This window comes from Aeromicrobium sp. NPDC092404, assembly GCF_040684095.1.
Lineage (GTDB): Bacteria > Actinomycetota > Actinomycetes > Propionibacteriales > Nocardioidaceae > Aeromicrobium.
This window is the reverse complement of record NZ_JBFBFI010000001.1, coordinates 1-110189: the sequence shown is the minus strand read 5'-3', so window position 1 is coordinate 110189 and position 110189 is coordinate 1. Positions and strand designations below refer to the sequence as shown.

Annotated in this window: 118 protein-coding genes and 2 tRNA genes (1 of these 120 running past the window's edge); 41 read left to right on the top strand and 79 right to left on the bottom strand. The window is 70.0% G+C overall.

Translation table 11 applies throughout. From position 1 onward, the window contains the following. On the top strand, window positions 1–762 hold the 3' portion of the coding sequence (locus tag AB0N22_RS00600; RefSeq protein ID WP_364634610.1) for a class I SAM-dependent methyltransferase. Its footprint begins 72 nt before the window's first position; only the last 762 of its 834 coding nucleotides appear in the window; its start codon lies off the left edge, out of view; it ends in the stop codon at window positions 760–762. Between the two features lie 11 nt (window positions 763–773). Here AB0N22_RS00600 and AB0N22_RS00595 read toward each other — a convergent pair whose 3' ends face one another. Beyond that, window positions 774–2657 carry a Na+/H+ antiporter gene (locus AB0N22_RS00595; RefSeq protein WP_364634608.1) on the bottom strand — a complete coding sequence of 628 codons (1884 nt, stop codon included), beginning with the start codon at window positions 2655–2657 and terminating at the stop codon, window positions 774–776. A gap of 102 nt (window positions 2658–2759) precedes the next feature. Here AB0N22_RS00595 and ggt point away from each other — a divergent pair, with 102 nt between their 5' ends. Beyond that, entirely contained in the window at window positions 2760–4598 is a 1839-nt protein-coding gene (gene ggt / locus AB0N22_RS00590; RefSeq protein ID WP_364634605.1) for a gamma-glutamyltransferase, read from the top strand. Between the two features lie 73 nt (window positions 4599–4671). Here the strand turns inward: ggt and AB0N22_RS00585 are convergent, their stop codons facing one another. Then, window positions 4672–5661 (bottom strand): 4-hydroxy-3-methylbut-2-enyl diphosphate reductase, encoded by a 990-nt coding sequence (locus AB0N22_RS00585; protein ID WP_364634602.1) that lies wholly within the window; start codon window positions 5659–5661, stop codon window positions 4672–4674. A 45-nt stretch (window positions 5662–5706) separates the two neighbouring features. On the opposite strand from AB0N22_RS00585, the gene xseA reads away from it, so the two are divergent. The 3 genes from xseA to AB0N22_RS00570 are packed head-to-tail and all read left to right on the top strand — an operon-like array spanning window position 5707 to window position 8842. Then, window positions 5707–6945 (top strand): exodeoxyribonuclease VII large subunit, encoded by a 1239-nt coding sequence (xseA, locus tag AB0N22_RS00580; protein WP_364634600.1) that lies wholly within the window; start codon window positions 5707–5709, stop codon window positions 6943–6945. Further along, window positions 6938–7165, top strand: coding sequence for an exodeoxyribonuclease VII small subunit (locus AB0N22_RS00575; RefSeq protein ID WP_364634597.1), 228 nt, complete (start codon window positions 6938–6940; stop codon window positions 7163–7165). The genes xseA and AB0N22_RS00575 overlap by 8 nt, the downstream gene beginning before the upstream one ends. Before the next feature lie 57 nt (window positions 7166–7222). Beyond that, window positions 7223–8842, top strand: a complete 1620-nt coding sequence (locus tag AB0N22_RS00570; RefSeq protein ID WP_364634594.1) for a PD-(D/E)XK nuclease family protein — start codon at window positions 7223–7225, stop codon at window positions 8840–8842. Between the two features lies 1 nt (window position 8843). On the opposite strand, the gene AB0N22_RS00565 is transcribed toward AB0N22_RS00570, so the two are convergent. After that, window positions 8844–9368 (bottom strand): DUF4245 domain-containing protein, encoded by a 525-nt coding sequence (locus AB0N22_RS00565; RefSeq protein WP_364634592.1) that lies wholly within the window; start codon window positions 9366–9368, stop codon window positions 8844–8846. 76 nt (window positions 9369–9444) lie between these two features. On the opposite strand from AB0N22_RS00565, the gene glpX reads away from it, so the two are divergent. The 9 genes from glpX to AB0N22_RS00520 all read left to right on the top strand — a co-directional run bounded on the left by glpX (window position 9445) and on the right by AB0N22_RS00520 (window position 17241). Further along, window positions 9445–10452 carry a class II fructose-bisphosphatase gene (gene glpX / locus AB0N22_RS00560; RefSeq protein WP_364634589.1) on the top strand — a complete coding sequence of 336 codons (1008 nt, stop codon included), beginning with the start codon at window positions 9445–9447 and terminating at the stop codon, window positions 10450–10452. Beyond that, window positions 10452–11387 (top strand): alpha/beta fold hydrolase, encoded by a 936-nt coding sequence (locus tag AB0N22_RS00555; RefSeq protein WP_364634586.1) that lies wholly within the window; start codon window positions 10452–10454, stop codon window positions 11385–11387. Before glpX ends, AB0N22_RS00555 begins: the two co-directional genes overlap by 1 nt. A 60-nt stretch (window positions 11388–11447) precedes the next feature. Next, window positions 11448–11849: a TOBE domain-containing protein gene (locus AB0N22_RS00550; RefSeq protein ID WP_364634583.1), complete on the top strand. Its 402-nt coding sequence runs from the start codon at window positions 11448–11450 to the stop codon at window positions 11847–11849. Beyond that, window positions 11846–12592 carry a molybdate ABC transporter substrate-binding protein gene (gene modA / locus AB0N22_RS00545; protein ID WP_364634580.1) on the top strand — a complete coding sequence of 249 codons (747 nt, stop codon included), beginning with the start codon at window positions 11846–11848 and terminating at the stop codon, window positions 12590–12592. Before AB0N22_RS00550 ends, modA begins: the two co-directional genes overlap by 4 nt. Continuing rightward, window positions 12589–13368, top strand: a complete 780-nt coding sequence (locus tag AB0N22_RS00540) for an ABC transporter permease (protein ID WP_364634577.1) — start codon at window positions 12589–12591, stop codon at window positions 13366–13368. The genes modA and AB0N22_RS00540 overlap by 4 nt, the downstream gene beginning before the upstream one ends. Further along, entirely contained in the window at window positions 13365–14408 is a 1044-nt protein-coding gene (locus tag AB0N22_RS00535; RefSeq protein ID WP_364634574.1) for an ATP-binding cassette domain-containing protein, read from the top strand. Before AB0N22_RS00540 ends, AB0N22_RS00535 begins: the two co-directional genes overlap by 4 nt. Window positions 14409–14517: 109 nt before the next feature. Next, on the top strand, window positions 14518–15153 hold the full coding sequence (locus AB0N22_RS00530; protein ID WP_364634571.1) for a hypothetical protein: 636 nt from the start codon (window positions 14518–14520) through the stop codon (window positions 15151–15153). A 10-nt stretch (window positions 15154–15163) separates the two neighbouring features. After that, on the top strand, window positions 15164–15805 hold the full coding sequence (locus AB0N22_RS00525; RefSeq protein WP_364634568.1) for a maleylpyruvate isomerase N-terminal domain-containing protein: 642 nt from the start codon (window positions 15164–15166) through the stop codon (window positions 15803–15805). Between the two features lie 50 nt (window positions 15806–15855). Further along, entirely contained in the window at window positions 15856–17241 is a 1386-nt protein-coding gene (locus AB0N22_RS00520; protein WP_364634565.1) for a class II fumarate hydratase, read from the top strand. A gap of 4 nt (window positions 17242–17245) precedes the next feature. Here AB0N22_RS00520 and AB0N22_RS00515 read toward each other — a convergent pair whose 3' ends face one another. The 7 genes from AB0N22_RS00515 to AB0N22_RS00485 form a co-directional block, all read right to left on the bottom strand. Continuing rightward, on the bottom strand, window positions 17246–18577 hold the full coding sequence (locus tag AB0N22_RS00515; RefSeq protein ID WP_364634562.1) for a DUF2079 domain-containing protein: 1332 nt from the start codon (window positions 18575–18577) through the stop codon (window positions 17246–17248). Beyond that, complete coding sequence (locus AB0N22_RS00510) at window positions 18574–19740, bottom strand: ABC transporter ATP-binding protein (protein WP_364634559.1); 1167 nt, start codon at window positions 19738–19740, stop codon at window positions 18574–18576. Before AB0N22_RS00510 ends, AB0N22_RS00515 begins: the two co-directional genes overlap by 4 nt. After that, window positions 19737–20717, bottom strand: a complete 981-nt coding sequence (locus AB0N22_RS00505) for an ABC transporter permease subunit (protein WP_364634557.1) — start codon at window positions 20715–20717, stop codon at window positions 19737–19739. Before AB0N22_RS00505 ends, AB0N22_RS00510 begins: the two co-directional genes overlap by 4 nt. Further along, on the bottom strand, window positions 20714–21535 hold the full coding sequence (locus AB0N22_RS00500; RefSeq protein ID WP_364634554.1) for a sugar ABC transporter permease: 822 nt from the start codon (window positions 21533–21535) through the stop codon (window positions 20714–20716). The genes AB0N22_RS00505 and AB0N22_RS00500 overlap by 4 nt, the downstream gene beginning before the upstream one ends. Beyond that, window positions 21532–22731: an extracellular solute-binding protein gene (locus AB0N22_RS00495; protein WP_364634551.1), complete on the bottom strand. Its 1200-nt coding sequence runs from the start codon at window positions 22729–22731 to the stop codon at window positions 21532–21534. Before AB0N22_RS00495 ends, AB0N22_RS00500 begins: the two co-directional genes overlap by 4 nt. Window positions 22732–22855: 124 nt before the next feature. Then, window positions 22856–24184: a PhoH family protein gene (locus AB0N22_RS00490; RefSeq protein WP_364634548.1), complete on the bottom strand. Its 1329-nt coding sequence runs from the start codon at window positions 24182–24184 to the stop codon at window positions 22856–22858. A 175-nt stretch (window positions 24185–24359) separates the two neighbouring features. Next, on the bottom strand, window positions 24360–25121 hold the full coding sequence (locus AB0N22_RS00485) for an isoprenyl transferase (protein ID WP_364634545.1): 762 nt from the start codon (window positions 25119–25121) through the stop codon (window positions 24360–24362). An 86-nt stretch (window positions 25122–25207) separates the two neighbouring features. On the opposite strand from AB0N22_RS00485, the gene AB0N22_RS00480 reads away from it, so the two are divergent. Next, the gene (locus AB0N22_RS00480) at window positions 25208–25909 is read left to right on the top strand and encodes a hemolysin III family protein (protein ID WP_364634542.1); all 702 of its coding nucleotides are present in this window, start codon (window positions 25208–25210) and stop codon (window positions 25907–25909) included. Here the strand turns inward: AB0N22_RS00480 and AB0N22_RS00475 are convergent. From AB0N22_RS00475 to mca, 3 genes are all read right to left on the bottom strand, one after another. Then, window positions 25906–27882, bottom strand: coding sequence for a thioredoxin domain-containing protein (locus AB0N22_RS00475; protein ID WP_364634539.1), 1977 nt, complete (start codon window positions 27880–27882; stop codon window positions 25906–25908). The genes AB0N22_RS00480 and AB0N22_RS00475 overlap by 4 nt on opposite strands. 66 nt (window positions 27883–27948) lie before the next feature. Beyond that, window positions 27949–28134, bottom strand: a complete 186-nt coding sequence (locus AB0N22_RS00470) for a hypothetical protein (RefSeq protein ID WP_364634536.1) — start codon at window positions 28132–28134, stop codon at window positions 27949–27951. Between the two features lie 86 nt (window positions 28135–28220). Further along, complete coding sequence (gene mca, locus AB0N22_RS00465; RefSeq protein ID WP_364634533.1) at window positions 28221–29093, bottom strand: mycothiol conjugate amidase Mca; 873 nt, start codon at window positions 29091–29093, stop codon at window positions 28221–28223. Between the two features lie 87 nt (window positions 29094–29180). Here mca and AB0N22_RS00460 point away from each other — a divergent pair, with 87 nt between their 5' ends. The 3 genes from AB0N22_RS00460 to greA all read left to right on the top strand — a co-directional run bounded on the left by AB0N22_RS00460 (window position 29181) and on the right by greA (window position 30984). After that, window positions 29181–30026: an SDR family NAD(P)-dependent oxidoreductase gene (locus AB0N22_RS00460; RefSeq protein ID WP_364634530.1), complete on the top strand. Its 846-nt coding sequence runs from the start codon at window positions 29181–29183 to the stop codon at window positions 30024–30026. Window positions 30027–30039: 13 nt separating this feature from the next. Further along, window positions 30040–30417, top strand: coding sequence for a DUF4307 domain-containing protein (locus tag AB0N22_RS00455; protein WP_364634527.1), 378 nt, complete (start codon window positions 30040–30042; stop codon window positions 30415–30417). Window positions 30418–30480: 63 nt separating this feature from the next. Beyond that, window positions 30481–30984, top strand: coding sequence for a transcription elongation factor GreA (gene greA / locus AB0N22_RS00450; RefSeq protein ID WP_364634524.1), 504 nt, complete (start codon window positions 30481–30483; stop codon window positions 30982–30984). A gap of 152 nt (window positions 30985–31136) precedes the next feature. On the opposite strand, the gene ilvA is transcribed toward greA, so the two are convergent. Next, window positions 31137–32327 (bottom strand): threonine ammonia-lyase, encoded by a 1191-nt coding sequence (gene ilvA / locus AB0N22_RS00445; RefSeq protein WP_364634521.1) that lies wholly within the window; start codon window positions 32325–32327, stop codon window positions 31137–31139. Between the two features lie 45 nt (window positions 32328–32372). Between ilvA and AB0N22_RS00440 the strand changes: the two genes are divergently transcribed. Genes AB0N22_RS00440 through AB0N22_RS00430 form a run of 3 tightly spaced genes read left to right on the top strand, consistent with a single transcriptional unit; the run spans window position 32373 to window position 34862 of the window. Beyond that, window positions 32373–32855, top strand: coding sequence for a nucleoside deaminase (locus tag AB0N22_RS00440; RefSeq protein ID WP_364634518.1), 483 nt, complete (start codon window positions 32373–32375; stop codon window positions 32853–32855). A gap of 40 nt (window positions 32856–32895) precedes the next feature. Further along, window positions 32896–33336, top strand: coding sequence for a MarR family transcriptional regulator (locus AB0N22_RS00435; protein WP_364634515.1), 441 nt, complete (start codon window positions 32896–32898; stop codon window positions 33334–33336). Beyond that, window positions 33333–34862, top strand: a complete 1530-nt coding sequence (locus tag AB0N22_RS00430; protein ID WP_364634512.1) for an MDR family MFS transporter — start codon at window positions 33333–33335, stop codon at window positions 34860–34862. Before AB0N22_RS00435 ends, AB0N22_RS00430 begins: the two co-directional genes overlap by 4 nt. A gap of 5 nt (window positions 34863–34867) precedes the next feature. Here AB0N22_RS00430 and AB0N22_RS00425 read toward each other — a convergent pair whose 3' ends face one another. Beyond that, window positions 34868–35200: an MmcQ/YjbR family DNA-binding protein gene (locus tag AB0N22_RS00425; RefSeq protein ID WP_364634509.1), complete on the bottom strand. Its 333-nt coding sequence runs from the start codon at window positions 35198–35200 to the stop codon at window positions 34868–34870. Then, a complete protein-coding gene (locus AB0N22_RS00420; RefSeq protein ID WP_364634506.1) occupies window positions 35197–36303 on the bottom strand; it encodes an AI-2E family transporter in 1107 nt (368 codons plus the stop codon). The genes AB0N22_RS00425 and AB0N22_RS00420 overlap by 4 nt, the downstream gene beginning before the upstream one ends. 74 nt (window positions 36304–36377) lie before the next feature. Here AB0N22_RS00420 and AB0N22_RS00415 point away from each other — a divergent pair, with 74 nt between their 5' ends. Together AB0N22_RS00415 and msrA are read left to right on the top strand one after the other, a co-directional pair. Continuing rightward, the gene (locus AB0N22_RS00415; RefSeq protein ID WP_364634503.1) at window positions 36378–37130 is read left to right on the top strand and encodes an ankyrin repeat domain-containing protein; all 753 of its coding nucleotides are present in this window, start codon (window positions 36378–36380) and stop codon (window positions 37128–37130) included. Window positions 37131–37163: 33 nt separating this feature from the next. Next, window positions 37164–37802: a peptide-methionine (S)-S-oxide reductase MsrA gene (msrA, locus tag AB0N22_RS00410; RefSeq protein WP_364634500.1), complete on the top strand. Its 639-nt coding sequence runs from the start codon at window positions 37164–37166 to the stop codon at window positions 37800–37802. A gap of 25 nt (window positions 37803–37827) precedes the next feature. Here msrA and AB0N22_RS00405 read toward each other — a convergent pair whose 3' ends face one another. Then, window positions 37828–39156 (bottom strand): adenylate/guanylate cyclase domain-containing protein, encoded by a 1329-nt coding sequence (locus AB0N22_RS00405; protein WP_364634497.1) that lies wholly within the window; start codon window positions 39154–39156, stop codon window positions 37828–37830. Between the two features lie 194 nt (window positions 39157–39350). Here AB0N22_RS00405 and AB0N22_RS00400 point away from each other — a divergent pair, with 194 nt between their 5' ends. Together AB0N22_RS00400 and AB0N22_RS00395 are read left to right on the top strand one after the other, a co-directional pair. Next, window positions 39351–39524, top strand: coding sequence for a hypothetical protein (locus tag AB0N22_RS00400; protein ID WP_364634494.1), 174 nt, complete (start codon window positions 39351–39353; stop codon window positions 39522–39524). Between the two features lie 9 nt (window positions 39525–39533). After that, window positions 39534–40106 (top strand): mismatch-specific DNA-glycosylase, encoded by a 573-nt coding sequence (locus tag AB0N22_RS00395; protein ID WP_364639139.1) that lies wholly within the window; start codon window positions 39534–39536, stop codon window positions 40104–40106. A 37-nt stretch (window positions 40107–40143) separates the two neighbouring features. On the opposite strand, the gene AB0N22_RS00390 is transcribed toward AB0N22_RS00395, so the two are convergent. Beyond that, window positions 40144–40503 carry a helix-turn-helix domain-containing protein gene (locus AB0N22_RS00390; RefSeq protein ID WP_364634491.1) on the bottom strand — a complete coding sequence of 120 codons (360 nt, stop codon included), beginning with the start codon at window positions 40501–40503 and terminating at the stop codon, window positions 40144–40146. A gap of 121 nt (window positions 40504–40624) precedes the next feature. On the opposite strand from AB0N22_RS00390, the gene AB0N22_RS00385 reads away from it, so the two are divergent. Both AB0N22_RS00385 and AB0N22_RS00380 read left to right on the top strand, forming a co-directional pair. Then, window positions 40625–41476 carry an SDR family oxidoreductase gene (locus AB0N22_RS00385; protein ID WP_364634488.1) on the top strand — a complete coding sequence of 284 codons (852 nt, stop codon included), beginning with the start codon at window positions 40625–40627 and terminating at the stop codon, window positions 41474–41476. A gap of 52 nt (window positions 41477–41528) precedes the next feature. After that, window positions 41529–41957 (top strand): VOC family protein, encoded by a 429-nt coding sequence (locus AB0N22_RS00380; protein ID WP_364634486.1) that lies wholly within the window; start codon window positions 41529–41531, stop codon window positions 41955–41957. On the opposite strand, the gene AB0N22_RS00375 is transcribed toward AB0N22_RS00380, so the two are convergent. Continuing rightward, window positions 41861–43378, bottom strand: a complete 1518-nt coding sequence (locus AB0N22_RS00375) for a cytochrome P450 (RefSeq protein WP_364634483.1) — start codon at window positions 43376–43378, stop codon at window positions 41861–41863. The two genes, AB0N22_RS00380 and AB0N22_RS00375, sit on opposite strands and share 97 nt — an antisense overlap. Window positions 43379–43453: 75 nt before the next feature. Here AB0N22_RS00375 and AB0N22_RS00370 point away from each other — a divergent pair, with 75 nt between their 5' ends. Next, window positions 43454–44071 carry a TetR/AcrR family transcriptional regulator gene (locus AB0N22_RS00370; protein WP_364634480.1) on the top strand — a complete coding sequence of 206 codons (618 nt, stop codon included), beginning with the start codon at window positions 43454–43456 and terminating at the stop codon, window positions 44069–44071. Here AB0N22_RS00370 and AB0N22_RS00365 read toward each other — a convergent pair. The 4 genes from AB0N22_RS00365 to AB0N22_RS00350 all read right to left on the bottom strand — a co-directional run bounded on the left by AB0N22_RS00365 (window position 44068) and on the right by AB0N22_RS00350 (window position 48524). Then, window positions 44068–44886, bottom strand: coding sequence for an SDR family NAD(P)-dependent oxidoreductase (locus tag AB0N22_RS00365; RefSeq protein WP_364634477.1), 819 nt, complete (start codon window positions 44884–44886; stop codon window positions 44068–44070). The genes AB0N22_RS00370 and AB0N22_RS00365 overlap by 4 nt on opposite strands. 59 nt (window positions 44887–44945) lie before the next feature. Next, window positions 44946–46844, bottom strand: a complete 1899-nt coding sequence (locus AB0N22_RS00360; protein ID WP_364634474.1) for an ABC transporter ATP-binding protein — start codon at window positions 46842–46844, stop codon at window positions 44946–44948. Between the two features lie 94 nt (window positions 46845–46938). Next, complete coding sequence (locus AB0N22_RS00355) at window positions 46939–47841, bottom strand: pirin family protein (protein WP_364634471.1); 903 nt, start codon at window positions 47839–47841, stop codon at window positions 46939–46941. Next, on the bottom strand, window positions 47838–48524 hold the full coding sequence (locus tag AB0N22_RS00350; RefSeq protein ID WP_364634468.1) for a tyrosine-protein phosphatase: 687 nt from the start codon (window positions 48522–48524) through the stop codon (window positions 47838–47840). The genes AB0N22_RS00355 and AB0N22_RS00350 overlap by 4 nt, the downstream gene beginning before the upstream one ends. 86 nt (window positions 48525–48610) lie before the next feature. Here AB0N22_RS00350 and AB0N22_RS00345 point away from each other — a divergent pair, with 86 nt between their 5' ends. Beyond that, the gene (locus AB0N22_RS00345) at window positions 48611–49537 is read left to right on the top strand and encodes an SGNH/GDSL hydrolase family protein (protein ID WP_364634465.1); all 927 of its coding nucleotides are present in this window, start codon (window positions 48611–48613) and stop codon (window positions 49535–49537) included. 207 nt (window positions 49538–49744) lie between these two features. Here the strand turns inward: AB0N22_RS00345 and AB0N22_RS00340 are convergent, their stop codons facing one another. The 5 genes from AB0N22_RS00340 to AB0N22_RS00320 form a co-directional block, all read right to left on the bottom strand. Continuing rightward, on the bottom strand, window positions 49745–50590 hold the full coding sequence (locus AB0N22_RS00340) for a Bax inhibitor-1/YccA family protein (RefSeq protein ID WP_364634462.1): 846 nt from the start codon (window positions 50588–50590) through the stop codon (window positions 49745–49747). Between the two features lie 130 nt (window positions 50591–50720). Then, a complete protein-coding gene (gene fdhD / locus AB0N22_RS00335) occupies window positions 50721–51560 on the bottom strand; it encodes a formate dehydrogenase accessory sulfurtransferase FdhD (RefSeq protein ID WP_364634459.1) in 840 nt (279 codons plus the stop codon). Continuing rightward, window positions 51560–51817 (bottom strand): DUF6457 domain-containing protein, encoded by a 258-nt coding sequence (locus AB0N22_RS00330; RefSeq protein ID WP_364634456.1) that lies wholly within the window; start codon window positions 51815–51817, stop codon window positions 51560–51562. Before AB0N22_RS00330 ends, fdhD begins: the two co-directional genes overlap by 1 nt. After that, complete coding sequence (locus AB0N22_RS00325) at window positions 51810–52385, bottom strand: NTP transferase domain-containing protein (RefSeq protein ID WP_364634453.1); 576 nt, start codon at window positions 52383–52385, stop codon at window positions 51810–51812. Before AB0N22_RS00325 ends, AB0N22_RS00330 begins: the two co-directional genes overlap by 8 nt. Before the next feature lies 1 nt (window position 52386). Continuing rightward, window positions 52387–52905: a DinB family protein gene (locus AB0N22_RS00320; protein WP_364634450.1), complete on the bottom strand. Its 519-nt coding sequence runs from the start codon at window positions 52903–52905 to the stop codon at window positions 52387–52389. 18 nt (window positions 52906–52923) lie between these two features. On the opposite strand from AB0N22_RS00320, the gene trmB reads away from it, so the two are divergent. Both trmB and AB0N22_RS00310 read left to right on the top strand, forming a co-directional pair. Continuing rightward, entirely contained in the window at window positions 52924–53640 is a 717-nt protein-coding gene (gene trmB / locus AB0N22_RS00315) for a tRNA (guanosine(46)-N7)-methyltransferase TrmB (protein WP_364634447.1), read from the top strand. A gap of 4 nt (window positions 53641–53644) precedes the next feature. After that, entirely contained in the window at window positions 53645–54031 is a 387-nt protein-coding gene (locus AB0N22_RS00310; RefSeq protein ID WP_364634444.1) for a hypothetical protein, read from the top strand. Window positions 54032–54033: 2 nt separating this feature from the next. Here AB0N22_RS00310 and AB0N22_RS00305 read toward each other — a convergent pair whose 3' ends face one another. The 5 genes from AB0N22_RS00305 to AB0N22_RS00285 form a co-directional block, all read right to left on the bottom strand. Continuing rightward, the gene (locus AB0N22_RS00305; RefSeq protein ID WP_364634441.1) at window positions 54034–54492 is read right to left on the bottom strand and encodes a GNAT family N-acetyltransferase; all 459 of its coding nucleotides are present in this window, start codon (window positions 54490–54492) and stop codon (window positions 54034–54036) included. After that, on the bottom strand, window positions 54489–54818 hold the full coding sequence (locus tag AB0N22_RS00300) for a hypothetical protein (RefSeq protein ID WP_364634439.1): 330 nt from the start codon (window positions 54816–54818) through the stop codon (window positions 54489–54491). Before AB0N22_RS00300 ends, AB0N22_RS00305 begins: the two co-directional genes overlap by 4 nt. A 16-nt stretch (window positions 54819–54834) precedes the next feature. Continuing rightward, window positions 54835–55611, bottom strand: a complete 777-nt coding sequence (locus AB0N22_RS00295; protein WP_364634436.1) for an SGNH/GDSL hydrolase family protein — start codon at window positions 55609–55611, stop codon at window positions 54835–54837. 23 nt (window positions 55612–55634) lie between these two features. After that, complete coding sequence (locus AB0N22_RS00290) at window positions 55635–56615, bottom strand: aldo/keto reductase (RefSeq protein WP_364634433.1); 981 nt, start codon at window positions 56613–56615, stop codon at window positions 55635–55637. A gap of 88 nt (window positions 56616–56703) precedes the next feature. Beyond that, entirely contained in the window at window positions 56704–57498 is a 795-nt protein-coding gene (locus AB0N22_RS00285) for a deoxyribonuclease IV (RefSeq protein WP_364634430.1), read from the bottom strand. A gap of 159 nt (window positions 57499–57657) precedes the next feature. Between AB0N22_RS00285 and AB0N22_RS00280 the strand changes: the two genes are divergently transcribed. Further along, a complete protein-coding gene (locus AB0N22_RS00280) occupies window positions 57658–58125 on the top strand; it encodes a DUF4383 domain-containing protein (RefSeq protein ID WP_364634428.1) in 468 nt (155 codons plus the stop codon). On the opposite strand, the gene AB0N22_RS00275 is transcribed toward AB0N22_RS00280, so the two are convergent. Continuing rightward, window positions 58079–58861 (bottom strand): DeoR/GlpR family DNA-binding transcription regulator, encoded by a 783-nt coding sequence (locus AB0N22_RS00275; RefSeq protein ID WP_364634425.1) that lies wholly within the window; start codon window positions 58859–58861, stop codon window positions 58079–58081. The two genes, AB0N22_RS00280 and AB0N22_RS00275, sit on opposite strands and share 47 nt — an antisense overlap. Before the next feature lie 29 nt (window positions 58862–58890). On the opposite strand from AB0N22_RS00275, the gene AB0N22_RS00270 reads away from it, so the two are divergent. Continuing rightward, entirely contained in the window at window positions 58891–60069 is a 1179-nt protein-coding gene (locus AB0N22_RS00270; RefSeq protein WP_364634423.1) for an MFS transporter, read from the top strand. A 6-nt stretch (window positions 60070–60075) separates the two neighbouring features. Here AB0N22_RS00270 and AB0N22_RS00265 read toward each other — a convergent pair whose 3' ends face one another. The 19 genes from AB0N22_RS00265 to AB0N22_RS00175 form a co-directional block, all read right to left on the bottom strand. Continuing rightward, window positions 60076–60210, bottom strand: a complete 135-nt coding sequence (locus AB0N22_RS00265; RefSeq protein WP_364634420.1) for a hypothetical protein — start codon at window positions 60208–60210, stop codon at window positions 60076–60078. Window positions 60211–60292: 82 nt separating this feature from the next. Next, a tRNA-Leu gene (locus tag AB0N22_RS00260) sits at window positions 60293–60366 on the bottom strand. 39 nt (window positions 60367–60405) lie between these two features. Then, complete coding sequence (locus tag AB0N22_RS00255) at window positions 60406–61329, bottom strand: NAD(P)-dependent oxidoreductase (RefSeq protein ID WP_364634417.1); 924 nt, start codon at window positions 61327–61329, stop codon at window positions 60406–60408. A 55-nt stretch (window positions 61330–61384) separates the two neighbouring features. Then, complete coding sequence (locus tag AB0N22_RS00250; RefSeq protein WP_364634414.1) at window positions 61385–62311, bottom strand: Ppx/GppA phosphatase family protein; 927 nt, start codon at window positions 62309–62311, stop codon at window positions 61385–61387. Between the two features lie 44 nt (window positions 62312–62355). Then, window positions 62356–62856: a DUF501 domain-containing protein gene (locus AB0N22_RS00245; protein WP_364634411.1), complete on the bottom strand. Its 501-nt coding sequence runs from the start codon at window positions 62854–62856 to the stop codon at window positions 62356–62358. Continuing rightward, entirely contained in the window at window positions 62853–63428 is a 576-nt protein-coding gene (locus AB0N22_RS00240) for a septum formation initiator family protein (RefSeq protein ID WP_364634409.1), read from the bottom strand. Before AB0N22_RS00240 ends, AB0N22_RS00245 begins: the two co-directional genes overlap by 4 nt. 6 nt (window positions 63429–63434) lie before the next feature. After that, entirely contained in the window at window positions 63435–64712 is a 1278-nt protein-coding gene (eno, locus tag AB0N22_RS00235; protein ID WP_364634407.1) for a phosphopyruvate hydratase, read from the bottom strand. A gap of 123 nt (window positions 64713–64835) precedes the next feature. Then, a complete protein-coding gene (locus AB0N22_RS00230; protein ID WP_364634405.1) occupies window positions 64836–65696 on the bottom strand; it encodes a MazG family protein in 861 nt (286 codons plus the stop codon). Next, window positions 65696–66349 (bottom strand): hypothetical protein, encoded by a 654-nt coding sequence (locus AB0N22_RS00225; RefSeq protein WP_364634402.1) that lies wholly within the window; start codon window positions 66347–66349, stop codon window positions 65696–65698. Before AB0N22_RS00225 ends, AB0N22_RS00230 begins: the two co-directional genes overlap by 1 nt. A gap of 2 nt (window positions 66350–66351) precedes the next feature. Further along, complete coding sequence (gene mfd / locus AB0N22_RS00220) at window positions 66352–69918, bottom strand: transcription-repair coupling factor (protein ID WP_364634399.1); 3567 nt, start codon at window positions 69916–69918, stop codon at window positions 66352–66354. Continuing rightward, window positions 69918–70484, bottom strand: coding sequence for an aminoacyl-tRNA hydrolase (pth, locus tag AB0N22_RS00215; RefSeq protein ID WP_364634396.1), 567 nt, complete (start codon window positions 70482–70484; stop codon window positions 69918–69920). Before pth ends, mfd begins: the two co-directional genes overlap by 1 nt. Further along, entirely contained in the window at window positions 70481–71155 is a 675-nt protein-coding gene (locus tag AB0N22_RS00210; RefSeq protein ID WP_364634394.1) for a 50S ribosomal protein L25/general stress protein Ctc, read from the bottom strand. The genes pth and AB0N22_RS00210 overlap by 4 nt, the downstream gene beginning before the upstream one ends. Window positions 71156–71406: 251 nt before the next feature. Then, window positions 71407–72048: a hypothetical protein gene (locus AB0N22_RS00205; RefSeq protein ID WP_364634391.1), complete on the bottom strand. Its 642-nt coding sequence runs from the start codon at window positions 72046–72048 to the stop codon at window positions 71407–71409. 162 nt (window positions 72049–72210) lie between these two features. After that, entirely contained in the window at window positions 72211–73188 is a 978-nt protein-coding gene (locus AB0N22_RS00200) for a ribose-phosphate diphosphokinase (RefSeq protein WP_364634388.1), read from the bottom strand. Continuing rightward, window positions 73181–74644: a bifunctional UDP-N-acetylglucosamine diphosphorylase/glucosamine-1-phosphate N-acetyltransferase GlmU gene (glmU, locus tag AB0N22_RS00195; RefSeq protein ID WP_364634385.1), complete on the bottom strand. Its 1464-nt coding sequence runs from the start codon at window positions 74642–74644 to the stop codon at window positions 73181–73183. The genes AB0N22_RS00200 and glmU overlap by 8 nt, the downstream gene beginning before the upstream one ends. Window positions 74645–74679: 35 nt before the next feature. Continuing rightward, window positions 74680–74761, bottom strand: a tRNA-Gln gene (locus AB0N22_RS00190). A gap of 44 nt (window positions 74762–74805) precedes the next feature. Beyond that, window positions 74806–75585 (bottom strand): methyltransferase domain-containing protein, encoded by a 780-nt coding sequence (locus tag AB0N22_RS00185; protein WP_364634382.1) that lies wholly within the window; start codon window positions 75583–75585, stop codon window positions 74806–74808. Continuing rightward, on the bottom strand, window positions 75582–76922 hold the full coding sequence (locus AB0N22_RS00180; protein WP_364634380.1) for an amidase family protein: 1341 nt from the start codon (window positions 76920–76922) through the stop codon (window positions 75582–75584). Before AB0N22_RS00180 ends, AB0N22_RS00185 begins: the two co-directional genes overlap by 4 nt. Before the next feature lie 24 nt (window positions 76923–76946). After that, window positions 76947–77435, bottom strand: a complete 489-nt coding sequence (locus AB0N22_RS00175) for a hypothetical protein (protein WP_364634377.1) — start codon at window positions 77433–77435, stop codon at window positions 76947–76949. A gap of 134 nt (window positions 77436–77569) precedes the next feature. Between AB0N22_RS00175 and AB0N22_RS00170 the strand changes: the two genes are divergently transcribed. After that, entirely contained in the window at window positions 77570–78004 is a 435-nt protein-coding gene (locus AB0N22_RS00170) for a MarR family transcriptional regulator (protein ID WP_364639136.1), read from the top strand. Here AB0N22_RS00170 and AB0N22_RS00165 read toward each other — a convergent pair. After that, window positions 77987–80965 (bottom strand): AAA family ATPase, encoded by a 2979-nt coding sequence (locus AB0N22_RS00165; RefSeq protein WP_364634374.1) that lies wholly within the window; start codon window positions 80963–80965, stop codon window positions 77987–77989. The two genes, AB0N22_RS00170 and AB0N22_RS00165, sit on opposite strands and share 18 nt — an antisense overlap. Before the next feature lie 49 nt (window positions 80966–81014). Then, on the bottom strand, window positions 81015–81287 hold the full coding sequence (locus AB0N22_RS00160) for a DUF4242 domain-containing protein (RefSeq protein ID WP_364634371.1): 273 nt from the start codon (window positions 81285–81287) through the stop codon (window positions 81015–81017). Window positions 81288–81440: 153 nt separating this feature from the next. Here AB0N22_RS00160 and AB0N22_RS00155 point away from each other — a divergent pair, with 153 nt between their 5' ends. After that, on the top strand, window positions 81441–83225 hold the full coding sequence (locus AB0N22_RS00155; protein WP_364634369.1) for an ABC-F family ATP-binding cassette domain-containing protein: 1785 nt from the start codon (window positions 81441–81443) through the stop codon (window positions 83223–83225). Between the two features lie 70 nt (window positions 83226–83295). On the opposite strand, the gene AB0N22_RS00150 is transcribed toward AB0N22_RS00155, so the two are convergent. The 9 genes from AB0N22_RS00150 to AB0N22_RS00110 all read right to left on the bottom strand — a co-directional run bounded on the left by AB0N22_RS00150 (window position 83296) and on the right by AB0N22_RS00110 (window position 92042). Further along, on the bottom strand, window positions 83296–84216 hold the full coding sequence (locus tag AB0N22_RS00150; RefSeq protein ID WP_364634366.1) for a 4-(cytidine 5'-diphospho)-2-C-methyl-D-erythritol kinase: 921 nt from the start codon (window positions 84214–84216) through the stop codon (window positions 83296–83298). 82 nt (window positions 84217–84298) lie between these two features. Continuing rightward, a complete protein-coding gene (locus AB0N22_RS00145; RefSeq protein WP_364634363.1) occupies window positions 84299–84595 on the bottom strand; it encodes a hypothetical protein in 297 nt (98 codons plus the stop codon). Between the two features lie 90 nt (window positions 84596–84685). Further along, window positions 84686–85507: a MurR/RpiR family transcriptional regulator gene (locus AB0N22_RS00140; RefSeq protein ID WP_364634360.1), complete on the bottom strand. Its 822-nt coding sequence runs from the start codon at window positions 85505–85507 to the stop codon at window positions 84686–84688. A 110-nt stretch (window positions 85508–85617) separates the two neighbouring features. Continuing rightward, entirely contained in the window at window positions 85618–86463 is an 846-nt protein-coding gene (rsmA, locus tag AB0N22_RS00135) for a 16S rRNA (adenine(1518)-N(6)/adenine(1519)-N(6))-dimethyltransferase RsmA (protein ID WP_364634357.1), read from the bottom strand. Window positions 86464–86486: 23 nt separating this feature from the next. Beyond that, a complete protein-coding gene (locus tag AB0N22_RS00130) occupies window positions 86487–87611 on the bottom strand; it encodes a ubiquitin-like domain-containing protein (protein ID WP_364634355.1) in 1125 nt (374 codons plus the stop codon). A gap of 61 nt (window positions 87612–87672) precedes the next feature. Then, window positions 87673–88542, bottom strand: a complete 870-nt coding sequence (locus tag AB0N22_RS00125) for a TatD family hydrolase (RefSeq protein WP_364634352.1) — start codon at window positions 88540–88542, stop codon at window positions 87673–87675. Next, window positions 88539–90119, bottom strand: coding sequence for a methionine--tRNA ligase (gene metG / locus AB0N22_RS00120; protein WP_364634350.1), 1581 nt, complete (start codon window positions 90117–90119; stop codon window positions 88539–88541). Before metG ends, AB0N22_RS00125 begins: the two co-directional genes overlap by 4 nt. 31 nt (window positions 90120–90150) lie before the next feature. Next, entirely contained in the window at window positions 90151–90987 is an 837-nt protein-coding gene (gene rsmI, locus AB0N22_RS00115) for a 16S rRNA (cytidine(1402)-2'-O)-methyltransferase (RefSeq protein WP_364634348.1), read from the bottom strand. A 107-nt stretch (window positions 90988–91094) separates the two neighbouring features. After that, window positions 91095–92042, bottom strand: coding sequence for a hypothetical protein (locus tag AB0N22_RS00110; protein WP_364634346.1), 948 nt, complete (start codon window positions 92040–92042; stop codon window positions 91095–91097). Window positions 92043–92263: 221 nt separating this feature from the next. Here AB0N22_RS00110 and AB0N22_RS00105 point away from each other — a divergent pair, with 221 nt between their 5' ends. The 4 genes from AB0N22_RS00105 to AB0N22_RS00090 all read left to right on the top strand — a co-directional run bounded on the left by AB0N22_RS00105 (window position 92264) and on the right by AB0N22_RS00090 (window position 96348). Beyond that, a complete protein-coding gene (locus AB0N22_RS00105; protein ID WP_364634343.1) occupies window positions 92264–93820 on the top strand; it encodes a phospholipid carrier-dependent glycosyltransferase in 1557 nt (518 codons plus the stop codon). 115 nt (window positions 93821–93935) lie between these two features. Continuing rightward, window positions 93936–95162 (top strand): PKD domain-containing protein, encoded by a 1227-nt coding sequence (locus AB0N22_RS00100; RefSeq protein ID WP_364634341.1) that lies wholly within the window; start codon window positions 93936–93938, stop codon window positions 95160–95162. Next, window positions 95159–95911: a MotA/TolQ/ExbB proton channel family protein gene (locus AB0N22_RS00095; RefSeq protein WP_364634338.1), complete on the top strand. Its 753-nt coding sequence runs from the start codon at window positions 95159–95161 to the stop codon at window positions 95909–95911. Before AB0N22_RS00100 ends, AB0N22_RS00095 begins: the two co-directional genes overlap by 4 nt. Next, on the top strand, window positions 95908–96348 hold the full coding sequence (locus AB0N22_RS00090; RefSeq protein WP_364634336.1) for a DUF2149 domain-containing protein: 441 nt from the start codon (window positions 95908–95910) through the stop codon (window positions 96346–96348). Before AB0N22_RS00095 ends, AB0N22_RS00090 begins: the two co-directional genes overlap by 4 nt. Here the strand turns inward: AB0N22_RS00090 and AB0N22_RS00085 are convergent, their stop codons facing one another. From AB0N22_RS00085 to AB0N22_RS00015, 15 genes are all read right to left on the bottom strand, one after another. Next, window positions 96349–96942 carry a TetR family transcriptional regulator gene (locus AB0N22_RS00085; RefSeq protein ID WP_364634333.1) on the bottom strand — a complete coding sequence of 198 codons (594 nt, stop codon included), beginning with the start codon at window positions 96940–96942 and terminating at the stop codon, window positions 96349–96351. Further along, the gene (locus tag AB0N22_RS00080) at window positions 96939–98117 is read right to left on the bottom strand and encodes an FAD-dependent oxidoreductase (RefSeq protein ID WP_364634331.1); all 1179 of its coding nucleotides are present in this window, start codon (window positions 98115–98117) and stop codon (window positions 96939–96941) included. Before AB0N22_RS00080 ends, AB0N22_RS00085 begins: the two co-directional genes overlap by 4 nt. Then, a complete protein-coding gene (locus tag AB0N22_RS00075; protein ID WP_364634329.1) occupies window positions 98117–98284 on the bottom strand; it encodes a rubredoxin in 168 nt (55 codons plus the stop codon). The genes AB0N22_RS00080 and AB0N22_RS00075 overlap by 1 nt, the downstream gene beginning before the upstream one ends. After that, window positions 98281–98571 carry a rubredoxin gene (locus tag AB0N22_RS00070; protein ID WP_364634326.1) on the bottom strand — a complete coding sequence of 97 codons (291 nt, stop codon included), beginning with the start codon at window positions 98569–98571 and terminating at the stop codon, window positions 98281–98283. The genes AB0N22_RS00075 and AB0N22_RS00070 overlap by 4 nt, the downstream gene beginning before the upstream one ends. Further along, complete coding sequence (locus AB0N22_RS00065) at window positions 98568–99788, bottom strand: alkane 1-monooxygenase (protein WP_364634324.1); 1221 nt, start codon at window positions 99786–99788, stop codon at window positions 98568–98570. The genes AB0N22_RS00070 and AB0N22_RS00065 overlap by 4 nt, the downstream gene beginning before the upstream one ends. Before the next feature lie 183 nt (window positions 99789–99971). Beyond that, window positions 99972–100841 carry a type II secretion system F family protein gene (locus AB0N22_RS00060; protein WP_364634322.1) on the bottom strand — a complete coding sequence of 290 codons (870 nt, stop codon included), beginning with the start codon at window positions 100839–100841 and terminating at the stop codon, window positions 99972–99974. 8 nt (window positions 100842–100849) lie between these two features. Beyond that, a complete protein-coding gene (locus AB0N22_RS00055; protein ID WP_364634319.1) occupies window positions 100850–101788 on the bottom strand; it encodes a type II secretion system F family protein in 939 nt (312 codons plus the stop codon). Beyond that, a complete protein-coding gene (locus AB0N22_RS00050; RefSeq protein WP_364634317.1) occupies window positions 101788–103200 on the bottom strand; it encodes a CpaF family protein in 1413 nt (470 codons plus the stop codon). Before AB0N22_RS00050 ends, AB0N22_RS00055 begins: the two co-directional genes overlap by 1 nt. 22 nt (window positions 103201–103222) lie before the next feature. Beyond that, the gene (locus tag AB0N22_RS00045) at window positions 103223–104422 is read right to left on the bottom strand and encodes an AAA family ATPase (RefSeq protein WP_364634315.1); all 1200 of its coding nucleotides are present in this window, start codon (window positions 104420–104422) and stop codon (window positions 103223–103225) included. Next, a complete protein-coding gene (gene cpaB / locus AB0N22_RS00040) occupies window positions 104419–105117 on the bottom strand; it encodes a Flp pilus assembly protein CpaB (RefSeq protein WP_364634313.1) in 699 nt (232 codons plus the stop codon). The genes AB0N22_RS00045 and cpaB overlap by 4 nt, the downstream gene beginning before the upstream one ends. Window positions 105118–105157: 40 nt before the next feature. Continuing rightward, window positions 105158–106483: a TadE/TadG family type IV pilus assembly protein gene (locus AB0N22_RS00035; protein WP_364634310.1), complete on the bottom strand. Its 1326-nt coding sequence runs from the start codon at window positions 106481–106483 to the stop codon at window positions 105158–105160. Further along, window positions 106483–106854 (bottom strand): TadE/TadG family type IV pilus assembly protein, encoded by a 372-nt coding sequence (locus AB0N22_RS00030; RefSeq protein WP_364634307.1) that lies wholly within the window; start codon window positions 106852–106854, stop codon window positions 106483–106485. The genes AB0N22_RS00035 and AB0N22_RS00030 overlap by 1 nt, the downstream gene beginning before the upstream one ends. A gap of 150 nt (window positions 106855–107004) precedes the next feature. Further along, window positions 107005–107187, bottom strand: a complete 183-nt coding sequence (locus tag AB0N22_RS00025) for a Flp family type IVb pilin (protein WP_364634304.1) — start codon at window positions 107185–107187, stop codon at window positions 107005–107007. Window positions 107188–107342: 155 nt separating this feature from the next. Next, window positions 107343–107519, bottom strand: a complete 177-nt coding sequence (locus AB0N22_RS00020) for a Flp family type IVb pilin (protein ID WP_364634301.1) — start codon at window positions 107517–107519, stop codon at window positions 107343–107345. 78 nt (window positions 107520–107597) lie between these two features. Beyond that, window positions 107598–108131, bottom strand: coding sequence for a hypothetical protein (locus AB0N22_RS00015; protein WP_364634298.1), 534 nt, complete (start codon window positions 108129–108131; stop codon window positions 107598–107600). Between the two features lie 148 nt (window positions 108132–108279). On the opposite strand from AB0N22_RS00015, the gene AB0N22_RS00010 reads away from it, so the two are divergent. Together AB0N22_RS00010 and AB0N22_RS00005 are read left to right on the top strand one after the other, a co-directional pair. Next, window positions 108280–108852: an RNA polymerase sigma factor gene (locus AB0N22_RS00010; protein ID WP_364634295.1), complete on the top strand. Its 573-nt coding sequence runs from the start codon at window positions 108280–108282 to the stop codon at window positions 108850–108852. Continuing rightward, window positions 108849–109841 carry a DUF4349 domain-containing protein gene (locus tag AB0N22_RS00005; RefSeq protein WP_364634292.1) on the top strand — a complete coding sequence of 331 codons (993 nt, stop codon included), beginning with the start codon at window positions 108849–108851 and terminating at the stop codon, window positions 109839–109841. The genes AB0N22_RS00010 and AB0N22_RS00005 overlap by 4 nt, the downstream gene beginning before the upstream one ends. Window positions 109842–110189 lie beyond the last annotated feature (348 nt).

Here is a 110189-nt window from a genome sequence, read left to right as displayed (position 1 = left end):
GAATACGACGTCGATCGTCTGCGAACCGACCCGAAGGCGCTCAGCGACGTCGTGCGGTTCGACCTCCCGCTGCTCGGTGACGTGACCGGGCTGCGCACCGTCCACCTGCAGTGCCACATCGGCACCGACACCCTGAGCCTCCACCGGCTCGGCGCCCACGTCACCGGCCTGGACCTCTCCCCCGCCTCGCTCGAGCAGGCACGCGGGCTGGCCGCCGACGCCTCGGCGTCGATCGACTACGTCGCCGCGGACGTCTATGACGCGGCAGACGTGCTGCCGGAGGCCGGCCGCTACGACCTGGTCTACACCGGCATCGGAGCCATCATCTGGCTGCCGAGCATCGACCGCTGGGCCGGCACCGTGGCGGCGCTGCTGCGCCCCGGCGGACGCCTGTTCATCCGCGAGGGGCACCCCATGCTCGGGACCCTCGACATCGGCGAGGTCGGCCCGGTGCTGTCGTACCCCTACTTCGAGCAGGCCGACGCTCTCGTGTTCGACGGCGACGAGACGTACGTCGACACCGACCAGACGCTGCAGTCCCTCCCGAGCCACGAGTGGACGCACGGACTGGGCGAGATCATCACTGCCCTCCAGCGGCACGGCATGGTCTTCGAGTCGCTCACCGAGCACGACAGCGTGCCGTGGCGAGCCCTCGGTCCGTTGATGGAGCCACACCCCGACCATCCCGGCGAGTACCGCCTGGCCGAGCACCCCGAGCGGCTCGCGGCCAGCTTCACCCTGACGGCCACCCGCGCGACCTGACGCTGAGCGGGTCAGCCGTTGGCCTGGTCGATGAAGCACCAGCGCCACGCCTCGCCCGGCTCGAAGCTGCGGATCACGGCGTGCCCGGAGTCCTCGAAGTGCTGGGTGGCGTGCTTGCCGGCCGACGAGTCGCAGCAGCCCACGTGGCCGCAGTCCATGCAGAGTCGCAGGTGGACCCAGTCATGGCCCTCCGCCAGGCACTCCTCACATCCCGTCGGCGTCGTCGGGTTGGGCACCGAGCAGGCGTTCGCGAGGTGCTCGCAGGCGGCAGCCGTGTCGGTGGGCCGCAGGTCCTCCTCGCGATCGGCGGTCGTCTCGTCGGCGTACGCGACGTCGAGGATCGACTCCTCGACGTCGAGCGCGTTCATCACCTGGGCCAGCACGACCTGGTCGACCGTCCCGAGCCTGCGGATGCGCAGCAGCTCCTCGCGCTCGTGCTGGATCATCTCGCTGCGGATCCGTGAGTACTGCGCGCTCGGCGTCTCTGCTCCGCCGAGACGCTCCCAGACGGCGTTCGTCCGGTCGATCGCCCGCTCGCGCAGCCGGTGCATGACGGTGTCCGAGACCTCGTCGTGCATCTCGTTGTCGAGATAGGCCATGCCGGCATCGGTCACCGACTGCAGCACCGTCGCCTCCTGCAGGTGGTCCTCCTGGACGTCGGGCCCCGGCACCTTGAGCCACCGCACGAACGCGGGGATCGTCAAGCCCTGGATCAGCAGCGTGCCGACGGTCACGACGAACGCCATCAGCACCAGGACCTCCCGCTCCGGGGTGTCCTCCGGCAGCAGGAACACCGCAGCCAGCGTCACGACCCCACGCATGCCGGTCCAGGCGACCAGGAACGCGGCCTGCGGCGTCGGCCGCGCCTCGGCTGCGGCGATGCTCGGGATCATCCTGGGGATGTACGTCGCCGGGAAGACCCACACGAAGCGCAGCACGATGACGGTCACGAGCACCGCGATGCACGACCAGGTGATGCGGGACGCAGACAGGTCGCTGCGGCCGAGGTCGTCCACGATCGCCTTGATCTGCAGCCCGATCAGGAGGAAGACGGCATTCTCCAGGACGTACGAGATCGTGGTCCAGTTGGTGCGCTCGAACAGCCGGGACGAGGCGGACTGGATGCGGGGCGACTTGTGCCCGAGGATGACGCCGGCGACCACGACGGCGAGCACGCCCGACGGCTGCGAGTCCAGACCTGGCAGGTGGATCTCCTCGGCAGGCAGGTAGGCGAGCCACGGCGTCAGCAGCGACACGGCGACGTCGGTGACGTCGTCCTGGATCAGCTTGCGGATGTGGCCGATGACGAAGGCGACCGCCAGACCGATCAGCACGCCGCCGACGGCCGAGACGACGAAGCCGCCGCCGACCTGCCAGACGCTGACGCTGCCCGAGATCGCCGCGATCGACGTGCGCAGCGTGACGATGGCGGTCGCGTCGTTGACCAGGCTCTCGCCCTCGAGGATCGTGATGACACGTCGCGGCAGACCGACCCGGCGCGCGATCGCGGTGGCGGCGACGGCATCGGGCGGGGCCACGACCGCGCCGAGCGCGAAGCCGACTGCCAGCGAGACGTCCAGCATGGCCCAGACGACGAGCCCGACGCCGACGGTCGTGAACAGCACGAGGCCGACGCTGAGCAGCGCGATCGGGCGCCGGTACGTCTGGAAGTCGATCAGCGACGTGCGGATCGCCGCGGCGTACAGCAGTGGCGGCAGCAGGCCCAGCAGCACGATCTCGGGGGTCAGCTCGAACTCGGGCACGAAGTCGAGATAGGAGCCGATGATGCCCACCACCATCAGCACCAGGGGGGCCGACAGCTTCATCCGGCCGGCGGCGGCGCTGACGGCGACGACGATGGTCAGCAGGGTCACAAGCGTCAGGGCGGTGTGCACCCCACCATTCTCTCAGTCGGGTCCAGCACCCTCGTCCTGCGTTGCCGCACCGGCCACGCAGGCATACCGTGAGGGAACGCCAACGTCTTCCGGGGGGAAGCCATGCCTGAGGTCGCCACCGTCCATCCGCACCGCCGAGTCGCCGCAGGGCTCGCTGTCGCACTGACCGCCGGCACCCTGCTCGCCGTGTCAGCCGGTCCGGCCAGCACCGCCAAGAGCGGCAGCCAGACGCGATCGACCTCGTACGGCTACGGCGGCGCGGTGTCGTCCGTCGACGCCAGCGCCAGCAAGATCGGCCTCGAGGTGCTCCGCAAGGGTGGCAACGCCGCCGACGCCGCGGTCGCGACAGCCTCGGCGCTCGGGGTGTCCGAGCCCTACAGCGCCGGCATCGGCGGTGGCGGCTACTTCGTCTACTACGACGCCCGCTCGCGCAAGGTCAGCACGATCGACGGCCGCGAGACCGCGCCGCGCCGCATCACGCACGACGCGTTCATCGACCCGGCGACCGGCAAGCCCTACCGGTTCACGCCCGAGCTGGTCTCCTCCGGTGTCGCGGTCGGCGTGCCCGGCACGGTCGCGACGTGGGACGAGGCGCTCGACCGGTTCGGCACCCGCTCCCTGGCCCGTACGCTCGCCCCGTCGATCGAGCTGGCCCGCAAGGGATTCGTCGTCGACGCCACGTTCCGCAGCCAGACCCTCGACAACAAGGCGCGCTTCGCCGCGTTCCCCGACACCGCCGAGCTGTTCCTGCCCGGTGGAGACGCGCCGCAGATCGGCTCCCGCTTCCGCAACCCCGACCTCGCCGACACCCTGAGCCGCATCGCGCGGTCCGGCCCCAGCGCGTTCTACCGCGGTCCGCTGGCCCGGGAGATCGCGGACGTCGTGCAGGACCCGGTCAAGGACCCGGCCTCGTCGCTCCCCGCTCCTGCCGGGTCGATGACGGCCGAGGACCTGGCGGCGTACCGGGTCCGGAAGCAGGCGCCGACCAAGGTGTCCTACCGCGGGCTCGACGTCTACGGCATGGCACCGTCGTCGTCCGGCGGCACGTCCGTCGGCGAGGCGCTCAACATCCTCGAGAACTACGACCTCGGTGACGGTTCGAAGCTCGGTCAGAGCCTGCACCTCTACCTCGAGGCCTCGGCGCGGGCGTTCGCCGACCGTGGCGCGTACGTCGGTGATCCCGCGTACGTCGACGTGCCGACCAAGACCCTGCTGAGCCAGGAGTTCGCCGACTCGCGAGCCTGCACGATCGACCCGGCGAAGGCGTCGACCCGACCCGTTGCCGCCGGTGCGCTCGGCGGCTCCGGCTGCACGACCGTGCAGCACGAGGAGAAGGCCGACACGGAGAACGTCTCGACGACTCACCTGTCGGTCGTCGACAAGTGGGGCAACGCGGCGGCGTACACGCTGACGATCGAGCAGACGGGTGGCTCGGGCATGACGGTCCCGGATCGCGGGTTCCTGCTCAACAACGAGCTGACCGACTTCACCGCGGTCTACGACCCCAAGGATCCCAACCGCATCGAGCCCGGCAAGCGGCCCCGCTCCTCGATGTCGCCGACGATCGTGCTCAGGGACGGCACGGTGAAGTACGTCCTCGGCTCCCCCGGCGGCGCGACGATCATCACGACCGTGCTGCAGATCCTGCTCAACCGGATCGACCTCGGCATGACGTTGCCCGAGGCGGTCGCGGCACCGCGGGCCTCGCAGCGCAACGCCGCGGCGACGCCGGCCGAGCCGGAGTTCATCGCGGCGTACAAGGAGCTGCTGGCGCCCTACGGCCAGGTGCTCACGCCCTCAGGTGACCAGCTCACGTCCGCGGCCGAGATCGGCGCCGCGGCGACGATCGAGGTCGGCCCGCGGGGCCAGCTCATCGCGGTGTCGGAGCCGAAGCGCCGAGGCGGCGGCACGGCACTGGTCGTCCGCCCCTCCCGACACTGACCTGCCGAGATTTGGATCCGCATGCACCATGCAGGCGCCCCGCGTGGTGCATGCGGATCCAAATCTTGGGGGTTCAGGCTTGGGCGGCGGCCTTCATGTCGCGGCGGAGCTCGGGCGGCAGGGCGAAGATCAGGCTCTCGTCGGCCGTGCGGACGGCCTGGGCGCCCGGGTGGCCGCGCTCGGCGAGGTAGCCCAGGACCTCCTGCACCAGGTCGTCGGGCACCGAGGCTCCTGACGTGACGCCGACGTTCTGGACGCCGTCGAGCCAGCGCTCGTCGATCTCGGAGATGTCGTCGATGCGGTAGGACGCCTTGGCGCCGGCCTCGAGCGCGACCTCGACGAGACGCACGGAGTTGGAGGAGTTGGCCGAGCCGACGACGATCACGAGGTCGGCGTCCTTGGCGATCTCCTTGACCGCGACCTGGCGGTTCTGGGTGGCGTAGCAGATGTCGTCGCTGGGCGGATCCTCGAGCTGCGGGAACTTCTCGCGCAACCGGCGTACGGTCTCCATCGTCTCGTCGACGCTCAGCGTGGTCTGCGAGAGCCACGACAGGCGGGTGCCCTCGGGGAACTCGAGCGCGTCGACATCGTCGGGGGTCTGGACGAGGGTGATGTGGTCCGGCGCCTCGCCGGCGGTGCCCTCGACCTCCTCGTGCCCCTCGTGCCCGATCAGCAGGATGCGGTAGCCCTCGCTGGCGAAGCGGCGCGCCTCGTGGTGCACCTTGGTGACCAGCGGGCAGGTCGCGTCGATCGTCTTGAGGCTGCGCTCTGCGGCCTCGGCGTGCACCATCGGCGAGACGCCATGGGCGGAGAACACGACGGTGGCGCCCTCGGGCACCTCGTCGAGCTCCTCGACGAAGATCGCTCCGCGGTCGCGCAGGTCGTTGACGACGTGCTTGTTGTGCACGATCTCCTTGCGGACGTAGACCGGGGCGCCGTAGAGGTCGAGCGCCTTCTCCACCGTGATCACGGCGCGGTCGACACCGGCGCAGTAGCCGCGCGGGTCGGCGAGCAGCACGCTGCCTCCGACGGGGGGCATGCCGAGCTCGATCGTGGAAGACATGTGGACGAGTCTAACGGTGTCCGCCCAGCACCCTAGGGTGTGCGTATGGCACTGGAGACGACCGCGGACACGCCTGCTCCGCTGCGGCAGATCTCCCAGCTCATCGACGGCTACATCGGGCGGCTCGGCGCGGTCTGGGTCGAGGCCGAGATCGCCCAGCTGACCCGCCGGCAGGGCGTCTGCTTCCTGACGCTGCGCGACCTGGTCGCCAAGATCTCGATCGATGCGACGTGCCACGCCAGCATCCTCGACGCCTCCCCCACGCCCATCACCGAGGGCTCGCGGGTCATCGTCAACGCCAAGCCGTCGTTCTACCTCCCTCGCGGCCAGCTCGCGCTCGAGCTGCGCGAGATCCGCCCGCAGGGCGAGGGCCAGCTGTTGGCCCAGCTCGAGCGCCGCAAGCAGCTGCTGGCGGCCGAGGGCCTGTTCGACCCGCGCTTCAAGAAGACGCTGCCCCTGCTCCCCCGCGGCATCGGGCTGATCACGGGCAAGAACTCCGCCGCCGAGCGCGACGTCCTGCAGAACGCGCAGCTGCGCTGGCCGGACGTACGCTTCGTGGTCCGCCACGCGCTGATGCAGGGCAACGGGTCGGCGCTCGACGTCATCCGGTGCCTCAAGGACCTGTCGGGCGACTCGTCCGTCGACGTCATCGTCATCGCCCGCGGCGGCGGGTCCGTCGAGGACCTGCTGCCGTTCTCCGACGAAGCACTGATCCGGGCGGTCCACGCGTGCCCCACGCCGGTCGTCAGCGCGATCGGGCACGAGCCCGACAGCCCGATCCTCGACCTGGTCGCCGACCTGCGGGTCTCGACGCCGACCGACGCCGCCAAGCGCATCGTCCCGGACGTCCGCGAGGAGCTCGCCGGCCTCGCCACGATGCGCCGGCGATCGTCCCATGCGATCCGCGCCATCCTGGACCGCGAGGTCCAGGGACTCGCTGCGATCCGCTCGCGCCCGGTGCTGGCCCGGCCGACGACGCTCGTCGACGCCGAGCAGGGACTCGTCCACGAGCTCCGCGACCGGGCGCGCCGATCGCTGGGCCACCGGCTCGACCGAGCCCACGACGAGGTCGGGCACCACCTGGCCCGCGTGCGCGCCCTGTCACCGCTGGCGACCCTCGAACGTGGCTATGCCGTGGCCCAGCTCGCCGACGGCAGCGTCGTGACCGCGATCGACCAGGTGGCGGTCGACGACGAGCTCACGGTGCGGGTGGCCGACGGCACCCTCGGCGTACGCGCCCTGACCAAGCACGCTGCACCCGGCAAGGAAGGCCAGCATGGCTGAGACACCGTCCACCCCAGAGGTCCCCTACGAGCAGGCTCGCGACGAGCTCATCTCGGTCGTGCAGAAGCTCGAGGTCGGCGGCGCGAGCCTCGACGAGTCGATCGCCCTCTGGGAGCGCGGCGAGGTCCTCGCCGGCATATGTCAGCAGTGGCTCGACGGAGCCCGCACCCGCCTGGCCGCGGCCGCAGGACTCGACGCCGAGGACGCCACCTCCGACTAGCCTCCCGGCCCGGCCGCGCGGCCTATCATCGTGACTCCACGCGGAGAGGGGTCAGCCATGGCGATCGACGACCTCGACCTGTTCGGGGACACCTCGATCCTCAAGGTGTCGGCCACCGACATCGCGTCGGCGAGCTCGTGCCCCCGCCACCTCGCGGTCAAGATCCGCCCTGACGTGAAGTCCCGCAGGTGGCGGCGGTCGTTCGGGTCGGAGAAGACCTTCGTGCTCGGCATCGTGACCGACCTCGTCCGTGCCGCGCACTCGTCGGAGTGGGCGCACGACCCCCAGCACCTCGCCGGCTGGATCGCCCAAGAGCTCGATCGCCGGCGTGTGCACCGGCTGCTGCGGCCCTACGCCACGGCCGCGGTGACCAACATCCTCGAGGCGCACTGGGACATCGAGGACGGGGTCGGGCCGCTGCAGCTCTTCCAGAGCGACCCGTCGATCGGCACGGTCGAACGTACGTTGACGGTGTGGGGGCCGCTCTACCGCACCGAGGACGGCGTGCGCGAGATGCGTCGCCTCCGGCTCGGCACCGCCCACGTCGACCCCACCCCGGACGACCTGCTCTGGGTGCACGCGGCGGCCCAGGTGGCGGCCGGCCACCCGTCGCGGGACACGCCCGGACGCATCCGCGTCGTCGAGATCGGCGCGGCCGACGGCAGCATCGCGGTGCTCTTCGACGGATCGCCTGCAGACGCCGATGCCGCGTTCTCCGCCGAGGCCAGGCACGTCGCGGCCGGCCTCGGTGATCTCGGCACGGCGGTCCCGGGCTACGAGTGCGCGAGCTGCAAGGTCGCCGGCGCCTGCGACGCGCTGATCCCGGTGCCGGAGGTTCTGGGCCAGCCGCTCAAGGGTTACGCCTCGCGCTCGGTCTCCGCCTCCGACCTCGACCGTTACCAGCGGTGCCCGGCCCAGTGGCTGCTGGCCTCGGACCTCAACCTCCCGAAGGACCGGGACTACTCCGACGCCCAGACCCGCGGCCTGCTGGTGCACACCTGGCTCGAGGCGGCCCATGCGCGAGGCGTCGGGTGCTCGGCCGACGACCTGCCGGAGCCCGGCGGCGCCATCGGGCTCGCTGCGACCGTCATGGACGCCGCTGACTACGCGATCGCCCACCCCTACCTGCGGCACCACGTCGCGAGCTGCCCCCTGGCGACCGACGGAGTCGACTACATCGCCAGCGAGACCGCGATCCACGGCTTCGACCACGACGCCGAGGTCATCGCGGTCGCCAAGCCCGACATGATGTTCCGCATCGGCGACCGGCTCGTGGCGCGCGAGGTCAAGACGACCGGGACGCTGCCCCCTGGCGGCGCCGACGACGTCTACGCCGACAACCTGCAGGTGCCGTTCCTGCTGTCGATGCTCGCCGCAGGCGTCGCTGAGGCGCACGGCTGCACGACCGCCACCGTCGAGGTGGAGATGCTCACCGCCGGCACCGGAGAGGTCTACGCGTGGGATCTCGACGAGCCGGGTCTGGCCGAGGCGGTCCGCGACGACGTCGCCGCGGCAGCCCGCGACTGGCACGTCGACGCGGAGTGGCGTACCCGTCCCGGCGCACACTGCGCGTGGTGCCCGGTGCGCCAGTGGTGCCCCGACCGCCAGGTGCACGAGAACACCGAGCTCGCCTCGGCCGCCGGTCCCACGGTCGACGACGAGCCCGCGCCGTTCTGAGTCAGGACGTCGAGAGCGACGAGATGTAGCGCTCGATGACCGAGCGCGAGGCCGACCCGATGACGACCGTCGTCGCGTCGCCGTCCCTGCGGACGTACGTCGTCCGGTCCCGCGGCCCGGTGCGGACCGTCCACTCCTGGCCGTCGATCTCGACGGCCCCGTCGGCCTTGCTGCCGTCGGCGAACCGTTCGACCGCCCGCTCGACGCGGAGCTTGGCCTGGTCGAGCCCGATGTACTCGTCGTCGTCGGTCACGATGCCGAGGTGCCAGCCCTCGATGTCGAGGTTGGCCTTGTTGGCCCGCCAACCCTCGGGCAGCTTGTCCGGCGCGAGCACCTCGAAGTCGGCGACGGGCCGGACCTGGTCGACGATCGTGGCGTAGTCGACGGACCGCGTGGGGGTCTCCGGCTCCTGCGTGGAGAAGCGGCCGAAGCCGTAGATCGCGAGGACGATCAGCCCGAGCACGGCGACGGACCGGAGGATGTCGCCCATCGCTGGGTTGCCGCGGGTCGATCGCTGCTCGCTCATCGGCCCCAGTTTACGGGGCGGCACCGGCACCGGATCGCCCGGTCGCAACGCGGCTACCGGCGGGTACGATGACCGCGTGAACAGCCTCCAGCCGGCAGCTCAGGCGCCCGACCGCAACCTCGCCCTCGACCTGGTCCGGGTGACCGAGGCGGGAGCCATGGCCGCCGGCCGCTGGGTCGGCCGCGGCGACAAGAACGGCGCCGACGGGGTCGCGGTCAACGCGATGCGCACCCTGATCAACACCGTGCAGATGAACGGTGTCGTCGTCATCGGCGAGGGCGAGAAGGACGAAGCGCCCATGCTGTTCAACGGCGAGCTGGTCGGCGACGGCACGGGCCCCGAGTGCGACGTCGCGGTCGACCCGATCGACGGCACCACGCTGACCGCCAAGAGCCTGCCCAACGCCGTGTCGGTCATGGCCGTGGCGCCGCGCGGCTCGATGTACGACCCGTCCGCCGTGTTCTACATGGAGAAGCTCATCGCCGGCCCCGAGGCGGCCGACGTCGTCGACATCAGGCTGCCGGTGGCCGAGAACATCGCGCTGGTCGCCAAGGCCAAGGGCATCCGCAACAGCGACGTCACGGTCTGCGTGCTGGACCGCCCACGCCATCAGGACCTGGTCGACGAGATCCGCGCCGCCGGGGCCCGCATCAAGTTCATCATCGACGGCGACGTCGCGGGCGGGATCACCGCCGCACGTCCCGACACCGGCGTCGACCTGCTGGTCGGCATCGGCGGGACCCCCGAGGGCATCATCACCGCGTGCGCCATCAAGGCCATCGGCGGCACCATCCAAGGCAAGCTGTGGCCGGTCGACGACGACGAGCGCCAGCGCGCGATCGATGCGGGACACGACCTCGACCGCGTGCTCTACACCGGTGACCTGGTCAATGCCGACGACTGCTTCTTCGTCGCGACCGGGATCACCGACGGCGAGCTGATGGCCGGCGTGCGCTACGGCGCCGGCAAGGCCTACACCGAGTCGATCGTCATGCGGTCGCGCAGCGGCACGATCCGCAAGATCACGAGCGAGCACCAGCTCGCCAAGCTCAAGGCCTACTCGACCGTCGACTACGAGTCCTGATGGCCGAGCGCAAGCGGGACGACGTGACGGGCGACGTGGCCCGGTCCGGTGAGCAGTTCGCGTCGCTGCCGTCGGGCATCGACATCTGCTTCGAGACGTTCGGCAGCGCCGACGACCCGACGATCCTGCTCGTCATGGGCCTCGGCGGCCCGATGGGCTGGTGGTCCGAGGACTTCTGTGCGCGCCTCGCGGGTCGCGGCTTCCACGTCGTCCGCTACGACAACCGTGACACCGGTCGCTCGACCAAGCTGCGGCAGCACAAGGTCGGCAAGCTCGACCTCGTCCGCGCGTTCGCCGGTCGTGGCAACCCGCCGTACGGCATCGGCGACCTCGCCGAGGACGCATTCGGCCTGCTCGACCACCTGGGTGTCGAGCAGGTGCACCTGGTCGGCGTCTCTATGGGCGGCATGATCGTGCAGACCATGGCGATCGCGCGCCCCGAGCGCGCTCTCTCGATGACCTCGATCATGTCGACGACGGGCAGCCGGCGGGTCGGCTGGCAGCACCCCAAGGTGATCCCGATGCTGCTGTCATCGGCCGGCTCCACCCGCGACTCGTACGTCGAGCGGTCCCTGCGGACGGCCGCGATGATCGCGTCGCCGGCGTTCCCGGGCGACGAAGAGCTCGCGCGGTCGCGCGCCTACGAGACGTACGACCGGGGGTGGACCGCGAGCGGGGTCACCCGGCACATGCTGGCCGTCCTCGCCCAGCCCGACCGCACCAAGGACCTGGCGAAGCTCGACCTGCCCGTCACGGTGATCCATGGGCTCGACGATCCCTTGGTGCACCGGTCCGGTGGCAAGGCTGTGGCCAACGCCGTGCCGGGCGCCGAGCACATCGAGATCGCCGGCCTCGCGCACGACCTGCCGGTGCAGCTCTTCGACACCTACGTCGACGCGATCGTCCGCACGGCAGAGCGAGCCGTCTCTCGTTGAACCGCAGATGCGGATGTTCTCGCGCTGTGGAGCCGCAGATGATGCCCTAGAGTTCGAGGCATGCCGCACGTACGCATCTCTGATGCCGCCCGCTTCCTCGGGGTCAGCGACGACACCGTCCGCCGCTGGATCAGCGCGGGCAGCCTCGCCTCGGTGACCGATGCCGCCGGTCGCATGGCGATCGAGGGGCGCGACCTCGCCACGTTCGCCAAGGCCCAGGCGGGTGCTGCTCCGGATGCGTCGACGAGCAGCTCCGCACGCAACCGGTTCGTCGGTCTCGTGACCGCGGTCAAGGCCGACGCCGTTATGGCGCAGGTCGAGCTGCAGTGCGGGCCGTTCCGCGTCGTGTCGCTCATGAGCAGCGAGGCGGTCGACGAGCTCGGCCTCGAGCCGGGCACGGTCGCCGTGGCCGTGATCAAGTCGACGAACGTCGTGATCGAGACGCTCGAGGGCGCCTCATGAGGCGCCTCGTCGTCCTGCCCCTGCTGCTGGCGTGCTTGGTCGCCTGCGGCACCGACGACAGCCCCGACCGGACGACGATCACGGTGTTCGCCGCGGCCTCCCTCAAGGGCTCGTTCACCGAGATCGGCAGGCAGTTCGAGGCCGAGAACGATGACGTCTCGGTGACGTTCAGCTTCGCCGGTTCGGCCGACCTCGTCGCCCAGATCCAGCAGGGTGCGCCCGCCGACGTCTTCGCCTCCGCCGACACCAGGAACATGGACAAGGCCATGGCCGACGGCCTCGTCGCAGGCGCCCCGGTGGACTTCGCGAAGAACTCGCTCGAGATCGCGACCCCACCTGGCAACCCCGCCGAGGTCGACTCGCTCGATGACCTGGTGAGCTCGGACGTCAGGGTCGTCGTGTGCGCCGCTGAGGTGCCGTGCGGCGCTGCTGCCGTGGGCGTCGAGAAGGTGGCCGGCATCGACATCAGGCCGGTCAGCGAGGAGCAGTCCGTGGCCGACGTGCTCGGCAAGGTCATCTCCGGAGAGGCCGACGCCGGTCTCGTCTACGTCACGGACGTCAAGGCAGCTGGTGACCAGGTCCGCGGTGTCCCCTTCCCCGAGTCCGCCGACGTCGTCAACACCTACCCCATCGCCACCCTCGCAGGAAGCAAGCACGCGAAGCTCGCCAGAGCATTCGCGGCGTACGTCGCGGGACCGGACGGCGCGGCGGTTCTCGCAGAGGCCGGGTTCGCCACGCCGTGAGCACCGGTCTGCCCCGCTGGGTCCTCGTGCCGGCTGCCCTCGGCGCGGCAGTCATCGTGCTGCCGCTCGTCGCCCTCGCGACCCGTGTGCAGTGGGGCGACTTCTTCTCGCTGATCACGTCCGACTCGTCGCGAGCGGCCCTGTGGTTGAGCCTGCGCACGTCCGCCGTGAGCACGCTGCTGTGCATCGTCCTGGGCGTGCCCATGGCGCTGGTCCTCGCGCGTGCGTCGTTCCGCGGGTTGTCGGCGCTGCGGTCGCTGGTGCTCCTGCCGCTGGTGCTGCCGCCGGTCGTCGGGGGCATCGCGCTGCTCTACACCTTCGGCCGTCGCGGGCTGCTGGGCGAGACCATCGAGGTGCTGGGGCTGCAGGTCGCGTTCTCGACGGCCGCCGTCGTCATCGCGCAGACCTTCGTCGCCCTCCCGTTCATGGTCGTGAGCCTCGAGGGCACGCTGCGGACGGCCGGCGAGCGTTACGAGGTGGTCGCCGCGACCTTGGGCGCGCGTCCGACCACGGTCCTGCGGCGGGTGACGCTTCCCCTGGTGCTGCCGGGCCTGGCGGCCGGAGCCGTCCTGTCGTTCGCCCGCGCGCTGGGCGAGTTCGGCGCGACGATCACCTTCGCCGGCAGCCTCGAGGGAGTCACCCGGACCCTGCCGCTCGAGATCTACCTGCAGCGCGAGACCGACCCTGATGCCGCCGTCGCCCTCTCGCTCGTGCTGGTCGTCGTGGCGGTGCTGGTCATCGGTCTCGTGCGGGGCACACGGAGCAGCGCGCTGTGAGCCTGCAGGTCGAGGCGACGATGGACGACCGCGCGGTCGAGGTGTCGCTCGAGGTCGCTCCGGGCGAGGTCGTCGCGATCCTCGGGCCCAACGGTGCCGGCAAGTCCACCGTGCTCGCCGCGATCGCAGGGGTCCTGCGGCCGGACTCCGGGCGGGCGACGCTCGACGACGAGGTCCTGTTCGACACCACGGCCGGGACCTGGCAACCGCCGCACGCACGGGGAACCGCGCTGCTGGCCCAGGACCCGCTGCTGTTCCCGCACCTGACCGTGGTCGACAACGTCGCGTTCGGCCCGCGCAGCGCCGGGCGTACGCGATCACAGTCGCGTGCCGCCGCCAGCCGGTGGCTGCAGGCGGTGGACGCGGCCGGCCTCGGTGCCCGCCGCCCCGCTGAGCTGTCCGGCGGTCAGGCGCAGCGCATCGCGGTCGCGCGGGCGCTCGCCGCCGAGCCACGACTGCTGCTGCTCGACGAGCCGATGGCGGCCCTCGACATCACGGTCGTTCCCGCCTTGCGCCAGCTGCTCAAGGGGGTGCTGGCCGGCCGCAGCGCGATCATCGTGACGCACGACGTGCTCGACGCGCTGCTGCTCGCGGACCGCGTGCTGGTCATGGAGGGCGGCCGCATCGTCGAGGAGGGAGCGACCAGAGACGTGCTCGAGCGCCCGCGCAGCACCTTCGGGGCGGGCATCGCCGGACTCAACCTGATGCGCGGGAGGTCCGCCGCCGGCACCGTGCACACGCCGGGGGGGTCGCTGGTCGCCGGACTGTCGGACGTACCGCTGTCCGACGGCAGCGACGCCGTGGCGGTGTTCAACCCCAGCGCGGTCGGCGTGTACGCCGAGCGACCGGCGGGCAGCCCACGCAACGTGTTCGCCGCGACGATCCGGGAGCTCGAGCCCCGCGGCGCCCAGGTGCGCGTACGCACGGACGAGCTCAGCGCCGACGTGACGCTCCCGGTGGTCGCCGAGCTGGGCCTCGCGCCGGGCAGGGACGTCTTCCTCGTCGTCAAGGCGAGCGAGGTCTCGATCTACCCCGCCTAGAACCGCCCGGACCCCGCCCGGACCTCGCTGGGCGTGACGTTCTGGTCGCGAGACGCCGCTGACCCCCGACCCGAACGTCACGCTCAGCGAGGTCTCCTAGGGTGGGGGCATGACTGGGCCCACGTGGCGGCGGCGCGACGACGGCGCCCTCGAGCTGCGGGTCAACGGCGTGTTCGTCATGGACGACGTCGAGACCTCGTCGGAGGTGGCGCTCGCCCGTACAGTGATCGAGCTGGGGGCCCGCGAGGTCCTCGTCGGGGGTCTCGGGCTCGGCTACACCCTGCGCGCGCTGCTGGCCTCGCCGCAGGTCACCCGCGTCGTCGTCGCCGAGCTGCACCCCGAGATCGTGGACTGGATGCGCACCGGAGAGATCCCGGGCGCCGACCTCCTGGCGGACGGCCGGGTGCGCGTCGCGGTCGGCGACGTGCGTGATGCGGTCGCCGACCAGCCCGCCTCGCTCGACGCGATCGTCCTGGACGTCGACAACGGACCGGACTTCCTCGTGCACGACGCCAACGCCGCCGTCTACGGCAGCGAGTTCATCGACGTCTGCGCGAACCGTCTGCGACCCGGCGGACACCTGTGCGTCTGGTCGATGGCGGCGTCCGAGGACCTCGTCGCACGGCTCTCCGCCGTGCTGTCGGACGTACGCGAGGAAGCCGTCCCGGTGACGCTGCAAGGCCGCGCCGAGCACTACTGGATCGTGTCCGGAACCCGACGCGACGCCGTCGGCGCCGACGGCTAACGTCGAGGACATGGAACCGCTGGACCGCACCGAGGTCGTCACCGCCTGCCGCACCGCGTACGACCTCGCGAGCTCTCCGGAGGTGGCCGCCGCCTGGGAGGACGAGAGCGCCTGCGCCGGCATGACGGTGGGCGGGCTGACCCACCACCTGCTCGGCCAGGCGCGGCACATCGCCGGCATCCTCGGCCAGCCACCCACCGACCACGAGCCGATCCCGCTGCTCGACCACTACGCTCGCGCAGACTGGGTCACGTCGGACGCCGAGGACGAGGCCAACACCTCGATCCGCGACGGCGGCAACGACGCCGCGACGGCAGGGCGCGACGCCGTGCTGGCTGAGGTCGCGCCGCTGCTCGACCGGTTGCCGCAGCTCCTCCGGGCGCCCCGCGAGCCCGACACGATGTTCATCCCCTGGCAGGGCTGGGCGCTGACGACCGACGACTTCCTGGTGACGCGAGCGATGGAGCTCGTCGTGCACTCCGACGACCTCGCGGCGAGCGTCGGGCTGCCGACACCGGACTTCCCCGGCACGGTCGCCGCGCACGTCGTCGACCTGCTCGGCGGGGTCGCGATGCGCCGCCACGGGCAGTCCGCGGTGATCCGCGCCCTCAGCCGACCCCAGCGGGCACCGGAGTCGATCTCGGCCTTCTGAACGCCCGCCTGCCGGGCACGCGTACGGGCAGCAGCGATATCGTCGGCAGCATGACCGAATACCGCATCGAGCACGACACCATGGGCGAGGTCCGCGTCCCCGCCGACGCCCTCTGGCGAGCCCAGACCCAGCGCGCCGTCGAGAACTTCCCGATCTCCGGCACCCCGATCGAGCCCGCGCAGATCCGCGCCCTGGCCCAGATCAAGGCCGCCTGCGCCAAGGCCAACGCCGAGCTCGGCATCCTCGATCAGGACATCGCCGACGCGATCGTCGCCGCCGCCGAGGAGGTCGCCACGGGCGCGCACGACGCGCAGTTCCCGATCGACGTGTTCCAGACCGGGTCGGGCACGTCGAGCAACATGAACACCAACGAGGTGCTGGCGACCCTCGCCACGAAGTCCCTCGGCAAGGACGTGCACCCGAACGACCACGTCAACGCCAGCCAGTCCTCCAACGACGTGTTCCCGACGTCGATCCACGTCGCGGCCACCGCCTCGGCCACCAACGAGCTCGTCCCCGCCCTCGACCACCTCGCCACGTCGCTCGAGGCCAAGGCCGCCGAGTTCGCGAGCGTCGTCAAGTCCGGTCGTACGCACCTCATGGACGCCACGCCGGTCACGCTGGGCCAGGAGTTCGGCGGCTACGCGGCGCAGATCCGCCGTGGCATCGAGCGCGTCGAGTCGTCCCTCGCCCGTACGGCCGAGGTGCCGCTCGGGGGCACGGCCGTCGGCACCGGCATCAACACGCCGATCGGCTTCCCCCAGCGCGTCATCGAGATCCTGGCCGAGAACACCGGCCTGCCCATCACCGAGGCGGTCGACCACTTCGAGGCGCAGAGCGCCCGGGACGGCCTGGTCGAGATGTCCGGGCAGCTGCGGACGATCGCGGTCAGCCTGACCAAGATCTGCAACGACCTGCGCTGGATGGGATCCGGGCCGCGCACGGGCCTCGGCGAGATCGCCCTGCCCGACCTGCAGCCCGGATCCAGCATCATGCCGGGCAAGGTCAACCCGGTCCTGCCGGAGGCCACGTTGATGGTCGCCGCCCAGGTCATCGGCAACGACGCGACGATCGCGACGGCCGGCGCGTCCGGCTCGTTCGAGCTCAACGTCATGCTGCCCGTGATCGGCCGCAACATCCTGGAGTCGATGCGACTGCTCGGCAACGCGTCGCGGGTGCTCGCCGACCGCTGCATCGACGGCATCACCGCCAACGAGGAGCGGTGCCTCGAGCTCGCCGAGTCGTCCCCGTCGGTCGTCACGCCCCTCAACCGGTTCATCGGCTACGAGAACGCCGCCAAGGTCGCCAAGACCTCGGTCAAGGAGAAGAAGACGATCCGGCAGGTCGTCGTCGAGATGGGCTTCGTCGAGCGTGGCGAGATCAGCGAGGCCGACCTGGACAAGGCGCTCGACGTCATGTCCATGACCCACCCCTGACTGGTCAGCGGCGCTTCGCCAGCAGGTAGCCGTCGCGGTTGTAGACCAGCTCGTACGTCCCACCGTGGGTGTCCTCGGCATAGCCGACGACGTCGGTGGGTGAGCCGATCCCGGCACCGGCGTCGAACAGGACGTACGCCGGGTCGACCTCGTCGCCGATCGTGCCCCACCAGTAGACGGTGTGGTCGGTGACGAGGTGGCTCATCATCGCGATGTCGGTCTCGACCGTCGCGCCGTCGGGCACTGCGGCGATGACCTCGCGGGCGGCGTCGGCGCGCGGCGCCTCGTCGTACGTCTCGGAGTCGAGCAGGGTCGCCAGCGGCGAGCCGACCAGCGTGAACGCCGTGACGACGACCGCCGCGACCGTGGCCCACCGCAGTGGGGGCCGGCGACGCATCGCGTCGATCATCGCGATGAACACGATCGGCATCGGCAGCATCGAGTAGTGCCACTCGGTGCCCCAGTAGTACGCGTTGTCGCCGGCGAAGCGCCACGCGAACGTCGGCAGCACCAGCAGCACCCAGGGTGACGCGAGGGCGGCCAGCCCGGTGATCCCGACCGTCAGCGCGACCGTGGCGAGCTTGCGGTCCGTCCCGTCGAGCAGCGTCGTCAGGATGCCGCGGTCACCGCCCAGCGACGACGTGTAGGCGTACGTGTCGCCGGGATTGAAGGCCGGCACGATGACCAGCACGATGAACGCCATCGCGACGAGACCGACGCCGACGAGCTGGAGGCCCCGCCGGCGCTCCCCCGCGAGCCACAGGACACCACCGATGACCGCGACGGTCAGGCCGAGGTCCTCCTTGACCAGCAGCAACGGCAGCGACCACAGGACGACCGCGCGAAAGCGCCGGTCGACGTACGCCGCGCCGGCCAGCGCGAGCAGCGGGGCGCCGAATGCCACCTCGTGGAACTCGGCCTCGACCCCGGACTGCAACCCGAACGAGAGCCCGTACGCGAGACCGATCACCGCGCCCGTCACCGTGCCCAGGTGACGCATCGCCACGAGGGCGATCACCGCCACGGAGACCGCGATCAGCACGACCTGAGCCAGCAGGATCGTCTGAGCCGACGGGAAGACCCGGTAGAACGGCGCGATCAGCGCGTCGATCGGAGAGAAGTGGTCGCCGAGGATGTTGAAGCCCGGACCCTTGACGTCGACGATCGGCGCTCCGGGCCTCGCGTAGCCCTTGACCGCCTGCTCGAAGATGGCGTGGTCCCACGACGAGATCGTGAAGCGCCGGTAGCGCATCAGCGTCAGCACGCCGTACGCCGCGCCCACGGCGACGGCGAGCAGCCCGGCGAGGAGTCGCTGGCCGCGCGACGTCGAGGTCATCGGGCGAGCGTGAGGTTCTCACCCGTCTCGGGATCGAACACGTGCACCCTCTGCCGTGGGATGACGACGCGGATCGACATGCCGGGGCGCAGCGTGCTCTCAGGGGCGAGCTCGGCGACCAGGAAGTTCTGGAACAGGTCGAACTCCAGCAGGTCCTCGACCTCGTTGAGCAGGTCCTCGACCTCCGGCGCGATCTCGTAGCCGAGGTAGGCGAACTGGCTGCTGCCGCGCCACTCGACGTCGTCGATGCGGGTCGTGAACTCGACCCGGTCGGTCACCTCGCGCCCACCCTGCCCCGTCGCGTCGTAGCAGTACTCGGGGCGGATGCCCGCCACGACGACGCCGCGCTCGCCGATGCGCTCGAGCAGGTCGTCGTCGAGCAGCATCGTGGCCAGCGGCATGACCAGCTGCCGGTTCATCGGGAACGCCGGCACGAGGTTCATCGGCGGCGACCCGAGGTAGCCGGCGACGAACATGTCGGCCGGCCGCTCGTAGAGGTCGCGGGGGGTGCCGACCTGGTGGATGAAGCCCTGGTGCATCACCGCGACGCGATCAGCGGTGCTCAGCGCCTCGGCGACGTCGTTGGTCGTGAAGATCGAGGTGCGCTCGTTCTCCTGCTGCCACTGGCTCGTGACGGACCGCACCTGAGTGCGCACCCGCTCGGACTGCTGCGAGAACGGCGCATCCAGGAGGTACGCCTTGGCGTCGCGCACCAGCGAGCGACCGAGCGCGACCCGTTGGCGCTGCGCGTCGTCGAGGTCGGCCGGCTTGAGGTCCAGCAGCTCGCCGAGCGCGAGCAGGTCGGCGACCTCGTTGATGCGCTCGGACAGCTCACGGCGGTCGTAGCCCCGTCGCAGCGTCGCGGCGAACGCGAGGTTGTCGAACACGTCGAGGTGCGGGTGCAGCGCGAAGTCCTGAAACACCATCGCGAGGTCGCGGCGACGCGGGCCCGCGGCGTTCACCACGACGTCGTCGATGAGGATGTCGCCGGAGGTCTGCTCCTCGAGCCCGATCAGCGTCCGCAGCAGGAGGCTCTTGCCGGCGCCGGAGGGGCCGGTGATCGCGAGCGTCTCGCCCGACGGCACGGTGAGGCTGATGTCGTCGAGCAGCGGCCGGTCGCCGCCGCCGTCGCGCGTCAGGTTGCGGACTTCGATCGAGGTCATCGGTAGGACCTTCCCAGGAGTTGAGTGATCCGGCGCGGGAACACGAGGAGCAGCAGGACGACCGGCACGAGCCACAGCAGCCCCGCCGCGACGACGGCCGAGCTCGACGTCTCGAGCTGGCCGGTCGCGAGCATGAGGGTCGCCGGGAACGGCCGCGAGTCGTCGTCGGTCGCGAGCGCGGCGCCCAGCACGAAGTCGTTGCACGCAGCCACGAACACCAGCGCGGTGGCGACGAAGACTCCCGGCAGGACGTTCGGCAGGGCGAACCGCAGGAAGGACTGCAGCCACGTCGCACCGTCGGCACGTACGGACTCGCGCAGCGACCACGGCACGTCGCGCAGGACCGTGACGCACAGCCAGGTCGCCAGGGGCAGGGTGATCACGAGGGCCGGCGGGACCAACGCCATCCGCGATCCGTAGCGGTCCAGGGCGATGACCTGGTCGGTGATCGGACCGGCCAGGGCGAGCAGCGGCACCAGCAACGCAGCGACGAACAGGCCGTATGCGAGGCGGCGGGCGCGGACCGGGAGACGCACCAGCGCGTACGCCGCCGCGATCGCCAGCGGCATGGCGACGGCTGTGGCGATCCCGGCGACGACGACTGAGGTGACCGCGGCGTCCTGCAGGATCTGCGAGTGCAGCGCCCCGTCGAACGCCGCCCAGCTGATCTCCTGCGGCCACACGGTGCGGGGTGACGTGCCCTGCGGCGCGGTCGCGACGGTGAAGGTCCACAGCAGCGGCACCAGGGTGAATGCGGCGAACAGCTCGATGCCGATGAGCGACCAGATCGACAGTGACCGCCGGGTGTCGGCGAACAGGATGCCGGCGGCGCTGGTGAGCATCAGGATCACCGCGAATCCGAGCCACAGCCAGAGATCGGGTCGCGAGACGCGGATGATGCCGTAGTTGGCCACGGCGAACCCGAGCACGAAGGCGATGCCCGAAGCCCAGAGGCGCGAGCGCACGGACGGCGTCACACGACCCTCCTCACCCGGAACAGCGGGACCATGATCGCCGCCATCAGCAGCATCACGACCAGGAGGACCATCGACATCGCAGCGCCAAGACCCAGCTCGAGCGACGTGAACGTCGTGTCCCAGACCAGCAGGGGTGCCGTGCGGATCGAGGCGCCGGGCTCGTCGACCAGCAACGGTCCCTCGAGGATGCGGAACGTGTCGAGCGCCCGATAGGTCGCGGCGACAGCGATCGCCGGGCCCATCGCCGGCAGGACGACCCGGCGGGACCGCTGCCACGGGGTGGCACCGTCGGCGGTCGCGGCCGCCAGCAGGGAGCTGGGGACCCGCAGCAGGCCGGCGAGCAGGATCAACGCCGTGATGCCGGTGCCGCGCCAGAGCTCACCGACCGTGACACCGACCAGCTGTCCGAACGGGCCCACCTCGCCGAGCTGGAACCAGTCGACGGCGAACCCGGTCGTGACGGCGTCGCGCCAGACGACGGCCGACACCACCGCGAGCAGGGCGAACGGCACCAGCACGAGGACGCGGGTGACCGGCCACAGCAGCGTCAGCCGCCGCAGGGCCACCGCGAACGCCAAGCCGATCAGCAGCTGCAGCGCGACGACGACCAGGACGATGACGAGCGTCGCGGCGACCGCCAGCCACCACGACCGGTTGGTCAGCACCTCGACGTAGTTGTCGGGACCCACGAACGTACGGGCGTCGGGGTTGGTCAGCGGCGCGGAGTGCAACGACAGCCAGATGCCGCGGCCGAGCGGCCACCCGGTGATGGCCAGCAGGACCAGGACGGCCGGTGCGAGCCAGCGCCAGCCCTTCACGGCAGCTCTCCGGCGATGGCGGCACGCAGGGCCTTCTGCGAGCGCTCCAGCGTCGTGTCCTGGGAGAAGTCGCTCAGGGGCAGCCAGGTGTCGTCGAGCGCCGACTGCGCGACCTGCCAGTAGGGGGTCACGGGCAGCGTCGTGCCGGACTGGACCGCAGGCCGCGTCACCGCGGCCATCGGGTAGGACCGCTTGACTGCGGGGTCGTCGTACGTCGTCAGGCGGCTGGCGCTGTGGCCGGCGGCCGCCATGATCGAGCTGAGCACGGTGGGGGACGTCAGGCACGTGATCGCCTGGTAGGACAGCTCGGAGCGTGGCGCGTACAGCGGCACCGCGAGACCCACGCCCGACAGCGGGGCGACGCTCGTGTCGGTGACGGTCGGGTATGCGGTCCAGGCCATGTCGGACGCCACGGCAGCGACGTCGGGATCGGAGATCACCGAGCTGGGTGCGAGCAGGAAGCCACCGTCGGGGGCGGCGAACTTCTTGAGCGCGTCGGCCGTCGGACCCGGTCCGCGGCCGGAGTCGAGGTAGAACTCGACGACCGAGGCGGCGGTCCGTCCGGCAGGAGTGTCGAGGCCGACCTCGGCGTCGCGGCCCGTGCCCTTGACGAGCGTCCCGCCGGCCCCTGCCACCAGGGCGTTGACCCACTGGGCGAGCCCGGTGCCGCCCTCGTCGGCGATCTGGATCGTCACGCCGATCCGCTCGGCCCCCGCGACGAGGTCGTCCCAGCTGATCGGCTTCGTGGTGTCGAGGCCGGCCCGTTCGGCGACGTTGCCGCGGTACCAGAGCAGCTGCGGGTCGAACCACCACGGCGCGACGGCGAGCTGTCCGTCGTACGTCGCGGCGGCCAGCGCAGCCGGGGCGATGTCCTTGCCGAGCTCGCCCTTGAGCTCCTCGGGCAGCGGGGCGAGATACTGCGCGGCGGCGAACTCGGCCGTGAACGCCGAGTCGAGGCTCAGGATGTCGATCGAGGTGTCCTTGGCCTGCAGCCGGCGCACGAGCAGCGCGTGCCGCGCGCTGACGTCGGCAGGGAGCTGCTCGACCCTGATGTCGTACGCACCACCGGCCTGCGAGGTGCACGTGCGCGCCAGGCCGTCGAGATCGGCACGATCGGGGCCGACGTACCAGGTGAGGGTGGGCGTGGGATCGGGCTTGGCGCCCGACGATCCACACGCGGCCAGAGCACACAGCAAGGCAGCGGCTGCCGCGCGTGCCCATACCCTCCCTGGTGCGTTCACGAGCGCAACTTTGCCACAGAGGAGGGGCCCTCCCCGGTCATACCGGGAAAGGCCCCTCCGTCACTTGCGTTGACTCACGTCACAAGGTGACGTCTTCGAGCATCTCCGTCACGAGTGCGGCCACCGGCGAGCGCTCGGAACGGGTCAGCGTGACGTGGGCGAAGAGCGGGTGGCCCTTGAGCTTCTCGACCACGGCGACGACCCCGTCGTGGCGGCCGACCCGCAGGTTGTCGCGCTGCGCGACGTCATGCGTGAGGACCACCTTGGAGTTGGCCCCGATGCGCGACAGCACGGTGAGCAGGACGTTGCGCTCGAGGGACTGGGCCTCGTCGACGATGACGTAGGAGTCGTGCAGCGACCGGCCGCGGATGTGGGTCAGGGGCAGCACCTCGAGCATGCCCCGGTCGAGGATCTCGTCGATGACCGCGGGCGACGTCACGGCTCCCAGGGTGTCGAACACCGCCTGCCCCCAAGGGCCCATCTTCTCGGACTCGCTGCCCGGGAGGTAGCCGAGCTCCTGGCCGCCGACGGCGTAGAGCGGGCGGAAGATGACGACCTTCTTGTGCTGGCCGCGCTCCATCGTCGCCTCCAGTCCGGCGCAGAGCGCGAGGGCCGACTTGCCCGTGCCGGCGCGACCGCCGAGCGACACGATGCCGATGTCGGGGTCCAGCAGCAGGTCGAGCGCGACCCGCTGCTCGGCCGACCGGCCGTGGATGCCGAACGCGTCACGGTCGCCGCGCACGAGCTGCACCTCCTTGTCGGCGGAGACGCGACCGAGGCCGCTGCCCTTGTCGGACAGCAGGACCAGCCCGGTGTGGCACGGCAGCTCGCGGGCCTCGGGGAGGTCGAGCGTGCCGCTCTCGTACAGCGTGTCGAGGTCGATGCTGTCGACCTCGAGCTCGCGCATGCCGGTCCAGCCCGACTCGAGGGCGAGCTCGGCGCGGTACTCCTCGGCGACGAGTCCGACGGCTGAGGCCTTGACCCGCATCGGCAGGTCCTTGGAGACGATCGTGACGTCGCAGCCCTCGTTGGCGAGGTTGCGGGCGACCGACAGGATCCGGGTGTCGTTGTCGCCGAGGCGGAAGCCCGACGGCAGCGACGAGGAGTCGGTGTGGTTGAGCTCGACCCGGATCGTGCCGCCCTCGTCGCCGATCGGCAGCGGCACGTCGAGGGTGCCGTGCAGGACGCGGAGGTCGTCGAGGAACCGCAGCGCGCTGCGGGCGAAGTAGCCGAGCTCGGGATCGTGCCGCTTGCCCTCCAGCTCGGTGATCACCACGACAGGGATGACCACCTCGTGCTCGTGGAAGCGGTTGACCGCGTTGGGGTCCGCGAGCAGGACGCTGGTGTCCAGGACGTACGTGCGGCGGACGGGGCTCGTGCTCGGCTTCTTGGTGCGCGTTGCGGCCACAACTGTCTCCTCAACGAGCCCGCGCGCACCCTGCGCCGGCCCTACTCGTGGGCTGGAAATCGGGGCTCAGGGGCGAGCATCAACACATCTCGAACGTACGACCGCAGTTCGAGGAATTCCGGCGCGACACGCTGACAGCAGGTCACGAGCGTGTGAACAATCGATGAGCGGTGGCCTAGTGGCCGAAGCGGCGCTCCCGGGCAGCGTACGAACGCATGGCGCGCAGGAAGTCGACGTGCCGGAACGCGGGCCACAGCGCGTCGCTGAAGTAGAACTCCGAGTGCACGCTCTGCCACAGCAAGAACCCCGACAGCCGCTGCTCCCCCGACGTCCGGATGACGAGGTCGGGGTCGGGCTGGCCCTTGGTGTAGAGGTGCTCGGCGATGTCGTCGACCTCGAGCGTGCCGGCGACCTCGGTGAGGCTGCGACCCTTGGCCGCCTGGTCGAGCAGCAGTGACCGCATCGCGTCGGTGAGCTCCTGGCGTCCGCCGTAGCCGACGCAGATGTTGACCCGCATGCCCTGGACGTCGGACGTCGAGTCCGCGAGCCGCTTCATGCGTCCGGCGGACTCCGCCGGCAGCATGTCGAGGTTGCCGATCACCGCGAGCGACCATCGCCGCTCGGCGGCGAGCTTCTCCATCAGCCCCTCGACCGCCGCGAGGATGCTGCCGACCTCCTGGGGCGACCGCTGCAGGTTGTCGGTGGACAGGAGCCACAGCGTGACGATCTCGACCCCCAGCTCGTCACACCACTGGGCGAACTCCGAGATCTTGTCGGCGCCGGCCTGGTAGCCCTGCTCGAAGCGGGTCCCCGCGCCCTTGGCCCAGCGCCGGTTGCCGTCGACGATGGCCCCGACGTGGTGGGGCAGACGGGCCGGATCGAGGCTCTTGACGAGCCGCCGCTCGTACACGCCGTAGGCGAGGTCACTGACTCCCATGGTCCGAGCGTAACGCTCACCACAGTCCTCGCTCGGCGCCGTTGCCACCGGTCTGCCGGTGAGCGGTGGTGGCCTACGCTGAGCGCATGACCGACCGTGAGCAAGAGAGCATCGTGCACGAGGCCACGGACCGAATCCGGGAGACCGTCGACGAGATCAAGCCGAAGCTGCGTGGGTGGCTGCACGCCGTCACGCTGCCGCTGGCGTTCTTCGCGTTCATCGTGATGCTCGTGATCTCCGAGGACATCAGGGTGCGCGTCGGCGTCGCCGTGTTCATGGTCAGCTCGATGCTGCTGTTCGGCGTCAGCGCGGTGTATCACCGTGGCACCTGGAGCGACCGCGTCAAGGGCTTCTGGAAGCGCTTCGACCACGCCAACATCTTCTTGCTGATCGCCGGCTCCTACACGCCGTTCTCGCTCCTCCTGCTGTCGGACGAGCACGCCGCGATCATGCTGACCCTCGTGTGGGGTGGCGCCCTGCTGGGCGTCGCGTTCAAGATCTTCTGGATCGGCGCGCCGCGCTGGCTGTATGTCCCGCTCTACCTCCTGCTCGGCTGGGCGGCGGTGCTCTACTTCCCCGAGTTCGTCGACAACGCCTCGACGGCGGTCCTCGTGCTGCTCGTCACGGGTGGCGTGCTCTACTCGATCGGCGCCGTCGTGTACGGCTTCAAGTGGCCCGACCCGTCACCGACGTACTTCGGCTTCCACGAGATCTTCCACGCCTTCACGATCGCGGCGTTCATCGTGCACTACATCGGCGTCAGCCTGCTGGCCTACCAGAAGCACTAGAGCTCGGTCAGCGCCTCAACCGTCGTGACGGGCCTGCGGCACACGAATCCCTCGCAGACGTACGCCGCCGGCTGCCCGTCGACCAGGTCGCGCTGCTCGAAAAGCGGCACGTCGAGGCCCACGTCGCCGGCGAGCACCACGGCTCCCGGCGAGGTCAGCCGCAGGGCGGCCCGGTGCAGGTCCGTGCGCCCGTCGGGCGGTCCGACCACGGCGATCTCGAGCGGTCCGGCGAGCACGGCCTCGGCGGCCGCGAGGGTCCAGCCCGCGAAGCGCGGGACCTGCGTCGCGATGTTGGCCGCCGACGCGATGCCGGACTCGGCGGCAGCGCGGTAGCGGTGCTCCCCGGTGACCGCGGCGAACGCGATCAGCGCAGCGACGGCCGCCGACGTGCCGGACGGGTAGGCGTTGTCCGACGCGTCCTTGGGTCGGACGACGAGGGACTCGGCGTCGTCGGCGGTGTCGAAGAAGCCGCCCTCAGCATCGGCGAAGTGGTCGACGACCCGGTCGAGCAGCTCGCGGGCCCGGCCCAGCCACACCGCGTCGCCGGTGATGCCGAGCACCGCGATGAACGCCTCGGCGACGGCTCCGTGGTCCTCCAGCACCGCCGAGTTGGCACCCGCGATGCCGTCGCGAGAGGTCCGCGCGAAGCGGTCCCCGAGGTGCACGTCGACAAGCAGCTGCGCCGCCGCCACGGCCGCGTCGGCGAAGTCGGGCTCGTCCAGCAGCACCGCGGCCTCGGCCAGCGCCGTGATGGCCAGGCCGTTCCACGACGCCACCACCTTGTCGTCGCGCGCCGGTCTGGTGCGTTCGGCCCGGGCCTCCAGGAGCCGGGTGCGTACGCGCTCCCATCGGGCCTCGTCGTCGGGGTCGATGCGCAGCTGCAGGGTCGAGAACCCCCGCTCGAACGTGCCTGGCCCCGTGACCCCGAGCAGCTGCGCCGCCCAGGCGCCGTCCTCGGCGCCGAGCACCCGCATCAGCTGGTTCGGGTTCCAGACGTAGAACGTGCCCTCGTGCCCGTCGCTGTCGGCATCCAGGGCCGAGGCGAACCCGCCCTCGGGCGTACGCAGCTCGTCGAGCATGAACCGAGCGGTCTCCCGAGCGATGCGCTCGGCCAGCGGTGAACCGGTCTGCCGCCACCAGTGCATGTAAACCCGGAGCAGCAGGGCGTTGTCGTAGAGCATCTTCTCGAAGTGCGGCACCCGCCAGAATCGGTCGACGCTGTAGCGGGCGAAGCCGCCCGACAGCTGGTCGTACATGCCGCCCCGGGCCATGGCCTCGCACGTCCCGGCGACCATCCCGAGCGCCTGCTCCGACCCCGTACGGGCGATGTTGCGGAGCAGGAACTCCAGCACCATCGACGGTGGGAACTTCGGGCTCGCCCCGAACCCGCCGGCCTCGGCGTCGTACTGCTTCACGAGCTCGTCGACGGCGGCGTCCAGCTCCGCGGGCTCCAAGGCGCTGCCGGCCGTGTCGGCGTTCTGCTGGAGGTGGGCCAGCACGTCGTTGCTCACCTTGAGCACGTCGTCGCGTCGGTCGCGCCAGGCCTCTGTGAGCGCCTGCAGCACCTGTGTGAACGCCGGCGCGCCCTGCCGCGGCTCCGGCGGGAAGTACGTCCCGGCGAAGAACGGCTCACCCGTCGGCGTCAGGATGCAGGTCATCGGCCAGCCGCCCTGACCCGTCATCGCCGTCGTCGCCTTCATGTACACCGCGTCGATGTCGGGGCGTTCCTCGCGGTCGACCTTGATGTTGACGAAGTGGTCGTTCATGTACGCCGCCGTCGTCGGGTCCTCGAACGACTCGTGCGCCATGACGTGGCACCAGTGGCACGCGGCATAGCCCACGCTCAGCAGGATCGGGCGGTCCAGCTCCTGCGCGACGGCCAGGGCCTCGTCGCTCCACTCCCACCAGTCGACCGGGTTGTCGGCGTGCTGCTGCAGGTACGGACTCGTGGCCTGAGCGAGACGGTTCGGCATACCGCCAGCCTAGGCGCGTGATTCGCACCTCGCCTTTCGCGGATGTCGACCCGCGGCTGTGAACCGCTAGCGGTCCTCGCCCTCCCAAGGCTGCTGGGCCCTCTTGGAGTGCTTGAGGAACGAGCGCGCCAGGAAGTAGGTCGCGACGCACAGTGCGACGACGATGCCCAGAGCGACCCAGCCGGGCTTGACGTCCTCCTTGGAGAAGGCCGGTTCGGCCGTGACGAAGGCTGCGATCGCATACACGTTCATGCCTTCAGCCTAGTCGCCCCAGATGTGGATCCTCCTGCACCACCTGTGGAGGATTCGTGGTGCTGCGGGATCCAGATCTCGGACGGTCAGCGCAGTCCGGCGAACAGGTCGTCCTCGGGCACGCTGGTCTCGACCTTGGAGTCGACGAGCTGATAGTCCTCAGTCGGCCACGCCTCCTCCTGCACCTGGTGCGGGATCGCGAACCAGAAGCCGTTGGGATCGATCTGCGTCGCATGCGCCAGCAGGGCCGCATCGCGCACGCCGAAGTACTCGGCGCACTCCACGCGGGTCGTCAGCCGCTCCTCATCCTCGGGCTTGCGCTCCCACGACTCCAGGCGCTCGGCAAACGGGTTCTCCAGGCCGTGCTTGGTCATCTCGTCGTCGATCGCCTTCATGCGGGCGTAGCTCCAGCTGAGGTGGTAGTAGAGCTTGGACACCTGCCAGGGCTCACCGGCGTCGGGATAGCGCTCCGGGTCGGCCGCCGCCTCGTAGGCGTACACGCTGATCTCGTGGCACTTGATGTGGTCGGGGTGCGGGTAGCCGCCGTTCTCGTCGTACGTCGTGAGGACGTGCGGCCTGAACGAGCGGATCAGGCGGACGAGCGGCTCGGCGGCCTCCTCGATCGGCACGAGGGCGAAGCACCCCTCGGGCAGTGGCGGCTTGGGGTCGCCCTCGGGCCAGCCGGAGTCGACGAACCCCAGCCAGTCCTGCTTGACCCCGAGGATCTCGCGGGCCCGGTCCATCTCCTCACGGCGGATCTCCGAGATGAGCTCGGGGTTGTCGAGGATGCCGGGGTGCTCGAACCCCGGGTTGAGGATCGAGCCGCGCTCGCCGCCGGTGCACGTGACGACGTGGACGTCGACCCCCTCGGCGACGTACTTCGCAGTCGATGCCGCGCCCTTGCTCGACTCGTCGTCGGGATGGGCGTGCACGTGCATGAGGCGCAGCTGGTCGACCACAGTTCTCCTTCGAAGGCTCGAGCAAAATCCTCGCACTGTCACCAACATCATGGACGCGCCGGGTGTTCCGTCCGCAATACTCGCGGTATGACATCACCCGCCGACGCCGTGATCGTGACCGGAGCATCGACCGGGATCGGCAAGGCCATGGTCGACACCTTCGCCGCCAACGGGATCCGCGTGTTCGCCGCTGTCCGCGACCTGTCGACCGTCGAGGAGCACCCCCTCGTCACGCCCGTACGCCTCGACGTCACCTCGGCCGAGGAGGCACACGCCGCTGCCGAGGTCGTGAGCGCGGCACTCGGCACGACGCGCCTGCGGGGCATCGTCAACAATGCCGGCATCGCCGTCGGCGGACCGCTGGAGTTCCTCGACCTCGACGAGCTGCGCCGCCAGCTCGAGGTCAACGTCGTCGGCCAGCTCGCCGTGACGCAGGCGTTCCTGCCCCTGCTGCGCCAGCACGGCAAGGGCCGCATCGTGTTCACGAGCTCCGTCGCGGGACGCATGGCCGCACCGCTCATCGGCCCGTACGCCGCCTCCAAGCATGCCCTCAACGGCATGGCCGAGTCCCTGCGCCGGGAGCTCAAGCCGTGGGGCATCGGCGTCTCGGTGCTCGCCCCCGCCACTGTCTCGACGCCGATCTGGGACAAGGCGACCGACGACATCGACACCATCGTGGGCGCCCTCCCGCCGCGCGCGGTCGAGCTCTACGGCTCGGCCTTCGAGTCCATGCGCTCGATCTCCAAGGACGCGCGCAACGGCGGCATCCCGGCGTCGAAGGTCGCCGAGGCCGCGCACCACGCGGTGTTCGCGCGACGGGCCAAGGCGGAGTACCTCGTCGGCACCGAGGCCAAGATGATCGCCGCCGCGTCGGGCCTGCTGCCGTACCGGACGTTCGACAAGGCCGTCCGGAAGCAGATGTTCGGCTCCTGAGACAATGGCTGGCGTGACCGACCTCAGCTCCCGCTACGGGACCCGCACGCGACCGCGCTGGTTCTGGCCCGCCGTCGCAGCGGTCGGCATCGCCCTGGGCATCTCGTTCGCGGCGTGGGTCGGCTTCCAGGACGAGCCCGTCAAGGGCCAGCTGTGGGGCTACGACGTCAAGGGCGAGCACCTCGTGACCTTGACGGTCGACGTCATCCGGCCCGATCCGCTGGACGTGCGCTGCACGGTCTACGCGCAGGCCGCGGACCACTCCATCGTCGGCGAGAAGACCGTCGACGTCCCGGCATCCAAGGACGAAAAGACCCGCATCACGATCGACGTCCAGACCGAGCGCAAGGCTGTCACGGGTGTGCTGAGGACGTGTGAACCTCGGGCTTGAGTGCTAACGTGAGAAGTTCACCCCGGGCGTACGCCTGGGGTGCAGCACGTAAAGGAGCGCTCAATGACTCAGCCCACCGAGACCGACACCATCTGGGTGACCCGCGAGGCGTACGACCGCCTGCAGCAGGAGCTCGAGCACCTCAAGGGCGACGTGCGCGCCGACATCACCGCCAAGATCGCCGCAGCACGTGACGAGGGTGACCTCAAGGAGAACGGCGGCTATCACGCCGCCCGCGAGGAGCAGGGCAAGACCGAGGCCCGCATCCGCCAGCTCGAGGACATGCTGCGACGCGCCGAGGTCGGCGACAAGCCTGCCGACGACGGCCTGGTCGAGGCCGGCATGATCGTCACGATCCGCTTCAAGGGCGACACCGACACCGAGCAGTTCCTGCTGGGCTCGCGCGAGCTCCTCAGCATGGACTCCAGCGTCGACATCGACGTCTACTCCCCCACGTCGCCGCTCGGCGCCGCGATCCTCGGCAAGCGCAAGGGCGCCGAGGCGACCTACGAGGCACCCAACGGCAAGAACCTCACCGTCGAGGTCGTCGACGCCAAGCCGTTCTGACCCCGCCCCTACCCGGGCGGTGGGTCAGTCGGCCTTCCGGCTGCAGAGCGGTGGGTCAATCGGCTTTCAGGGCAACGGCAGGCCGATCAGCTCACCGCTCCTGACCGCGTTGGCCGATCAAGGCACCGCTCCCCAGGGCCCCGGTGAGCGGGTCAGACGAGCTCGTAGCCGAGCTCGAGCAGGCGGTCGCGCACCTCTGAGCGGTGCTGCGGGCCACGCGTCGCGACCTGGACGTCGACGTCGACCTGCCCGACGCCGAGGTTCTCGGCCGCCCGGTCGTGGTTGACGTTGAGCACGTTGACCTGCATCTCGGCGAGGTCGGTCAGCAGGCGCATCAGCCCACCGGGACGATCGGCGATGCGGGCACGGAACAGCAGGAACCGACCCGCGGCGGCGAGGCCGTGCCGGATCACGTCGAGCAGCACCAGCGCGTCGATGTTGCCGCCGGACAGCACCGCCACGACGGGCCCCTCGAAGGCGTCCGGCTGCTCCAGGATCGCCGCGACCGCAGCGGCGCCGGCCGGCTCCACCAGCAGCTTGGACCGCTCCAGCAGCGAGATCAACGCGCTGCTCATCGAGTCCTCGCTGACCGTGAGCACCTCGTCGCACAACGCCTCGAGGATGCCGAAGGGGATGTCGCCGGGCAGCGCGACCGAGATGCCGTCGGCCATGGTGATCCCCATCGGCGAGGTCGTCGGCCTGCCGGCGGCCAGGGACGGTGGGTAGGCGGCGGCGTCCTTGGCCTGGACCCCGATGACCCGCAGGTCGGGGCGCTCGGTGCGCAGCAACGCGATGCCGGCAGCGAGGCCCCCGCCGCCCAGCGGCACCAGGATCGTCCTGACGTCGGGGCACTGCTCGAGGATCTCGAGCCCGATCGTGCCCTGTCCCGCGATGATGTCCTCGTGGTCGAACGGGTGGATCAGGACCGCGCCCGTACGCTCGGCGAACTCCCGCGCCGCCACGAGCGCCTCGGTGACGCCGGCGCCGTGGAAGTGGATGTCGGCGCCGTAGCCCTCGGTCGCCGCGACCTTGGGCAGCGCCGCGCCGACCGGCATGAAGATCGTGGCCTTGATCCCGAGCAGCGACGCCGCCAGCGCCACCCCCTGCGCGTGGTTGCCCGCGCTCGCAGCGACGACGCCACGTGAACGCTCGTCCTCGCTGAGCCGGGAGATGCGGACGTAGCCGCCGCGGATCTTGAACGACCCGGTCCGCTGCAGGTTCTCGGCCTTGAGGTAGACCTGCGTGCCGGTCCGCGAGCTCAGCCAGCGTGAGTGCGCCATGGGCGTCACCTCGGCCACTCCCTCGAGAAGCTGCCGGGCGGCCCTCACGTCATTCAGATCCACCTCACCAACGTAGTGGCTCGTGGGGTCCGGCGGTACGGTCGACCCATGGTGACCGAGACCGACCTGAAGCACCTGCGCCGCTGCCTCGAGCTCGCCGCCGAGGCGATCGAGGCCGGGGACGAGCCGTTCGGGTCGGTCCTCGTCGGGAGCGACGGCGCGATGCTCGCAGAGGACCGCAACCGCGAGACCTCGGAGGCCGACCAGACGCGCCACCCCGAGCTCGCCCTTGCCCGCTGGGCCGCCGGACACCTCGACGCCGTGGAGCGTGCGGCCGCCACGGTCTACACCTCTGGCGAGCACTGCCCCATGTGCGCTGCGGCCCATGGCTGGGTCGGTCTCGGCAGGATCGTCTTCGCGAGCTCGTCAGCCCAGACCAGCGCGTGGCTCACCGATCTCGGAGTCGGCCCCTCGCCCGTACGCCCGATACCCGTCCAGGAGGTCGCGCCGAACGTGGAGGTCGAGGGTCCCGTCGCCGGTCTCGACGAGGAGGTGCACGAGCTGCACCGTCGCTACCGCCTCAGCCGCTGACCATTTGGTTGCAGCACACAACCTGTTATATGGTTGCAGCATGCAAGCACCACTCGTCCAGGAGACCGCCGCCGAGGACGCGCTGATGCACCTCATGCTGGCGCTCGGTCGGCGCTTCCGTGCACGCGCCGACGGTGACGCGGTCGACCCGTCGCAGGCAGCGTTGCTCTACACGCTGAAGTGTCACGGGGCGATGCGCCTCGGCGACATCGCCGAGGTCATGCAGCTCGACGCCTCCACCGTCAGCCGGCACGTCCAGCAGCTCGGCGACCGCGACCTCATCGAGCGCGAGCCCGATCCGGTCGACGGCCGCGCCCGCATCATCGCGTTGTCCGCCGCCGGAGCGGCCACCCTCAAGCAGACCTTCGACCAGCGCCGCGCCTTCATCGCCGCCGCGCTCGTGGACTGGAACGACGCCGAGCGCGACCGGCTCAGCCACGACCTGACCCGCCTCACCGCCACGCTCGGAGCCACCTCATGACCGACACGACACCCGCGACCGTCACGCCCACCTACCTGTCGCACCGCCAGATCCTGGTGATCCTCGGCGGGCTCATGACCGGCATGTTCCTGGCGTCCCTCGACCAGAGCATCGTCGGCACGGCACTCCCCCGCATCACGTCGGACCTCAACGGTCTGGACAAGCTCAGCTGGGTCGTCACGGCGTACCTGCTGGCCTCGACCGCCTCCACGCCGCTGTGGGGCAAGATCTCCGACCTGTATGGCCGGCGGTCGATCTTCCAGATCGCGATCGTGACGTTCCTCGTGGGCTCGCTGCTCTGCGGGTTCTCGCGCAACATCGAGGAGCTCATCGCGTTCCGCGCCCTCCAGGGCATCGGCGGCGGCGGCCTCATGGCCCTCGCGTTCGCGACGATCGGCGACGTCATCCCGCCCCGCGAGCGGGGCCGCTACATGGGCTACATGGGCGCGGTCTTCGGGACCTCGAGCGTCGCGGGGCCCCTGCTGGGCGGCTGGCTCGCCGACGGTCCCGGCTGGGAGTGGATCTTCTGGCTCAACGTGCCGATCGGCGCCGTCGCCCTCGTCGTCACCTCGTACGCCCTCAAGCTCCCGCACACCCGCCGCGAGCACACGATCGACTGGCTCGGCGCCGGGGTGCTGGTCACGGCGGTCTCCTCCCTGCTGCTCTACGTCTCGTGGGCCGGACCCGACCACGGGTGGAGCTCGAGCCTCGGCCTCGAGCTGCTGGCCGGTGCGGTCGTGCTGACGGCCCTGTTCATCGCGATCGAGCTGCGCGCCAAGGAGCCGATCATCCCGATGGAGCTGTTCCGCGGCTCGATCTTCCGCACCACCAACGCGATGTCGATCGTCATGGGCATGGCGATGTTCGGGGCGATCATCTTCGTGCCGCTCTACCTGCAGATCGTGATGGGCATGTCACCCACCCGGTCCGGGCTGGGCATGCTGCCCATGGTGACCGGCCTGTTCTGCACCTCGATCCCGTCGGGCAACTGGGTCACCAAGACCGGCCGCTACCGCCCGCTGCCGATCGCGAGCACCGTGGTCGTCGCCTCGGCGTTGCTGGTGCTCTCGACCGCCGACGCGCAGAGCCCCTACTGGGTCGTGGGCCTGGGCATGTTCATCCTGGGTGCCGGCCTCGGCCTCACGATGCAGCTGCTCACGGTCATCGTGCAGAACTCGGTCGACCCGCGCCACATGGGCATCGCGACCTCCACGATCACGTTCTTCCGTACGCTCGGCGGCGCGTTCGGTGCGGCGATCTTCGGCGCAGTGCTCAACACCCGCCTGTCGCACCACCTGGCCGACACGGTCGGCGGCGGCAAGGCCCCGTCGGTCAACACCAACGACGCTTCGGCGGTCCACGCGCTGCCCGAACCGCTGCAGAGCAAGGTGATCGAGGCCTTCGCGAGCTCTCTGCACGACGTGTTCATCGCGGCGCTGCCGATCGTCGTGATCGCCTTCGTGATCTCGCTGTTCATCAAGGAGATCCCCCTGCGCACCCGCGACACCCCGACGCCTGTCGAGTAGCGCGATCAGGGCCGGTCGCGCGCCGGCAGGTTGTCGACGACCAGGTCGTACGAGTCCTCGACGAGCTCGGCGACCAGACCGTCGGGCAGGTCGCCGTCGACCTGCACGGTGATCCAGTGCTTCTTGTTCATGTGATAGCCGCGGGTGACCGCCTCGTACGTCTCGACCAGCCCGGTCACCTCGCCGGGCTCGGCCTTGAGCGTGACGTGCGTCGGTGCCTCGGCGGCGGTGAGGGCGAAGACCTTGCCGCCGACCTTGAAGACAGCGGTCTCCTCACCGAACGGGAACGTCAGCGCGGCACCGGGCAGCGCCAGGCACACCGCGTAAACGTCGGTCATGCGAGCCCGGGCAGGGCTGTGCCACCGTCCTCCTCGGAGGGCTCGTCCTGGAACTCCGTCGCAGCAGCGGCCAGGTGCCGCACGACCCCGTTGAGGCACGCAGCCAGGGGCACCGCGATGAGCGCGCCGACGACACCGGCGACCACGACGCCGCCGGCGATCGCGAAGATGATCGCGAGCGGGTGCACCGCCACGAAGCGGCCCATGAGGAACGGCTGCAGCACGTGCGACTCGAGCTGCTGGATCGCGATGACGACCAGCAGCATGAACAACGCCGTCCACGGCCCCTGTGCGACGAGGGCCACGAGCACGGCCACCATCCCCGACAGCAGCGCGCCGATGATCGGGATGAACGCACCGAGGAACACCAGGACCCCGATGGCCAACGTCAGCGGGACGCCGAGCACCCACGCGCCGAACGCGATGCCGATCGCATCGACCAGGGCGACGATGACCGTCGCGCGGACGAACGCCGTCAGCGAGGCCCACGCGGTGTGCCCCGAGGAGTCCACCTTCTCGCGGGCGGCGCGCGGGAACAGCGCGACGACCCAGCTCCAGATGCGGTTGCCCTCGTAGAGGAAGAAGAACAGGCAGAACAGTGCGATGAAGAATCCGGCCAGGAGGTGGGTCAAGGTCGAGCCGACCTCGCTGACCCGGGTCAGCAGCGAGGTGTCGCTGGACCGGATCGCGTCCTTGACGTTGTCGATCCCCGACTGCAGCTGATCGTCGCTGAGGTTGAGCGGGCCGGTCCTGGCCCAGTCCTGGACCTCGGAGATGCCCTCGACGACCCTCGACCGCAGGTCCGACGCCTGCGTGGCGAGCTGCTGGCCAACCAGGGCCAGCATGCCGAACAGACCCGTCAGGAGCCCGAGCACCACGATGAGGGTCGCTCCCAGGCGGGGCACGCGATGGGCGACCAGCCAGTCGACGATGCTGACCGTCAAGGCCGTGCCCAGCACCGCGACCGCCAGCGGCACGGTGATCTCGGAGAAGTAGCGCAGGAAGTAGACGCCCAGCAACGCCGCTCCCGCGATGACCAGGATCCGCCAGGCCCACTGCGTGGCGATCTCCACGCCGATCGGCACCTGGTACCGCTCCCTCACGAACCACACCTCATGCGCAGGAGCCTAGGCCATCTCCGCGGAACCTCCGGGGACCGTGGCGAGTTGAATTCACCGTGAGGAAGACCCGTCTCGCCACCCTCGTGTCGGCCGCCCTGCTGGCGACGGCGTGCTCGTCCGACCCGGCCCCGCCGGCCACCCCGCGAACCACCCAGCCACCCAGCGCGTCGCCCTCGACAGTCACGCCCACCCCCAACCCGTACGACTCGCTGTCCACGACCGAGCTGGGCTCCCGACTCCTCGAGGCGGCGGCTCGCGGACGTACGACGGAGGTCTCCCAGCTGCTCGACGCCGGCGCCCGCACCGAGGTCCGTGACGGCCGTCGGCGTACGCCGCTGCTGCTCGCCGTCACCCGCGATCGCGTCGGGGCGGCCCGGGCCCTGGTGAAGGCCGGGGCCGACCCGGACGCCCTGGACGACCGGCACGACACGCCGTGGCTCGTCACCGGGGTGACCGGCAGCGTGGCGATGGCGAAGGTCGTCCTCGAAGCCGATCCCGACCTCACGATCCGCAACCGCTTCGGCGGGCTCTCGCACATCCCGGCGAGCGAGCGGGGCCACGACGACTACGTGGCGTACGTCCTCGACCACACCGACATCGCGGTCGACCACGTCAACGACCTTGGCTGGACCGCGTTGCTGGAGGCCGTGATCCTCGGCAAGGGAACAAGACCGTGGCAGCGCATTGTTGAGTCATTGGTCGACCACGGTGCGGACGTGTCGATCGCCGACCGCGCAGGCGTGACTCCCCTGGAGCACGCCCGGCGCCGCGGCCACGCCGCCATCGCTCGGATCCTCGAGCGTGCGTGACCTCCGTAGACTCGACATGAGAGGTGGAAATCCATGATCTTCAGCAGTCGCAGCAAGTCCGAGCTCCCCGGCGCCGACAGCGCGCTCCCCGGCCGCGAGGGCCGGCCCTACCAGGTCGGCGGCACCCATCTGACCCTCGGCAACCCCGTCGAGACCCAGGCGCCCGACGGCTTCGGCGTCGCGGTCTTCGGGCTGGGCTGCTTCTGGGGCGAGGAGAAGACGTTCTGGGAGGTCCCCGGCGTGTGGTCCACGTCGGTCGGCTACGCGGGCGGCGTCACGCCCAACCCGACGTACGAGGAGGTGTGCACCGGTCGCACCGGGCACGCCGAGGTCGTGCGGGTCATCTTCGACCCCGCCAAGGTGACGTACGAGGACCTGCTCAAGGTCTTCTGGGAGAACCACGACCCCACGCAGGGCATGCGCCAGGGCAACGACCGCGGCACGCAGTACCGCTCGGTCATCCTCACCACGACGCCGGAGCAGCAGGCGCAGGCCGAGGCGTCCCGCGAGGCGTACCAGGTGCGCATGACCGAGGCCGGCTACGGCGAGATCACCACGTCGATCCTGCCGCTGGAGAAGTACTACTACGCCGAGGACTACCACCAGCAGTACCTCGTCAAGAACCCGTTCGGCTACTGCCCGCTGCACGCGACCGGCGTCGCGTACGCCTGACCGCGGGCCCCTTTGCAGGGGTGGCTCAGGCGTTCGCCGGCGAGTAGACCGGCACCGGGAAGTGCACGCCCTTGCACTGCACCTCGCCGCGGGCCTCGCACGAGATCCGGTCCTTGACGAGGTGCCAGCTGTAGTCGCTCAGCAGGATCCGGCCGGGCTCGCACTGCGCCTGGATGCGCGCCGCGATGTTGGTGTGCAGCCCGATCGCGGTGTACGTCATCCGGCCCTCCGAGCCGAAGCTGCCGACGCTGAGGACCCCGGTGTCGATGCCGATCCGCATCCGCATCGGCGTGATGACACCGAGCCGTTGCCACTGCTGGTTGAGGGACGGCAAGCGGTCCTGCATCTCCTGGGCCGCGCGGACGGCGCTCACGGCCTGCTCCTCGACGTCCATCTCGTCGGGAGCCCCGAACAACGCCATGAGCCCGTCGCCGGCGAACTCGTTGACGAGCCCTCCGTGGTCGTCGACGAGCTGGCTCATCGTGGTCATGTAGTCGTTGACGACCTGCGTCAGGATCTCGGCCTCGACGCGGTCCGCGAGCTCGGTGAACCCGACCAGGTCGGCGAACAGCACGGTGACCCGTCGTCGTGTCGGTGTGTCGATGCCGACGGTGTCGCCGTTCACGATGTGCTCGAACACGGCCCTCGGGACGTAGCGCCGGATGGTCTCCCGGCTGTGCCGCAGCTCCCGCTGCTGCGTCTCGATGACCTGGTCCTTGCAGAACGCCTGCCGCTCGACGATCTCGATGACGAGGCAGACCAGCAGGCTGCCGGCGAAGGCGATCCACTGCGCGGCCGCCAAGGAGGCGGCCTCCACACCGCTGAGCGGCTGACGGTCATATCCCTGGAACAGCTGGTACGACGCAAAGGCCGTGTAGGGGGTGACCGCCGCCACGGCAGCCCCGGGTGGGACCCGGAAGATCGCGAACCCGAAGAACATCACGATGATCAGGCCCCCGGTCATGATCCCGGCCCTCGTCTGGCTCACCTCACCGTTGAACGTGGCCTCCGAGAACAGCCAGACGATCAGGAAGCCCGCGAGACAGTTGGCCAGGGCGGCCGACGGCATCACGATGCGTCGCAGCCGCTCGGGGAACGTCAGCGCCGTGAGGACGACCAGAAGCAGGATCCATGCGGCAACCCAGATCCCTCCGCGCCTCGCACCGTCCGGGTCGAGCCCGATCAGCACGACCAGCAGCAGCGTCCAGCTCGGCGCCGATCCGATGTAGCCGATCCGCACGAACGGGGTGACGCGGCCCAGTCGCCACTGCCGGTACGCGCACTCGGTCTCGCGTCGTTCGAAGCGCAGGCCGAACAACCGCTGCGCGTGCACGGGATCGCGGCCAACGTGCATGGCATCCCCTGTACGGTCGCCCCGAACGATTGCGGGTCAGCTTCGGCCCACGCTCCCTGGTTCCATGAAACCAGCGATTCGGGGAATCGTCAGGAGTTCATGGCGCTTTTCGTCTCTCGCTGACCGGGTCGTTCCGCGTTAGGCGCGGCGGCTGCCGGGTACGGCGAGGGCACGCACCGATCCCAGGAGGACCCATGACCGTGCCATCCGCAGGAGCCGCCGACGTCCCCCAGGAGCCCGGCGACGTCGCCGACCTGGTGCCCGAGGGAGACGCAGCGGAACAGGCTCGGAGTGCCCGGCCGGACGACGAGGACCAGGACGTGGTCCCCGACGCCGAACGGGTCGTCACAGACCTCGACGAGCCCTGAGGGACACCGATCGACCTGCCATCTTCACCCCAGCGCTTCACCCGCGAGGAGCTGCTCTCGTACGCGGGACGGACGATCCCGGACCTGGTCGGTGACGACCTCCGACTGCTGTTCGTCGGCATCAACCCGGGGCTCGTCAGCGCGGCGACCGGGCTGCACTTCGCCCGTACGGGCAATCGCTTCTACCCGGCGCTGCGGATGGCCGGGATCCTGCCCGCCGACGTCGTAACGCCGCAGGACGCCAGGCCTGTGCTGCTGGAGCGCGGCATCGGCATCACGAATCTCGTGGCCCGCGCGTCGGCCCGGGCCGACGAGCTCGAGCCGGGCGAGCTGGTGGAGGGGCGGGCGAGGCTGGAGGCGTTCGTCGACGCGCATCGCCCGCGGGTCGTCGCGATCGCCGGCATCACCTCGTACCGGGTGGCCTTCGGGCGACGCACCGCACGTGCCGGGCGCCAGGACGTGACGCTCGGCGACGCGCAGCTCTGGGTCGTCCCCAACCCGAGCGGGCTGAACGCGCACGAGACGGTGGATTCGCTCGCCGCCGCCTATCGGGAGGCGGCCGTCGCCGCCGGGGTGGTGTGATTCTCCGGCCGGCGGGGTCGCGACCCGTCCCAGACGCCTACGCCGTGCGGGCCTTGGCCTCCATGACGTCGGGCATCACGGCATAGAGCGCGAGGATCAGGTCCTTGACCGCTGTCGCGACCCGCTCACCCTCCGGGGTCAGGCGATAGTCGACGTGCAGGGTCGAGTGGACGTGTCGCTCGACCAGGCCGTCGGACTCGAGCGCCTTGAGCGTCTGCGACAACATCTTGTCGCTGACCCCGTCCACGCACCGACGCAGCTCGCCGAACCGGGCCGGTTCCGGGCTGAGCGCCGCCAGCGTCAGCGAGCCCCATCGGCTCGTGACGTGCTCGAGCACCTCCCGGGACGGGCAGGCGCCGTTGAACACGTCGAACGGGCGTCTCGTGTCGTCTGACATGGAGCCTCCTTCGTCCGACAATGCTAGCACTTCGTTAGTGCTAACCTAGAGTTGGTACTAACCAATCGTTAGTGTACGGTCGAGGGCGTCATCACCCAGACCACCGACAGAAGGACTCAGCATGACCATCGCCGTCACCGCAGCAACCGGCCACCTCGGCACCCTCGTCGTCGACGCACTCCTGGCGCGCACGACCCCCGACCAGGTCGTCGCGGTCGTCCGCGACGCCGCCAAGGCCGAGCCGTTGGCCGCCAAGGGTGTTGCCGTGCGCCTGGCGAGCTACGACGACCCGGACGCACTCAAGAGCGCCCTCGCCGGCGTCGACCAGGTGCTGCTGATCTCGGGGAGCGAGGTCGGCAAGCGCGTCCAGCAGCACCGCAACGTCATCGACGCGGCGATCGTGAACGGGGTCGAGCGGATCGTCTACACGAGCGCACCGCAGCCTGAGACGTCGACGCTCCCCGTCGTTCCTGAGCACCTCGCGACCGAGCAGTACCTGGCCGAGACGGGCGTCGAGCACGTCCTGCTGCGCAACAACTGGTACCACGAGAACTACGCCCAGGCGCTCGAGGCCGCCCGGCAGACCGGTTCGGTCCTGACCAGCGCAGCCGAGGGCCGCGTCGCCAGTGCGGCTCGTGCCGACTACGCCGAGGCGGCCGCAGCCGTGCTCACGGCGACCGGCCCGGTCAAGCCCGTCTACGAGCTCTCGGGCGACATCGCCTGGTCGCAGGACGAGCTCGCCTCGACCCTGACCGACGTGCTCGGGAGTCCCGTGACCGTCGCCCAGGTCACCCCGGAGGAGCAGGCCGCGATCCTCGTCGAGGCCGGTCTCGACGAGGGCACCGCGGGCTTCGTCGCAGCGATCGACGCAGCCACCGCCAAGGGCGACCTCGCACTGGCGAATGGCGACCTCAGCGCCCTCATCGGCCGCCCGACGACGCCCCTCGTCGAGACGCTCCGTCGCTTGGCCTGAGCCGGCGCCGGGCCCGGGGCGGTCGGCCGGGTCTGGCGCTAGCGTTGCTCCTATGGAGCAACGACTCAGCCTGGTCACCCTCGGCGTCTCCGACCTGGCCCGGGCCCGCCTGTTCTACGAGGACGGTCTCGGCTGGACCAAGGGCAATCCCGAGGACGAGGTCGCGTTCTACCAGCTCAACGGCCTCGTCCTCGCGCTCTGGAGCCGCGCGGACCTCGCCGCCGACGCCCGGGTCCCTGACACCGGCGCGACCTTCGGCGGCATGACGATCGCGTTCAACACCCGCAGCCGGGACGAGGTCGACGAGATCCTCGGGACGGTCGAGGCTGCCGGCGGCACCGTCCTCAAGCGCGGCGAGCAACAGCCGTGGGGTGGCTACTCCGGCTACTTCGCCGACCCGGACGGGCACCCGTGGGAGGTCGCCTGGAACCCGGACTGGTCGATCGACGACGCCGGGCACACCTCGCTCGGGGCGGGCTGACCCGGCTCGGCCTCACCAAGCGTCTCCGGTCTGCGAGGGGTGACGGTCAGCTCGAAGCCCTTGGGCATCAGCGTGAGGCGCTCGGCGATCTCCAGCTCGTACGCCGGGTCCCCGGCGATGTCGTAGCGGTGCAGCAGCCGGGCCAGCACCAGGATCGCCTCGTGCAGGGCGAACTGGCGGCCGATGCACGACCGCTCCCCCGTACCGAACGGCTTGTACGAGTGGGGCAGGCGACCGCGGGCGTTCTCCGGCAGGAACCGGTCGGGATCGAACGCGTCCGCGTCGGCGCCCCACACGGCCGGGTCCCGGTGGACGAGCGGCAGGACCACGATGGCCCAGTCCTCGGGCCGCATCGTGTGCCCCGTGCTCAGCACCGTGGTCTCGCGCGGGCTGCGCGTGAAAGCCGGAGCCGTGGGCCACAGCCGCAAGCCCTCGTCGAGGATCCGGCGCAGGTAGCGCAGCTTCGCGACCTGCTCGAACGTCGGCTCGACGTCCCGGTCGGGTCCCAGGACGTGGTCGACCTCGGCGTGCGCCTTGGCCAGGACCTCCGGATCCCGCGACAGGTAGTAGAGCGCGAACGACAGCGCGCCGGACGTCGTCTCGTGCCCTGCGACGAGGAACGTGAGGATCTGGTGCCGGATGTTGAGGTCGTCGAGCCGCTCCCCGGTCTCGGGGTGCGGCGTGTGGAGCATGATTCCCAGCAGATCACTCTCGTCGGCCTCGTCGGCATTGCGGCGCTCGGCGATGATGCCGTCGAGCAGCGAGTCGACGTAGGCCTGGTGATGAGCGTTCTTCTTGTCGATCCGCCGGGCCATGAGCGCCGCGCCCGGCATGGCATTGAGCGAACCCTTGCGCTGACCCGCCTGCAGGGCGGCGATCATCGCCGGGATGAACGGATGCGGCTCACTGCGGCTGAACGACCCGAAGTCGGTGCTGAACGCCGTACGGCTGATGGTCTCCATCGTCAGCTTCGTCATGTCCGCCGAGACGTCAACCGGTCCCGATCCCGCGTCCCACGTGTCGAACAGCTCCTGCGCCGCGGCCAGCATGACCGGGTGGTACCGCTGCATCGCCGCCTTGGTGAACGCAGGCCGCAGCAGGTCGTGAGCCAGGGCCCAGTTGGTCTCGTCGTTGTAGGCCGTGAACAGGCCCTGACCGGCGAACTCGCGCAGCGCGACCAGGGCAGGTGACAGGCTCTTGGCGAAACGAGACTCGTCGGCGAGCTCGGCCGCGAGCTCGGCGCCGGTGACGAAGACGAACTTCTGGTCGAAGATGTGCAGCTCGAAGATCGGACCGAGGTCCTTCGCCCGCCGCATCGTGCTCTGGAGCGGGGCACGCGCATCGGCGCCGAGCACGTCGCCCACGATCGGTCGGCGGCCAGGAGGGTGCGGGAACGTCTGACCCGACCAGTCGTTGCGCACGGCTCTCCTTATTGGACGACAATTCAGTAGGCCAAGCCTAACCCCTGTTGAATCGGTGTCAAGTAGTCTGACGCCATGGCGACCCGCACCCGACTCAGCCGCGAGGCTCGACAGGACCAGCTGCTCGAGCTCGGCACCGAGCTGTTCGCCGACCGGTCCTACGAGGACGTGCACATCGAGGAGCTGTCAGAGGTCGCCGGCGTCTCCCGCGGCCTGCTCTACCACTACTTCCCGACCAAGCGGGCGTTCTTCGCCGCGATGGTCCGCCGCGAGTCCGCACGGATGATGGAGCTCACGACGCCTGACGAGTCGCTGCCGATCCTGGAGCGATTGCGCCACGGCATCGAGGCCTACCTCGACTACTGCGAGGAGCACAAGACGGGTGTCAAGGCCATCTTCCATGGCGCCGCGTCGGCCGACCCCGAGATCCAGGCGATCATCGAGGACGACATGCAGCGCCAGCAGAACCGCATCACCGCCGGCGTGGAGCCCACCGGTGAGCCGTCGGAGCTCATGCAGATCGCGGTGCGCAGCTGGCTGCACTTCATGCGCAACGCGTGCCATCAATGGCTCGACTCGACGGGGACGAGTCGTGACGAGGTGCGCGACCTCTGCGCGCAGGCGCTCGTCAGCACGCTCGTCGCCCTGCCGGAGGGCTCGCGCCCGTCGGCGCTCGCCGAGCTGTCCGGCTAGAGACCGTTGCGGCGGCTGAAGGCCGTCACGGCACGCTGGTATCCCGACCCGGTCAGGCGCACGAGCACGTCGAGCACCCGGGCGTCGGCGCCGATCAGGACGCGAGCCTTGTTGTTCTCGACGCCGTCGAGGATGACCTTCGCCGCCTTCTCCGGTGACGTGCGCGCCAGCTTGTCGAACGAGCTGGCGAGCTTGTCGTGGTCGCGCCCCTCGACCTGCTCGGCGTTGCGGGCGATGTTGGTCTTGATCCCGCCCGGGTGCACGCACGTGACCTTGACCGGCCGCTTGGCGAGCACCATCTCCTGGCGCAGCGACTCGGTGAAGCCCCGCACGGCGAACTTGGCAGCGTTGTAGGCACTCTGCGACGGCACGGAGAACAGCCCGAAGATGCTCGAGATGTTGACGACGTGGCCGTCACCGGACTCCACCAGGTGCGGCAGGAAGGCCTTGGTGCCGTTGACGACGCCCCAGAAGTCGACGTCCATGACCCGGTCGATGTCCTTGAACGACATCTCCTCGACGTTGCCGGTGAACGCGATGCCGGCGTTGTTGAACACGAGGTTGACCCGGCCGAAGCGGGCGACGACGTCGTCGGCGTAGGCGAGCACCAGCTCACGCTGCGCGACATCGAGGTGATCGGCCATGACCTCGGCACCGGCCAGCCGCACGAGCTTCTCGGTCTCGGCAAGGCCGGTCGGGTCGACGTCGCAGATCGCGAGCTTTGCGCCGCGGATGGCCAGCTCCATGGCCAGCGCGCGGCCGATGCCGGAGCCGGCTCCGGTCACGACGGCGACCTTGTCGGTGAAGTGGGTCATGAGGTCCTCTCGCTTCCAGATACTGAGAGTATCTGAGCTGAGGCTATCAGATAATGAGGTTAGCCAGAAAGTGGTTGATCGAGCAGGTCCGTCGTCGCGCCCGCGTCGAACTGTGTGCGATGCAGCTCCTCGTAGCGACCTCCGAGGGCCAGCAGCTCATGATGGGTGCCCTGCTCGACGACGCGACCCTCCTCAATCACGAGGATGCGGTCCGCCGCTCGTACGGTCGACAACCGGTGCGCGATGACGACCGACGTACGCCCGGCCAGCGCGACCGCGAGGGCCTCCTGCACCGCGGATTCCGAGGTCGAGTCGAGGTGCGCCGTCGCCTCGTCGAGGATGACGACCCGCGGCTGCGCCAGCAGCAGCCGGGCGATCGTGAGCCGCTGGCGCTCGCCACCGGAGAGCCGGTAGCCGCGCTCCCCCACGATGGTGTCGAGCCCGTCCGAGAGCGACGCGACCAGGTCGTCGAGCCGGGCATCGCGCAACGCCGCCCACAGCTCGTCGTCCGTGGCGCCCGGCCTGGCGAGCCTGAGGTTGTCGCGCACCGACTCGTGGAACAGGTGCCCGTCCTGCGTCGCCATGCCGAGGGTGTCGCGCAGCGACGACATCGAGAGGTCACGGACGTCGACGTCGCCGAGCCGCACGACCCCACCGTCGACGTCGTAGAGGCGCGGGATCAGGCTCGCGATGGTCGACTTGCCGGCCCCGGACGTGCCGACGAGGGCGACCATCTGGCCCGGCTCGACCCGGAAGGACACGTCGTGCAGCACGTCGACGCCGCCGCGGTTGTCCAGCATCGCGACCTCCTCGAGCGAGGCCAACGAGACCTTGTCGGCGGACGGATAGGCGAACCTGACGTGGGAGAACTCGACCGAGACCGGCCCCTCGGGCACCGGCACCGCACCGGGCCGCTCGCGGATCAACGGCTGGAGGTCGAGCACCTCGAAGACCCGCTCGAAGCTCACGACGGCACTCATGATCTCCACGCGGGCACTCGCCAACGCGGTCAGCGGAGCATAGAGCCGGGTGAGCAGCAGCGCGAGGGCGACGACGGCGCCAGGATCGAGAGAGCCCTTGAGGGCGTAGAACCCGCCGAGGCCGTAGACCACGGCCAGGGCGAGTGCCGACACGGTCGTCAGTGCCGTGACGAAGACTGACTGCAGCATCGCGGACCGTACGCCGATGTCGCGCACGCGCCTGGCCCGTGCGGCGAACTCTGCGGACTCGTCGTCGGGCCGGCCGTAGAGCTTGACCAAGGTCGCGCCCGGAGCAGAGAAGCGCTCGGTCATGCGCGTGCCCATCACGGCGTTGTGGTCGGCGGCCTCACGCGACAGCGCAGCGAGCCGGCTGCCCATCCGCCGCGCCGGCACGACGAAGACCGGCAGCAGGATCAGTGCGACGAGGGTGATCTGCCACGAGATGCTGAGCATCACGACGAGCGTCAGGGTCAGCGTCACGAGGTTGCTGACGACACCGGACAACGTGCCGCTGAAGGCGCGCTGAGCGCCGAGGACGTCGTTGTTGAGCCGGCTCACCAGGGCCCCGGTGCGGGTTCGGGTGAAGAACGCGACCGGCATGCGCTGCACGTGGTCGAAGACCGTCGTGCGGAGATCGAGGATGAGACCCTCACCGATCGTCGCCGAGAGCCACCGGGTCCAGATCGCCAACGCGGCATCGGCGACGGCGATCAGGGCGATGAGGCCGGCGATGCCGAAGACCGTGCTGCGGGAGTCACCGTCGACGATCGCGTTGACGACTCGCCCGGCCAGGACCGGTGTCGCCACGGCGAGGCAGGCCGAGACGACGCTCAGCACGAGGAACTGGACCAGCAGGCGCCGATGCGGCGCGGCGAAGGTCGCGATGCGCTTGAGGGTCTCCTTGGTCAGCCGCTGAGGCCCCTCCTGCGTGTTCATCACGCGGTGCAGCGAGTTCCATGCCGCGGCATCCATGCTCATGTCGTCCTCCTGGATCGGCGTACGCCCTGTCCAGTGTCCACCTCGGGCACGACAAACCTAGGACCTCAACGAGAGTTGAGGTCAACAGGAGGACTCAGGGGACGGTGCGGCGGCGGGGCTTGAGGCGGATCTCCGGGATCGGCGGCGCCGGGATGCGCTGGCCGTCGTGCCCGGCCACCTCCCCGAACCTCTCCGAGGCGTTCTCCCAGTCGTTGCGCGCCTGCAGGATGTCGTCGTGGGAGCGCCCGATGAAGTTCCACCACATCACGAGCTCCTCGTGGAACGGCGTGCCGCCGATGAGCAGGAGCGTCCGCGCGGCCGGGACGAACAGCTCGACCTCGTCTCGTCCGGGCGCGAGGTAGCGCATCTGCCGGTGCACGATCTCGGTGCCGCCGACGAGGGCCTCGCCGTCGACGGCGAGCACGGCGTGCTCGAACTCGGGACGCAACGGGATCACGGCCCCGCCGGGTCGCACGGCGAGCTCGGCTCCCATCATCGGCGAGTGGGTCGTGGCCGGCGACGTCGTGCCGTCGAGCTCACCCATGAGGATCTTGGCCGCCCAGTTGCGACCCTCGGCGACGGGCAGCTCGGGGTGGTGCTCGAAGCCGGCTGCCCCCGTGCGGCGCTGGTTGGGCAGCGCGACCCATAGCTGCAGGCCGTGCATCGGAGCATCGGGGGCGCCGACGCTGACCTCTGAGTGGGCCACCCCGTCACCCGAGGTCATGAGGTTGAGCTCGCCGGGCTTGAGGACGACATCGCTGCCGAGCGTGTCGCGATGACGGATCTCGCCCGCCATCGGCCAGGTCACCGTCTGCAGGCCGGTGTGCGGGTGCGGGAGGACGTTCATGGCCGTCGCCGTCGGCCCGAAGTGGTCGACGAAGCACCACGGGCCCACGGTCGGCAGGCCACGATGAGGAAGCGTGCGGTGAACCGTGATGCCGCGGACCCCGCCGAGCGGAACCTCCCGCGCATCCAGGGACAGGTCGAGCGAGGTCATGCGAGAAGCGTACGACGCAGCTGCTCGATCAGGGCCTCGCTGCCGCCGATGCCGACGAACCAGCCCTCGACGCCACCCTCGTGCGCGTCCCAGACGTCGAGCACCCCCTCGATCGCCTCGACGGGGACGGCGAGGAACTCCGGCGGCAGAGCGGCTCGGTGGTGACGGCCGGGCAGCCGGCGGAGCCGGGACGAGATCGCCTGCTCGGCGTGCTTGGTCTCGAGGAAGTCGGCGACCACGTCGTCGCGGGAGACGCCCACGAGTCGCAGCAGCAGAGCGATCGAGACGCCGGTGCGATCCTTGCCCGCCGCGCAGTGGATCAAGGTGGCGCCACGGGCCGTGCCCACCTCGCGCACGAGCTCGACGAGATACATCGACGCGTGGTCGAGGAGCAGGAGGTAGAGACCGGCGAGGCTGTCGGTGGGCGCAGTGCCGGGACGCAGCGCGCTGAGCAGCGGCAGGTTGACGATGCGGGCACCGGCGCGGGCGAGCGGGTGGATGCCCTCGGACTCGTTGGCCGACCTCAGGTCGATCACGAGGGCCGGCGGCCAGGCGATGTCGTCAGGCGCCTGGTCCTTGGGCGACGGCATGGCGCTGCGCAGGACACGCCCCTTGAGCACCGTGCGCCCGTCCGCTGTCTCGACCCCACCCACATCGCGGAGGTTGGGGACGAATTCGCGCACGGAGCCACCCTAAGCGCAACGAAGGACACATCGTTGCCGAACGGTTTCCGCGTGTTTCAGTCGTGCGCCCGACGTAAAATGACACGGTGCCTCGCTCCCGCCGTATCGCCGCCGCCACCCTCATCGGCGGCGGCGCCACTGTCTCGGGGTTCTACGGATTCCTGGTCGGCGAGGCGCTGCTCGCCCGCCGCGCCATCGGCACGACTGACGAGCGACCGCCGTCCCCCGACGGCGTCTACGGCGACGACCTCCCCGGTCGTACGATCCGGGTGCTCGTGCTGGGGGACTCCGCGGCTGTCGGCTACGGAGTGACGCGAGCCGACGCCACGCCGTCGGCCATGATCGGCGTCGGCCTCGCCCACGTCATGGACGCACCCGTCGAGGTGCAGTGCCGCGCCGTCGTCGGCGCGCAGACGACAGACCTCACCGCTCAGATCGACCTTGACCCGGACTGGCAGCCTGACGTCGCCGTGATCGTGGTGGGCACCAACGACGTCACGCACCGGGTCGCACCGCGAACGTCGGCCCGCGAGCTCAGCCGGGTCGTCCGGCGACTCGTCTCCGAGGGCTGCGACGTCGTCGTCGGCACGTGCCCCGACCTCGGCACGGTGCAGCCGATCCCCCAGCCGCTGCGCACCGTGGCTCGCCAGCTGAGCCGTTCCCTGGCGCGCAAGCAGACCATCGCGGTCGTCGAGGCGGGTGGCCGGTCGGTGTCGCTCGGTGACCTGTTGGGCACGCTGTTCACCGAGAAGCGCGACCTGATGTTCGGCGCCGATCATTTCCACCCGTCAGAGACCGGCTACGCCAACCTGGTCTCGGTGCTGATCCCCGCGATCTCGGCGTCCCTGAGGCAGAAGCGCACCGCGCACGCCTATGCCGGCCCGACGCGCGACCTCGTCTCGGTGGCCGACGCCGCTGCCGTCTCGGTCGACAACCCCGGCACCCAGGTCGTCCCCGATGCCGGACCCGGGGGACGCTTCGCCTCGGTGCTGCGCCGCCGCCGCGCCTCCTGAGGACCCAGCCCTCAGCGGTGGATCCTCAACCGTTCGCCGCCGCAGCGGTGGATCCTCAACCGAATGCCGCAGCGGCGGTGGATCCTCAACCGTCTGCCGGCGTATTCGGTTGACGTTCCACCGCCCATGAGGGCGCGGCGCGGCAGCGGGAACGACGAACGGCCGACCCCCGAGGGGATCGGCCGTTCGGCTGTCTAGCGCTGGAGGTCAGTCGCCACGCAGGATCGCGAGGATGCGCAGGATCTCGATGTAGAGCCACACCAGGGTGACCGTGAGACCGAACGCCGCACGCCAGGACTCACGCTCCGGCAGGCCGGCTGCGATGCCCTGCTCGACGTAGTCGAAGTCCATGATCAGCATGAACACCGCCAGCACGACGAGCGCGCACGACACCAGCAGGCCCAGCGTGTTGAAGCCGCGCAGGCCGCCGTTCTCGAACACACCGGTGAGGCTCAGCACGAAGTTGAGCAGCAGGACGCCCATGACGCTGAACGCCGCGATCGTGACGATCTTGCGGAACCGGTCGGTGACCTGGATGTTGAAGAACTTGTAGGCCGCGAGCGTGCCGCCGAAGGCGACGACGGTGCCGAGGAGGGCCTGGAAGACGATCGACGGCTCGCCCACCCAGGTCGCGATGACCTTGGAGAAGGCGCCGATGAACACGCCTTCGACCACGGCGTAGGCCAGGACGAGAGCCGGGCTGACGACCTTCTTGAACGAGTTGACCATCGCCAGCACGAAGCCGATCAGCGCGCCGCCCATGGCGAGTGCGTAGGCGGTGCCCTGTGCGGCGTCGGCCTCTGAGACGTCGGCGCTGTCGAGATCACCGATGACGAACCAGCTGACGGCAGCCGCCAGAGCCAGGAGGCCCAGCGTGATGCCGGTCTTCTCGACGACCGAGTCGATCGTCATCCGGCCGGTGCCGCTGCCGCGCTCGGTGTGGGTGGGCGATCCGTTGACGTCGATCTGCCACTGGGACGGGTCGCTGGCGACTGCGCCGCCGCGGCCGTTGAACTCGGCGCTGCGGGCGAAGACGGGGTTGCTGCTCTTCATGATTCCCTCCGTGGGATGGCTCCGAAAGTGGAGTCGTTGTCGTTCACTCTATCCAACGCTGGAGACAACCGGTTTGATCCCACGTCAGTCGTTGGATTTGGCAACCTTCTCGCGCGAGTCCCCAAGCGGCTCAGGGGGCGGCAGGCGCGATGCGGTGCACCCCGGCGTACGCGTTGAAGCCACTACCGCGGCTGAAGCCCACGAGCGTCAACCCGGCCGACTCTGCGTGCTCGACCGCGAGCGACGAGGGTGCCGACACCGCGGCGAGCACGGCGATGCCGGCCATGTGCGCCTTCTGGACCAGCTCGAACGACGCCCGGCCGGACACCTGCAGCGCCGTGCCGGTCAGGGGCAGCCGGCCCTCGCGCAGCGCCCACCCGACGACCTTGTCGACCGCGTTGTGCCGGCCGACGTCCTCGCGCAGGCACAGCAGCTCGCCGGACGCGTCGAAGAGCCCCGCGGCGTGCACTCCCCCGGTGCGGTCGAACACCTTCTGGTGCTCGCGGAGCCGGTCGGGCAGCGCTCCGAGCAGGGCGTGGTCCCAGCTCGTGGCATCGTCCAGGTGGCCGAAGTGGGCCGCCTTGTGCACCGCGTCGATCGACGCCGTCCCGCAGATGCCGCACGAGCTCGACGTGTAGACGCGCCGCTCCAGTGATGCGTCGATCGGCGGGGTGTCGGCGCTCAGCTCGGCGTCGATGACGTTGAAGGTCTGCAGGCCGTTGTCGTCGGTGCCGGCGCAGAATCGCATCGAGACGAGCTGGTCGGCCGACCAGATGACCCCCTCCGAGACCAGGAAGCCCGCGACGAGGTCGAAGTCGTCCCCGGGCGATCGCATCGTCACCGAGAACGACGTGCCCCTGACCCTGATCTCGAGCGGCTCCTCGACCGCGAGCGCGTCCTCCCGGACCGTGGCGGTGCCGTCCGGGACGAACCGGGTGACCTTGGTGCGTCGGGTCAGGCGTCCGGCCACTAGGCGTCGGCCTCCTCGACCCGTTCGCACAAGGCCGTGGCGGTCTCGATCGCATCACGCAGGTCGGACTCGGAGCCGCCGGCCATGCCCGCAGCGAGACCGGCGAGGAACGTCGTGAGTGGCGCGGCCGGACGGACGACAGCATGCGCAGCGACAGCGGCGAGGTCGAGCACCGACTCGGTGTCGAGGTCGAGCTCCTTGATGCCCAGCTCCGCGGCCACCTGGACGACCCAGTCGTCGAGCGTCATGTCAGCCATCGTGGCTCCCTTCTGCCAGCGCCCTCTCACGATCGTGCCACGTGTCGATGTCGAGCGCTGCTCGTGCGGGGATCGCGATCTCCATCAGCTCCAGCGGGACCATCAGGGCACGCACCGAGAGGTCGACCAGCGACGCCTGCGCCGCGATCGAGGCCCGCAGCGCGGCCGTGTCGAGCACGCACATGAGGTACTGCCGGCGGCCCTCGCCGTCTATCGCGATGACGCCGTCGCCCGAGGCCTCGTCGAGCAGCAGGTCGACGGCGTCGGAGAGAAAGGGATGGTCGCAGCCGGACAGGAACACGTACGGCGCGTGCACCTCGGTCATGGCGGCACCGATGGCGGCGGCCGGGCCCGCGAATCTGGGCTCCTCCCGCACCAGGACCGTCCCGGCCGGCAACGGGCGCGGGTCGCCGGCGACGATGACCCGCCCGGCCCCGGACACCGCGCGAAGCGTCCGGGTCAGCAGTGTCTCGCCCTCGATCTCGAGGGCCGCCTTGTCGACCCCGCCCAGGCGTGAGCCGCGTCCGCCGGCCAGCACGATCGCGTCCCAGGCGGCGGTCGGGGGCACGTCAGCCTCGTACGTCGTGGAGGTGGTGCGCGATGTCGTGCAGGTAGTACTGCGCCAGCGTGGCGACGGTGAACTCCGAGCCGTTGCTGCGAAGACCCGTGCGCTCCCACGCGTCATCGGGCACCGACTGCAGGATCTCGACCATGCCCTCCCCCGCCTCGACGAGCTGCGCCGCGACCTCCGTCGGGTCCTGCGACGCGTAGTCCTCTGCGAGGGCCGTCTCGTCCTGGTCCCAGTTGGCGAACTGCGGGGCGTCCTGCTCGAGCATGAGCCGGATCCGCTGGCCGAACAGGATGTGGACGTCACGGACGTGGCACGCGTACTCGGTGGGCGACCACGTGGTCGGCGCCGGCCGCTCACGGGCGTCGGGCCGCTCGAGCACGGCCGACCAGCGGGGCAGCTCGGCCTGCACCCGGTGGGCGATCTCGGTCGGCGGGACGGCGCCGGCGGCGAGCCCGCACTCGGGGCACGGCGCGTCGAGCACCCAGGTCCAGTCCTTGGTGTCGGGTTCGATGTCCACGCGTCTACGCTAGCGCGAGTGGAGCCCACGCCGTACCGGACCGAGCCGGTCTCGTTCACCCGACGCGGTGGTCGCCTGACCGAGCGGCAGCAGGCGGCCTGGGACGCGCTGGCCGGGACGTACGTGCTCGAGGTCCCGCGCCACGGCCCCAGCACGTCGGTCGACCCGGCGTACGTCCTCGACACCCAGGTGGCGTTCGGCCGCACCGCCCCCCTGGTCGTCGAGATCGGCAGCGGTCGTGGCGAGGCGATCGTGCACGCCGCCGCCGAGCACCCCGAGCTGGACTTCCTGGGCCTCGAGGTCTACGTGCCGGGTGTGGCGCAGACCCTCGTGACGATGCGCCACGTCGGCGTGACCAACGTACGCCTGATGGTCGTCAACGCCGCCGAGGCGCTCACCACGATGCTGGCGCCGGGCTCCGTGCGCGAGCTGCGCGTGTGGTTCCCCGATCCCTGGCACAAGAAGCGGCACCACAAGCGCCGCCTCGTCACGCCCGAGTTCGCCCGGCTCGCCGCACGCGTGCTGGAGCCGGAGGGCGTGTGGAGGCTCGCGACGGACTGGGAGGACTATGCCGAGCAGATCCGGGACGTCGTCACCGGGTCGCCGGACTTCGACGGTGGCGAGTGGGGCCCGCGCTTCGCGGGACGGCCGCAGACCCGGTTCGAGAGCAAGGGACTCGGCGTCGGCCGTGCGATTCATGACGTGACGGCCGTCCGCCGACGACCCATAGGATGACGCCATGACCGAGACGACCAACGCCGAGCGGCTCCGGATCGGCGACGGGTTCGTCGTCTGGATCATCGGGGCGAGCGTCGAGGAGACGTCGCTGCTCGACCCGATGCCCGAGGGTGCCGAGACGATCGAGGTCCGCGACGAGGACGAGCCCGAGAACGTGGACGCGGCGATCCTGATCACCGACAACCGCGCGGCCTTGACGGACGACCTCGACGAGGTCCTCCCGCAGCTCGGCTCGATCCCGATCGTGTGGATCACCTATCCGCTGGACGGTCACTCCGACCTCGGCGAGAACACGCTGCAGGACCTGCTCGACGACTACGGCTGGATCGCCGTCGAGAGCATCGCGCTCGACGAGACCTGGGCCGCGATGCGGATCCTGCAGAGCTGAGGCTAGGCCGGTGGCCTGCGGAACCGGGTGATCCAGATCCCCGGCGGAACCTGTTCGTCACCTGCTGCGCAGAAGCCGTGCTTGACGTAGAGCGAGACCGCCGGCGCGTTGGCGCGCCCGGTCGCGGCGACGACCTCGCGGCCGGCACTCCGCTCGAGCACCTGTCCCAGCAGGGCGCTCGCGACCCCGCGACGAACGGCTGTCGGGCTGACCATGACCTTCTCGATCTCGACCTCGTGCTCGCCCTCGGACCAGGCGGCAGCTCCGACGAGGTCGACCCCGTCCCAGGCGGTGAGCCAGCGACCCCGCCATGCCGTGAGGCGCACCTCGTCCTCCCGCAGCGGCGGGATGCGGTCGTCGCCGATGAGCTCGGCCTCGAGGGCGTACGACGCCTTCTGCAGGCGCAGCAGCGCCACGGCGAAGTACGGGTCGGTGGCCGGGTCGGGCGACGAGAAGATCATGCCGGCCGGCGCTCGACCGTCGCGAGACCGGCTCCTGCGAGGCTGGCCCACTCCTCGGCGTACGCCGGCGAGACCGCGACCCAGTCCTGGAACGGCCGGCCCCGGCCGGACGGGTCGAACAGCTCGGCTCCGTCGAGGCCGAGTGCCGCCGCGTGCGCCGCGCTGCCGGCCCCGAGCTTGACCGCGAGGTGCCCGTTCTTGAGGCAGGCGAACGCCGTGCCGTCGACCGTGAGCGAGCGGGCTCCGAACAGCGCGCCCGGCAGGACGCCCAGCGGCGCCATCTCCTCGACGATCGCGTCGAACCGTGCCTCTGCGTCCATCCTCACCTCGCTGGCCGTCAGCCTAGACCGCCTTCTCGCTCCACGGGGTGAGCTCCCGGCGCTTGCCGGTCCGGCCGTCGCCGGACGACCGGCCGGTCAGGCGACGGCCGACCCAAGGGCCCGCGAAGCCGGCCCACCACTGCACCTCGCCCGCCAGGCGACGAGCGGCACCCGGTGCGGGGGCGGCGACCAGCGGCTCGTCCCACGACGAGGGCGTGGGCAGGCCGAGGGTGTGCAGCATCGCCAGGGCGAACCGGGTGTGCCCCAACGGCGAGAGGTGGAGCCGGTCGCTGCTCCACGCCTCGGGCAGCCCGAAAACCTGCCGCGGCGGGAGCGGGGCGAGCAGGGCGCCGTGCCGGCTCGCCACGTCCGCGAGCACCTCGTTGAGCGCGTCGACACGGCCCTTGATCCGCGCCCCGATCGGGAGGAGCCCCGTCATGTCTGGCATCGGGACGAGGACCGTGACGACGTCCTCCGCGCGGAGCCGGCGCGCCATGTCGTCGAGCTCCTCAGCCACGGCGGCGAGGTCGACGTTGAGCCGCATGAGGTCGTTCATGCCGGCCGTGACGGTCACCAGGTCCGGCTCGAGCGCCAGTGCTGCGGGCAGCTGCGACTCGCGTACCTGCGCCGCCTTCTGACCACGCACCGCCAGGTTCGCGTAGTGGATGGGCTGCCCTGCGTGCACCGTCAGGTGCTGGGCCAGGCGGTCGGCCCAGCCGCGAGGGACGTCACCGGGCCACGGCGTGTCACCGAGGCCCTCGGTGAGGCTGTCGCCGATGGCGACATAGCGACTAAACATGTCCGACTCCTCGAGGCGTGGGTCTACCAGCGCGGGTGGATGGCCTCGCGCAGGTTGCGGTCGTAGATGTCGCGCACGATGGTGTCGAAGCCTTCGGGCAGCGTCACGTCGGCGGCCGCCGCGTTGGAGCGTGACTGGTTGACGTTGCGCGCTCCGGGGATCGCGGCGGTCACGCCGTCCTGGGCCAGGACCCAGGCGATCGCGGCCTGCGCCGGGTGCACTCCGTCGGGGACCGCAGCAGCGAACTCCTGCGCGGCACGCACGCCGGTCTCGAAGTCGACGCCCGAGAACGTCTCACCCACGTCGAACGCCTCGCCGGACCTGTTGTAGGTGCGATGGTCGTCCGCCGCGAACGTCGTGCTCGTGGTGTAGCGGCCCGACAGCAGCCCCGACGCCAGCGGCACCCGGGCGATGATGCCGACCCCGGCCTCCTTGGCTGCGGGGAGCACCTCGTCGAGCGGCTTGAGCCGGAAGGCGTTGAGGATGATCTGCACGCTCGCCACGTGGGGTCGCGCGATCGCGGTCAGCGCCTCGTCGACCGTCTCGACACTGACGCCGTAGCTCGCCATGACGCCCTCCTCGACCAGCAGGTCGAGGGCGTCGTAGACCTCGTCGCTGGCGAACACCGGGGTCGGTGGGCAGTGCAGCTGCACCAGGTCGAGCGTCTCGACGCCCAGGTTGGCGCGCGACCGATCGGTCCAGGCGCGGAAGTTGTCGAGCGTGAAGTGCACGGGATCCTGCTCGGCCCGGCGTCCCATCTTGGTGGCCACGAAGACGTCGAGCTCGGGGCGGTCGCGGAGGTACTCGCCGATCAGCTGCTCGCTGCGTCCGTCGCCGTACACGTCGGCGGTGTCGAAGAAGGTCACGCCCGCCTCGGTGGCGCTGTCGAGCACCGCGATCGCCTCGTCGTGCGTCACGTCGCCCCAGTCGGCGCCGAGCTGCCAGGTGCCGAGGCCCACGACCGAGACCTCGCGTCCCGTGCGTCCCATCGTCCGTGTGTCCATGTCCGCTCCCCAGTCTCGTCCGACCTACCCGAAGCAGCCTAGATGCGAGAGGCCCGCCCCTCGTCGGCGGTCCGGGGGCGGCGAGGCCTCAGAGCCGGTCCTGCAGCCAGGCGAAGTCCGCCTGGTGCTCGGCCGGACCTCCGGGGGTCTCGCAGATGACCGGGCCGCCCACGGATCGCACGACCGCAGCGAGCTCGTCCGGATCGACCTGGCCCTTGCCGAAGCTCGCGTGCCGGTCGGCGCCGGACCCGAACGCGTCGCGGCTGTCGTTAGCGTGCACGAGATCGATGCGGCCGGTGATCGCGCGGACCTGCTCGACCACGTCGGCGAGGTCGATGCCGCTGGCCCACGCGTGACAGGTGTCCAGGCAGAAGCCGACCTGGTCGGCACCGTCGGCGGCGGAGATCGCCTCCCACACGCCGGCGATCCGTTCCAGGTGCCGGGTCATGGCGTTGTCGCCGCCCGCGGTGTTCTCGATCAGCACCGGCACCTTGAGGTCCGTGGCCTCGACCGCCTTGCGCCAGTTGTCGAACCCCACTGCCGGGTCGTCGTCCTTGTTGACGTGGCCGCCGTGCACGATCAGCCCTTTGGCACCGATCTCGGCCGCAGCATCGACGTGCTGCTGCAGCAGCTTGCGGCTGGGGATGCGGATGCGGTTGTTGGTCGTCGCGACGTTGACGATGTAGGGCGCGTGCACGTAGAGGTCGATGCCGGCAGCCTCGGCGTCGGCCCGCAGCGCGGCTGCTCCCCCGGCGTACCGGACCTCGGGGCCCTTGTAGCCCTGCGGGTCGCCGAGGAAGAACTGCACCAGTGTCGTGTCGCGCGCTCGCGCCTCGGCGATCGGGTCGGCCTGGTCGACGTGCGCTCCGATGCTGATCGTCATGCGTCCAGTCTAGGAACCGCGGCAGACAGCTTCGGCAGCGCGACCGACCGGTTGCCGTTCACGAGCCGCCACCCTCGCCGCCTCGACCGGCATCCGTGCATGACCGGCTGACCGTTGGGTATGCCCATCCGCAGGGATCGACCCCACGGAAGGAACATCATGACTGAGACTCGAGGCACCGTCAGCGACGCGGAACGGTTCGCCAGGGCGGCCGCCGCTGCCGTCGGCGCCGTCTTCCTGCTGGTCGGCGTGCTGGGGTTCATCCCCGGCGTGACGACCGACTACGACACCATGACCTTCGCCGACCACCACAGTGACGCCAAGCTCCTGGGCATCTTCCAGGTCTCGGTGCTGCACAACATCGTGCACCTGCTCTTCGGCGTCGCCGGCCTCTGGGCCGCCAGCCGGACCCGGCTGGTCCCGCAGGTCCTGATCGGCAGCGGCCTGATCTACGGCGTGCTGACGGTCTACGGCGTGCTGGTCGACCACGACTCGAGCGCCAACTTCGTGCCCGTGAACTCCGCGGACAACTGGTTGCACCTCGTGCTGACGGTCGCCCTGATCGGGCTGGGCTTCGTGGTCAAGAAGCGTCTGGACGGCGATCGGGCTGGACGAGCAGCACGCTGACCCCTTCGCCACGGAACATCTGCAGCAGCTCGTCGGGCGCGTCCGGCGTCGTGACGAGATGAGTGATGTCCTCGGGGCCGCCGAACCTGAAGGCCGATGACCGGCTGAGCTTGCTCGCGTCGGCCACCAGGACCACTCGACTCGCGGACCGCAGGATGGCGCGCTTCAGCTGGACGTCCTCGTACGTCGTGGAGGTCAGGCCGTGCGTGGCCGAGGCCGAGCAGGCCCCCACGATGGCGACGTCGGCGCGCACGTCGCGGACCGCATCGATCCCGGCGGCCGTCATCGCGAGACTGTCGGTCTCGACCGTCCCGCCCGGCACCGTGACGTAGGTGCCGGGCTGGGAGGCGAGCGCGGCGGCGGCGTGGAGCGAGAGCGCCAGGGCCGTGATCGGCCGGCCGGCAAGCTGGCGCGCGACCTCGAAGCACGTCGTGCCGTTGTCGATGATGACGGCCTCGCCGTCCTGCACCAGGTCCGCAGCGACCTCGGCCAGCATCGCCTTGCTGCCCTGGTCGCTCCCGAGACGGACCGAGAACGGCAACGGGCTGCCGCGCTTGAACGCCTGACGCGCACCGCCGTGGGTCCGGCTCAGCACGCCGTGCGCCTCCAGCTCCACGAGGTCGCGGCGGATCGTCACGGCCGAGGCACCGGTCAGCCGAGCGAGGTCGACGACCGAGACCTCCTGCCGTCCGCTGACCGCGTGAATGATCGATTTGTGCCGAAGTGATCGTTTCACCTGATCATTCAACCACCTAGGCTGTCGCGGTGACACTCTTGCGACCCGCCCAGCGGGACAACACCCGTGGCCGGCTCGGTGCCTCGCTCATGTTCTTCACCAACGGGGTGCTGTTCAGCTCCCTGCTGCCGAGGTACCCGGAGCTGAAGGAGCAGTTCGACCTGTCCAACGCTGCCTTCGGCCTCACCGTCGTCAGCTTCGCCGCCGGCGCGATCGCCGCTGCCGGGGTGGCTGCACCCCTGATCCGGCGCCTGGGTGCGGCCCGCGTGACGTGGGTCGGGTCGGCCGTCATGGCTGCGGCGATCGCCGCAGCCGGGGCGAGCCCCAGCGTCTGGTGGTTCGCCGCTGCCCTCGTCTTCGCGGGGGTGACCGACGCCGTCGTCGATGCGGGCCAGAACGTCGCCGGCATCGCGGTGGAGCGGTCGTACGGACGGTCCATCATCAACTCGCTGCACGCGCTTTGGAGCCTTGGCGCCGCGACCGGCGGGGCGATCGGGGCGGCGGCGTCCGCCCTCGAGGTCGACATCGGGCTGCAGATGCTCGTCAACGGCCTGGTGTGGAGCCTCATGGCATACCTGGCGAGTCACCTCGTGTCGTCGGCTGCGTCGAACCTTCCGGACGAGGCCTCGGACCGCCCAGCCGCCGCCACCGGGCCGGGCCGCGCCTGGCGTCTGCTGCTCCCGCTCATCCTGCTCGCGATCTGCGGCACCCTGGTCGAGGACGTCGCCAACAACTGGGCCGTGCTGTTCATGCGTGACGAGGTCGAGGCGCCCACAGCCGTCGCCGGCCTCGCGCTGACGGTGATGCTGGGTGCGCAGTTCGTGGGTCGCGTCCTGGGCGACCCGATGACTGATCGGTGGGGACGGGAGAGGGTCGCCCGCGCCGGTGGGGTCCAGATCGCGGTCGGGATGCTCGGCGTCGCCGTCAGCCCGTGGCCGGCCCTCGCCTTTGCCGGGTTCGCGCTGGCCGGTCTCGGCTGCGCGACCCTGGTGCCGGCGGCGTTCGCTGCCGCCGACCGGGTCCCCGGCCTGCCTGCAGGTACTGGCGTCGCGATGCTCGGCTGGCTCATGCGCCTGGGGTTCCTGCTGACCTCGCCCAGCATCGGTGGGCTCTCGGACCTGACGGACCTGCGCGTCGCCTTCGTCATCCCCATCGGTGCCGGCATCGTCGCGGCGACCATGGCCCACCTGGCCCTGCGGCGGCGCTGACGCGACTCAGCGCAGGTCGAGGCGCATCAGCACCCGCGGGAGGCCGTCGATCACCGAGTCGGTGTCACCGGCCTTCGCGAAGAGACGTTCGGAGGGACGGCGGGTGCCGAGCTGTCTCGGGCAACGTCGATGTGTGCTCAAGATGTGCTCACCCGTATCTCAGGCGCCCTACTCATCCGTCATGAACTCTCCAACAGCGCTGAAAACGCAACGCTCTTCCAGGTGCTCCCGGTGGGATTCGAACCCACACTGTGACGGGTTTAAGCCATCTGCCTCTGCCAGTTGGGCTACGGGAGCCTCGGCCAGCCTATCGGCGTACGTCCGGGAGCGAGCCTCTCAGGAACGGCCAGGCGAGATGACGACGGAGTGTGGGCTGCGCCCGTCGAGCAGGAGGGCGATCTGGCGGCGAACCACCGCATCGATCCTCGGCTGCATCGCCGTGGACATGCCGCCGACGTGCGGGGAGATCAGGACGCCCGGGACCTCCCAGAGCGGATGGTCGGCGGGGAGCGGCTCCGGGTCGGTCACGTCCGTGGCGTACCGGATGCGCCCGGCCTGCCGCACCACGGCGTCGGTGTCGGTGACCTTGCCGCGCGAGATGTTGACCACGACAGCACCATCGGGCAGAGCCGCGAGGAAGTCGTCGTCGACCAGGCCCACTGTCTGCTCCGAGAGCGGGACCGCGACCACGACGGCGTCGACGGTCGGCAGCAGGTCGGCGAGCTCATCGGTGCCGTGCACGACCCCGCGCTCGTCCTGACGGCGGCGGCTCGCGACCCGTACGAGCTCCGCATCGAAGCCGATCAGCCGCTTCTCGACCTCGGTGCCGATGCCTCCGTGGCCGAGCAGCATGATGCGGCGGTCCTGCAGGCTGGGCGACCAGCGACGGTTCCACTGCCCCTGCTCGCGGGCGTAGCGGTCGAGCTGCCGCTGCGACGCCAGCAGCAGCGCAATGGCCAGCTCTGCGGTCGACCCCTCGTGGACGCCGATCGCGTTGCAGCACGTGACGCCGGCCGGCAGGGCCTCCAGCACGCCGTCGTGCCCGAGCGTCTGCAGCTGCAGGACCCCGAGCCGCTCCGGGTCGATCCGGCGCAGGCCCTCGGTCGCGTTGGGGTAGCCGCTGACGGCCAGGTCGATGCGGCCCTCCGGCTGGGGCTGCTGCGCGATGTCCCAGACCTCGAGGTCGACGCGGTCGGCCAGGTCGGCGAGACGCTCGAGCCAACCCGCGTCGGGCACGGTGACACGAAGTGCTGCGGTCATGCCTCGATCATGCTCTCGGCTCGAAGCGTTCGAAGTCGTGGGTGCGAGCCCACCGTCAATCCCTGACCATGTCCCAGGCGATGCCGTCGAGGATGTCGTGCTCGCTCGCGACCAGCGTGTCGGTCGCGAGCGGAACGATGTCGATGAGGCGATCGAGGATCAAGGCTCCCCCGCCGATGACGTCGGCCCGGCCGGGGTGCATGAAGGGCAGCGCCCGCCGGTCCGCCACGGACATCTGCACGAGCGAGAGGCAGGCGTGGCGTACGTCGTCGAGCGCCAGCTTGGCACCGTGGATCGTCGCGGAGTCGTACGACGGCAGGGCCAAGGAGTGCGCGGTGACGGTCGTGACGGTGCCCGCGACCCCGACGAACGATCCCACCGGGTCGAGCTGACCGACGACCGGTGCCAGCACGGCATCGAGGTGGTTCATGCACGCGGTCACCTCGGCAACCGTCGGCGGATCGCTCGGGAGGTGACGCTCGGTCAGACGTACGGATCCGATGTCGAGGGACACCGACCACTCGACGTCGTCACCGGTACCGACGACGAGCTCGGTCGAGCCGCCCCCGATGTCGACCACGAGCGTCCGGACCGGCTCGAGGTCTCGCGTCGCGCCGAGGAAGGAGGCCCGGGCCTCGTCGAGGCCGGCCAGGACGATCGGACGCACGCCGAGGATGCCCTCGACCGCGTCCTCGAGCTCGACGGCGTTGTCGGCGTCCCGCACCGCCGAGGTGGCGCAGAACCGGACCTCGTTGACGCCGAACATCGCGATGAGCTCGGCGTACTCGCGCGTCGCCTGCAGCGTGCGGGCGATGGCCTCCTCGGCGAGGTGCTTCGTGCGGTCGACGTCCTGTCCGAGGCGGACGATGCGCATCTCGCGGACCAGGTCGACCTTGTGGTCGGCTCCGACATCGCTGACCAGCAGGCGGATCGAGTTGGTCCCACAGTCGATCGCGGCCACGCGTCTGCGCTGATCAGGCATGCGACGAGCGTATCGGCAGCGCGTGCGCCGAGCTCAGCAGTCCGTCAGGTCGCCGTCGGGGCCGGGCCGCAGGAGTTGCCGGCCCACCACTCGCCGAGCAGCTGCAGCGCCTCGTCGCCGAGCGGGTTGACGCCAGGGCCCTTGGCCAGGGAGTGGCCGACCAGCACGTGCAGGCACTTGACCCGGTTCGGCATCCCGCCGGCCGTGATCCCGTCGATCTCGGGCACGTGGGCGATCGCCTCGCGCTCCGCCAGGTACGCGTCGTGGGCGCGAGCGTAGGCCGCCGCCAGGTCCTCGTCCTCGGCGAGCCGGTCGCTCATCTCCTTCATGAGGCCCGACGCCTCGAGCGTGCCGATCTCACCGGCGAGCCGGTCGCAGGTCAGGTAGAACATCGTCGGGAAGGGCGTCCCGTCGTCGAGCCGGGGCTCGGTCTTCACGACGTTCGGGTGGCCCGAAGGGCACCGCGACACGACCTCGAGGATGCCCCGAGGCGTACGGCCGAGCTGCTCGGCCACGGCATCGAGATCTGCCTGGTCGACGTTCACTTCTTCTTCAGCACCTTGTCCGGATCGGTCGTGGGCCTGGTCGGCTTGGGCGTCTTGCCCGACTCCTTGACGCTGCCCCAGAGCTTGTCGTACCACTCGGTCTCGCTCGTCGCGGTGGGCGGCGCATCGAGCGTCGGCACGTCACCCTTGACGTTGCCGTCGGTGCCGATCACGCGGTAACCGACCTCGCCCGGGATGACCCAGCCGAACCGCTCCTTGGCCTGCTGCTTGACGTACGCCGGGTCCTCCCAGCGGAGCTTCTGGTCCTCGAGCGCGAGGATCTGCTGCTTCTGCATGACGATCTTGGCCTTGGTGGCCTGGTTCTCGCTGCGCTGCTCCCACCACGCGTGCAGCGTGGAGGTGTAGGACGCGATCAGCAGCAGCACGACCGACAGCAGCACGATCGCCCGCGTCGTCAGCTGGGGACCGGTGCCCGCGCTGACCGTCGCAGTCCGCGGCGTACGGTTGCGGGCCGCTCCCCGCGCTCCGCCGCCGCGTGCCCCACGCTCGGCCGGACGCCGCCCGCGATCGGGCGGCCTCCGGCCGGGGCCACGTGGGGGACGCGAGGCCATGCGGACCTAGAGCGCCAGCCGCGGGAAGGCGGAGGCGCCGGCGTAGGTCGCGGACGACCCGAGGGCCTCCTCGATGCGCAGCAGCTGGTTGTACTTGGCCACCCGGTCCGATCGAGCCGGCGCACCGGTCTTGATCTGGCCGCAGTTGGTCGCGACCGCGAGGTCGGCGATCGTGGTGTCCTCGGTCTCGCCCGAGCGGTGGCTCATCATGCAGGCGAAGCCGTGACGGTGAGCGAGGTCCACCGAGTCGAGCGTCTCGGTCAGCGAGCCGATCTGGTTGACCTTGACGAGGAGCGCGTTGGCCGCGCCCTCGGCGATGCCGCGCGTCAGTCGCTCGACGTTGGTGACGAACAGGTCGTCGCCGACGATCTGCACGTCGTCGCCGAGGTTGTCGGTCAGCGTGGTCCAGCCGGCCCAGTCGTCCTCGTCCAGCGGGTCCTCGATCGAGACGATCGGGAACGCCGCGACGAGCTCGGCGTAGTAGGCCGACATCTCCTCGGCGGTCTTCTGCTGGCCCTCGAACGCGTACGTGCCGTCGGCGAAGAACTCAGAGGCGGCGACGTCGAGCGCGAAGGCGATGTCGGTGCCCACGGTCAGGCCGGCGTTCTCCACGGCGGTCGAGATGAGCTCGAGCGCGGCGCGGTTGGAGTCGAGGTTGGGCGCGAAGCCGCCCTCGTCACCCAGGCCGGTGGACAGCCCCTGCTTGTTGAGCACCGACTTGAGCGAGTGGTAGACCTCGGCACCCATGCGAAGCGCTTCGGAGAACGTCGGCGCACCGATCGGCGCGATCATGAACTCCTGCACGTCGACGTTGCTGTCGGCGTGCGAGCCACCGTTGAGGATGTTGAGCATCGGGACCGGCAGCACGTGGGCGTTGGGACCGCCGACGTAGCGGAACAGCGGCAGGTTGGCCGAGTCGGCGGCAGCCTTGGCCGCGGCGAGCGAGACGCCGAGGATGGCGTTGGCGCCGAGCTTGGCCTTGTTGTCGCTGCCGTCGAGATCGATCATCGCCAGGTCGATGGCGCGCTGGTCGTCGGCGTCGAAGCCGGCCAGTGCGGGGCCGATCGTGTCGTTGACGCCGGCGACGGCCTTGAGCACGCCCTTGCCGACGTAGCGGTCGCCGCCGTCACGCAGCTCGACGGCCTCGAACGCGCCGGTGGAGGCGCCGGAGGGCACCGCCGCACGGCCGATCGTGCCGTCGTCGAGGGCGACCTCGACCTCGACGGTCGGGTTGCCCCGCGAATCCAGAATTTCCCGTGCGCCGACGGCGTCGATGCGTGCCAAGACTGCTCCTCTTTAGCTGATGGACGTGCGAGCCCAAGCCTAGTCCCGTCGACCCGATGCCCAGCACCGCCTCGCTGGCGTGGGACGAAGCGGTTGCCGCCCGACCTCCGAGCGGTGATCGGGCTAGGCGAGGAGGCGCACGGCTCGGCGGAGAACCTCTTCGGCGTCCTGGCCCTGGTCACGGGCCTCGAGGACGAGCCTCAGCAGCCGGGCGCCGAGATCGTCGCCACTGACGTCGGTCTCGCCGACCCGGCCGAGGACCTTGTCGGCGTACGCCAGGGCGGGCAGCGTCGCCGGGATGCCCTCGAGCACGGAGGCGCGCTGCTTCTCGGTCGCCTTCAGCCGCTGCCAGTTGGCGTCGACCTCTTCGGCGCTCGACACGGTCGCGTCCCCGAAGACGTGCGGGTTGCGGTAGACGAGCTTCTCGGCGATCCCGGCCGCGACGTCGTCGATGTCCCAGCCCTCGCCCTCCGCGGCGATCCGGGCGTGGAACACGATCTGCATCAGCAGGTCGCCGAGCTCCTCGCGGAGATGGTCGCTGTCGCCGTTGTCGAGCGCCTCGAGCGTCTCGTGCGCCTCCTCCAGCAGGTAGTGGCTGAGCGTCTCGTGCGACTGCTGCGCGGTCCACGGGCACTCCCGGCGCAGTCGGTCCATGATCTCCACGACGTCGAGCAGGGCGGAGCCGGGCAGGTCGTACGAGCCGAACACGACCTCGACGTCCGAAGCCTCTCCCCCGTCCGCCATCAGGCCGTCCGCGATCGTCCGGGCCCACGCGGTGTCCCCCGTCGGCGCGATCCAGACGGCGTCCGGTGCGTACGACGGACGGTCGGCAGTGACCTCGACCTCGATGCCGGAGGCGACGATCGCCCGCACGTGCGGGTCGTCGACCGACGCGCGGACGAACGCAGCGTCGCGCAGCGCGTCCCAGGCAGCGAGGGTCAAGATCCCCGGGGCCACCCGCGGGCTGAGGACGACGATGCGCATCAGCTGCAGCGTTGCGCTGCCGGCAGCTGGTTGGGCTCGTCCTCGCCGAGATCGGTCGGGGCCGCGGACAGCGAGCCCGTCGCCGCCACGGTCTCGGCCGAGTCGCTGAGCCCGAAGCGCGGGGCGAAGTCGACGTCGTAGTCCTTGAACGCCTTAATGATCACGGTCTGGCCGGCGCCGGCGAGCTGCTCGGAGTTCTCTTCGGTGACCGGCTGCCCGGCAGCCTTCGCGCCGAGCGCGACCTGGAGCTCGAACAGCTCGCGGCTGTCCTCGATGACCTGCGCGACGACCTTGGGGTCGATGCCCTTGTAGGCCGCGGCGACGCGGTCCAGGTCCGAGTCGGGCACCTCGTAGCTCGCGGGCTCAGGGCGGGCCACGCCCTCCTCGTCGGCCAGCTTGCGGGCGACGATCAGCGAGACCGTCCTGGCCACGGCCTGCCGACGGATCTCGGCGTTGTCCTCGGAGGGAGCCGCGCCCTGCTCCTTGGCGGCCAGGATCGAGTTCAGGCAGTAGACCTCGGCGGTCTCGTCGACGGACTTCATCGAGATGGTCTTGTCGTCGACGACGGCGGCTGCGCCGGGATGCGTGCTGCCGCATCCGCCCAGCGTCAGGACCGCGAGGACGAGAACCGCAGCGCGTGCACGAGTGAGCATGCTCACACGGTATCCGAGCCGCTCGCGGCACCGGTGGACGGCTGCTCCGACCGTGCGGGCGCCGGGACGAGGGTGTCGACCACGGTGCGGGTCCACTCCAGGAGCTCCCGCCCGACCAAGGGCTTGCCACCGACCGGCGCCGTCTTGGGCCGCGGCACCAGCGCGACCTCGGCGGCGACCTTGTAGGTGCTGCGCGGATAGATCCGCTGCAGCCGCATCTGCGCGGAGTCGGGCAGCTTGAGCGGCGCGAAGCGGACATTCGGGCCGGCGGCCGTGACCTCGGTGAGGCCCGCCTCGCGCACCCGCACGCGCAGCCGCGCGACGTCGAGCAGGACCTCGACGGCCTCGGGCGGGTTGCCGTAGCGGTCGACCAGCTCGGCGCGCAGCTCGTCGACGTCCGACAGCGCGCGTACGTCGGCCAGCCGCTTGTACATCTCGAGGCGCAGCCGCTCGCTCTGCACGTAGTCGTGCGGCAGGTGCGCCTCGATCGGCAGCTCGATCTTGACCTCGCGCTCCGGCTCGGCGTCGCCGCGGAACTCCGCGACCGCCTCGCCGACCAGCCGGACGTAGAGGTCGAAGCCGACGTCGGCGATGTGTCCCGACTGCTCACCGCCGAGCAGGTTGCCGGCGCCGCGGATCTCGAGATCCTTCATCGCCACGGCCATGCCGCCGCCGAGCTCGGAGTGCTGCGCGATCGTGGCGAGTCGGTCGTGCGCGGTCTCCGTCAGGGGCTTCTCGGGCGGATAGAGGAAGTACGCGTACGCGCGCTCGCGCGATCGGCCGACCCGGCCGCGCAGCTGGTGCAGCTGCGACAGGCCCAGGGTGTCGGCGCGCTCGATGATCATGGTGTTGGCGTTGGACACGTCGAGGCCGGACTCGACGATCGTGGTGCAGACCAGGACGTCGTAGCGCTTCTCCCAGAAGTCGACCATGACCTCCTCGAGCTGGTGCTCACCCATCTGCCCGTGCGCCGCGGCGACCCGCGCCTCGGGCACGAGGTCCTTGATGCGGGCGACGGCCTTGTCGATCGACTGCACCCGGTTGTGGATGAAGAACGCCTGGCCCTCCCGCAGCAGCTCGCGGCGGATCGCGGCGACGACCTGCCGGTCCTCGTAGGGGCCGACGAACGAGAGCACCGGATGGCGCTCCTCGGGCGGCGTCGCGATCGTCGACATCTCGCGGATGCCGGTGATCGCCATCTCTAAGGTGCGCGGGATGGGGGTCGCCGACATCGAGAGCACGTCGACCGCGGCCCGCAGCATCTTCATGGCTTCCTTGTGCTCGACGCCGAACCGCTGCTCCTCGTCGACGATCACGAGGCCGAGGTCCTTGATCTTCACGCCGGGCTGCAGGAGCCGATGGGTGCCGATGACCATGTCGATCGAGCCGTCGGCCAGGCCCGCGAGGGTCTCCTTGGACTCCTTCTCGGTCTGGAACCGCGACAGCGGCTTCATCGTGACCGGGAACTGCCCGAAGCGCTCGGCGAACGTCGCGAAGTGCTGCTGCACGAGCAGGGTCGTCGGGACGAGCAGGATGACCTGCTTCCCGTCCTGGATCGCCTTGAACGCCGCACGCACCGCGATCTCGGTCTTGCCGTATCCGACGTCGCCGCAGACCAGCCGGTCCATCGGCACGGTCCGCTCCATGTCGCGCTTGACCTCGTCGATCGTGACGAGCTGGTCAGGCGTCTCCACGAACGCGAACGCGTCCTCGAGCTCGGCCTGCCAGGGCGTGTCCGGGCCGAACGCGTGCCCCTTGGTGGCCTGGCGCGCGGCGTAGAGCTTGATGAGCTCCCCGGCGATCTGGCGTACGGCCTTGCGGGCCTTGTTCTTGCGGCTGGTCCAGTCCGCACCGCCGAGCTTGTCGAGGCTCGGCGACTCGCCACCGACGTAGCGGCTGATCTGGTCGAGCTGGTCCATCGGGACGAACAGCCGGTCGGCGGGCTGTCCTCGCTTGGAGGGGGCGTACTCGACCACGAGGTACTCGCGCGCAGCACCCTGCACGACCCGCTGCATCAGCTCCACGTAGCGGCCGACGCCGTGCTGCTCGTGCACGACGAAGTCGCCGGTCTTGAGCTCGAGCGGGTCGACCTGCTTGCGCCGGCGCGCCGGCATCTTGCGCTCCGTGCGGTCTGCTGCCCGCTGGCCGACCAGGTCGTCGTACGTCAGCACGGCGAGCTGCAGCGGCGGCGACACGAAGCCGTGGTCGAGCTCGCCGCAGGCCACCTGCACGACGCCGGGCGACGGCGCCGTGACCTCGTCGTCGAGCGCGGCCGCGACGTCGTTCTCCGCGAGCCACTCGCTGGTGCGCTGCGCCTGGCCGTGGCCCGGGGCCACGAACACGACGCGCATGCCCGCCGCGACCCACGCCTTGATGTCCGCGAGCGCGGCCGTGGTGTCACCGCGGTAGGCCGCGGCAGCCTCCATCTCGACGGAGCGGGTCTGGTCGTCCGTGTCCAGGCCGAACGGCGAGACGGTGAACCAGGTGTGGCCGAGGCCGAGCGTCGCCAGGCGTACGTCCTCGAGCGTGCGGAACGCAGCCGAGCCGAGGTCGATCGGCGCCTCGGCGCCAGTCGCGGCGGCAGCCCACGACGCCTGCAGGAACTCCTCGCTCGTGGCCACCAGGTCGGCCGCCCTGGCTCGAATGCGTTCCGGGTCCATCAACAGGACTGAGGACTGAGGTGGGAACAGCTCGACGAGCATCTCCATCTCGTCGACCAGCACCGGGGTCAGCGACTCCATGCCCTCGACGGCGTGGCCCTGCGAGATCTTCGTGAAGATCTCGGAGAGCGACGGATGGGCCACGGCCAGCTCGGCGGCGCGCGCCTTGACCCGGTCGTCGAGCAGCAGCTCGCGGCACGGCGGCGCCCACACGTGGGTGACCTCTTCGAGAGTGCGCTGGTCGGCCACCGCGAAGCGGCGGATCTCGTCGACCTCGTCACCCCAGAACTCGATGCGGAGGGGGTGCTCTTCGGTCGGCGGGAACACGTCGATGATGCCTCCGCGCACGGCGAACTCGCCGCGTCGCTCGACCAGGTCGACCCGCGAGTAGGCGGCGCCGGCCAGCCGGCGCACGACCTCGTCGAGAGCGATCTCGTCGCCCTGGTGCAGCTCGACGGGCGTCAGGTCCGCCAGCCCCTTGACCTGCGGCTGCAGCAGCGACCGGACCGGAGCGACCACGACGCGGATCGGGCCGGTGGAGGTGTCCTCGGCGTTGTCGGCCGTCGGATGGACCAGGCGGCGCAGCACGGCCAGTCGTCGGCCGACGGTGTCCGAGCGCGGCGAGAGCCGTTCGTGCGGCAGCGTCTCCCAGGCGGGGAAGTACGCGACTGCCTCCGGCCCGAGCAGCTCGCCCAGCTGGGTCACGAGGTCCTCGCCCTCCCGCGCCGTGGCGGTCACCGCGAGGACCGTCGACTGCTGAGCCAAGGCATGCGTGAGGAACGGCCGCAGGGGCGCCGGCGCCTGCACGTTGAGCGTGCTGACCCCGTCGGTCCGGTCGGCCAGCACCGCGGCGATCGTCGGATCGCTCGCCACCAGCGAGGAGAGCCGAGCCAGTCGTGACGTACCCATCACCTGTTGAACGCGCTCTGGGTCGGTTCCAGTCCCTGCACCATGAGGCTCTCGACGGCATCAGCCGCCTCCTCGACGTACGTCGGCAGGTCCTTGCGCTCGGTGGAGCTGTAGGCCTTGAGCACGAAGTCGTGGACGCTCTGCTGGCCGGGCGGCCGGCCGATGCCCACGCGTACGCGGAAGAAGTCGCCGGTGCCCAGTGACTGGCGGATCGACTTGAGCCCGTTGTGGCCGTTGTCGCCGCCGCCGAGCTTGACCCGCAGCATCCCGAAGTCGATGTCGAGCTCGTCGTGAATCACGACGAGATGGTTGGGCTCGACGTCGTAGAACGAGGCGAGCGTCGACACCGGGCCGCCGCTCTCGTTCATGTACGACCGGCACCGCCCGAGGACGGCCCGCTCACCGGCGAGGCGACCCTCGATGACGTCGGCGCGGCCGGACTTGTGCTTCTTCCAGGATCCGCCCGCACGGGCGGCGAGCACGTCGGCCACGAGGTAGCCGACGTTGTGACGAGTGCTGGCGTACGTCGGGCCCGGGTTGCCGAGCCCGACGACCAACCAGGTCACTCGGACTCGGAGCTCTCCGCAGCCTCGCCCTCGGCCGACTCGGACGCGGCCTCGGCCTCTTCGGCGTCGGTCGGGTCGTGCTCGATGCCGGCCTCGGCCTCGGCCTCGGCGAGCTCGGCGTCGAGCTGGGCCTCGGTGGGTGCCGCGGTGATGTTGACGATGAGGATCTCGGGATCGACCGCGAGCGTCGAGCCCTTGGGCAGCTCGAGGTCGCTGGCGTGGATCTGGGCGCCGGCGTCGAGGCCCTCGACCGAGACCTCGAAGGACTCGGGGATGTGGGTCGCCTCGGCCTCGACGGAGATCGTCGAGTTCTCGAGGATGACGAGGTTGCCGCTGACGGCGTCGCCGACGACGTTGATGCGGACGTCGACCGTGACCTTCTCGCCCTTCTTGACGATCAGGAGGTCGGCGTGCTCGATGAAGCCCTTCAGCGGGTCACGCTGGACCTGCTTGGGGATCGCGAGGTGCTGCTCGTCGCCGAGGTCGATCGTCAGCAGCGCGTTGGAGTTCTTGAGCGCCAGCATGAGCTGGTGGCCCGGCAGCGTCACGTGGACGGGGTCAGAGCCGTGTCCGTAGAGGACGGCGGGCACGTTGTCGGCGCGACGGATGCGGCGGGCGGCGCCCTTGCCGAACTCGGTGCGCGTCTCGGCGGCGATCTTGATCTCAGCCATGGGGAAAATGTCTCCTGAAGAGTGTTGCGTGAAAGTCGGGTGTCACCAGGCGCTCGACACAGCACTCCGTGGAGCGCCCTGTCGATCACGGCCCGTCAAAGGACCCTCGCCGAGGCAACCTGACGATCTTATCGCAGCGGTGCGTGAGCCGGAAATCCGTCGGACCCCCGTCCGCCACTGAGGCCGCCCGCGGCCGGACGTGAGCGAGACGAGGCGAAGATTCGAGAGATGACCTCGCTCAGGGAGCGTGATCAGACCGGGAGCGGCTTGTCCCACTCGGTGACGTTGACCGCGATGCGCTGCCCCTGTCCGGGAACCCACTGCACCTGCACTCCCTGCCGCCGCAGCGCCTCGACGACTTCCCCGGCCACCACCTCCTCCGACCCCAGCACGATCTGCCGACGAGCTTCTTGGTCACCCCCGTCGGCGAGTGCCCACAGGTCGGGCGATCGTTCCGCCGTGAAGTCGCCGAGCGCGGAGAACGACCCATACGCGAGGAACAGGACGGCGGGACGATCGGCGAGCCGTTCGGAGTCCTGTTGGTGGAAGAAGACGTAGCCGCGCTCCTCCCCGGTCGTCTTCTCGTCCACGATCTCCGCGTGTCCGCATGACTGGCAGCAGGTGAAGTTCATCCGCGCAACGATGCCGCGTCCGGAGAGGTCCTCGAAAGCGGCGCTGAGACGCGCATAGTCGCCGTCACCCGACCACTTCTGCTGTCGCTGCAGACGTTCGGCCCAGCGCTGGTCGAGAACGCGCTGGATCGTCTCGCCAGAGGCAGCATCCTCGAAGTACTCCCGTGTCAGCTCGGCAATTGCGGACTTGGTTTCGAACGCCGCCTCCACCATCGCGGCAACGTGAGCATCGACGTCTTCCTCGGCCGGCGGCTCCACCACGGGAGGTGGCTCAGCGTTCCGTCGAGTCTTCCTGAACCACGCCATGACGCAAAGCGTACGACTCAGCAACGCACGAACCACGTCGGGAGTACATGCGCCACGCGACGACGTATCGCACCATGAACCCTCCCGATCAGCCCGACGACGAGGGTGATGGCGCGGTCAGGACTTGAACAGCGAGGTGACGGAGCCCTCTTCGAAGACGGCTGCCGTGGCCTGCGCGAGCAGCGGCGCGATCGACAGCACCGTGAGCTTGTCGAAGCGCTGGTCGTCGGCGATCGGCAGCGTGTTGGTCACGATGACCTCGCACGCCGTCGAGTTCTTGAGCCGGTCGACCGCTGGACCCGAGAACACCGCGTGGGTCGCGACGATCACGACGTCCTCGGCGCCGTCGGCCATCAGCGCCTCGGCGGCCTGCACGATCGTGCCGCCGGTGTCGATGAGGTCGTCGACCAGGATGCAGACCCGGCCCTCGACATCACCGACGACGCGGTTGGCCTTGGACTCGTTGGGCTTGCGGGGATCGCGGGTCTTGTGGATGAACGCGAGCGGGGCGCCGGAGAGCGCGGCGGCCCACGACTCGGCGACCTTGATGCGGCCGGCGTCGGGTGACACGACGGCGAGCGGCTTCTTGCCGTACTTCTTCTTCACGTGACGCGTGAGGATCGGCATCGCGAGCAGGTGGTCGACGGGGCCGTCGAAGAAGCCCTGGATCTGCGCCGTGTGCAGGTCGACCGTCATGAGCCGGTCGGCGCCGGCGGTGAGGAACAGGTCGGCCATCAAGCGCGCCGAGATGGGCTCGCGGCCGAGGTGCTTCTTGTCCTGCCGGGCGTAGCCGTAGAACGGCAGGATCACCGTGATGCGCTTGGCCGACGCCCGCTTGAGCGCGTCGATCATGATGAGCTGCTCCATGATCGCGTCGTTGATGGGCGCCGCGTGGCTCTGGATCACGAACGCGTCGCAGCCACGCACGGACTCGTCGAAGCGTACGTAGATCTCGCCGTTGGCGAAGTCGTAGGCGGTCGTCGGGACCAGGTCGACCTCGAGGAGGTCGGCCACCTCCTGTGCCAGCGTGGGGTGCGAGCGGCCGGAGAACACGAGCATGTTCCGCGTCGGGGTGCGTTTGGACAGGCTACTCACCGGAGGTCTCCTCTGCCGGTTCGGATGACACGGCCTGCGCGGCCTGGTCGGATGCGGTGCCCGGACGTCTGTCGGCCACCCACCCCTCAATGTTCCTCTGCTGTCCTGCGCTGACGGCCAGCGCCCCCGGTGGTACGTCCTCACGGATCGTCGAGCCGGCTCCGGTGAACGCGCCGTCGCCCACGCTGACGGGTGCGACGAAGGTGTTGTTGGAGCTCGTCTTGGCGTGCCGGCCGATCGTCGAGCGGTGCTTGTTCACGCCGTCGTAGTTGGCGAAGATCGTGCCGGCGCCGATGTTGGCGCCCTCTCCGATGTCGGCGTCGCCGACGTACGACAGGTGCGGCACCTTGGCGCCCTCGCCGATCACGGAGTTCTTGACCTCGACGAACGTGCCGATCTTGCCCTTCGCGCCGAGCTCGGCGCCCGGGCGCAGGTAGGCGTACGGACCGACGGTCGCCTCGGGGCCCACCACGGAGTCGGAGCCGTGCGTACGGACGACGGTGGCGTCGGCACCGACCTCGACGTTGCGGAGCGTCGTGTCGGGACCGATCGTGGCCCCTCGCGCGACGACCGTCGCACCGAGCAGCTGGGTGCCGGGGAGGATCGTCACGTCCGGCTCGATCGTGACGGCGGAGTCGATCCAGGTCGTCGCCGGATCGACGATCGTGACGCCCTCGGACATCCAGTGCGTCGTGATGCGGCGGTTGAGCTCGGCCCCGAGGCGGGCCAGCTGGGCGCGGTCGTTGACGCCCTCGGTCTGCCAGATGTCCTCGAGGACGTGGGCGCCGACGGGACGGCCCTCGGCGACGGCCTTGCCGACGATGTCGGTGAGGTAGAGCTCACCCTGGGCGTTGTCCGCCTCGAGGCCGGCCACGGCCGCGGTGAGGAACTCACCGTCGACCACCAGGATGCCGCTGTTGATCTCACGGACGGCGCGCTCGTCGTCGGAGGCGTCCTTGTGCTCGCGGATCGCCGTCACGGCGCCGTCCTCGGCGCGCAGGATGCGGCCGTAACCGGTGGGGTCGTCGACCTCTGCGGTCAGGATCGTCACGGTGTGCCCAGCGGCCCGGTGCGCGACCAGCAGCTCGGACAGCGTCTGGGCCGACAGCAGGGGCACGTCGGCGTACGTCACGATGACGGTGCCCGCGGGCGGGGCGTCGAGCGCCTGAAGGGCGACGTGCACGGCGTGACCGGTGCCGTTCTGCTGCTCCTGCACGGCCTGGACGATCGCGGGGTCGTGAGCGGCCACGGCCTCGGAGACCTGCTCGCGGTCATGGCCCACGACGGCGACCGTCGTGCGGACGCCGGCGCCCGACACGGCGACCAGCGCGTGCTCGAGCATGCTTCGGCCGCCGATCTGGTGCAGGACCTTGGCGCGCGAGGACTTCATCCGCGTGCCCGCCCCTGCTGCCAGCACGATGGCCGTGACGTGATCGTGATCGGTGCTCGTGCTCACCAGACTCCTTCGTCGACGGACCAGCAGATCGTTGCTGGCTCCCCGGGTAGGAGTCGAACCTACGTCGCTTGTCCGCATTCAAAGTGCGGCGGGCCCTGCCGGCAGACCAACCGGGGATGGTCCCGGCGAACCGGGAAGTGTTGTCAGCAGCAGACCCAAGGCTACCGGAGTCGGTCCTGGCGCCGGGCCACGGCGAACGTACGGCTGAACGGCAGCACCGTGCCCCAGGCTCGCGCCGGATAGGCCTCGCGAAGCGCGGCCTTGTAGGCCGTCACGAACTCGTCCCGCAGCCCGTCCGGCAGTGCCTGCAGGATCGGCCGCGCACCGGTGCCGGAGATCCAGTCGAAGACCGGGTCCTCGCCCGGGAGGACGTGCAGGTAGGTCGTCTCCCACGCGTCGACCGCCCAGCCGAGGTCCGCGAACAGGTCGAGGTAGACCTCGCCACGGGTGCCGCGGACGGCGTGCAGGCCTTCGGTTTGCGCGGCGTACGGGGGACGGGACGCGATCTCGTGCAGCAGACGGTGGCTCGGGGCGTCGTGGTTGACCGGGACCTGGAGGGCGAACGTCCCGCCCGGGGCGACGGAGCCGGCGAGACGCCGGACCACGTCGAGCTGGTCGGGGACCCACTGGAACAACGCGTTGGAGACGATCAGGTCGACCGGCTCGGTCGCCGTCCAGGTCGCGACGTCGGCCAGCTCGTACGTCGTCCGCTCGTCCGCGGTGTCGGCGACCGCGCGATCGACCATGTCCGGCGAGGAGTCCACCCCGTGGATCGCCGCGTCCGGCCAGCGGCGGCGGAGCACGGCCGTGAGGTGACCCGGACCGCAGCCGAGGTCGACGATCGTGGCCGGCTCACCGTCGATGCGGCCGATCAGGTCGACGAACGGCCGGGAGCGGTCGTCGGCGAACTGCAGGTAGCGCGCCGGGTCCCAGGTCGTCATCGCGCGCTGCGCTCGAGCTGCCCGGCCAGGGACATCAGCCGCGCGTCGTCACCCCGGCGGGCGACGAGCTGGACAGCCAGCGGCAGTCCGTCGTCGGTCGCCCCGGCCGGCATCGAGACGGCCGGCACGCCGGCATGGTTCCACTGGGCCGTGTAGGGATAGAACGCATTCATCGAGAGCACTGTCGACAGGCCGCCCTTGCCACGCCAGTGCTCGACCTCGACCGCCGGACCGGACATGACCGGGGTCAGCAGCACGTCGACGCCGACGTCGTCGTGCACCCGGTCACCCCATGCGGTGCCCTGTCGCTTGGCCCACGCAACCGCTCGCGAGCCGAAGGGCCGGCCGAGCCGGGCGATCCCCGTCGTACGCCGCTCCAGCCGCCCCGGGTCGTCGGTGCCGTCGGCGCCGTCACGGATGCCGGCCAGGTAGCGCACCGTCAGCGCCTTGGCCGCCAGCGGATAGGGGATCTTCACCTCGGTGACGGTGTGGCCGGCGGCCCGCAGGACGTCAGCCGTGCGCTCCATCGCCGCGCGCACGCGGGGATCGAGCGGCTGGGCCCTGGTTGCGGCCGACGCACTGGTCGACATGCCGATCCGCAGCGGCGCGGGGTCCGTCCCCGCCGCTTCCACGAGCGGGGCGCTGAACCTCCCGAACGTGTCGAGGAACAGCGCGCTGTCCAAGACCTTGGGTGCCACACAACCCTGCGTCGACAGCTCGTGCCACCCGCCCGAGCTCGGCATCGTGCCGTGGGTGGGCTTGAACCCGACGAGGCCGCAGCAGGCGGCCGGGATGCGGATCGACCCTGCGCCGTCCGAGGCCGTGGCGATGCCGACGGCACCGGCGGCCACCAGCGCGGCCGAACCGCCGGAGGAGCCTCCCGGGGTGTGGGCCAGGTCTTGCGGGTTGCGGGTGATGCCGTGGGCCTCGGACTCGGTGAAGCCGAAGATCGCCAGCTCCGGCAGCGCGGACTTGGCGACGACGACCATCCCGGCGGCCCGCAGCGCCGCGACGAGGTCGGCGTCCTGCGTGGCGGGAACGAGATTCGCCCGGCTGCCGTAGCCGGTGACCTCGCCGACGATGTCGAGGTCGTCCTTGACCGCGACCGGGATGCCGAGCAGGGCGCCGGCCTCACCGGCGGCACGGCGACGATCTGCGTCGTCGGCGGCCGCCAGTGCCTGGTCGGCGTAGACCGCCACCGCAGCGTTGATCGCGGGATTTTCCCGCTCGATCGCCTCGAGCGCGGCTTCGGTGAGCTGTCGGGAGGTGAGCGTCCCGGCCTCGAGCAGCTCAGCCTGTCGGGCGGGTCCAGCGGCGAGGGCGTCCGAAGCATCCATGCGGATGAATCTATGCCCCACCGTCTACTGGCAGGCCTTCGCCAGACGCTGGATCGTGGCCTCGTCGACGAGCTGCGAAGCCTTCAGGTCCTCGGCGCCCGCCTTGTCGGCGATGCAGGTGGCCAAGGCTTCCGGCACACCCTGCGAGGTCATGCCGGTGATGAACGACTTGCGAAAGGCCGGATCGCTCAGGTCGACGTCCTGCTTCTCGAGCCCCTTGGCGAGGTCGCCCACCTCGTCCTTGGAGGCGCCCGAGGCGCACTTCGAGCCGGCCTCGGCCGCCACGGTCTGCTGCTCGGAGGCGTCGAGCTCCGCGAACTTCTCGAGGCTGCCCGCGTCCTTCTCGATCTCCTTGATGGCGCAGTTCGTCAGCGACTTCGAGAGCCCCAGATCCTGCAGCTCCTTGCGCACCTCACTTCTGGCGTCACCGCCGGAGCCGGAATCGCCTCCTCCGCAGGCCGCAAGTGTGAGAGCAAGGACGAGCCCGGAAAGGACGGCGGTGACGGTCTTCATGCGAGGAACCTAACAGCCGCGCCGAGTGCATCAGAAATCGTCTCGACGTCAAGAATCTTGACGCCTACGATGGGCCTGTGGCAGAGGACGACGTCGATCGGCTGATCGCAGCTTGGCAGCGGGAGCGTCCGGACATGGACGTCTCCCCGATGCACGTGCTCAGCCGGGTCACCCGCCTCGCCCTGCACCTCGACCGCGCCCGCAAGCAGGCGTTCGCCGACCACGATCTCGAGCCGTCGGAGTTTGACGTGCTGTCGGCCCTCCGGAGGGCCGGCGAGCCCTACCAGCTGTCCCCCGGCCAGCTGGTCCAGGAGACGCTCGTGACGAGCGGCACCATGACCAACCGCGTCGATCGTCTCGTGCGCAAGGGCCTCGTCGAGCGACTCCCGGACCCGGCCGACCGTCGCGGCGTGCAGGTCCGGCTCACCGCGTCGGGCCGCAACGCGGTCGACGGCGCGCTCGACGCCCTGCTCCGGCACGAGCAGGAGCTCCTGGCCGAGCTCTCGGCCGACGACACCGCCGCCCTGACCGGCGCCCTGCGCACCCTCTCGCTACCGTTCGACCGTTGAACCGCCGGCGAGCCCGCTGCGGTGGGCGTAGGCCGTGAGCTCGGACCGCCTCGTGACGTCCAGCTTGGCCAACAGGTTGGAGACGTGGTGGCCCACCGTCCGGTGGCTGATGAACAGCCGCGTGCCGATCTCGCGGTCCGTCAGGCCCTCAGCGACCAGAAGCAGGATCTCCCGCTCCCGTGGCGTCAGGCGGAACGGATTGTCGGTGGCGCTCTCCTGCGCGCCGCCGGTCGTCAGCTTGATGCGCGAGCGACGGGCGAGGTCCTCGACGGCAGTGACGAGTCCGCGGGCGCCAATGCGGCTGCCCTCCTGCCAGGCGGCGCGCAGCTCGGCGGTGGCCGCGGCCCGGTCCTGCGTCACGCTCAGGTGCGCCTCCGCGGAGCGCCACCTGGCGTACGCGGCTCGGTACGGCTTCGGCACCTGCTCCCAGCCCGCGGCGAGCGCGCTCCAGGCCGCCGCGTCGGATCGCCCCCGCCCCCGCGCCATCTCGCACCGGGCTGCCTCGTGGTGCAGCGTCGCCACCGGCACTTCGCCCGGCCAGCGCGCCAGGGCCTGCTCCGTGGCCGCCAGCCATCTGGCCATCTCCTCGTGGGCCTCGACATCGGAGGGGTCGCGCACGGCCTGGGCTGCTGCCGCAGCCACCGCCGCCGCGGAGACCGGGACGCAGAACATCGGGTCCTCGTCGTCCAGCAGCCGGCCGGTTCCCTCCTCGGCCATCGCCAAGGCGCCGGCCAGGTCTCCCTGCCAGGTGAGCACCTCGACGAGAGCGGCGTACAGCGGCCCGACGAGCTGGCCGTCGACCAGGCGGAGTCCGCCGGTGCGTGACGCCAGGAGCCGCGCCAAGGCCTGATCGACCTCGCCGACGCGGAGCAGCGTCTGGCCCCAGGTCATGTCGACGACGACCCGGTCGATGCCGGCCGGGCCGAGATCCTCCGCCTCCGCCAGCAGGTCGAGAGCGTGCTGGTTCTCCCCGAGCAGCAGGAGGGACTGCGCCGCATCGCACCGGCACCAGACCCCCTTGCGCCGTTGCAGGCCGAGCGTCTCGACGACCGCGACGCCCTCCAGGGCGACGTCAGCGGCCTCACGCAGGTGGCCGGAGTCGAGGTAGACCGAGTGCAGGTTGACGATGGCCCGCGCAACGTCGTCGACGTCCTCCATCTCCTCATCGGCGATTCGCCGCGCGACGAGGAGCTCGGCGACCCCTTCGTCGAGCTCGCCGAGGCGGGCGAGAGCCACCCCGAGATTGTTGCGGGCGTGGCCCTCGATCGACCGGGCACCCACCTGCTGCGCCATCGCGATCGCCTCACGCGCCAACGGGATCGCCTCGGCGTACCGGCTCGACAGCATGAGGATCTGCGAGTAGCCGCTGACGACCGCGGCCCGCCAGCTCGTCGGCGGCTCCGCGGGCGTGAGCTCCATCGCGGTCGTGTACGCCTCGATCGACGCCTCGCCCTCCGCCGACATCCACAGGTAGCGGCCCAGCCGTTCGTGCAGGTAGCCGTGGTGCAGCCGCTCAGCGGGATCGACCGCCTCGATCGCCGCGCGGATCAGCTCCGCGGCACGCGCCGGGTGCGCGGCGAGGTGGGCCACCTCGGCGGCCCGCCACAGCAGCCGGTAGAGCGGCTCGTCGAGCAGCGCGATGCCGTCCGGCACCGACTCCAGCAGCCCGATCGCCCGGTCGTAGTGGAACAGCGCCTCGCTGAACGCCAGCGCCTCGGTCGCCTCGCGCGCTGCAGCGACGGCCGCCACCAAGGCCCGGTCGAGCTCCCCGGCGGCGAACCAGTGGCTCGCGATGCGCCCGGCGACGAACCGGGTGCTGCCGCCGACCGAGGGATCTGCCACCAGGGCAGCTGCGATCCGCCCGTGCATCCGCCGGGACTCCCCCGGCAGGATGCTGCCGGCGATCGCTTCCTGCAGCAGCGCGTGACGGAACTGGTACGTCCCGCCGTCAGCGTCATCGGTGACCAGCACGTGGTTCTCGACCGCGGGTCGCAGGGCCCGGTCGAGTCCTTCGCCGGACACGTCGCTGATCGCCTCCAGCAGTCGGTGCGGGACCCGCCTCCCGACGATGCAGGCGGACCGCAGGAGCTGCCGGGTCGCCGGCGCCAAGGCCTCGAGTCGCGCCAGCAGCAGGTCGCGGACCGTCCCCGGCACCTCGCCGCCCGTGCCGAGGGCCAACAGCTCCTCGGCGAAGAACGGATTGCCCTCGGCCCGGCCGTACACCCCGTCCAGCAGGTCCTTGACCGGAGGCACCCCGAGGATGTCGCTGATCTGACGAGCCTGCTGCTCGCGGGTGAGGGGCTGCAGCACGACCCGGTGGTCGGCCCCCCGCCCGGTCTCGGCGACGAATCGGCTGATCCCCGGGTCTTGGGGCGACTCGTCCGTCCGCAGCGTCAGCACCACCAGCACGTCCCCCCGCAGCTGCTGGGTCAGCAGGGCGAGCATCTCGCGCGTCGACCGGTCCGCCCAGTGCAGGTCCTCGATGACGAGCACCAGTGGCCGCCGGCTGCTCAACCCGCCGAAGACGCCGCGAAGCGCCTGGAACAGCCGGCTCGAGCTGGCCCGGGTCGCGGTCGGCACGTCGTCGACCGACAACGCCGGCACGAGCCGGGCGAGCTCGCTGCCGGACGGACCGGCCAGGGCGAGGACGGCGGCCGGACCGTCGCGACCCACGAGGTCGGCCAGGATCTCGACGAGCGGCGCGTACGGCAGAACCTGCTCACCCTGGGCGATGCAGCGGCCCACGAGGACGTCCGCGCCCCGGTCGCGCGCGCGGGTCGCCAGCTCGTGGACCGTGCGGGTCTTGCCGATGCCGGCCTCTCCCTCGACGAACACCGCCTGCACACGGTGCGACTGGAGGACGGACTCGAGCATCGACTCCAGTCGCGCAAGGGCGTCCTCCCGACCGATCAGCAGCCGGCTGGTCGCCCTGCTGTCGAGCGCGTCGTCGATCGACGTCATACGAGGAGTATGGACCGGCCGGCTGCGATTCCGGGACCGATTGGGCGTCTCAGCCGTGCGCGTGGCCCGGGACCACGCCTTCCTGGACCGGGATCAGGTGGTCGGCGAGCAGCCCGTGCGCCTCACGGTGCACCCGTTCGGCCGCCGCGGCGTCGGGCGCCTCGACGAGGCAGAACACCTTGCCAGAGCCCTCGTCGAACCAGTACTGCTGGTAGTCGACCCCGTACTGGCCCTGGACCTCGAGGTCCTTGGCGTGCGCTCCGGCGACGGCGTCGGCCGTGAGCCCTTCGATCTTCTCGTGTACGTCCATGAACAGTGCCATGAGATTTCTCCTTCGGTGAGTGGATCTTCATCGTGTGGCGCCCCGGCGCGGGCGCGTTAGGCAGAACTCCCTAGATCCGGTGTGCAGCTCCTACGTACGTCCGGGGGCGCGCTCGTGGTCAGGCGGTCACGCGCGGCGGCCTAGACTTCTTCGGTGGCACATCTCCTCGGCGTCGAGTCCATCGCGCTTGACTTCCCGACCAAGACCGTCTTCGACTCGGTCACCATCGGCATCGACGAGGGCGACCGGATCGGCATCGTCGGCCGCAACGGCGACGGCAAGTCGACGCTCCTGCGCATCCTCGCCGGCCGCATGCAGCCCGACTCCGGTCGCGTGACGACCCGTGGCGGGGTCCGCATCGGGATGCTCGACCAGACCGACACGCTCGACCAGACCCAGACCGTGGGTCACGCGATCGTCGGCGACAGGCCCGACTACGAGTGGGCCGGCGATGCCAGGATCCGCGACGTCATCGCGGGCCTCGTCTCCGACATCCCGTGGGACGCCACGGTCGGCAACCTGAGCGGTGGCCAGCGTCGTCGGGTGGCCCTCGCGGCCCTGCTCGTCGGCGATGACGACGTGCTGTTCCTCGACGAGCCGACCAACCACCTCGACGTCGAGGGCATCACCTGGCTGGCCGGGCACCTCAGGACCCGATGGTCCGCGAACGCCGGCGGGCTGCTGGTCGTCACGCACGACCGCTGGTTCCTCGACGAGGTCTGCAACGCGACGTGGGAGGTGCACGACGGCATCGTCGAGCCCTTCGAGGGCGGCTACGCGGCCTACATCCTGCAACGCGTCGAGCGCGACCGGCACGCCTCGGCGACCGAGTCCAAGCGGCAGAACCTCATGCGCAAGGAGCTGGCCTGGCTGCGGCGCGGCGCTCCCGCGCGTACGTCCAAGCCCAAGTTCCGCATCGACGCGGCCAACGAGCTGATCGCCAACGAGCCGCCCCCGCGCGACCCCATCGTGCTCAAGCAGATGGCGACCTCGCGGCTCGGCAAGGACGTCGTCGACATCCTCGACGTCAGCGTCTCCTACGACCACGAGGTGCTCAAGCACGTGGAGTGGCGGGTCGGGCCCGGTGAGCGTACGGGCATCCTCGGCGCCAACGGAGCCGGCAAGTCGACGCTCCTGGGGCTCGTGACCGGCGCCGTCAAGCCGACCTCCGGCCGGGTCAAGCACGGCAAGACGGTCAAGGTCGTGACGCTGACGCAGGAGCTCGACGAGCTCAAGGACGTCGGCGCCGACCGGGTCAGCGACGTCGTGGGCCGGCAGCGCACGGCGTACGTCTCGGGCGGCAAGGAGATGACCCCGTCGCAGCTCCTCGAACGGCTCGGGTTCTCCAACGAGCAGATGGCGACGCCCGTGCGCGACCTCTCGGGCGGGCAGAAGCGGCGGCTCCAGCTGCTGCTGATCCTGCTCGACGAGCCCAACGTGCTGGTGCTCGACGAGCCCACCAACGACCTCGACACGGACATGCTGGCGGCCATGGAGGACCTCCTCGACTCGTGGCCCGGCACCCTGCTCGTCGTCTCGCACGACCGCTACCTGCTGGAGCGCATCACGGACCAGCAGTACGCGATCATCGACGGTCACTTCCGGCACCTGCCCGGCGGTGTCGACCAGTACCTGCGCCTCCGCAAGGAGCAGGACTCCCCCGCCGCGTCCAACCCGTCGACAGCCGGCCACACGCCGGCGGCACCCGCGATGTCGAGCGCTGAGCTCCGCAACACCAAGAAGGAGATCGGCTCGATCGACCGCAAGATGGAGAAGCTGACCGCACGGATCGACGCGCTGCACGTCGAGATGGCGCAGCACGACCCCACCGACGCGTCGGGCCTGGCGGGCCTCGTGAAGGCCGTCAGCGAGCTCGAGCGGCAGGTCGAGGAGCACGAGCACCGCTGGCTCGAGCTCACCGAGCTCATCGAGGGCTGACCCCAAATTTTGTGACGAACCTCGTCACCGCGAGAGGAATCGTGCCGAGCTTTGTCCCAAAACTTGGGGGTCAGGACGTGATGCGCGCTCCGGCGACGGGGCCGCGGGACTGCACGACGTCGGCGCACCCGGCGGCGCTGCTGAGGGCGAAGGCGATGTCGAGGCTGTGCTGCTCGTCGGCGGCCAGGAACAGCGCGGTCGGGCCCGACCCCGACAGGATCGCACCGAGCGCCCCCGCCTCGATGCCGATCTCGAGGGTGTCCTGCAGCTCCGGACGCAGCGACAGAGCCGCCTCGGTCAGGTCGTTGGAGAGCGCGTCGCCCAGCGCCTCGGCGTCACCGGCGCGCAGAGCGGCCAGGAGCGCGTCGGGCACCTCTGGGTCCCCGACCTGCTGGCCGTCGTTGAGCCGGTCGAACTCGGCGTAGACCGCCTTGGTCGAGAGTCCTTCGTGCGCCATCGCGAAGACCCAGTGGTACGACCCGCGGGCCAGCACCGGGCTGATCGTCTCGCCCCGCCCACCGCCGATCGCGTTCCCGCCGTGCAGCAGGAACGGCACGTCGCTGCCGAGCTGGGCGGCGATGGGCTCGAGCTCGGCCCGGGACAGGCCCGTGGCCCAGGCGTCGTTGCACGCGACGAGTGCGGCGGCCGCGTCGGCGGATCCGCCGGCCATGCCGCCGGCCACCGGGATGACCTTGCGGATCGCGAGGTCGGCCCCGGCCGACGTCCCGGTGACCTCCTGCAGCAGTCGAGCCGCCCGTACGGCGAGGTTGTCGTCGTCCTCCGGCACCTGCGCGAGCTCGACGCGCGCGTCGAGCTCGCTGTGGACCGCGACCGTGATCCGGTCGTCGTCGCGAGCCGTGGCCTTCACCTCGTCGTGCAAGTCCACGGCTTGGTAGACCGTGGCCAACGGGTGGTAGCCGTCCTCCCTCACCGGGCCGACGCCGAGGCACAGGTTGATCTTGGCGGGAACACGAACGGTGGCGGCACTCACCCGATCAACCTAGTGGTCGAGCGGTGCGCAGCCGCCAGCCCGCCCTCGCGACAACCGCGAGGCGTGCCGTCGCAGCCACCCCTCAGAAGGTGTTGTCCTCGACCACGTCGAGGTTGTGGAACGTCGGAGGACCGTCGACCAGCTCGGACATCTTCTGCGAGAACTCATCGGTCTCGGGCCGGTTCGAGTTCTCCATCGCCGACTCGTACGAGTCGAAGAAGACGAGCACCATGAACCGGCTGGGATCGTCGCGGTCCTGGGTCTCGATCGAGCGGCGCACCGTCGACTCGCCATCCGAGCGTTCCCTGTACTCGTGGGTGAGCGCCCTCATCTCGTCGAGACGGCTGGATCGTCCTTCGATGATCTGGATGAATGTCATGATCTGCTCCTTTGCAGACGTGCCTTATGCGCACGGTAGGCCGCAGCCCGCGTCCAGACCATGGCTCGATCAGGCCACCCGCTGGGACCGTCAGCGCTCCTCGATCTCGCCCAGCGAGCGGTAGTGCTCGTCGATGCTGGTCGCCCGCTCCTCGCCCCGTGCCCCGGTGAGGTCCAGTACTCGGTCGGCCAGCAGGGCTGCGACACTCATCGCCACGGCGTAGCTGTCGAAGGCGAGGTCGGTCGCCAGCGGGCACTCCAGCCAGACAGCGGCGTGGCCCGCGAGCGCGCGGGCCGACGGATCGGCGACCAGGACGGTGGGGGTGCCCGAAACCCGGAGGATCTCGAGGAGCCCGCCGATCGTGTCCGGGCGGCGACGGAAGGCGACCACCACGGCAGCGTCGCCCTGGTCCAGCCCGATGAGCTCGTCGGACAACGACTGTCCCGGCTGCGGCGCGAGCGTGACGCCGGTGCGGGCCTGGCTCAGCGACTGCCTCAGGTGCAGCGCGACGGGATAGCTCGACCGCAGACCCACGACCGCGACGCGGCGCGCCCCGGTGATGAGCTTCGCGGCGGCGTCGAGGCGACCGTCCTCGAGCCCGGTCACGGCCTTCTGCAGGTTGGCGGCCTCCTGCTCGACGTGGCCGGCGAGGCTCGACGAGCCGTCCAAGGCGACCGGGACTCCGCGGCTGCGGAGCGTACGCAGGTGGTGGCGCACCTCGGTGAAGTCGTCGAAGCCCAGGCGGCGGAACAACCTGCTCATCGTGGCCTTGGAGACCCCGGCCAGGTCGGCGAGCTCGGCCGCCCGGTAGATCGCGAGGTCGTCGAGGTGGGCCAGCAGGACATCGGCCGCCCGGCGCTCCTGGGGCGACAGATCGGCGTACTGCGCGGCGATGCGCTCGTCGATCCTCATGGCGCCACCCTTCGCGATCGAGGCACGGCTGCCTCCCGCGAGACGTTAGTGCACACGCGAGGGCAGGCCGGTCCGGCGATTTCACCGAGGCTGGACGCGCCCGGTCGCGCTCAGGCCGGGGTCAGGAACTGGCCGAGGCGGAAGAACTCCTCGACGCCGAGCTGTTCGCCCCTGGCCTGTGGCGAGATGCCCGCCGCGACGAGCGCCTCCTCCGCCGCCGGTCCGGACCCGGCCAGCTCGGAGAGCGCGGCCCGCATGGTCTTGCGACGCTGCGCGAACGCGGCATCGACGACCGCGAACGTCCGCAGGCGCTGCGCCTCGTCGCCCGGAGGCTCCCGGCGGGTCCAGGCGACCAGGGCCGACTCGACGTTCGGCATCGGCCAGAACACGTTGCGTCCGATCGACCCGGCGAGGCGCAGCTCGGCGTACCAGGCTGCCTTGACGCTCGGCACCCCGTACGTCTTGGAGCCCGGGCCTGCGGCGAGCCGGTGGGCGACCTCGGCCTGCACCATCACGAGTCCCGTGCTGATCGTGGGGAACCGCTCGAAGAACGTCAGCAGCACCGGCACCGAGACGTTGTAGGGCAGGTTGGCCACGAGCGCCGTCGGCGTCGGTCCCGGCAGCTCGGTGACCTGCATCGCGTCGGCCGTGACCAGGTCGAAGTGTTCCGCCCGGTCAGGGGCGTGCTCCGCGATCGTCGACGGCAGCTGCACCGCCAGGGTCTCGTCGAGCTCGACGGCCGTGACGTGCTTGGCGACCTCGAGCAGCCCGAGCGTCAGCGACCCGAGGCCCGGGCCGATCTCGACGACGACGTCATCGGCGCCGACCCCGGACGTGCGCACGATGCGCCGCACGGTGTTGGCGTCGATGACGAAGTTCTGCCCGCGTTGCTTGGTCGGGCGGATGCCGCAGGCCTCGGCCAGGCGCCGGACGTCAGCGGGACCGAGGAGCCGCACGGCCGCCGCAGGGGTTGAGTGCGTCAGTCGAACCTCGCATGAGCGCAGCCCCACTGGCCCCAGCCCGAACGGGCCTGGAGGATCTTGGCGTACTTGATCTGGACCTCGCGGCTGTTCTCGTGCGGCAGGCCCGGGCCGCCGACGCTGCGCCACGTCGCGGCGCTGAACTGCAGCCCGCCGTAGTAGCCGTTGCCGGTGTTGATCGACCAGTTGCCACCGGACTCGCACTGGGCGATCTTGTCCCAGACGCTGTCGGGCGGGGTCGTGCTGGTGCCGCGCTCCACGATCTGGGCGCGGGGCTTGGACAGCGACCGGGAGACCAGGACGACGCGCTCGCGGAGCTTGCCGTCGGCGTAGATCAGCGTGACCTTCTCCTCGGCCTTGCCCTTCTTGCCCGGCCGCACGACGGTGGTCTCGCCCAGCATCGCGTCGTCGTCCTCACGCACGGTGGTCTTGAACTTGACCGGCACGGTCTCGGTCTTGGTGACCTTCTTGATCCGAACGACGCGCAGATCGGCGCCCGGCTTGACGAACGCGTCCTTGCCCGGCTTGACCTCGTCGTCGGAGTCCACCGTGACGCCGGCCTTCTCGAGGACACCGGCAACGGTCGGTGCGTTCGAGGTGATGGTGCGCTTCTTCTTGTCAGCGATGACCGTCAGCGACTTGGTGCTGCTGACGACCAGCTGGGCACCCTTGCGCGGGATGACGCTCGACGCCTTCTTGGACAGGTAGGCACCGGACGTGGGCTCGACGCCGAGGGTCTTGAACGCGTCGCCGACCGTACGGTCGTAGACGGTGTGCTCGCTGACGGCGCCGTCCACCGCCAAGGTCACGGGCTTGGCGTACGACACGGTGATCTCGTCACCGTCGGACAGTGCGGCGGACCTGGGCTTGCTCAGGCGGTCGCCCGGTCGAAGCGTGACGTTCTTGGACTCGAGCACGTCGGAGACGTTGTCGCCGAACGTGCGGATCTTGTCGCTCTTGCCGTCGACGGTGAGGGTCACGGTGTGACTCAGAGCGCCGTAGGCTGCGGTGCCGCCACCGACGATCAGGACGATCGCGAGGTTGAGAGCGATGATCGGGAATGACTTGCGATGACGACGCTTTCCGGTGGCGGGCGTACGTCGGGCGGGTGACTCTGGCTGCACGGAATTCCTTGACAGTCGGTGACGGGGCCGACTTTCCACCATACGGGCGCCCCTTCCTGGGTCAAATCCTGTGAGGCCAGTCACCACCGAAGGCAGAAAGCGTGTTCGCCTCGATGTGCTGACAGAGTTCCTCGACCGTTTTGCCTGCAATTCCAGCCATGAACCGCACCGTGAGCGGGATCAGGAACGAAGCGTTCGGGTTCCCGCGATGCGGTGAGGGTGTGAGGAACGGCGCATCGGTCTCCACAAGGATACGGTCCACCGGCGTCACGCGGAGCGCTTCGCGCAGGTTCTCGGCGTTCTTGAAGGTGACGGTTCCCGCAAACGACAGGTAGGCGCCGCGGTCGAGGCACGCCCGCGCGAACTCGGCGTCGCCGGAGAAGCAGTGCATGACCGTCCGCTCGGGCGAGCCTTCGTCGTCGAGCACCGCCAGCACGTCGTCGTGTGCGTCGCGGTCGTGGATCACCAACGTCTTGTCGTGGCGCTTGGCCATGCGGATGTGCTCGCGGAACGAGGCGTGCTGCGCCTCGCGGCCACCCTCACCGGTGCGGAAGTAGTCGAGGCCGGTCTCGCCGACCGCCCGGACGTGGGGCGACGCGGCCAGGGCGTCGATCTCCGCCAGCGCCTCGTCGAGGTCGCCCTGCTCGGCATGCTTCGGCGCCTCGTTGGGGTGCAGCGCCACGGCCGCGACGACCGACTCGTACGTCCGGGCGGTCTCGACCGCCCAGTGCGAGCCCTCGAGGTCGCAGCCCACCTGCACGATGCGGGTGACGCCGACGGCCGCTGCCCGGTCGAGCGCCTCGTCGACGGGGATCAGCAGGCCGCCCTCGACCCCTTTGGCGTACGCCCGGTGGTCGAGGTGGCAGTGGTTGTCGACGACCGGCGACGGCAGTGGCTCCGGCGCCTCGGGCCAGCCCTCGGTGAGGGTCACTCGGCCGGAGCCTCGATGCGCGGGAACAGCGACGCCGGCTTGGTGATGGTGGTGCCGGCGGGCAGCTGGCCCCACGCGGCCACCGCGTCGATGCGCTGGTCGGGCAGGGTGCCGAGCGTGGACGCGGCGCCGAGGGAGTCCCAGAGGACCGCCGACGCCTTGGGCATCACGGGGTTGAGCAGCACCGCGAGCACCCGCAGGCCCTCGGCGGTCGTGTTGAGGATCGTGGCGAGCCGGTCGCTCTCAGGGTCCTCCTTGGCGACCTTCCAGGGCGCCTGCTCGGTGATGTAGCCGTTGAGCTCGTCGACGATGCGCCACACCGCGGCCAGGGCGTCCTGCGGCGCCACGGCCTCGATCGCGGCATCGGCGTCGGCCACCGCCCCGGCGACCAGGTCGATGACCTTCTGCTCGGCCGCTGTCGTCACGCCTGCGGCGGGCAACGATCCGTCGAAGTACTTGCCGATCATCGCGGCGACCCGCGAGGCGAGGTTGCCGAAGCCGTTCGCGAGCTCGGCGTGGTAGCGCGCGTGCATGTCCTCCCACGAGATCGAGCCGTCGCTGCCGAACGTCAGCGCCCGCGCGAAGTAGTAGCGGTAGGCGTCGGAGCCGAAGGTGTCGACGATCTCGTCGGGCCGGATGCCGTTGGCCTTGGACTTCGACATCTTCTGCCCGCCGACCAGGATCCAGCCGTGGGCGAAGACCTGGTGCGGCACGGGTTGGCCCGCCGCCATCAACATCGCCGGCCAGATCACCGCGTGGAACCGGGCGATGTCCTTGCCGACGATGTGGATGTTGGCCGGCCACAGCTCCTCGAAGCGCTCGTCGTCGACGCCGTACCCGGCGGCAGTGACATAGTTCAGGAGCGCCTCGATCCAGACGTACATGACGTGTTTGTCGTCCCACGGCACCTGGATGCCCCAGTCGAACGTGGAGCGCGAGATCGACAGGTCGCGCAGGCCGCGCTTGACGAACGCGACGAGCTCGTTGCGCACCGAGGCCGGCTGGATGAAGTCGGGATTGGCCTCGTAGAAGTCGAGCAGCTTCTGCTGGTAGTCGCTGAGCCGGAAGAAGTAGTTCTCCTCGGTCATGTGCTCGACCCGGCTGCCGTCGAGCTTGGAGACCTTGAACCCCGCGTCGTCACCTTCGCCGTCGGCCACGTCGTCATCGCCGACGAACTCCTCGGCGCCGACGCTGTAGTAGCCGCTGAACGACCCCTTGTAGACGGCGTCGCGCTCGTACAGGGCCTGCCAGAACGCCTTGGCGCCGTCGAGGTGGCGTGGCTCGGTCGTCCGGATGTAGTCGTCGTTGGCGACGTCGATCGTCTCGAGGAGCGGTTTCCATTCCTCCTCGACGAGCTTGTCGACCCAGTCCTGCGGGGAGACCCCGTTCTCGTCGGCCTTGCGGAGGACCTTCTGGCCGTGCTCGTCGGTGCCGGTCAGGTACCAGACGTTCTCGCCCCGCTGCCGGTGCCAGCGCGTGATGATGTCACCCATGACGGTCGTGTAGCCGTGCCCGATGTGAGGCGCGTCGTTGACGTAGTAGATCGGCGTGGTGACGTAGAACGTGGAGTCGGACACGTCGACGATTCTAGGGTGCGCCTCCGTACGGCTATGCGTGCGCGGCGTCGTAGACGTCCTTCTTGCGCACCCCGGTCTCGCCGGCGACCTGCTCGATCGCGTCCTTACGGCTCAGCCCCTCGGCCTGCCGGGCCGTGACGAGCTCCCGCAGGTCGTCCGGCCCGTACGTCCGGGAGTCCGGTGCGGCTCCTCCGACCACGATCGTGACCTCGCCGCGGACCCCCTGCTCCTGCCCGGCCGCCCACTCGACGAGCTCGGTCAGCGAGCCGCGGGCCACTTCCTCGTACGTCTTGGTGAGCTCGCGGCACACCGCTGCGGACCGTTCGGCGCCGAAGACCTCGGCCATGGCGCGCAGTGACGCCTCGGTGCGGTGCGGCGACTCGAAGAAGACCATCGTGCGCCGCTCGGCGCCGAGCTCGGCCAGGGCGCGCGTGCGCTCCCCCGCCTTGCGTGGCAGGAACCCCTCGAAGCAGAAGCGGTCGACGGGCAGGCCCGACACGGCGAGGGCGGTCAGCACGGCGGACGGTCCGGGGATCGACGTGACCGTGATGTCGGCGGCTATCGCGGCGACGACCAGGCGATATCCGGGATCGGAGACGCTGGGCATGCCGGCATCGGTCACCAGCACGACCGTCGAGCCGTCGGCCAGCAGCGAGGCGAGCTCGGGGGTGCGGCGCTCCTCGTTGCCCTCGAAGTAGGACACGACGCGTCCGGTGATCTCGATGCCGAGCTCGGACGCGAGCCGCTTGAGCCGCCGGGTGTCCTCGGCCGCCACGACGTCAGCCGTGGCAAGTGCCTCACCGAGACGTCCGCTGGCGTCGGCGACCTGGCCGATGGGCGTGGCGGCGAGGATCAGCATGCCGCCCATCCTGTCAGGCCCGCTCCGGCGGTGGATCCGCAACCGAATGCCGGCGGAGCGGTGGATCCGCAACCGAATGCCGGCGGAGCGGTGGATCCGCAACCGAATGGCCGCTCTTACGGTTGAGGATCCACCGCTGCGTGAAGGAGTGGAGCAGGGACGGGGCGGGAGAAGAGCGACCGCCACCGCCTGCCGAAGACCGGGGGCGGTCCGTCGTACCCCCGCTCGACCAATCGTTGGTGCACGAATGTGGCGAGGGATCGCGGACGCTCGAGCCGAGCCTGGGTCACCTGCACGTACTCCCAGCCCGACCCACGGAACCCGGCATACCGATCGATGTCTCGCGAGAACTGGGCATCGTCGAATGCATGCTGGCGCCCTTCGTACTCGATGAGCAGCTTCCAGAGGCGATACGTGAGATCGCCGCACCCGATGAAGAACCCGTTCGCGTCGAGCACGTCACGATTGACCTCAGGTCTCGGCAGGCCGGAGAACACCAGCACCAACCGCGTCTCGGACTCCTTCAGCGAGCGCGATCGTTCCTCGAGGTGCGGGACCACCGCGACCGCCGCGCCTGCGCCCGGGCGCCAAGGCTGGGCTCGGGCGAGACCGATCAACGAAGCGATCGTCATGTGCTGACGGTGCAGGAGCCAGTCGCCGATCTTGACGAGATCGATCAGACGGAGCGTCGCGGCAGCACCGATGAAGGCGGCCTCCGGCACCACCCCGCCGGCCTCCACGGGTGGCATGGCAGCCGTACGGTGCAGGAAGACGTCGGCTAGATCGAGATGATGATCTCGGCCGATCGTGAAGTGGAGCGGCGTCGGCGGACCGTAGTCGACACCCAACCGCCGCATCCTGGTGAGGTGGCTGGGCTGCGCGTCATCGGGCAACGCCAGCGCGGCGGCGTCGATCAGGCCCAGGGCGTCGAGCCGAGTCCCGGCCAGCACGTAGACCGAGGGGAACACCAGCTCGAACCGAGGGTGCTGCAACATCCGGGCCGAGATGCCGTTCTGGAGCGCTTCCTGACGGCTGAACGCTCGCCGCAAGAGGGTCTCCGGCACGGGTGTGGGCGTACGCATGGTTCACGACAGCAAGGTGCCGACCCGTCGAGCCACGCCGTGCGGACCTCCTGTGGACGCGTCTACGTTCGTCCGCCGGGTGTGGATGGCGAAGCGCCGGTGGATCCTCAACCGGAACAGCCGTCATGAGGTTGCGGATCCACCGCCCCAAGCTGAGAAGGTTGAGAATCCACCGCTCTCGCGACTCCCCTAGGGTTGCTCGGGTGACCTCGCTGGCCCGCTTCTCCCCGACCTCGTGGTCGGAGCGCGCGTGGGGGTGGGTGGGTCCCCTCGGTGTGGCACTGCTCGCGTTCGGCCTGCGGATCTGGCGCGTCGGCAAGCCCCGCATCCTGATGTTCGACGAGACCTACTACGCCAAGGACGCCTGGTCGCTGCTGCAGCACGGCTACGTCCAGGACTTCACCGAGAGCGCCAACAAGGAGATCGAGAACGGTCGCACGAGCGACCTGATGACCGGCGACCCCTCGTGGATCGTGCACCCCGACGGCGGCAAGTGGCTCATCGCGATCGGCGAGCACCTGTTCGGCCTCGACGCGTTCGGCTGGCGCATCGCCGCCGTCGTCATCGGCTCGCTGACCGTGCTGGTGCTGGCGCGGCTCGTCCGGCGCATCACTGGATCCACCGTGATGGGCTGCGTCGCGGGTCTGCTGCTGGCGGTCGACGGGCTGCACTTCGTGATGTCGCGGATGGCGCTGCTCGACGTCTTCCTGGCGTTCTGGGTGGTCTGCGGTGTCGCGTGCCTCGTCGCCGACCGCGACTGGATCCGTGCCCGGCTCGACCGCTACCGCGTCGTCCGGCCGTGGCAGCTGCTCGCCGGCGTCTCGTTCGGGATGGCCTGTGGCACCAAGTGGAACGGCATCTACGTCCTCGCCGCCTTCGGGGTCCTCGCGGTGGTCTGGGAGGTGCTCGCACGCCGTCGCGGCCCCGCTGACCCCGCGATCCGCCGCAGCGGCTGGATCGGCACGACGCTGCGGGTGGGCATACCCGCCTTCGCCTCGATCGTCGTGGTGGCTGGCCTCGTCTACGTGGCGACGTGGACCGGCTTCCTCATCCACCATGACGCGTACGAGGCCAGGTTCGGCAACGGTTACGGCGAGTACTCGGCACCATGGGGGGCCTATGTCGACAAGCCGACCCCCGGCTTCCTCGGCGAGACCCGCGACGCGTTCCGGTCGCTGTGGCACTTCCACGTCATGACCTTCGACTTCTCGTGGTCGGGGCTCGACAACGCCGAGAAGCACCCGTACGAGTCCAACCCGGTCGGCTGGCTCGTGATGGAGCGGCCGGTGCTGGTCGAGTACCAGGGCGAGTTCCCGGCGTCCGAGTGCGGCGCAACGGCCGGCTCCTCCTGCGTGCGGTCGGTGCTGATCCTCGGCAACCCCATCATCTGGTGGACCGGGGTCCTTGCGCTGCTCGCCGCGGTCGTCGCCTGGGTCGTGACGCGCAGCTGGCGCTGGGGCGTTCCCGTCGTCGCGGTGGCGGTCAGCTGGCTGCCGTGGTTCATGAGCACGGACCGGCCGATCTTCTCCTACTACGCCGTGGCGATCATCCCGTTCACGATCGTCGCGATCACCCTCGTGATCCACGAGGTGGTGCGCACAGCCGAGACCCCGCGGCACCGGTACGTCGTGTGGTGCGTCGCAGGGTTCTACGTCACGGCGGCCGTCGTGGCGTTCTGGTTCTTCCACCCGGTGCTCAGTGGCGAGATCATCCCGTACGACACCTGGCACGACCGGATGTGGTTCGACCGCTGGATCTAGGGGCACAGGCCCAGCCATCACCCGATGTTCATACGATCATCTGGCGGAAGGATCGGCGCGAGACCCTCTCACGCTTCATACTTGACAGTCGACGACGTTCTCTGGAGGGAGACCCGTGAGCACCTTGGTGTCCACCCCGCGGCGGCGACGCCGCGCGGCGCTGGCGGCTGCCCTCGCGATGATCGCCGCTCCCCTCGTCGTCAGCTCCAGCGCCGAGGCCGCCGAGTGCGTCGCCGGAGTCCCGTGCGTCATCGTCAAGGTCGTGTCGGTCGTCGATGGCAAGAAGGCCGAGTACGAGTACACCGTCAACATCCAGGAGAATGCCGACCTGAAGGATGCGGAGGACCTGGCCTACACGGTGCGGTCAAAGAGGAACGGCCCGATCACACCTGTGGAAGGCATCACCGAGGCGCTCTCGCTGAACGCGATCCTCGACCGTGACAACGGCGGCGATGCCGATGACTGGACCTTCTCCGAGACCAGCGGCCGGAGCAAGGTTCCTTCCGTGCTCGATCCCGACATGAACTACCGCGACGGGCTCGTCCCGGCTGTCTACGTGACAGGCGGCCGGGTTGGCTACGTGCGCCCGCTTGCAGGCAACGGCGATGTCAACGCTGGGGACGTGTTCGTGCTGCCGGCCGGAGCGCCGCTGGTCCTCACGATCCACACCACCGGCGAGCTGCTGGACGTGACGACGACAGCAACGCCGAAGAAGAAGGTCACGACGGCGACGCCGGTGTTCTTCACGGCTGAGGTCGCCCCTGAGAGCGACACCCTCAGCTACCGGTGGACGTTGGGCACCAAGGTCTACAAGACGGCAAAGCCGTCTCGCACCTTCACGAAATCGGACACCTACCCCGTCAATCTCGTGGTGCGCGACGACAAGGATGGCTCGCTCGGCCTTGCCGCCACGACGAGCGTGAAGGTCGGGAAGCCGCCGAAGCCGCCGTCGACCAACGGCACCGGTGGTGGCGGCGGTGGCATCGGCCCGGGCACCGGCGGCGGTGGCTTCATCCCGCCCTACATCCCGAACGACGCCCCCAGCCCGCCGTCCGACGCGACCCCGCCGCCGACCAGTGACCTGCCGACCGGGCCGATCGACGACGGGCTCACCGAGGTCGAGGGCTTCGTGCTCGCCGGCGCAGGGTCGGGCGAGGGCGAGAGCATCCCCGGCACGCAGGCCACGAGCCAGCCCACCCAGGCGGACGAGCTGTCCACGAGCCGCAAGATCAGTGGCGCGGTGATCGGCGCACTCGCCGTCCTCCTGCTGCTGGGACTCGGCGCAGAGATCGAGACACGATGGGCCAGCACCAGGCTGGCCCACCTGAGGAGACGCACATGACCGACGGCATCTACGACATCATCTTCAACGTCGCGGAGGCGTTGGAGCTGCCGGTCGTGATCCTGGCCCTGCTCGCCCTGGCCGGCGTGCTGGTCGAGACCGGGATGTTCATCGTCGAGCTGGTCAAGCGCCGCCGTCGGACGTTCGCCGCCCTCTCCCGCACCGGGGCGTCGGCCCGTGAGGCCGTCGACGCCGGTCGTACGACCGAGGCGTCGGCGCTGCTGCACACCGTCGCCTGGAGCTCGGCCGTCGGTGCCGCGTTCGGCGTCATCGTCAAGGAGGTCGGCAAGCCGGGCGCCGACACCCGCATCGCCAAGGAGCTCGCCGACTTCGACTTCTCCCGGCAGGGCCGCCTCGCGCGCACCCGCCTGCTGGTGCGGGTCGGCCCGGCCCTCGGCCTCATGGGCACGTTGATCCCCCTGGCCCCGGCGCTCGACGGCCTCGCCCGCGGTGATGTCGACGCCCTGACCGAGAACCTGCGGCTCGCCTTCTCGATCACAGTCCTGGGCATCCTGATCGGTGTGCTGGCCCTCGGCCTGTCGCTCGTGCGTGAGCGGCTGTACGGCCAGGACTTCTCCGACCTCGAGTACATCGCCGCGATCCTCACCGACGATGGCACAGGTGCCTCGGCCATCAGCCCGTCACCCACTCGCCCGTCCCCGGCGGCAGCTGCCACGCCGACGTTGCGCGATCCCGCACCATCGACCCCCCAGGCGGGCCTGCCGCCCCTGACGGAGACCAAGCCATGATCCACGTGACCCCACGGGCCCGCATCTCCCAGGAGCGCGCCGGCGACCCGCTCGACGGCCTCGTCAACATGTTCGACATCGGCATCGTCCTGGCCGTGGCGTTCCTGCTGGCCGCCCTGTCGTCCCTGGGCCTCGAGGGCGCCGTCAGCGACAAGGGCCTCGTCAAGCCAGCCCTCGGCGAGGTGACGACGCAGCCCGGCAAGGACGCCAAGGACGTTCCGGCCAACGGCACCAAGACGGTGGGCCGCGGCACACCGGTCGGCACGGTCTACCGGCTCGCCGACGGCCGCCTCGTCTACGTCACCGAGGATGCTGCTGGTGGCGCCACGACCCCGACGACCCCGTCGCCGTCGGAGCCGTCCGCTGACGTGCCCACGCCGAGCGTCCCGACCCCGGGCATCCCGAGCTTCCCGGGCCCGTCGACGCCTGCGCCGTAGTCAGCTCTCGGCGCCCTTGATCGCCAGGCCGGTGATCCAGGCGATGTCGGCGGCCGCCTCGCGCGGCGGCTTCGACGGTCGGGTGATCGCCGACAGGACGAGGCGTACGACGACCTCGACCGCGATCTCGAGCTCGGCATCCGTCATGGGGACCGGTGGATAGAGCTCGACGATGGACTGCTTGACGACCGCCACCGCGACCTCGACGATCTCGCCGGACTCCGTCGTCAGGATCTGCAGGAAGTCCGCGTCCTGCTCCTCAGGCAGCGAGGTCACGATCGTGCGCACCAGCAGGCTCTGCTCCCCCATCAGCAGGGCACCCTCGCACGCCGCTCGGATGCCGTCGACCAGCTCGGTCTCACCCACCATGCGTTCGCGGACGATGTCGAGGAAGCGGGACAGCTCGCGCATCGCGAGCTGCTCGGCGAGGCCGTGCTTGGTGCCGAACTCGTTGTAGACGGTCTGCCGACTGACCCCTGCTCGGGCGCCGATGCGAGCCATCGTGACACTGGACCAGCCGGTGTCCTCGATCATGCCCTGCGCCGCGTCGAGGAGCCGCTCACGCACCGGGGCGACCGCTGCAGCAGTGGTCATGCCTCGCCGTCCAAGACGTCGGCGAGCCGCTGCCCCGCGGCGATCCACGCGGCCGCCGCACGGATGTCGCGTGGCCGCCCGATGCCCACGGCGCCGCGAACGACTCCGTCCTCGAGCAGGTACGCGATGAAGTCGCGGTCGGCCAGCGAGCCGTGCACCACGAGCTCGTGCGCCGCCTCCGGCCAGCCGGACACCTGCAGGTTGTGGCCGTACTGGTCCGACCAGCTCCACGGCACCTCGACGAACGGCTCCTGCCCACCGGCCATGGCCTTGCCGACCGCCGAACCATGGTTCTGCGCGCCCTGCCAGTGCTCGACGCGGTGGCGGCCGCCCAGCACGCCGTTGGGCTGGTTGGCCACGTCGCCGGCGGCGAACACGTCCGGCGCCGACGTGCGGCCGAGCTCGTCGACCACGATGCCGTCGGCCACCTCGATCCCTGCGGCCTCCGCGAGCTCGACGTTGGGCTGCATGCCGACCGCGACCACGACGACGGGCGCGGACCACGTCCGTCCGTCCGTGGAGCGTACGACGGTCTGGTCACCGTCGTCCTCGATCGCCTCCACCTCGACACCGGTGTGCAGCTCGGTGCCCTCGCTCTTGTGGAGGTCGACGTAGAGCTCGCCCAGCTCGGGGGGCAGCAACCGCGGCAGCGGGAGCGCCGCGGTCTCGAGCAGCGTCACGTCGCAGCCCATCGTGCGGGCGCTGGCGGCGATCTCGGAACCGATCAGGCCCGCGCCGACCACGACCAGGCGGCTGCCCGGGGTCAGCTCACCCTGCAGCTGAGGTGCGTCGGCGAGGCTCCGGAGCGTACGGATGCCGGAGGCCGACCACGGCGAACGAGCCCGTCCGCCCGTCGCCAGCAACAGCTGGTCGTAGCCCACCTCCTCGCCGTCGACCAGGCGCACCACGTGCGCCTCGGGATCGATCGCCGCGACCGTGACGCCGGTGCGGAGGTTGACGGACTGCTGGTCGTACCACTCGGCCTTCTTGATGCGGATCTCGTCGGGCGTCTTCTCGCCGCGCACGATCTCCTTGGACACCGGCGGGCGGCGATAGGGCAGCTCGGGCTCCTCGCCCAGCAGGTCGATCTCGCCCTCGTAGCCGCTGCGCCGCATGGCCGCGGCCGCGCTGACACCGGCGATGCCGGCGCCGACGATCACCGTCCGGTGGGTCATCAGGCCAGCTCGAGCATCGTGAAGTCAGCCTTGGCCGCACCGCAGTCGGGGCAGGTCCAGTCGTCCGGGATGTCCTCCCACTTGGTGCCCGGCGGGATGTCCTCCTCGGGCCACCCCTCTGCCTCGTCGTAGACGAATCCGCACTGCTGGCACTCCCACCGCTTCACTGCTGCTCTCCTTCGGTTGCCACGTCCTGGTCGGCCGCGTCCTGTCGTTCCGCCGACCGCTGCTGCACCTGCGCCCTGGTCTCGGCGGCGATGATGTTGCCGTCCTGGTCGTTGCGCTCGAACTCCTCGATCGGCAGGAAGTCGACCTGCTCGCGCACGCCGCAGTCCGGGCAGGTCCAGTCGGCGTCGATCTCGGCGAACGGCGTGCCGGCCGGCCAGCCCTCGCGCGGGTTGCCCTGCTCCTCGTCGTAGACGTACTCGCAGTTGGGACAGATGAACTTGCTCATGCGGCAGCGACCTCCTCGTCCTGGCTCGTCCCGGCACCGTACTTGCGAACGTACGCGTCGGCGGTGCGCGGGTGCAGGTTGGCGCGACCGATGTCGCCGTCGTAGTGACTGAGCACCCGCTCGTCCATGACCTTGCGCCACACCTGCGGGATCCAGGTCAGGACGATCATGCCCGCGTAGCCCGTCGGCAGCACCGGGGCCTCCTTGAAGTCGCGGAGGGCCTGGTAGCGGCGGGTCGGGTTGGCGTGGTGGTCGCTGTGCCGCTGCAGGTGGTAGAGCAGCACGTTCGTGCCGATGTTGTTGGAGTTCCAGCTGTGGCTCGGGTTGACCCGCTCGTAGCGGCCGGAGTCGAGCTTGGCGCGCTTCATGCCGTAGTGCTCCAGGTAGTTGACCGACTCCAGCAGCCAGATGCCGGCAGCGGCCTGGATCAGCAGGTACGGCAGGATCTGCCAGCCGAACGCGATCATCAGCCCGCCCCACAGCACGAGCGAGAACGCCCAGGCGTTGAACAGGTCGTTCTTGATCGACCAGTGCGACTTCTTCTGACGTACGAAGCGCTTCTTCTCCAGGCTCCACGCACTCTTCAGGCTGCCGATGATCGTGCGGGGCATGAACTCCCACACCGTCTCGCCGAGACGACCGCTCGCGGGGTCCTCCGGTGTCGCGACGCGCACGTGGTGGCCGCGGTTGTGCTCGATGAAGAAGTGGCCGTAGAACGTCTGGGCCAGGGCGACCCTGGCGAACCAGCGCTCGTGCTCCTCCTTCTTGTGGCCGAGCTCGTGCGCGGTGTTGATGCCGATGCCGGCGACCATGCCGAGACCCAGGGCCAGCCCGATCTTCTGCACCACCGTCAGCGGGTCGTCGATGCCGGGCAGCGTGTTGCCGCCGAGGAGGTAGGCGCCCCAGATCAGGCCCGCGATCTGCACGGGGATGAACGCGTAGGTCACCCAGCGGTAGAAGCGGTCCTCCTCGAGGGCCTCGATCAGCTCGTCCGGTGGGTTGTTGGGGTCGAGACCGGCGAGCAGGTCGAACAGCGGGATCAGCACGAACACGAAGAACGGGCCGAAGAACCACACGACCGTGGCGCCACCCGTCAACGCGTGCAGCCCCCACATCATCAGCGGGATCAGCGGGATGATCGCCCCCATGATCCACAGGTAGCGCTTCTTGTCGCGCCACTCCACGACTTGGCCATCGACAGTTGCCTGGATCGTCATGCTGCATTCCTCCTTGTACGCCCTGGGAGAGGCGCTTTACAAGAAGGTAGCAAATGTAAAGCACGGCGGCAAGGGGTCACCGCACGACGGCCGCCCCGGGCCTGAGCCCAGGACGGCCGTCCGCGGTTCGCGGTCGGGGGGAAACGACCCGCCACGTCCGCGCCGCCGCCGCGAGGCGGAGGTCTAGAAGGTGTCGAAGGCGTTCATGATCCCCGGCGCCAGCACCACGATGAACAGCACCGGGAAGATGCAGGCCATCAGCGGTCCCAGCAGCTTGACCGAGACCTGCCCGGCCTTCGCCTCGGCACGCAGCTTGCGCTTCATCCGCATCTCCTGCGACTGGATGCGCACCATGCCCGAGATCGACGAGCCGTGCACCTCGGCCTGGATGATGCCCCGGATGAACGAGTGGATGTCCTCCGACGTCGTCCGGGCCTGCAGCGACTCGTACGCCGCTCGACGCGACATGCCGAGCCGGATGTCCTGCACCGTGCGGGTGATCTCGTCGGCCAGCGGCCCGGTCGTCGACTCGGCCGACTTGGCCAGGGCGGACTCGAAGCCGAGACCGGCCTCGATCGTGATGACGATCTTGTCCAACAGGTCGGGCAGGGACCTCTGCATCTCCTCCTGCCGCTCCTGCGCCCGGCTGTGGAGCAGCAGGTCCGGCACGAAGTACGAGACGCCGATGGCGATCACGCCGATGATGACCTTGACCGGCGAGGCGTCGAGGAAGAAGACTTTCGTCACCAGCATCAGCATGGGCACCGGGATCAGGATCTTGGCCAGGATGATGTTGCGCATCGACCAGCCCGCGGGGTGCCCGGCCAGGAGCAGGTTGCGCTCGATCCGGCTCAGCATCCCGGTCGTCGTGACGTACTTGGCGGCGTCCTCGGGCTTGTCGATCTGCTTGATCCGCTTGCCCGCCGGCTCCGCAGCGGCATGGGTCTCGACCAGCCGCTCGCGGACCGCACGGTCCGGCAGGGCCACGAGGCCCAGCGACACCGACAGGGCGCCCAGCGCTGCGAGCAGGAACATGGCTCCGATGATCAACATGGCGTCCCTCAGACCTTGATCGCGATGATGGCGCGCATCCAGAACCACGAGACCGTGTAGAGGATGCCGGACAGGATGAGCAGCAGGACGCCGACCGTCGTCTTGACGAGCGGGTCCATGTAGCCCGGATTCATGAGCGAGTACGTCAGGCCGAGCGCGATCGGGAGCGCCATGAGGACGTAGCACGAGGCCTTGCCCTCGGCCGCGTACGCGCGGATCTTCTCGCGGATCTCGGCGCGGCCGCGGATCGTCTCGGCCACGGTGTCGATGATGTCGTTGAGGTTGCCGCCGGAGTCCCGCTGCACCTCCACGGCCTCGGCGAACCAGCGGAAGTCCTCGCTGCCGTTGCGCTCCGCCGCATCGAGCATCGCCACCACGAGGTCGCGGCCGAGCCGGTTCTCGTTGATGATGCGCGTGATCTCCTCCGACATCGGCGGAGCGGCGTCGGCGGCCACCGAGTTGAGCGCGACCGGCAGGCTCTGCCCCGCGCGCAGGGCGGAGGCGATGATGCGCAGCGTGTTGTCGAGCTGCTTGGCGAACTCCTTGCGACGCCGTCCCGCGCGCACCTTAAGCACGATCTTCGCGGCGATCGGGACCACGATCGCCAGCAGCCCGCCGGTCACGACACTGCGACCGAGCACGAACCCGACGAGGAACGCGGCAGCCGTGCCCGCGACGACCCAGGTGACCACGACTCCCAACGGCTTCTTCACGTCGGCCATCTCGAGCTCGGCCGCCCGGAAGGGCACCCAGCCCCGACTCCTGAGCACGCGGTCGACCCCCGTGACGACGGAGCGGTAGATCACCCGCCACAGCGGCTCGGTCGGCACGGTCGTGCCCAGCCGCCGACTCTTGGAGACCCGCGGCACGGGGTCGGCGAACAGGGCCTGCGCGAACAGGCCGACCGCTGCGGCCAGCAGCACGGCACCCACGATCATCATGCTCATCAGACCGTCCTCGTCAGGTTGAAGTTCGAGATGTCGAAGTCGACGCCGTACTCCTCGAACCGGTCCGTGAAGCGCGGCCGTACGCCGGTCGGCTTCTGCACGCCGAGAAACGTGCCCTGGGCATCGGTGCCGGCGGAGAAGTCGAACAAGAAGGCGTCCTGGAGCACGACGACGTCACCCTCCATACCGAGCACCTCGGTGACGTGCGTGATGCGCCGGGTGCCGTCGCGGAGCCGCTGGATCTGCACGATCAGGTCGACTGCCGAGGCGACCTGCTCCCGGATCGCCCGCAGCGGCAGGTCCATCCCGGCCATCAGGACGAGGGTCTCGAGGCGAGCGATGCAGTCGCGGGGTGCGTTCGCGTGCAGCGTGCTGAGCGACCCGTCGTGACCGGTGTTCATGGCCTGCAACATGTCGAGCGCCTCACCGCTGCGGCACTCGCCGACCACGATGCGATCGGGACGCATGCGAAGCGAGTTGCGCACGAGGTCACGGATCGTGATCTCGCCGGATCCCTCGATGTTGGGTGGCCGTGCCTCGAGCTGGACGACGTGGTCCTGCTGCAGCTTGAGCTCCATCGCGTCCTCGATGGTCACGATGCGCTCGCCGTCAGGGATGAAGCTCGACAGCACGTTGAGCAGGGTCGTCTTGCCGGTGCCCGTGCCGCCGCTGACGAGGATGTTGAGGCGTGACTCGACCGCGGCTCTCAGCAGGGCGGCGATCTGCGGGGTCATCGAGCCGAACTCGATGAGGTTCTCCACCGTGAACGGGGTGTCGGAGAACTTGCGGATGGTGAGCGACGACCCGCGGACCGCGAGGGGCGGGACGACGGCGTTCACACGGGACCCGTCCTGCAGGCGGGCATCGACCATCGGGGACGACTCGTCGATGCGCCGGCCCACCCGCCCGACGATCCGCTCGATGGCTCGACGGAGGTGCTGCTCGGACGCGAAGCGCAGCGGGCTGCGGGTGATCTTGCCGTTCCGCTCGACGTAGATCGTGTCGTGCCCGTTGACCATGATCTCGGTGACGCTCGGGTCCTCGAGCACCCGCTGCAGCGGTCCCAGCCCGAGGGCGTCGTCCTCGATGTCCTGGATGAACCGTGCCCGCTCGTCGACCGTCAGCAGCAGCTGCTCGTCCTCGATGATGGCCGAGAGCTCCTCCCGCACGAACTCGTGGAGCTGTGCCTCCGTCAGCGAGGGATCGTTGATCCGGCTGCCGAGGCGCTTGAACAGCTCCTCCACGGCGCGGGCCTTGACCGCTGCCAGAGCATCCGTCACGACCAGCTTCGGCACCTGGTCCTGCGTCTGCTCGAAGCGCGGCAGGGCCTCGGGATCGCTGCTCTGCAGGTCGGCGTGGGCCTGCAGGAGCGATCGGTCGCGGGCCGTCGCCAGGCGGTCGCTGAGGCTCATGAGGAACTCCCTTCGACGGTGCTCATGCCACGTCCAGACGCTTGTGCGTGCGCTTGGTCGAGGCGTCGGTGTTCTCGAGATGGTTGATGAGGGCGCGGATCGACTTCACGAACGCGCCACCCTTCTTCTTGTTCAGCATCAGCGGCGCACCGTGGTTGGCCGCCAGCTGTACGTCGTTGGAGCGGGCGATCACGATGTCGACCGGCAGTCCGACCGCGGTCTCGATGTCCTTGACCTTGAGGCCGGACTGGTTGCTCGCCAGATTGAGTGTCAGCACCCGGGAGGCCGGCAGCAATCCGATCTGGGCGAGCATCTCGACGGCCTTGCGGACGCCACGCACACACGCGACGTCCATCGTCGAGACCAGCACGACGTCATCCGTGACCTCGAGCGCCGCGAGGGTCGGCTCGGGCAGGCCACCGGCCGTGTCGACGATGACGTAGCGGAACTGCGTCGACAGCTGGTGGATCAGGCGGACGATCTGCGGACCGCTGACCTCGTCGTTGGCCGCCGGCGACTCGGCGCCGCAGAGCACGTGGAACCCGGCCGGGTGCACCGTCAGCATCGTCTTGACGATGAGGTTGTCGGCCGCGGCGGCCGGCGAGAGCGCCTCCTCGATCGTGTGCACCGGCGACAGGTCGAGGGTCGACGCGACGTCACCGAACTGCAGGTCGAGGTCGACCAGCACGACCTCGGACGGATAGTCCTCGGCCAGCCCGATCGCCATGTTGGTCGCGATGCTCGTCTTGCCGACGCCGCCCTTCGGCGAGATCACCGTGATGGTGCGGCTCTCCTCGGGCGCCTGGACGTGGGGCGCGGGGCTCGCGCCCGCGGCGGGGATCTCGGCGTTCTGCCGGTGCAGCTCGGCCCGCCGGAGCACGTCGCGAAGCCGCTCGTCGACCATGTCCTCCGGCAGCACGTCACGGAAGCCGGACCGCATGGCCTCGACCACGATCTCCACCGGCACGTCGTCCACCAGCACGAGATCGATGAGCGGATAGGTCTCGTCGATCATCCGGCCGATCCCCAGCGCCTTCTCGATGGGCAGCGCGGCACCGACGAAGATGATGTCGGGCAGCGACTGCGGATCGAGGCTCCGGATCAGGTCGAACCGCTCGCTCTCGATGGTGTCGCGGGTCAGCGACACGACCTGTGTGCCGGGCAGGACGTTGACCCGGGCGATGAACTCCCCGGTTCCAGCCAGGATCAGTGCCCGGGTCACTTGACGACATCCTCGGCCGTGATGATCTTGGATCCCGACGTGTCGGTGTCCGAGTTCTGCAGGGTCACCCAGACCGTGCCCCACTTCTGCGAATGCACGATCTTCTCGGCGTCCAGCGTCTTGACCGCCAGCGTGAGCATCGTTCCGGTGATCTCACCCTTCTCCCCGACGACCGCGGTGTCGGCCTTGGTCACCAGGACCTGGTTGAGGGTGAAGTTGGTGAACTGGGGTGCGCTGCTGTCCTTGGGCTCGAACGTCACGATGACGCCCACCCGGTCACCGGGCTTGACCGCCCCGGCCACCGAGTGCTCGGAGTCCAGGGCGATCGAGATCTCCTGGAACCCCTTGGGCACGTCGGTCTTGCCCTTGCGCTCACCCGGGGCGACCATGCGCGACTTGAGCAGGACCTCTCCGTCCTGAAGGCTCGCGTTCGTCGCCAGGCCCGAGACCTGGTCCAGCTTGGTCACTGCCCCGTCGGGGACCGACTCGGCGGGCAGCTCGACGACCTCCGTGCTGTCGGCGAGCTCCGCCGCGCTGGTGCCCTGGCTGACGTCCTCCGTGACCCTCACGACGGACACGAGCTTGGCTCCCTCGTACGCCCGGTCGTTGGCACCTTGTGCCCAGACGAACAGCACGAGCACGCCCAGCAGGGCGAGCACGCCCGCAGCGACTGCGGCGATGACTCTCTTGTTCATATCGATCGTTTCCCTTGAATCGATGGTTGATGGATGACAGCTACTCGACGAGCGAGACGTAGTGGGCGCCGAACTCGTCCTCGCCCTGCTCGTACTCGAAGTTCGGGTCCTTGGTGAAGCTCTTGGTGAAGTAGCCCTGCAGCCCGTTGCACGTGATCGAGGCCGTCAGGTCTTGGGACAGCACCCCGTTGACGAGGTTCAGGCCGAGGTTGAGGACCAGCTCGACCAGGCTCAGCGTGTTGAGCAGGGCGGACTTGAGGTTGTACTTCAGTGGGATGTCGGCGCACGACACGCTGCCGTCGACGTTCGCCGGGTTGCCGGGGTACTTCCAGCCGGTGACGACGAATGGCGCGAAGCCCACGATCTCGACGCCGAGCTTGGGCGGCACCTCCACGCAGGCCTTGGACGGGCCGAGCAGGCTGGCGCAGGCCGTCGCGAGCTTGAGCCCGTACTCGTCCTGGAGCGTCGAGTACGGCTTGAAGATCGGGATGAGGATCGTCTTGCCCTTGTCGATCCGCTTGCCGTTGCCGAAGTGCTGGGCGCAGCCTTGCGGCAGCAAGGCGGCACCCTGCAGGCCGCCCAGGAACGTGCTGAGCTCGCTGTCCACGTTGAGCTCGCACTTGGAGGCGTCCCAGCCGAAGAGACCCTTGATGATGTTGCTGACGACGGTCTCACCGGTCAGCCACACGGCGCCCTTGAACGTGGCGATCTGCGTCCCGTCCTCCTCGGTGCACTTGTCGACCGCCTTGGTGTCCAGGTAGTCCTGGAAGCCTTCGATGTCGAGGAGGTTCCGCAACGCGGACGTGTCGATCGGCGAGAGCATGGTGCGCAGGCTCTGCAGCGTGTCCGTACGAATCGAGGTCTTGTGAGCCGCCTCGCTCGGGGTGCCGGCGAACTGCGCGTTGTTCTTCCAGGTGCAGTAGGACACCCCCAACGGCAGGGCGACGAGGCCCTTGACGGGGTGCCCGGACTGCGACGACGCGACTGCCGTGGCCTTGACCCGCTTGGACTCCACGCCGATGACGCCCAGCAACGGCGTGTCGATGTCCTTCTCGACCGTCACGGTCACCCGGCCTGTGGCGGAGATCCAGCTGGCGGTCACCTGGCCCCCGTCGAACGACTGGGCGGCGATCGTCGAGGCGCTCGGCTGCAGGGCGGCGCACTCGGTTCCCGACGGGCTCTTGGCGCAGGACTTGGCCAGCTGCCGCGCCGCCGAGTCGGCGGCGTGCTGGGCGTTGTTGCGCTGGTAGGCGACGTTGCCGACGTCGACGCTGAGGCCGAGTCCGGCGATCAGCACCACGATCGCGAGGCCGAAGAAGGTCGCGGCCACGCCGCGCTCGTCGCGCGGCCGGTTGAGGCGTCGCATCAGTTCTCGCATCGGGCCACGCCCTTGCCCTTGATCGTGTAGCTGCCGAAGATCCCGCTCGGCGACGTGCGCGGCGAGCTGATCGTGACGGTCACCTGGTTGCCGCTGCTGCTCGTGCACGGCGACGAGGGCGACACCGCGACGGTGTACGAGCTCGTGTCACTGCCCTTGAGGGTCGTGACGATGCTGTTGGCCGACTTCGTCGGATCGATCGACAGGTCCCGCGCGACGAGGTATGCCCAGTGATTGACCTCGTTCTGCTGCGAGTAGCGCGTACCGCCCTCGACGATGCCGAAGATGACGGCGACCAGAAGAGGAACGATCAGAGCGAACTCGACAGCTGCGGCACCACGTTCCCGTGATGCGTCCATGTGCTCCCACCCATGTCCATGCAGTGCTGCTGCGAAGGGGCCCACTCCCATAGACCCCGGGACTGGAGCGGGGTGGGCCCACGTAGCGCGGTCCCACCCCGTCCAGGTTGCCGCCGGCTCCCGAGAGTGCCGTCGGCGTTCAGCAGTGGATCAGGTGAAGTCCACACCGTTGACGAAGCTGGTGATCGCCGGGCCGAACAGCGCCACGGCACCCACGACGACGATCGAGACCAGACCGATCACGAGCGCGTACTCGACTGCAGTCGCGCCCTTCTCCTCGCGCTTGTCCGTGCTGATGACGGACAGGACATAGGCGATTGCGTGATTGAACATGAGTTACTCCCTCAAATTTACCGCCACCGGTTGGTGACGCTCCCTGGTCAGAACTTAGATCGAATTCACGCGGTTCGGGGGCGAAAATCCGGGCCATCTTTTTGACCCGAAAGAACTATTGCGAAAATCACCGGTACGCCGGTTTCCGGGCGCAACTAGACGCCGAGGAGGTCGCTGACCAGGTCGACCAACGTGGCCGCCCACGTCGTGAAACCGCTCCCCAAGCTGACGGCGGCGCCGATCACCACCAGGCTCACCAGGCCGATCACCAGCGCGTACTCGACTGCCGTCACGCCACGTTCGTCCGTGCGTCTGCGCATGCGAATCTTCATGTCCACTCCCTCGTTCTCCCTGCCATGACGGTAGGTGGAGACAGGGGTGCGAGTCAGCAGAACGCGATAATCAATCGATCAGCTGGTGACGGTGACCGGCTCGTAGCGGTCCATCCCGACCAGCACCATGGTGTTCGGGCTGATGCAGGTCTGCAGGACGATGTCGGTGTCCGGAAGGTCGCGCACCTTGGTCAGGCGCCGGGGCACCTGCTTGATCGTCGTGGCGACATAGGTGCCGTCCTCGACGCCTTCTCCGGAGAGCCTGACGGCCTCGCCCTTGCCGACCTTGGGCATCCACGCCGTCCCGCCGCAGTAGTCGTGCTCCGCGACGAGCACGGGTCGGTGCTTGCCGACGAAGACCGCGATGGGGCCCTTGCAGAAGTCGAGCATCAGCTCGGAACGGCTGAGGCTCGAGCGGGCGAAGATCGTGCGGGTGAACTTCGCCGGCGGCGGGGCGGCGAGCCGGGTGACCTGGTCCAGCGTCGCTGTCTGGAGCGACGCAGGGCCTGTGACGTCAGGCGCAGGCTCGTCGTCGGGGGTCGCCGTCAGCAGGGTCACCGCGAGCACGGCGGCCGCGGCAACGACCAGGGCCGCGAGCGTTCGCTTGATCATCGATGGCCTCCCTTGACGTCCTCCATCGTACGAGGCCTCCCCCGAGTGCGGCGACTTCCGAAAAAGTCCGGCCGTACGTGAGACGGTGTGGCTCGTCCGGACATCTCTCAGCAAGGACGTCCGCACACCGCAGAGATCGGAGCGCCGGGTGACATCACCGACGACCACCGCGCAGGGCATCGGGGACCGTGAGCTGCTGGCGCGAGCGGCCGCCGGCGACCGGTCCGCGTTCGGGCAGCTCTACGACCGGCACGTGCGCCCGGTCTACTGGCAGGCCTACTCCGTGGTCCGCGACGACCGCGAGGCAGAGGACATCACGCAGGACGTGTTCATCACGACCTGGGCCAAGATCCGGCAGATCTCCGTCGTCGACGAGTCGGTGCTGCCGTGGCTGCTGGTGACGGCACGGTTCACGGCCCTGAACGCCCGGCGCCGGATCCAGAAGCGGGATCGCGACGTCGAGCTGGACCCCGACCTGGCCGGCGACACGTCGACCGAGGACGAGGTCGTCGCCGGGCAGGTGCGAGGCGAGATCGACAAGGCGGTCGCCGCGTTGTCCGCCACTGACCGGCGCCTCTATGAGCTGTGCGTCGCCGGCGACCACACGTACGAGTCCGCGGCCCACGAGCTCGGCGTCAGCCATGCCGTCGTCCGCAACCGCATCTCGCGCCTCCGCACCCGGCTCCGAGCCGACCTCCGTTCGATGAGGGAGACATCATGAACACCCCCACCCTGGACGACGACCGCATCGCCTCGATGCGCTCGAGCGTCATGAACACCGTCGATCGCGACATCGCCCGGCGTGGCCGCCGGGTCCGTCGGACCGCCGGACTGGCTGCGGCGAGCGTGCTCGTGGTCGGGCTGGGCTCGGTCGGCCTGAGCGCCCTGGACGGTGTGGGGACCAGCGGCAGCGACAGTGCCGGGAGCTCACCCGAAAAGGTGACCTCCGACCAGGTCGAGAAACCGAGCGAGAGTGGCGACGAGAACGCCTCGAGCAGGAACTCCGTGGAGGGTGGCGGCGACGCCTCGCTGAGTAAGAGCGAGGCCCCGGACGCCGACCGCGAGGTCATCACGACCGGCGAGATCACGGTGTCGGTCAAGGACCCCCGCGTCGTCGCCCAGAAGATCAGCGCGTACGCCGAGTCGATCGGCGGTCGGGTCGACTCCCGCACCGAGAACGGCAACGGCGACGACGCGTCGGCGTACGTGACGGTCCGGGTGCCGAGCACGAAGGTCACCGCCACGATCGAACGGCTCAAGACCTACGGCACGGTCGACAACGTCTCGCTGCAGAACGACGACGTCACAGCCCAGGCCAAGGACCTCGACGCCCGCATCGACGCGCTGCGACTCTCGATCGGCCGGCTCGAGAAGATCATGGCCGACGCCGACACCAGCTCCCAGCTGATCAAGGCCGAGAACGCCCTGACGAAGCGACAGGAGCAGCTCGAGAGCCTCGAGGCGCAGCGCAAGCAGATCGCCGACCAGGTCTCGCTCTCCACCCTGTCGATCGACCTGTCCCAGACGTCACGCCCCGACTCCGTGGAACCGGGAGGATTCAAGGGCGGCCTGACCGACGGGTGGAACGCCTTGGTCTCGACGGTCAACAACGTCGTCGAGGTCGCCGGCGCGCTCCTGCCCTGGGCGGCGATCATTCTCGGTCTGTACGGCGTGTTCCGACTGCTGCGCCGTCGCCGCGGGTGGAACTGACTGTTCGGGGACGTCTCAGTATTCGAACAGGTGTTCGACAATGGGTGAGTTTTCGGATATGGTGGAGGCATCAAGGGTGAAGTCTTCGCAGCAATCCCTTGACCTGACTGGATCCGAACTGAGACCGGCCCGTGGTGCATCGAGCTTGGGTGTGCCGCACTTCGAGAGTGGCCAAGCGTGCGACCGCCGTTTCGTTGCTGAGGTCTGTCGTGTCCGTTGCCCCGGTTTCTTCGCTCCGGCACCCGTTGGTGGGTGCTGTCGAGCAGATTGAGGCTACGTTGGACCGTATGCAGGTCGACGGGTGGGCGGGTCTGGAACCCGATGCCTTGAGGGCCTCGGCCGAGCGGT

What these genes read in the sequence shown, in the direction of transcription:
- cpaB (WP_364634313.1), bottom strand. Translation starts at nt 105,117, where the DNA reads ATGAACAAGAGAGTCATCGCCGCAGTCGCTGCGGGCGTGCTCGCCCTG.
- AB0N22_RS00550 (WP_364634583.1), top strand. Translation starts at nt 11,448, where the DNA reads ATGCCGCACGTACGCATCTCTGATGCCGCCCGCTTCCTCGGGGTCAGC.
- AB0N22_RS00285 (WP_364634430.1), bottom strand. Translation starts at nt 57,498, where the DNA reads ATGACGATCAGCATCGGAGCGCACGTCGACCAGGCCGACCCGATCGCC.
- AB0N22_RS00370 (WP_364634480.1), top strand. Translation starts at nt 43,454, where the DNA reads ATGGCGACCCGCACCCGACTCAGCCGCGAGGCTCGACAGGACCAGCTG.
- AB0N22_RS00015 (WP_364634298.1), bottom strand. Translation starts at nt 108,131, where the DNA reads ATGATCAAGCGAACGCTCGCGGCCCTGGTCGTTGCCGCGGCCGCCGTG.
- AB0N22_RS00310 (WP_364634444.1), top strand. Translation starts at nt 53,645, where the DNA reads ATGACCGAGACGACCAACGCCGAGCGGCTCCGGATCGGCGACGGGTTC.
- AB0N22_RS00390 (WP_364634491.1), bottom strand. Translation starts at nt 40,503, where the DNA reads ATGTCAGACGACACGAGACGCCCGTTCGACGTGTTCAACGGCGCCTGC.
- AB0N22_RS00230 (WP_364634405.1), bottom strand. Translation starts at nt 65,696, where the DNA reads ATGCGCATCGTCGTCCTCAGCCCGCGGGTGGCCCCGGGGATCTTGACC.
- greA (WP_364634524.1), top strand. Translation starts at nt 30,481, where the DNA reads ATGACTCAGCCCACCGAGACCGACACCATCTGGGTGACCCGCGAGGCG.
- AB0N22_RS00175 (WP_364634377.1), bottom strand. Translation starts at nt 77,435, where the DNA reads ATGAAGACCGTCACCGCCGTCCTTTCCGGGCTCGTCCTTGCTCTCACA.
- AB0N22_RS00070 (WP_364634326.1), bottom strand. Translation starts at nt 98,571, where the DNA reads ATGAGCAAGTTCATCTGTCCCAACTGCGAGTACGTCTACGACGAGGAG.
- modA (WP_364634580.1), top strand. Translation starts at nt 11,846, where the DNA reads ATGAGGCGCCTCGTCGTCCTGCCCCTGCTGCTGGCGTGCTTGGTCGCC.
- AB0N22_RS00025 (WP_364634304.1), bottom strand. Translation starts at nt 107,187, where the DNA reads ATGTTCAATCACGCAATCGCCTATGTCCTGTCCGTCATCAGCACGGAC.
- AB0N22_RS00555 (WP_364634586.1), top strand. Translation starts at nt 10,452, where the DNA reads ATGGCCGAGCGCAAGCGGGACGACGTGACGGGCGACGTGGCCCGGTCC.
- AB0N22_RS00255 (WP_364634417.1), bottom strand. Translation starts at nt 61,329, where the DNA reads ATGACCGCAGCACTTCGTGTCACCGTGCCCGACGCGGGTTGGCTCGAG.
- AB0N22_RS00065 (WP_364634324.1), bottom strand. Translation starts at nt 99,788, where the DNA reads ATGACGATCCAGGCAACTGTCGATGGCCAAGTCGTGGAGTGGCGCGAC.
- AB0N22_RS00530 (WP_364634571.1), top strand. Translation starts at nt 14,518, where the DNA reads ATGACTGGGCCCACGTGGCGGCGGCGCGACGACGGCGCCCTCGAGCTG.
- AB0N22_RS00250 (WP_364634414.1), bottom strand. Translation starts at nt 62,311, where the DNA reads ATGCCTGATCAGCGCAGACGCGTGGCCGCGATCGACTGTGGGACCAAC.
- AB0N22_RS00005 (WP_364634292.1), top strand. Translation starts at nt 108,849, where the DNA reads ATGAACACCCCCACCCTGGACGACGACCGCATCGCCTCGATGCGCTCG.
- AB0N22_RS00475 (WP_364634539.1), bottom strand. Translation starts at nt 27,882, where the DNA reads ATGCCGAACCGTCTCGCTCAGGCCACGAGTCCGTACCTGCAGCAGCAC.
- AB0N22_RS00030 (WP_364634307.1), bottom strand. Translation starts at nt 106,854, where the DNA reads ATGGACGCATCACGGGAACGTGGTGCCGCAGCTGTCGAGTTCGCTCTG.
- rsmI (WP_364634348.1), bottom strand. Translation starts at nt 90,987, where the DNA reads ATGGGCGGCATGCTGATCCTCGCCGCCACGCCCATCGGCCAGGTCGCC.
- AB0N22_RS00165 (WP_364634374.1), bottom strand. Translation starts at nt 80,965, where the DNA reads ATGACGTCGATCGACGACGCGCTCGACAGCAGGGCGACCAGCCGGCTG.
- AB0N22_RS00055 (WP_364634319.1), bottom strand. Translation starts at nt 101,788, where the DNA reads ATGAGCATGATGATCGTGGGTGCCGTGCTGCTGGCCGCAGCGGTCGGC.
- AB0N22_RS00180 (WP_364634380.1), bottom strand. Translation starts at nt 76,922, where the DNA reads ATGGATGCTTCGGACGCCCTCGCCGCTGGACCCGCCCGACAGGCTGAG.
- AB0N22_RS00460 (WP_364634530.1), top strand. Translation starts at nt 29,181, where the DNA reads ATGACATCACCCGCCGACGCCGTGATCGTGACCGGAGCATCGACCGGG.
- mfd (WP_364634399.1), bottom strand. Translation starts at nt 69,918, where the DNA reads ATGGGTACGTCACGACTGGCTCGGCTCTCCTCGCTGGTGGCGAGCGAT.
- AB0N22_RS00355 (WP_364634471.1), bottom strand. Translation starts at nt 47,841, where the DNA reads ATGACCTCGCTCGACCTGTCCCTGGATGCGCGGGAGGTTCCGCTCGGC.
- AB0N22_RS00405 (WP_364634497.1), bottom strand. Translation starts at nt 39,156, where the DNA reads ATGCACGTTGGCCGCGATCCCGTGCACGCGCAGCGGTTGTTCGGCCTG.
- AB0N22_RS00430 (WP_364634512.1), top strand. Translation starts at nt 33,333, where the DNA reads ATGACCGACACGACACCCGCGACCGTCACGCCCACCTACCTGTCGCAC.
- AB0N22_RS00470 (WP_364634536.1), bottom strand. Translation starts at nt 28,134, where the DNA reads ATGAACGTGTATGCGATCGCAGCCTTCGTCACGGCCGAACCGGCCTTC.
- ggt (WP_364634605.1), top strand. Translation starts at nt 2,760, where the DNA reads ATGCCTGAGGTCGCCACCGTCCATCCGCACCGCCGAGTCGCCGCAGGG.
- AB0N22_RS00360 (WP_364634474.1), bottom strand. Translation starts at nt 46,844, where the DNA reads ATGAGCATGGATGCCGCGGCATGGAACTCGCTGCACCGCGTGATGAAC.
- AB0N22_RS00365 (WP_364634477.1), bottom strand. Translation starts at nt 44,886, where the DNA reads ATGACCCACTTCACCGACAAGGTCGCCGTCGTGACCGGAGCCGGCTCC.
- AB0N22_RS00160 (WP_364634371.1), bottom strand. Translation starts at nt 81,287, where the DNA reads ATGGCACTGTTCATGGACGTACACGAGAAGATCGAAGGGCTCACGGCC.
- AB0N22_RS00290 (WP_364634433.1), bottom strand. Translation starts at nt 56,615, where the DNA reads ATGGACACACGGACGATGGGACGCACGGGACGCGAGGTCTCGGTCGTG.
- AB0N22_RS00085 (WP_364634333.1), bottom strand. Translation starts at nt 96,942, where the DNA reads ATGACCACTGCTGCAGCGGTCGCCCCGGTGCGTGAGCGGCTCCTCGAC.
- AB0N22_RS00570 (WP_364634594.1), top strand. Translation starts at nt 7,223, where the DNA reads ATGGCGATCGACGACCTCGACCTGTTCGGGGACACCTCGATCCTCAAG.
- AB0N22_RS00035 (WP_364634310.1), bottom strand. Translation starts at nt 106,483, where the DNA reads ATGCGACGCCTCAACCGGCCGCGCGACGAGCGCGGCGTGGCCGCGACC.
- AB0N22_RS00170 (WP_364639136.1), top strand. Translation starts at nt 77,570, where the DNA reads ATGGACGTCTCCCCGATGCACGTGCTCAGCCGGGTCACCCGCCTCGCC.
- AB0N22_RS00020 (WP_364634301.1), bottom strand. Translation starts at nt 107,519, where the DNA reads ATGAAGATTCGCATGCGCAGACGCACGGACGAACGTGGCGTGACGGCA.
- AB0N22_RS00080 (WP_364634331.1), bottom strand. Translation starts at nt 98,117, where the DNA reads ATGACCCACCGGACGGTGATCGTCGGCGCCGGCATCGCCGGTGTCAGC.
- AB0N22_RS00385 (WP_364634488.1), top strand. Translation starts at nt 40,625, where the DNA reads ATGACCATCGCCGTCACCGCAGCAACCGGCCACCTCGGCACCCTCGTC.
- AB0N22_RS00520 (WP_364634565.1), top strand. Translation starts at nt 15,856, where the DNA reads ATGACCGAATACCGCATCGAGCACGACACCATGGGCGAGGTCCGCGTC.
- AB0N22_RS00210 (WP_364634394.1), bottom strand. Translation starts at nt 71,155, where the DNA reads ATGGCTGAGATCAAGATCGCCGCCGAGACGCGCACCGAGTTCGGCAAG.
- AB0N22_RS00145 (WP_364634363.1), bottom strand. Translation starts at nt 84,595, where the DNA reads ATGACATTCATCCAGATCATCGAAGGACGATCCAGCCGTCTCGACGAG.
- AB0N22_RS00050 (WP_364634317.1), bottom strand. Translation starts at nt 103,200, where the DNA reads ATGAGCCTCAGCGACCGCCTGGCGACGGCCCGCGACCGATCGCTCCTG.
- AB0N22_RS00435 (WP_364634515.1), top strand. Translation starts at nt 32,896, where the DNA reads ATGCAAGCACCACTCGTCCAGGAGACCGCCGCCGAGGACGCGCTGATG.
- AB0N22_RS00440 (WP_364634518.1), top strand. Translation starts at nt 32,373, where the DNA reads ATGGTGACCGAGACCGACCTGAAGCACCTGCGCCGCTGCCTCGAGCTC.
- AB0N22_RS00280 (WP_364634428.1), top strand. Translation starts at nt 57,658, where the DNA reads ATGACTGAGACTCGAGGCACCGTCAGCGACGCGGAACGGTTCGCCAGG.
- AB0N22_RS00295 (WP_364634436.1), bottom strand. Translation starts at nt 55,611, where the DNA reads ATGTTTAGTCGCTATGTCGCCATCGGCGACAGCCTCACCGAGGGCCTC.
- AB0N22_RS00565 (WP_364634592.1), bottom strand. Translation starts at nt 9,368, where the DNA reads ATGAGCGAGCAGCGATCGACCCGCGGCAACCCAGCGATGGGCGACATC.
- AB0N22_RS00575 (WP_364634597.1), top strand. Translation starts at nt 6,938, where the DNA reads ATGGCTGAGACACCGTCCACCCCAGAGGTCCCCTACGAGCAGGCTCGC.
- AB0N22_RS00060 (WP_364634322.1), bottom strand. Translation starts at nt 100,841, where the DNA reads ATGTTGATCATCGGAGCCATGTTCCTGCTCGCAGCGCTGGGCGCCCTG.
- AB0N22_RS00225 (WP_364634402.1), bottom strand. Translation starts at nt 66,349, where the DNA reads ATGCTCACTCGTGCACGCGCTGCGGTTCTCGTCCTCGCGGTCCTGACG.
- AB0N22_RS00525 (WP_364634568.1), top strand. Translation starts at nt 15,164, where the DNA reads ATGGAACCGCTGGACCGCACCGAGGTCGTCACCGCCTGCCGCACCGCG.
- AB0N22_RS00090 (WP_364634336.1), top strand. Translation starts at nt 95,908, where the DNA reads ATGATCCACGTGACCCCACGGGCCCGCATCTCCCAGGAGCGCGCCGGC.
- AB0N22_RS00510 (WP_364634559.1), bottom strand. Translation starts at nt 19,740, where the DNA reads ATGACCTCGATCGAAGTCCGCAACCTGACGCGCGACGGCGGCGGCGAC.
- AB0N22_RS00480 (WP_364634542.1), top strand. Translation starts at nt 25,208, where the DNA reads ATGACCGACCGTGAGCAAGAGAGCATCGTGCACGAGGCCACGGACCGA.
- AB0N22_RS00305 (WP_364634441.1), bottom strand. Translation starts at nt 54,492, where the DNA reads ATGATCTTCTCGTCGCCCGACCCGGCCACCGACCCGTACTTCGCCGTG.
- AB0N22_RS00185 (WP_364634382.1), bottom strand. Translation starts at nt 75,585, where the DNA reads ATGACGACCTGGGACCCGGCGCGCTACCTGCAGTTCGCCGACGACCGC.
- AB0N22_RS00485 (WP_364634545.1), bottom strand. Translation starts at nt 25,121, where the DNA reads ATGGGAGTCAGTGACCTCGCCTACGGCGTGTACGAGCGGCGGCTCGTC.
- AB0N22_RS00340 (WP_364634462.1), bottom strand. Translation starts at nt 50,590, where the DNA reads ATGAAGAGCAGCAACCCCGTCTTCGCCCGCAGCGCCGAGTTCAACGGC.
- AB0N22_RS00330 (WP_364634456.1), bottom strand. Translation starts at nt 51,817, where the DNA reads ATGGCTGACATGACGCTCGACGACTGGGTCGTCCAGGTGGCCGCGGAG.
- AB0N22_RS00400 (WP_364634494.1), top strand. Translation starts at nt 39,351, where the DNA reads ATGACCGTGCCATCCGCAGGAGCCGCCGACGTCCCCCAGGAGCCCGGC.
- AB0N22_RS00380 (WP_364634486.1), top strand. Translation starts at nt 41,529, where the DNA reads ATGGAGCAACGACTCAGCCTGGTCACCCTCGGCGTCTCCGACCTGGCC.
- AB0N22_RS00140 (WP_364634360.1), bottom strand. Translation starts at nt 85,507, where the DNA reads ATGAGGATCGACGAGCGCATCGCCGCGCAGTACGCCGATCTGTCGCCC.
- AB0N22_RS00095 (WP_364634338.1), top strand. Translation starts at nt 95,159, where the DNA reads ATGACCGACGGCATCTACGACATCATCTTCAACGTCGCGGAGGCGTTG.
- msrA (WP_364634500.1), top strand. Translation starts at nt 37,164, where the DNA reads ATGATCTTCAGCAGTCGCAGCAAGTCCGAGCTCCCCGGCGCCGACAGC.
- AB0N22_RS00425 (WP_364634509.1), bottom strand. Translation starts at nt 35,200, where the DNA reads ATGACCGACGTTTACGCGGTGTGCCTGGCGCTGCCCGGTGCCGCGCTG.
- AB0N22_RS00515 (WP_364634562.1), bottom strand. Translation starts at nt 18,577, where the DNA reads ATGACCTCGACGTCGCGCGGCCAGCGACTCCTCGCCGGGCTGCTCGCC.
- xseA (WP_364634600.1), top strand. Translation starts at nt 5,707, where the DNA reads ATGGCACTGGAGACGACCGCGGACACGCCTGCTCCGCTGCGGCAGATC.
- AB0N22_RS00585 (WP_364634602.1), bottom strand. Translation starts at nt 5,661, where the DNA reads ATGTCTTCCACGATCGAGCTCGGCATGCCCCCCGTCGGAGGCAGCGTG.
- AB0N22_RS00240 (WP_364634409.1), bottom strand. Translation starts at nt 63,428, where the DNA reads ATGGCCTCGCGTCCCCCACGTGGCCCCGGCCGGAGGCCGCCCGATCGC.